The sequence below is a fragment of the Massilia phyllostachyos genome, from assembly GCF_021044825.1.
Taxonomy (GTDB): domain Bacteria; phylum Pseudomonadota; class Gammaproteobacteria; order Burkholderiales; family Burkholderiaceae_D; genus Telluria; species Telluria phyllostachyos.
Window position 1 is genome coordinate 169,167 of the sequence record NZ_JAJNOC010000008.1, and the last position, 82,170, is coordinate 251,336.

At 65.9% G+C, this 82,170-nt stretch carries 82 protein-coding genes and 1 tRNA gene (1 of these 83 cut by a window edge); 15 read left to right on the forward strand and 68 right to left on the reverse strand.

What is annotated here, in order from left to right; genetic code table 11:
- The 28 genes from ispD to LQ564_RS20715 form a co-directional block, all read right to left on the reverse strand.
- On the reverse strand, window positions 1-249 hold the 5' portion of the coding sequence (ispD, locus tag LQ564_RS20580) for a 2-C-methyl-D-erythritol 4-phosphate cytidylyltransferase (protein WP_231059978.1). Its footprint begins 471 nt before the window's first position; the window shows 249 of its 720 coding nt (coding positions 1-249); it begins with the start codon at window positions 247-249; its stop codon lies beyond the left edge, outside the window.
- Between the two features lie 11 nt (window positions 250-260).
- Window positions 261-959: a hypothetical protein gene (locus LQ564_RS20585; RefSeq protein ID WP_231059979.1), complete on the reverse strand. Its 699-nt coding sequence runs from the start codon at window positions 957-959 to the stop codon at window positions 261-263.
- 3 nt (window positions 960-962) lie between these two features.
- Window positions 963-1,514 carry an NUDIX domain-containing protein gene (locus tag LQ564_RS20590; protein ID WP_231059980.1) on the reverse strand — a complete coding sequence of 184 codons (552 nt, stop codon included), beginning with the start codon at window positions 1,512-1,514 and terminating at the stop codon, window positions 963-965.
- 52 nt (window positions 1,515-1,566) lie between these two features.
- Window positions 1,567-1,908 (reverse strand): DUF2818 family protein, encoded by a 342-nt coding sequence (locus LQ564_RS20595; RefSeq protein ID WP_231059981.1) that lies wholly within the window; start codon window positions 1,906-1,908, stop codon window positions 1,567-1,569.
- 9 nt (window positions 1,909-1,917) lie between these two features.
- On the reverse strand, window positions 1,918-3,423 hold the full coding sequence (gene nuoN, locus LQ564_RS20600; RefSeq protein ID WP_231059982.1) for an NADH-quinone oxidoreductase subunit NuoN: 1,506 nt from the start codon (window positions 3,421-3,423) through the stop codon (window positions 1,918-1,920).
- Window positions 3,424-3,438: 15 nt separating this feature from the next.
- Window positions 3,439-4,938, reverse strand: a complete 1,500-nt coding sequence (locus LQ564_RS20605) for an NADH-quinone oxidoreductase subunit M (protein ID WP_231059983.1) — start codon at window positions 4,936-4,938, stop codon at window positions 3,439-3,441.
- Window positions 4,939-4,964: 26 nt separating this feature from the next.
- Window positions 4,965-7,088 carry an NADH-quinone oxidoreductase subunit L gene (gene nuoL, locus LQ564_RS20610; RefSeq protein ID WP_231059984.1) on the reverse strand — a complete coding sequence of 708 codons (2,124 nt, stop codon included), beginning with the start codon at window positions 7,086-7,088 and terminating at the stop codon, window positions 4,965-4,967.
- 36 nt (window positions 7,089-7,124) lie between these two features.
- Window positions 7,125-7,433 carry an NADH-quinone oxidoreductase subunit NuoK gene (gene nuoK / locus LQ564_RS20615; protein WP_231059985.1) on the reverse strand — a complete coding sequence of 103 codons (309 nt, stop codon included), beginning with the start codon at window positions 7,431-7,433 and terminating at the stop codon, window positions 7,125-7,127.
- Complete coding sequence (locus tag LQ564_RS20620) at window positions 7,430-8,098, reverse strand: NADH-quinone oxidoreductase subunit J (protein ID WP_231059986.1); 669 nt, start codon at window positions 8,096-8,098, stop codon at window positions 7,430-7,432. Before LQ564_RS20620 ends, nuoK begins: the two co-directional genes overlap by 4 nt.
- A gap of 20 nt (window positions 8,099-8,118) precedes the next feature.
- Window positions 8,119-8,607 carry an NADH-quinone oxidoreductase subunit NuoI gene (gene nuoI / locus LQ564_RS20625; RefSeq protein ID WP_231059987.1) on the reverse strand — a complete coding sequence of 163 codons (489 nt, stop codon included), beginning with the start codon at window positions 8,605-8,607 and terminating at the stop codon, window positions 8,119-8,121.
- A 15-nt stretch (window positions 8,608-8,622) separates the two neighbouring features.
- The gene (nuoH, locus tag LQ564_RS20630; RefSeq protein WP_231059988.1) at window positions 8,623-9,711 is read right to left on the reverse strand and encodes an NADH-quinone oxidoreductase subunit NuoH; all 1,089 of its coding nucleotides are present in this window, start codon (window positions 9,709-9,711) and stop codon (window positions 8,623-8,625) included.
- Window positions 9,711-12,050 (reverse strand): NADH-quinone oxidoreductase subunit NuoG, encoded by a 2,340-nt coding sequence (gene nuoG, locus LQ564_RS20635; RefSeq protein ID WP_231059989.1) that lies wholly within the window; start codon window positions 12,048-12,050, stop codon window positions 9,711-9,713. Before nuoG ends, nuoH begins: the two co-directional genes overlap by 1 nt.
- A 21-nt stretch (window positions 12,051-12,071) precedes the next feature.
- Window positions 12,072-13,367 carry an NADH-quinone oxidoreductase subunit NuoF gene (gene nuoF / locus LQ564_RS20640; RefSeq protein WP_231059990.1) on the reverse strand — a complete coding sequence of 432 codons (1,296 nt, stop codon included), beginning with the start codon at window positions 13,365-13,367 and terminating at the stop codon, window positions 12,072-12,074.
- Complete coding sequence (gene nuoE, locus LQ564_RS20645) at window positions 13,364-13,840, reverse strand: NADH-quinone oxidoreductase subunit NuoE (RefSeq protein ID WP_159703735.1); 477 nt, start codon at window positions 13,838-13,840, stop codon at window positions 13,364-13,366. The genes nuoF and nuoE overlap by 4 nt, the downstream gene beginning before the upstream one ends.
- Window positions 13,841-13,854: 14 nt before the next feature.
- Entirely contained in the window at window positions 13,855-15,108 is a 1,254-nt protein-coding gene (locus LQ564_RS20650) for an NADH-quinone oxidoreductase subunit D (RefSeq protein WP_231059991.1), read from the reverse strand.
- Window positions 15,108-15,701 carry an NADH-quinone oxidoreductase subunit C gene (locus LQ564_RS20655; protein WP_231059992.1) on the reverse strand — a complete coding sequence of 198 codons (594 nt, stop codon included), beginning with the start codon at window positions 15,699-15,701 and terminating at the stop codon, window positions 15,108-15,110. The genes LQ564_RS20650 and LQ564_RS20655 overlap by 1 nt, the downstream gene beginning before the upstream one ends.
- 15 nt (window positions 15,702-15,716) lie before the next feature.
- The gene (locus LQ564_RS20660; protein ID WP_020654624.1) at window positions 15,717-16,193 is read right to left on the reverse strand and encodes a NuoB/complex I 20 kDa subunit family protein; all 477 of its coding nucleotides are present in this window, start codon (window positions 16,191-16,193) and stop codon (window positions 15,717-15,719) included.
- Between the two features lie 3 nt (window positions 16,194-16,196).
- Window positions 16,197-16,556 (reverse strand): NADH-quinone oxidoreductase subunit A, encoded by a 360-nt coding sequence (locus LQ564_RS20665; protein WP_231059993.1) that lies wholly within the window; start codon window positions 16,554-16,556, stop codon window positions 16,197-16,199.
- A gap of 186 nt (window positions 16,557-16,742) precedes the next feature.
- Window positions 16,743-16,827 (reverse strand) — tRNA-Leu (locus LQ564_RS20670).
- Window positions 16,828-17,061: 234 nt separating this feature from the next.
- Window positions 17,062-17,553 (reverse strand): preprotein translocase subunit SecG, encoded by a 492-nt coding sequence (gene secG, locus LQ564_RS20675; protein WP_231059994.1) that lies wholly within the window; start codon window positions 17,551-17,553, stop codon window positions 17,062-17,064.
- 59 nt (window positions 17,554-17,612) lie between these two features.
- Window positions 17,613-18,362, reverse strand: a complete 750-nt coding sequence (tpiA, locus tag LQ564_RS20680) for a triose-phosphate isomerase (protein WP_231059995.1) — start codon at window positions 18,360-18,362, stop codon at window positions 17,613-17,615.
- Window positions 18,363-18,458: 96 nt separating this feature from the next.
- Entirely contained in the window at window positions 18,459-19,439 is a 981-nt protein-coding gene (locus tag LQ564_RS20685; protein ID WP_231059996.1) for an NAD(P)H-quinone oxidoreductase, read from the reverse strand.
- Window positions 19,440-19,496: 57 nt separating this feature from the next.
- Window positions 19,497-19,955 (reverse strand): hypothetical protein, encoded by a 459-nt coding sequence (locus LQ564_RS20690; protein WP_231059997.1) that lies wholly within the window; start codon window positions 19,953-19,955, stop codon window positions 19,497-19,499.
- 103 nt (window positions 19,956-20,058) lie between these two features.
- Window positions 20,059-22,452 carry a catalase gene (locus LQ564_RS20695; protein ID WP_231059998.1) on the reverse strand — a complete coding sequence of 798 codons (2,394 nt, stop codon included), beginning with the start codon at window positions 22,450-22,452 and terminating at the stop codon, window positions 20,059-20,061.
- A 136-nt stretch (window positions 22,453-22,588) separates the two neighbouring features.
- Window positions 22,589-22,783 (reverse strand): hypothetical protein, encoded by a 195-nt coding sequence (locus tag LQ564_RS20700; protein WP_231059999.1) that lies wholly within the window; start codon window positions 22,781-22,783, stop codon window positions 22,589-22,591.
- Window positions 22,784-22,838: 55 nt separating this feature from the next.
- Window positions 22,839-23,831 carry an MYG1 family protein gene (locus LQ564_RS20705; protein ID WP_231060000.1) on the reverse strand — a complete coding sequence of 331 codons (993 nt, stop codon included), beginning with the start codon at window positions 23,829-23,831 and terminating at the stop codon, window positions 22,839-22,841.
- A 164-nt stretch (window positions 23,832-23,995) separates the two neighbouring features.
- Window positions 23,996-24,823, reverse strand: a complete 828-nt coding sequence (fdhD, locus tag LQ564_RS20710; RefSeq protein WP_231060001.1) for a formate dehydrogenase accessory sulfurtransferase FdhD — start codon at window positions 24,821-24,823, stop codon at window positions 23,996-23,998.
- Window positions 24,820-27,126: an FdhF/YdeP family oxidoreductase gene (locus tag LQ564_RS20715; RefSeq protein WP_231060002.1), complete on the reverse strand. Its 2,307-nt coding sequence runs from the start codon at window positions 27,124-27,126 to the stop codon at window positions 24,820-24,822. Before LQ564_RS20715 ends, fdhD begins: the two co-directional genes overlap by 4 nt.
- 270 nt (window positions 27,127-27,396) lie before the next feature.
- On the opposite strand from LQ564_RS20715, the gene LQ564_RS20720 reads away from it, so the two are divergent.
- Window positions 27,397-28,767, forward strand: coding sequence for an SGNH/GDSL hydrolase family protein (locus tag LQ564_RS20720; protein ID WP_231060003.1), 1,371 nt, complete (start codon window positions 27,397-27,399; stop codon window positions 28,765-28,767).
- A gap of 167 nt (window positions 28,768-28,934) precedes the next feature.
- Here LQ564_RS20720 and LQ564_RS20725 read toward each other — a convergent pair whose 3' ends face one another.
- Together LQ564_RS20725 and LQ564_RS20730 are read right to left on the reverse strand one after the other, a co-directional pair.
- Window positions 28,935-29,543: a tetratricopeptide repeat protein gene (locus LQ564_RS20725; RefSeq protein ID WP_231060004.1), complete on the reverse strand. Its 609-nt coding sequence runs from the start codon at window positions 29,541-29,543 to the stop codon at window positions 28,935-28,937.
- Between the two features lie 80 nt (window positions 29,544-29,623).
- Window positions 29,624-30,409: a GIN domain-containing protein gene (locus LQ564_RS20730; protein WP_231060005.1), complete on the reverse strand. Its 786-nt coding sequence runs from the start codon at window positions 30,407-30,409 to the stop codon at window positions 29,624-29,626.
- Window positions 30,410-30,715: 306 nt separating this feature from the next.
- Between LQ564_RS20730 and LQ564_RS20735 the strand changes: the two genes are divergently transcribed.
- Window positions 30,716-32,122 (forward strand): M16 family metallopeptidase, encoded by a 1,407-nt coding sequence (locus LQ564_RS20735; RefSeq protein WP_231060006.1) that lies wholly within the window; start codon window positions 30,716-30,718, stop codon window positions 32,120-32,122.
- Window positions 32,123-32,132: 10 nt separating this feature from the next.
- Window positions 32,133-33,545, forward strand: coding sequence for a M16 family metallopeptidase (locus LQ564_RS20740; protein WP_231060007.1), 1,413 nt, complete (start codon window positions 32,133-32,135; stop codon window positions 33,543-33,545).
- 220 nt (window positions 33,546-33,765) lie between these two features.
- Here the strand turns inward: LQ564_RS20740 and LQ564_RS20745 are convergent, their stop codons facing one another.
- The 11 genes from LQ564_RS20745 to LQ564_RS20795 all read right to left on the reverse strand — a co-directional run bounded on the left by LQ564_RS20745 (window position 33,766) and on the right by LQ564_RS20795 (window position 46,275).
- On the reverse strand, window positions 33,766-34,083 hold the full coding sequence (locus LQ564_RS20745; RefSeq protein WP_231060008.1) for a DMT family transporter: 318 nt from the start codon (window positions 34,081-34,083) through the stop codon (window positions 33,766-33,768).
- Between the two features lie 81 nt (window positions 34,084-34,164).
- Window positions 34,165-36,063, reverse strand: coding sequence for a hybrid sensor histidine kinase/response regulator (locus LQ564_RS20750; RefSeq protein ID WP_231060009.1), 1,899 nt, complete (start codon window positions 36,061-36,063; stop codon window positions 34,165-34,167).
- The gene (locus LQ564_RS20755; protein WP_231060010.1) at window positions 36,060-37,433 is read right to left on the reverse strand and encodes an ATP-binding protein; all 1,374 of its coding nucleotides are present in this window, start codon (window positions 37,431-37,433) and stop codon (window positions 36,060-36,062) included. Before LQ564_RS20755 ends, LQ564_RS20750 begins: the two co-directional genes overlap by 4 nt.
- A complete protein-coding gene (locus tag LQ564_RS20760; RefSeq protein ID WP_231060011.1) occupies window positions 37,430-38,458 on the reverse strand; it encodes an ATP-binding SpoIIE family protein phosphatase in 1,029 nt (342 codons plus the stop codon). The genes LQ564_RS20755 and LQ564_RS20760 overlap by 4 nt, the downstream gene beginning before the upstream one ends.
- Complete coding sequence (locus tag LQ564_RS20765; RefSeq protein WP_231060012.1) at window positions 38,446-38,913, reverse strand: anti-sigma regulatory factor; 468 nt, start codon at window positions 38,911-38,913, stop codon at window positions 38,446-38,448. The genes LQ564_RS20760 and LQ564_RS20765 overlap by 13 nt, the downstream gene beginning before the upstream one ends.
- The gene (locus tag LQ564_RS20770) at window positions 38,913-39,269 is read right to left on the reverse strand and encodes an STAS domain-containing protein (RefSeq protein ID WP_231060013.1); all 357 of its coding nucleotides are present in this window, start codon (window positions 39,267-39,269) and stop codon (window positions 38,913-38,915) included. Before LQ564_RS20770 ends, LQ564_RS20765 begins: the two co-directional genes overlap by 1 nt.
- A gap of 10 nt (window positions 39,270-39,279) precedes the next feature.
- Entirely contained in the window at window positions 39,280-40,140 is an 861-nt protein-coding gene (locus tag LQ564_RS20775; protein WP_231060059.1) for an STAS domain-containing protein, read from the reverse strand.
- 131 nt (window positions 40,141-40,271) lie between these two features.
- On the reverse strand, window positions 40,272-43,430 hold the full coding sequence (locus tag LQ564_RS20780; protein WP_231060014.1) for an efflux RND transporter permease subunit: 3,159 nt from the start codon (window positions 43,428-43,430) through the stop codon (window positions 40,272-40,274).
- Between the two features lie 11 nt (window positions 43,431-43,441).
- On the reverse strand, window positions 43,442-44,623 hold the full coding sequence (locus LQ564_RS20785; protein WP_231060015.1) for an efflux RND transporter periplasmic adaptor subunit: 1,182 nt from the start codon (window positions 44,621-44,623) through the stop codon (window positions 43,442-43,444).
- Complete coding sequence (locus LQ564_RS20790) at window positions 44,620-45,858, reverse strand: TolC family protein (RefSeq protein ID WP_231060016.1); 1,239 nt, start codon at window positions 45,856-45,858, stop codon at window positions 44,620-44,622. The genes LQ564_RS20785 and LQ564_RS20790 overlap by 4 nt, the downstream gene beginning before the upstream one ends.
- An 81-nt stretch (window positions 45,859-45,939) precedes the next feature.
- Window positions 45,940-46,275 carry a hypothetical protein gene (locus LQ564_RS20795; RefSeq protein ID WP_231060017.1) on the reverse strand — a complete coding sequence of 112 codons (336 nt, stop codon included), beginning with the start codon at window positions 46,273-46,275 and terminating at the stop codon, window positions 45,940-45,942.
- Window positions 46,276-46,372: 97 nt separating this feature from the next.
- Here LQ564_RS20795 and cadR point away from each other — a divergent pair, with 97 nt between their 5' ends.
- A complete protein-coding gene (gene cadR / locus LQ564_RS20800) occupies window positions 46,373-46,774 on the forward strand; it encodes a Cd(II)/Pb(II)-responsive transcriptional regulator (protein ID WP_231060018.1) in 402 nt (133 codons plus the stop codon).
- Window positions 46,775-46,786: 12 nt separating this feature from the next.
- On the opposite strand, the gene LQ564_RS20805 is transcribed toward cadR, so the two are convergent.
- From LQ564_RS20805 to rpsO, 4 genes are all read right to left on the reverse strand, one after another.
- Window positions 46,787-47,083, reverse strand: a complete 297-nt coding sequence (locus tag LQ564_RS20805; RefSeq protein WP_231060019.1) for a hypothetical protein — start codon at window positions 47,081-47,083, stop codon at window positions 46,787-46,789.
- 143 nt (window positions 47,084-47,226) lie between these two features.
- The gene (locus LQ564_RS20810; protein WP_231060020.1) at window positions 47,227-47,757 is read right to left on the reverse strand and encodes a GNAT family N-acetyltransferase; all 531 of its coding nucleotides are present in this window, start codon (window positions 47,755-47,757) and stop codon (window positions 47,227-47,229) included.
- 105 nt (window positions 47,758-47,862) lie between these two features.
- Window positions 47,863-49,965, reverse strand: a complete 2,103-nt coding sequence (gene pnp / locus LQ564_RS20815) for a polyribonucleotide nucleotidyltransferase (protein WP_231060021.1) — start codon at window positions 49,963-49,965, stop codon at window positions 47,863-47,865.
- A 186-nt stretch (window positions 49,966-50,151) separates the two neighbouring features.
- Window positions 50,152-50,421 (reverse strand): 30S ribosomal protein S15, encoded by a 270-nt coding sequence (rpsO, locus tag LQ564_RS20820; RefSeq protein ID WP_027867691.1) that lies wholly within the window; start codon window positions 50,419-50,421, stop codon window positions 50,152-50,154.
- 174 nt (window positions 50,422-50,595) lie between these two features.
- Between rpsO and LQ564_RS20825 the strand changes: the two genes are divergently transcribed.
- Window positions 50,596-51,096 (forward strand): hypothetical protein, encoded by a 501-nt coding sequence (locus LQ564_RS20825; RefSeq protein ID WP_231060022.1) that lies wholly within the window; start codon window positions 50,596-50,598, stop codon window positions 51,094-51,096.
- 3 nt (window positions 51,097-51,099) lie between these two features.
- Here LQ564_RS20825 and LQ564_RS20830 read toward each other — a convergent pair whose 3' ends face one another.
- The 4 genes from LQ564_RS20830 to LQ564_RS20845 all read right to left on the reverse strand — a co-directional run bounded on the left by LQ564_RS20830 (window position 51,100) and on the right by LQ564_RS20845 (window position 59,722).
- A complete protein-coding gene (locus tag LQ564_RS20830; protein WP_231060023.1) occupies window positions 51,100-51,987 on the reverse strand; it encodes an alpha/beta hydrolase in 888 nt (295 codons plus the stop codon).
- A 72-nt stretch (window positions 51,988-52,059) separates the two neighbouring features.
- Window positions 52,060-57,819: an Ig-like domain-containing protein gene (locus tag LQ564_RS20835; protein WP_231060024.1), complete on the reverse strand. Its 5,760-nt coding sequence runs from the start codon at window positions 57,817-57,819 to the stop codon at window positions 52,060-52,062.
- Between the two features lie 156 nt (window positions 57,820-57,975).
- Window positions 57,976-58,854 (reverse strand): CDP-diacylglycerol--serine O-phosphatidyltransferase, encoded by an 879-nt coding sequence (gene pssA, locus LQ564_RS20840; protein WP_231060025.1) that lies wholly within the window; start codon window positions 58,852-58,854, stop codon window positions 57,976-57,978.
- A gap of 82 nt (window positions 58,855-58,936) precedes the next feature.
- Window positions 58,937-59,722, reverse strand: coding sequence for an SIMPL domain-containing protein (locus LQ564_RS20845; RefSeq protein ID WP_231060026.1), 786 nt, complete (start codon window positions 59,720-59,722; stop codon window positions 58,937-58,939).
- Between the two features lie 229 nt (window positions 59,723-59,951).
- Here LQ564_RS20845 and LQ564_RS20850 point away from each other — a divergent pair, with 229 nt between their 5' ends.
- Window positions 59,952-60,611: a hypothetical protein gene (locus LQ564_RS20850; protein WP_231060027.1), complete on the forward strand. Its 660-nt coding sequence runs from the start codon at window positions 59,952-59,954 to the stop codon at window positions 60,609-60,611.
- Window positions 60,612-60,704: 93 nt separating this feature from the next.
- On the opposite strand, the gene ilvC is transcribed toward LQ564_RS20850, so the two are convergent.
- The 3 genes from ilvC to LQ564_RS20865 form a co-directional block, all read right to left on the reverse strand.
- Window positions 60,705-61,721, reverse strand: coding sequence for a ketol-acid reductoisomerase (gene ilvC, locus LQ564_RS20855; protein ID WP_231060028.1), 1,017 nt, complete (start codon window positions 61,719-61,721; stop codon window positions 60,705-60,707).
- 93 nt (window positions 61,722-61,814) lie between these two features.
- On the reverse strand, window positions 61,815-62,306 hold the full coding sequence (ilvN, locus tag LQ564_RS20860; RefSeq protein ID WP_027867685.1) for an acetolactate synthase small subunit: 492 nt from the start codon (window positions 62,304-62,306) through the stop codon (window positions 61,815-61,817).
- Entirely contained in the window at window positions 62,306-64,048 is a 1,743-nt protein-coding gene (locus LQ564_RS20865) for an acetolactate synthase 3 catalytic subunit (protein WP_231060029.1), read from the reverse strand. Before LQ564_RS20865 ends, ilvN begins: the two co-directional genes overlap by 1 nt.
- 576 nt (window positions 64,049-64,624) lie before the next feature.
- Between LQ564_RS20865 and LQ564_RS20870 the strand changes: the two genes are divergently transcribed.
- From LQ564_RS20870 to LQ564_RS20890, 5 genes are all read left to right on the forward strand, one after another.
- Complete coding sequence (locus LQ564_RS20870; protein WP_231060060.1) at window positions 64,625-65,194, forward strand: RNA polymerase sigma factor; 570 nt, start codon at window positions 64,625-64,627, stop codon at window positions 65,192-65,194.
- Window positions 65,191-65,589: a DUF3619 family protein gene (locus tag LQ564_RS20875; protein ID WP_231060030.1), complete on the forward strand. Its 399-nt coding sequence runs from the start codon at window positions 65,191-65,193 to the stop codon at window positions 65,587-65,589. Before LQ564_RS20870 ends, LQ564_RS20875 begins: the two co-directional genes overlap by 4 nt.
- Window positions 65,586-66,353: a DUF3106 domain-containing protein gene (locus LQ564_RS20880; RefSeq protein ID WP_231060031.1), complete on the forward strand. Its 768-nt coding sequence runs from the start codon at window positions 65,586-65,588 to the stop codon at window positions 66,351-66,353. Before LQ564_RS20875 ends, LQ564_RS20880 begins: the two co-directional genes overlap by 4 nt.
- Window positions 66,307-66,849 carry an RDD family protein gene (locus LQ564_RS20885; RefSeq protein WP_231060032.1) on the forward strand — a complete coding sequence of 181 codons (543 nt, stop codon included), beginning with the start codon at window positions 66,307-66,309 and terminating at the stop codon, window positions 66,847-66,849. The genes LQ564_RS20880 and LQ564_RS20885 overlap by 47 nt, the downstream gene beginning before the upstream one ends.
- 109 nt (window positions 66,850-66,958) lie before the next feature.
- On the forward strand, window positions 66,959-67,924 hold the full coding sequence (locus LQ564_RS20890) for an SDR family oxidoreductase (protein WP_231060033.1): 966 nt from the start codon (window positions 66,959-66,961) through the stop codon (window positions 67,922-67,924).
- Between the two features lie 59 nt (window positions 67,925-67,983).
- Here LQ564_RS20890 and LQ564_RS20895 read toward each other — a convergent pair whose 3' ends face one another.
- From LQ564_RS20895 to LQ564_RS20950, 12 genes are all read right to left on the reverse strand, one after another.
- Window positions 67,984-68,715, reverse strand: coding sequence for an rRNA pseudouridine synthase (locus LQ564_RS20895; RefSeq protein WP_231060061.1), 732 nt, complete (start codon window positions 68,713-68,715; stop codon window positions 67,984-67,986).
- Window positions 68,715-69,752, reverse strand: coding sequence for a low-specificity L-threonine aldolase (gene ltaE, locus LQ564_RS20900; RefSeq protein WP_231060034.1), 1,038 nt, complete (start codon window positions 69,750-69,752; stop codon window positions 68,715-68,717). The genes LQ564_RS20895 and ltaE overlap by 1 nt, the downstream gene beginning before the upstream one ends.
- 7 nt (window positions 69,753-69,759) lie before the next feature.
- Window positions 69,760-70,644 carry a class I SAM-dependent methyltransferase gene (locus tag LQ564_RS20905; RefSeq protein WP_231060035.1) on the reverse strand — a complete coding sequence of 295 codons (885 nt, stop codon included), beginning with the start codon at window positions 70,642-70,644 and terminating at the stop codon, window positions 69,760-69,762.
- Window positions 70,631-70,825: a Fe-S cluster assembly protein IscX gene (gene iscX / locus LQ564_RS20910; RefSeq protein ID WP_231060036.1), complete on the reverse strand. Its 195-nt coding sequence runs from the start codon at window positions 70,823-70,825 to the stop codon at window positions 70,631-70,633. The genes LQ564_RS20905 and iscX overlap by 14 nt, the downstream gene beginning before the upstream one ends.
- Window positions 70,826-70,841: 16 nt before the next feature.
- On the reverse strand, window positions 70,842-71,183 hold the full coding sequence (gene fdx, locus LQ564_RS20915) for an ISC system 2Fe-2S type ferredoxin (protein WP_231060037.1): 342 nt from the start codon (window positions 71,181-71,183) through the stop codon (window positions 70,842-70,844).
- Between the two features lie 163 nt (window positions 71,184-71,346).
- Window positions 71,347-73,236 carry a Fe-S protein assembly chaperone HscA gene (gene hscA, locus LQ564_RS20920; protein ID WP_231060038.1) on the reverse strand — a complete coding sequence of 630 codons (1,890 nt, stop codon included), beginning with the start codon at window positions 73,234-73,236 and terminating at the stop codon, window positions 71,347-71,349.
- A 125-nt stretch (window positions 73,237-73,361) separates the two neighbouring features.
- The gene (gene hscB / locus LQ564_RS20925; protein ID WP_231060039.1) at window positions 73,362-73,880 is read right to left on the reverse strand and encodes a Fe-S protein assembly co-chaperone HscB; all 519 of its coding nucleotides are present in this window, start codon (window positions 73,878-73,880) and stop codon (window positions 73,362-73,364) included.
- Window positions 73,881-73,883: 3 nt separating this feature from the next.
- Window positions 73,884-74,207 (reverse strand): iron-sulfur cluster assembly protein IscA, encoded by a 324-nt coding sequence (iscA, locus tag LQ564_RS20930; RefSeq protein ID WP_231060040.1) that lies wholly within the window; start codon window positions 74,205-74,207, stop codon window positions 73,884-73,886.
- Window positions 74,208-74,233: 26 nt separating this feature from the next.
- Entirely contained in the window at window positions 74,234-74,623 is a 390-nt protein-coding gene (gene iscU / locus LQ564_RS20935; protein ID WP_231060041.1) for a Fe-S cluster assembly scaffold IscU, read from the reverse strand.
- 27 nt (window positions 74,624-74,650) lie between these two features.
- The gene (locus LQ564_RS20940; protein WP_231060042.1) at window positions 74,651-75,907 is read right to left on the reverse strand and encodes an IscS subfamily cysteine desulfurase; all 1,257 of its coding nucleotides are present in this window, start codon (window positions 75,905-75,907) and stop codon (window positions 74,651-74,653) included.
- Window positions 75,907-76,395, reverse strand: coding sequence for a Fe-S cluster assembly transcriptional regulator IscR (iscR, locus tag LQ564_RS20945; protein ID WP_231060043.1), 489 nt, complete (start codon window positions 76,393-76,395; stop codon window positions 75,907-75,909). The genes LQ564_RS20940 and iscR overlap by 1 nt, the downstream gene beginning before the upstream one ends.
- A gap of 199 nt (window positions 76,396-76,594) precedes the next feature.
- Window positions 76,595-77,365 (reverse strand): uracil-DNA glycosylase family protein, encoded by a 771-nt coding sequence (locus LQ564_RS20950; RefSeq protein WP_231060044.1) that lies wholly within the window; start codon window positions 77,363-77,365, stop codon window positions 76,595-76,597.
- 136 nt (window positions 77,366-77,501) lie between these two features.
- On the opposite strand from LQ564_RS20950, the gene LQ564_RS20955 reads away from it, so the two are divergent.
- On the forward strand, window positions 77,502-77,948 hold the full coding sequence (locus LQ564_RS20955) for a CBS domain-containing protein (protein WP_231060045.1): 447 nt from the start codon (window positions 77,502-77,504) through the stop codon (window positions 77,946-77,948).
- Window positions 77,949-78,161: 213 nt separating this feature from the next.
- Here LQ564_RS20955 and maiA read toward each other — a convergent pair whose 3' ends face one another.
- Both maiA and LQ564_RS20965 read right to left on the reverse strand, forming a co-directional pair.
- On the reverse strand, window positions 78,162-78,806 hold the full coding sequence (gene maiA / locus LQ564_RS20960) for a maleylacetoacetate isomerase (RefSeq protein WP_231060046.1): 645 nt from the start codon (window positions 78,804-78,806) through the stop codon (window positions 78,162-78,164).
- A complete protein-coding gene (locus LQ564_RS20965) occupies window positions 78,803-79,828 on the reverse strand; it encodes a fumarylacetoacetate hydrolase family protein (protein WP_231060047.1) in 1,026 nt (341 codons plus the stop codon). Before LQ564_RS20965 ends, maiA begins: the two co-directional genes overlap by 4 nt.
- Before the next feature lie 95 nt (window positions 79,829-79,923).
- Here LQ564_RS20965 and LQ564_RS20970 point away from each other — a divergent pair, with 95 nt between their 5' ends.
- Window positions 79,924-80,811 carry a LysR family transcriptional regulator gene (locus LQ564_RS20970; RefSeq protein WP_231060048.1) on the forward strand — a complete coding sequence of 296 codons (888 nt, stop codon included), beginning with the start codon at window positions 79,924-79,926 and terminating at the stop codon, window positions 80,809-80,811.
- Window positions 80,812-80,833: 22 nt separating this feature from the next.
- Window positions 80,834-81,394, forward strand: a complete 561-nt coding sequence (locus tag LQ564_RS20975) for a gamma-glutamylcyclotransferase (protein WP_231060049.1) — start codon at window positions 80,834-80,836, stop codon at window positions 81,392-81,394.
- Here the strand turns inward: LQ564_RS20975 and LQ564_RS20980 are convergent.
- Window positions 81,391-81,657 (reverse strand): PAS domain-containing protein, encoded by a 267-nt coding sequence (locus LQ564_RS20980; protein ID WP_371873523.1) that lies wholly within the window; start codon window positions 81,655-81,657, stop codon window positions 81,391-81,393. The two genes, LQ564_RS20975 and LQ564_RS20980, sit on opposite strands and share 4 nt — an antisense overlap.
- Here LQ564_RS20980 and LQ564_RS20985 point away from each other — a divergent pair.
- Window positions 81,624-81,791: a hypothetical protein gene (locus LQ564_RS20985; RefSeq protein ID WP_231060051.1), complete on the forward strand. Its 168-nt coding sequence runs from the start codon at window positions 81,624-81,626 to the stop codon at window positions 81,789-81,791. The genes LQ564_RS20980 and LQ564_RS20985 overlap by 34 nt on opposite strands.
- A gap of 155 nt (window positions 81,792-81,946) precedes the next feature.
- Here LQ564_RS20985 and LQ564_RS20990 read toward each other — a convergent pair.
- Window positions 81,947-82,170, reverse strand: a 224-nt coding sequence (locus LQ564_RS20990) for a zinc ribbon domain-containing protein (RefSeq protein WP_231060052.1), incomplete at its 5' end; no start/stop codon positions are given.

Consider the following 82,170-nt stretch of genomic DNA (forward strand, 5'->3'; position numbering starts at 1 on the left):
GCCCAGCACCGTGACGCCCGCCTCCGGCACGATCGTGTCGATGAAGGGATCGTCGGCGCTGACCACGACATAGGTGTGGGCGATGAGCGGGCTCGAGAGGAAAGCGTCGATGGTGTGGCGCAGCATCGGCTTGCCCAGGATGGGCAGGTATTGCTTGGGACTGCCCGCCGCCATCCGTGCGCCGACGCCGGCGGCCGGGATCAGTGCAACATAGCGAGGGCGTGAAGCCGGGACTGCGGAGTCTGTCATTGCTGGGGTGTTCAAGATGCCTTGGCGCGTCGTGGTGGTCGAAGCAACAACTGTACCTCACCGCCGCAAACCTTGCCGAGACGGGCGTATTCCTGCGGCGAATCGATCGCCGCCTGCAGCGCTTCGACCTTCGCCATCTCGGTCTTAATGTAGGGCATCCAGCCGCGGTCGACTTCGCGCTGGAGCAGACCCTGGGCCTGTCCGATCGGCGCGTACAAGGGCTTGTTGCCGAAGCGCTGGGCCAGGGCCTTGCGCACCTTCGCTTCGACTTTCGGCAGGTAGTCGAGGTAGGCGTTCAGGTGGCGCATCTCGTGCGCCAGCACTTCCTGGTAGGCGCAGGAAGCGGGCGGGAACTCGCGGCTGACGTAGACCACGATCGGCGGATAGGTCAGCCGCACCTCGATGTGCGGCGCAATGCATTCGTAGCCGCTGGTCCGGTCTGTCAGGAGGCGCCCGCCGACGTTGATGCTGACGCGCGATTCGGTGCGCGTCAGGCCCAGCACGTACTGCCCGGGCCGCGCCCTGCCTTTCATCACCGTCAGCGAGCGGTAGCCGACGCTGTTATCGATGCGAAAGCCGTTCTGCACGCCGGTCAGCACCGACAGCGTCTCGCCGATGCTGTCCTCGCAGCGCGCCTGGAACGGCGTGCGCGGCTGCGCGGCGGCTGCGAGCGCCCACGACCACAGCACGAGCGCCAGCAGCGGTTTCATCGTTCAGTCGGGAGTCCAGGCGCCGGACAGGATCTTCTCGAGCCAGAAGGTACCGATGATGGTTTTCACGTCCGTGATCTCGCCGCGCTTGACCATCTCGAGCAGCTCGGGCACGGTGGCCGTGAAGGTCTCGAGGAACTCGCCCTGGTCGAGCTTCTGCTGGCCCGCGGTCAGGTCCTCGGCCAGGAAGATCTCGAGATGCTCGTCCGAATACGCGATCGCATTGTGGATGGTGCAGACGAAGCGCCACTTGCCGGCCGTGTAGCCGGTCTCTTCTTCCAGCTCGCGCTGGGCGCAAGCCAGGTGCTCCTCGCCCGGGTCGATCTTCCCGGCCGGGAACTCGATGAAGACTTGTGCATTCGGATAGCGGAACTGGCGCTCCAGCAGCACGCGCCCGTCCGGCAGCAGCGGCAGGATCACGACGGCGCCGGGGTGGCGGAAGAATTCGCGGTGGGAAGTGGAACCGTCGGGCAGGCGGATCTTGTCGCGCTCTACCTTGAGAAATTTGCCGTCATAGACGACCTCGCCGTCGATACGGGTCTCGCGCAAATCCATGCATTCTCCAAACTCGGGGGTTGTGGGGTGGGCGAATTTTCCGCCCACGCGGTCAACCACGCTGCCTGCGGAGATAGCGGAAAACAAACCCGGGAAACGCCAGCACCAGGAACAGGCAGCCGGTCACAGCGTAGAACTCCCAGCCCTGCGCGAACACGCCGCCGATGCGGGACTCCAGCGCGCGCGCCAGGAAGCCGACGACAAAGTATAAAACAATCAGCTCGAGCAGGCGCAGCGGGAACGACTTCGTGCGCAAGGGGGAAGAAACATCGCCGTTACCAGGCGCGTTCGATTTCACGGGAATGAACCCGAACACACGCTCGGTGAGGAAAGGCAGGTTGGCGGCCGCGAGTGCAATCGCGACCACCAGCCAGGACGCCAGGGAGGAATCCAAGGCGCCGTATTACTTCGCGAGGGTTGCCTGCATGGTGCTGTAGCACACCGCCAGCAGCCAGCCCGGGACGATACCCAGCACCACCACGGCCACGCCGTTGAGCGACATCACGACGCGCATGTCGGCCGGGGTGTGGATGGCGGCGGTGTCCGCGGCCTCGTCGAACCAGATGGTCTTGACGATGCGCAGGTAGTAGAAGGCGCCTACCAGCGAGAACAGCACGGCGACGACCGCCAGCCACACCATGCCCGCGTTGGCAACCGCCTGCAGCACCGCCCACTTGGCCATGAAGCCGACCATCGGTGGCACGCCCGCGAGCGAGAACATCAGGATGGTCATGACGATCGCGAACCATGGCGAACGCTTGCCCAGGCCCTTGAAGTCGTTGATGGTTTCCGCTTCGTGGCCGGCGCGCGCCAGCATCATGATCAGGCCGAAGCTGCCGACGGTGGTCAGCACATAGGTGATCATGTAGTAGACCGCGGCGCTGTAGGCCGAGGCCGCGTCGCTGTTGTCGCCGTTGACGATGCCGGTCATCATGCCCAGCAGGACGAAGCCCATCTGCGCGATGGTCGAGTAGGCCAGCATGCGCTTGATGTTGGTCTGGGCGATCGCGGTGATGTTACCCACGGCCAGCGACAGCACCGCCAGCACCAGCAGCATCTGCTGCCAGTCGAAAGCCATCGACGGCAGCGCCTCGACCAGGATGCGGATGGTCATGGCCAGGGTCGCCAGCTTCGGCGCGCCGCCCAGCAGCAGGGTGACCGCGGTCGGCGAACCCTGGTAGACGTCCGGCACCCACATGTGGAACGGGACCGCGCCCAGCTTGAAAGCGAGGCCGGCGACCACGAACACCAGGCCGAACACCAGGATGGTGCTGTTGGCGTCGCCGCTGGCGCTGACCTGGCCGATGGTGCTGATGTCGAGCGAACCGGTGGCGCCGTAGATCATCGACATGCCGTACAGCAGGAAGCCCGAGGCCAGTGCGCCCAGGATGAAGTACTTCATCGCGGCTTCGGTCGAGACGGCGTGGTCGCGGCGCATCGCCACCAGGGCGTACAGCGACAGCGACATCAGTTCCAGGCCCAGGTACAGCGACAGCATGCTGTTACCCGAGATCATGATCATCTGGCCCAGCATCGAGAACAGCGCGAGCACGTAGAACTCGCCGCCCAGGTTACCGGACATCATGGCGCGGTCGCCCGCGTACTGGCGCGAGTACACCAGGGTCATGGCGGTGGCCAGATAGGTGAACAGCTTGAGCAGGTTCGCCAGCGGATCCGACACATACATGCCGTTGAAGGTGAATACCGTCGCGCCGCCCTGGAAATCGGCGAAGGACAGCACGGCGCAGCCGACGATCGTGAGCAGGGTCAGCGCGTAGGTCAGGTTGCGCTTGCCCTCCTTCAGGAACATGTCGATCAGCAGGATCGCGGAAGCCGCGATCAGCAGGAAGATTTCGGCATAGACCGGCGCCAGATTGGTGTCGGTCGCCGCATGCAAGGTTGAGGTCATTTCATTCATGGCTGTTTATTGAGGCACTTTGCTGACTGCGACGTGTTGCAGGAGGTCGGCGACCGAGACCTGCAGGGTGTCGCCGATCGGCGCCGGGTACAGGCCCATCCACAGAGTGGCGATCGCCAGCACGCCGAGGATGGCGAATTCGCGGCCGTTCAGGTCGGTCAGCTCGGCGACGTGCTTGTGCACGATCTTGCCGAACACGACGCGCTTGACCATCCACAGCGAGTAGGCGGCGCCCAGGATCAGGGCGGTGCCTGCCAGCAGGCCGGTCCAGAAGTTGAACTGGACGGCGCCCAGGATGACCATGAATTCGCCGATGAAGCCCGAGGTGGCCGGCAGGCCGGCATTCGCCATCGAGAACAGCACGGCGAACGCGGCGAACTTCGGCATCGTGTTGACGACGCCGCCGTAGTCGGCGATTTCACGCGAGTGGACGCGGTCGTACAGCACGCCGATGCACAGGAACATCGCGCCCGACACGAAGCCGTGCGAGATCGACTGCATCAGGCCGCCCTGCACGCCCAGTTCGTTGAACATGAAGAAGCCGAGGGTGACGAAGCCCATGTGGGCGATCGACGAGTAGGCGACCAGTTTCTTCATGTCCTTCTGCACCATCGCCACCAGGCCGATGTAGATCACGGCGACCAGCGACAGCACGATGACGACCGGGGCCAGGTAGTGCGAGGCGTCCGGGGCGATCGGCAGCGAGAACCGCAGGAAGCCGTAGGCGCCCAGCTTCAGCATGATCGCGGCCAGCACCACGGAACCGCCGGTCGGCGCTTCCACGTGGGCGTCCGGCAGCCAGGTGTGCACCGGCCACATCGGGACCTTCACGGCGAAGGCCATGAAGAAGGCGATGAAGATCAGTATCTGCTCGTTCATCGTCAGCGGCAGGCGGTGCCATGCCAGGATGTCGAAGGAACCCGACTGGTTGTACAGGTAGATGATCGCGACCAGGGTCAGCAGCGAGCCGAAGAACGTGTACAGGAAGAACTTGAATGCCGCATACACGCGATTCGGGCCGCCGAACACGCCGATGATGATGTACATCGGGATCAGGGTGGCTTCGAAGAAGAAGTAGAACAGCAGGCCGTCCAGCGAGGCGAACACGCCGATCATCAGGCCCGACAGGATCAGGAAGGAGCCCATGTACTGACCGATGCGCTCGTCGATCACCTGCCACGCCGCCAGCACCACGATGATGGTGATGAAGGCGGTCAGCGGCACGAACCACAGCGACAGGCCGTCGACGCCCAGCTTGTAGAACACATTGAAGCGTTCGATCCAGCTGGCCACTTCATAGAACTGCATGCCGTGGGCGGCATTGTCGAAGTTCATGATCAGCGGGATGGTCGGCAGGAAGCTGACCACCGCGCCGACCAAGGACAGCAGGCGGGTGAAGCCGGCGTTCTTGTCGCGGCCGACGGCCAGCACGATCAGGCCGAAGACGATCGGGAGCCAGATCGCCAGGCTCAGGTAAGGAGGAAATGTAGAAATTGACTGCATCATTTTTCGCTTTTCTTATCTAGCCCGATTTAAGCCTGCCAGAACGGGAAGAACCACAGCAGGGTTGCCAGCACGCCGACGATCATCACGAACGCGTAGTGATAGATGTAGCCCGTCTGGAAGGTACGGGTGATCGTCGAGAACCAGCCGACCAGCTTGGCCGAACCGTTCACCAGCAGGCCGTCGATCAGGCCGCGGTCGCCCACTTTCCACAGGCCGCCACCGATGGCGCGTGCGCCGCCGGCGAACACGACCTCGTTGAACTTGTCCATGTAGTACTTGTTGTCCAGCAGGGTGTGCAGCGGCTTGAATTTGGCGTAGAACCAGGCCGGCACGCGCGGGTTGACCATATAGCAGTAGTAGGCGGTAACGACACCTGCCAGCGCCAGCCAGAACGGCATGGTGGTCAGGCCGTGGATGGCCATCGCCATCGCGCCATGGAACTCTTCGTTCAGGGTCTCCATCGCGGTGTGGTTTTCGCCGACGAAGATCACGCCCTTGAAGAAATCGCCATGCAGCATCGGACCGATCGCCAGGTAACCGATGATGACCGACGGGATCGCCAGCAGGATCAGCGGCAGGGTCACGACCCACGGCGACTCGTGCGGCTTCTGGCCCGGGGCCAGGCCGTGGTGGCCGTGATCGTCGTGTTCCTCTTCATGGTGCGCGTCCGAATCGTGCAGCGCGTGCGGGTCGGCATGGCCGTGGCCCGCAGCGACTGCCTGCTTGTGATCGTCATGCGCATGCGCGTGGTCGTCATGGGCGTGTGCCTTGCCGAAGCGCTCTTCCCCGTGGAACACCAGGAAGTACATGCGGAAGGAGTAGAAGGCGGTCACGAACACGCCGGCCAGCACGGCGAAGTTGGCGAAGCCGGCGCCCGGGATATTGGTCGCGTGCACTGCCTCGATGATCGAATCCTTCGAGTAGAAGCCCGAGAACAGCGGCGTACCGATCAGGGCCAGCGAGCCCAGCAGCGAGGTGATCCAGGTGATCGGCATGTACTTGCGCAGGCCGCCCATATTGCGCATGTCCTGGTCGTGGTGCATGCCGATGATGACCGAACCCGCGCCGAGGAACAGCAGCGCCTTGAAGAAGGCGTGGGTCATCAGGTGGAACACGGCCACCGAGTAGGCCGAGGCGCCCAGCGCGACGGTCATGTAGCCCAGCTGCGACAGGGTCGAGTAAGCGACGACGCGCTTGATGTCGTTCTGGATGATGCCCAGGAAGCCCATGAACAGCGCGGTGATCGAACCGATCACGATGACGAAGCTCAGCGCGCCGTCCGACAGTTCGAACAGCGGCGACATGCGCGACACCATGAAGATGCCGGCGGTAACCATGGTTGCCGCGTGGATCAGCGCCGAGATCGGGGTCGGGCCTTCCATCGAGTCCGGCAGCCAGACGTGCAGCGGGAACTGCGCCGACTTGCCCATCGCGCCGATGAACAGGCAGATGCAGGCGGCGGTGAGCAGCGGCCAGCCGATGCCCGGAACCACCATCTGCGACAGCTTCTCCGACTGGGCGAAGACGTCGGTGTACTGCATCGAGCCCGAGGCGGCCAGCAGCAGGCCGATGCCCAGGATAAAGCCGAAGTCGCCGACGCGGTTCACCAGGAATGCCTTCATGTTCGCGAAAATCGCGGTCGGGCGGGTGTACCAGAAGCCGATCAGGAGATAGGACACCAGACCAACAGCCTCCCAGCCGAAGAACAGCTGCAGGAAGTTGTTGGACATGACCAGCATCAGCATCGAGAAGGTGAACAGCGAAATGTACGAGAAGAAGCGGTTGTAGCCTTCGTCCTCGGCCATGTAGCCGATCGTGTAGATGTGGACCATCAGCGACACCGAGGTCACCACGCACATCATCATCGCTGACAGCGAATCGATCTGGAAGCCGACGGCCAGCTTGAGCGTGCCGACGGTCATCCAGGTGTAGATGTCTTCGTTGAAGGTGGCGCCGTCGAGCACCGCCATCAGGGTCTGGACCGAGATGATCAGCGCGATCAGCACGCCCAGGATGGTCGCGGTATGCGACACCTTGCGGCCGACCACGTTGCCGAAGAACTTGGTACCGAGCAGGCCGGCGATCGCCGAGCCTGCGAGCGGCGCCAGAGGCACCGCCAGTAACATTGAGGAAGAGAGTTGCCCCGCCATTGTTGAACCTTAGTCGTTATTGTTTATCCGAACCCATCAGCCCTTGAGGCTGTCGAGGTCTTCCACATTGATCGTGTCCAGGTTACGGAACAGGACCACCAGGATCGCCAGGCCGATCGCCGATTCGGCGGCCGCGACGGTCAGGATGAAGAACACGAAGATCTGCCCCGCCGCGTCCCCCAGGTAATGCGAGAACGCGATGAAGTTCAGGTTCACCGCCAGCAGCATCAGTTCGACAGCCATCAGCAGGATGATGATGTTCTTCCGGTTCAGGAAGATCCCGATCACCGAGATCGCGAACAGGATCGCGCCCAGGATCAGGTAGTGTGCGAGCGACAAAGTCATGGTGCCTCCTTCGGTGCTGCGGCGGCGGCATCAAGCGCTGCTTTCTGGGCGGCTGCTTCGTCGATCGCGCGCTGGTTGACCGCGTCCATCTTGACGATGCGCAGGCGGTCGTTACGCTTGACGCGGACGGCGAGGCCCGGGTCGATTGCTTTGGTGTCCTTGCGCTTGCGCAGGGTCAGGGCGACTGCGGCGATGATCGCCACCAGCAGGATCACGGCCGCGATCTCGAAGCCGTAGATGTATTTGGTGTAGATCAGCAGGCCCAGTTCCTTGGTGCCGCCGATGTTCAGGGCAGCGGCCTCGGCCGACAGGTCGGTCTGGTTGTAGGCGCGGTACAGGACGGCGGCCATTTCCAGCACGATCAGGGCGCCGACGCCGGAGGCGACCGGCAGGTAGCCCCAGAAGCCTTCGCGCATGCGGTCGATATTAATGTCGAGCATCATGACGACGAACAGGAACAGCACCATCACGGCGCCGACGTAGACCAGCACCAGCACGATGGCCAGGAACTCGGCCTTCAGCAGCAGCCAGATGCCGGCCGCATTGAAGAAGGCCAGCACCAGGAACAGCGCGGCGTGGACCGGGTTCTTGGTGGTGATGACGCGCAGGCTCGCGGCCACCATGATGGCCGCGAACGCGTAGAACAGGAAAGTAGTGAATTCCATGACTTTTTTTCAGCCTCTTCTTATCGGTACTTCGCGTCCGCCTCACGGGCGGCGGCGATGTCGGCTTCGTAGCGGTCGCCGACGGCAAGCAGCATCTCCTTGGTGTAGTAGAGATCGCCGCGTTTTTCGCCGTGGTATTCCAGCACGTGGGTTTCCACGATCGAGTCGACCGGGCAGGACTCTTCGCAGAAACCGCAGAAGATGCACTTGGTCAGGTCGATGTCGTAGCGCGTGGTGCGGCGGGTGCCGTCCTCGCGCTGCGCCGACTCGATCGTGATCGCCATCGCAGGGCAGACGGCTTCGCACAGCTTGCAGGCGATGCAGCGCTCTTCCCCGTTGGGGTAGCGACGCAGGGCGTGCAGGCCGCGGAAGCGGTTCGACATGGGCGTCTTCTCTTCCGGGTACTGGACCGTGATCTTGCGCGACAGCGCGTACTTGCCGGTCAGGGCCAGGCCCTTGAAGAGTTCGGACAGCATCAGGCTGCCGACAATTTCTTTAATCCGATTCATTTTCTTTTTGCTTCCTTACTGCACTGCAGTCCAGATGTTCCACGGGGTCTGCATCCAGGCGGCGACGAACACCAGCCAGATCAGGGTCAGCGGGATGAACACTTTCCAGCCCAGGCGCATGATCTGGTCATAGCGGTAACGCGGGAAGGTGCCGCGGACCCAGATCATCAGCGAAACCATGATGAACATCTTCAGGAACAGCCAGAAGAAGCCGCCGATGGCGCCGAATTGCAGGAAACTGAACGGCGCCGACCAGCCGCCCAGGAACAGGATCGCGCACAGGGTCGAGATCAGGATCATGTTGGCGTATTCGGCCAGCATGAACATCGCGTAGGACATGCCCGAGTACTCGACCATGTGGCCGGCCACGATTTCCGATTCGCCTTCGACCACGTCGAAGGGGTGGCGGTTACATTCGGCCAGGCCGGACACGAAATAGATCACGAACAGCGGCAGCAGCGGCAGCCAGTTCCACGACAGGAAGTTCACGCCCATGTCGGCGAAGCGGCCCATTTCCTGGCTGGCGACGATGTCCGACATGTTCAGGCTGCCGGTCACCATCAGCACCACCACCAGCACGAAGCCGATCGGGATTTCATACGAAATCATCTGGGCCGAGGCACGCATGGCGCCCATGAACGAGTACTTCGAGTTCGACGCCCAGCCGGCGATGATGATGCCGTAGACTTCGACCGAGGTGATCGCCATCAGGAACAGCAGGCCGGCGTTCACGTTGGCCAGCGCGGCTTGCGGGCCGAACGGCACCACCACCCAGGCGGCCAGCGCCGGCATGATGGTCATGATCGGGCCGATCACGAACAGGGCGCGGTTGGCCTTGGCCGGGATGACGATCTCCTTGAGCAGCAGCTTGACCGCGTCGGCGATCGGCTGCAGCAGGCCGCCAGGACCGACGCGGTTCGGGCCCACGCGGATCTGGATCCAGCCGATCAGCTTGCGTTCCCACAGGGTCAGGTAGGCGACCAGGCCCATCAGGGGCAGCAGCACCACCACGATCTTCAGGATGTTCCAGGCCAGCGGCCAGACCGGGCCGAGGAGGTCGGCCCCGCCGGCGTTCAGCGTATCGATAAAACCGGGCGTTGCCATTATTTGCCGCCTCCTTGTGCAACTGCTTTTTCAACATTGATCGAACCGAACATGGCGCCCAGGGTCGCAACGGCCGGGTGGCCGGCGGCGACGCGCACCGCGTTCGACGGCAGGCGTGCATCCACGGTCGCGACCAGCACGGCGCTGCCCGAACCCTGGGTCACGCGGACCTGGTCGCCCGACTGGACGCCGATCTGCTCGGCGACGGCCTTCGACAGCGACACCAGCGGCGCGTTCGCATCGGCGGTGCGCTGCAGCGGCTCCGAACGGCGCGCCAGCGCGTCGGTGAAGTAGATCGGCAGGTCGGCCAGACGCTCGAGCTGGCCGGCAGGCGCATACGAACCAGCGGTGGGCGCGATGCGCGCGACGTTGTTCAGCTTGGCGGACAGGTCGGTATTGCCCTTGCCGATGGCTTCGTCGCGAATCGATTCCGAAGTCTCGTAGTCGAAGCCCGACAGGCCCAGCAGGTTGCCGAGGACGCGCAGCACTTTCCAGGCCGGACGGGTCTCGCCCAGCGGTTTCACGGTGCCGTTGAAGCTCTGAGCGCGGCCTTCGCAGTTCACGAAGGTGCCGGCGGTCTCGCTGAACGGCGAGATCGGCAGCAGCACGTCGGCGAAGTCCATGCCGTGCTTGAAGGCGGACATGGCGACGACCATTTCGGCGCCGTCGAGGGCGGCACGGGCCTGCTGCGGGTTGGCCGCATCGAGTTCCGGTTCCGCGTTCAGCAGCACGTAGGCCTTTTTAGGCGACGAGAACACTGCCTCGCCCTTGCCGGTAGCGCCGACGATGTGGCCGCCGACGGTATTGGCGGCGTCGACCAGGTAGCCGAAGGAGCAGCCGGTCTGTTCGGCGATCCATTGCGCAGCAGCGTGGATCTTCGACGCTTGCGGGTGGTAGGAAGCAGCGTTGCCCAGCAGGACGGCGCCCAGGGTCTCTTGACCAACCAGGGTTGCGGCGATGGCGCGGGCACCCTCCCCTGCTTCCACGTTCTCGAAGCCCATTGGCGCGGCGACGTTCCTGGCGCCGGCGACGGCCGACACGATTTCCGACAGCGCAGCCAGCCAGTCGGTCGGCGCGGCGATCAGTTTGTTGGCGATCGGCATGAGCAGATCGTCGTCGCTCGACTGCAGCAGCGACAGCTTGGCGCCGCTCTTGGTGGCGGTGCGCAGGCGGGTCGCGACCAGCGGGTGGTCCTTGCGCAGGTTCGAGCCGATGACGAAGGCGCGCTTCAGTTGCGAGAAGTTTGCGATCGGCATGCCGAGCCACGGGGTGACCTGGCCGTCCAGCGCGAAGTCGCTCTGGCGCAGGCGGAACTCGATGTTGTCCGAGCCAATGCCGCGGGTCATCTTGTTCAGCAGGTAGAGTTCTTCCAGCGTCGAGTGCGGGGTCGCGACAGCGGCGATGCTGTCGGCGCCGTGCTCGTGGCGGATGTTACGCAGGCCGTGGGCCACGTATTCCAGCGCGGTCTGCCAGTCGGTCTCCTGCCACACGCCACCCTGCTTGATCATCGGGTTGGTCAGGCGGTCGGCATTGTCCAGCGCCACGTAGGAGAAGCGGTCCTTGTCCGAGATCCAGCATTCGTTGATGGCTTCGTTTTCCAGCGGCAGCACGCGCATGACCTTGCCGCCCTTGACCTGCACGATCAGGTTCGAGCCGAGCGAGTCGTGCGGCGCGATCGACTTGCGGCGCTGCAGTTCCCACGGACGTGCGGAGTAACGGAAAGGCTTGCTGGTGAGCGCGCCGACCGGGCACAGGTCGATCATGTTGCCCGACACTTCCGAGTCGACGGTCTTGCCGACGAAAGTGGTGATCTCCGAGTGCTCGCCGCGGCCGACCATGCCGAATTCCATCACGCCGGCCACTTCCTGGCCGAAACGCACGCAACGGGTGCACTGGATGCAGCGCGACATCTCTTCCATCGAGATCAGCGGGCCGGCCTCTTTCGGGGCCACCACGCGCTTCTCTTCGGCGTAGCGCGAACCGCTCTTGCCATAGCCGACGGCCAGATCCTGCAGCTGGCATTCGCCGCCCTGGTCGCAGATCGGGCAATCCAGCGGGTGGTTAATCAGGAGGAACTCCATCACCGACTTCTGCGCCTGGACAGCCTTGTCGCTGTGGGTGCGCACGATCATGCCGGGCGAGACCGGGGTCGCGCAAGCCGGCAGCGGCTTGGGCGCCTTCTCGACTTCGACCAGGCACATGCGGCAGTTCGCTGCGATCGACAATTTCTTGTGATAGCAGAAGTGCGGGATATAGGTCCCGAGTTTGTTTGCGGCGTCCATCACCATGGAACCTGGTGCGACTTCGACTTTTTTGCCGTCTAATTCAATTTCAACCATTTGATCGTTACCTGACCTGGTTTAAAGGTATGCGGGCACGAGGCAATGCTTGTGCTCGATGTGATATTCGAATTCCTCGCGGAAGTTCTTGATCATCGCTTCAACAGGCATCGCAGCGGCGTCGCCCAGGGCGCAGATGGTGCGGCCCTTGATGTTGAAGGCGATGTTGTTCAGCAGGTCCATGTCTTCCGGACGGCCCTTGCCGTGCTCGATACGGTGGACCATGCGGTACATCCAGCCGGTGCCTTCGCGGCACGGGGTGCACTGGCCGCACGATTCCTCGTAGTAGAAGTACGAAAGACGCAGCAGCGACTTGACCATGCAGCGGGTCTCGTCCATGACGATCACGGCGCCCGAACCGAGCATCGAACCGGCCTTGGCGATCGAATCGTAGTCGAGGTCGGTATCCATCATGACCTCGCCGCGGATCACCGGCGCCGACGAACCACCAGGAATCACGGCCTTGATCTTCTTGCCGCCGCGCATACCGCCGGCCAGCTCCATCAGCTTGGCGAACGGGGTACCCAGCGGGACCTCGTAGTTGCCCGGACGCTCGACGTCGCCCGAGATCGAGAAGATCTTGGTGCCGCCGTTGTTCGGCTTGCCGAGGGCCATGTAGTTCTCCGGGCCCATGTTCAGCAGGAACGGAACCGCAGCGAAGGTCTCGGTGTTGTTGATCGTGGTCGGCTTGCCGTACAGGCCGAACGAGGCCGGGAACGGCGGCTTGAAGCGCGGCTGGCCCTTCTTGCCTTCCAGTGACTCGAGCAGCGCGGTTTCTTCGCCGCAGATATAGGCGCCGTAGCCATGGTGCGCGTGCAGCTGGAACGAGAAGTTCGAGCCCATGATGTTATCGCCCAGGAAGCCGGCGGCGCGCGCCTCTTCCAGCGCTTCTTCGAAGCGCAGGTATTCCTGGAAGATCTCGCCGTGGATGTAGTTGTAGCCCACGGTAATGCCCATCGCGTAGGCGCCGATGGCCATGCCTTCGATCAGCGCGTGCGGGTTGTAGCGGATGATGTCGCGGTCCTTGAACGTGCCCGGCTCGCCTTCGTCGGTATTGCAGACGAGGTATTTCTGGCCCGGGAACTGGCGCGGCATGAAGCTCCACTTCAGGCCGGTCGGGAAACCGGCGCCGCCGCGGCCGCGCAGGCCGGATGCCTTCAGGTCGGCGATGACCTGTTCCTGGGTGACGCCGCCTTCGAGGATGCGGCGCAGGGCCGAGTAGCCGCCGCGCTTGACGTAGTCTTCGAGGTGCCAGTTGTCGCCGTTCAGATCCTTCAGGATCAGCGGATTGATGTGACGGTCGTGCAGGCTGGTCATTTGTTCAGTTCCTCAAGCAGGGCGTCGATCTTCTCGTCGCTCATGAACGAGCACATGCGGTGGTTATTCACCAGCATCACCGGCGCGTCGCCGCAGGCGCCCATGCACTCGCCTTCCAGCAGGGTGAACTTGCCATCGGCGGTGGTTTCGCGGTAATCGATGCCGAGCGCATCCTTGATGCGCTGGCCGGCGCGCTCGCCGCCCGACAGGGCGCACGGCAGGTTGGTGCAGACCGTGATCTTGGCCTTGCCGACCGGCTTCAGGTTGTACATATTGTAGAAAGTCGCGACTTCCTGCACGGCGATGGCCGGCATGCGGATGTAGTCGGCGATTTCCTGCATGGTTTCCGGCGACAGCCAGCCCAGTTCGACCTGGGCGTGGGCCAGCGAGGCCATCACGGCCGACTGGCGTTGATCGGCTGGGTACTTGGCCAGCTCGCGATCGATCTTTTTATAGCATTCCTGCGATAACATTTTCTTTGTCCTTCTTACCGGTCGATACTACCGAACACGATGTCCTGGGTGCCAATGATCGCGACTGCGTCGGCGATCATGTGGCCGCGCGACATTTCGTCGAGGCTCTGCAGGTGGACGTAGTCCGGGGTGCGGATCTTCAGGCGGTACGGCTTGTTGGCGCCGTCCGACACGATGTAGATGCCGAATTCGCCTTTCGGATGCTCGACCGCCGCATAGGCCTCGCCTTCCGGCACGTGGAAGCCTTCGGTGAACAGCTTGAAGTGGTGGATCAGCGATTCCATGTTGGACTTCATGTCCATGCGGCTCGGCGGCGCGATCTTGTTATTGTCGATCATGACCGGGCCCTGGTTCACGCGCAGCCAGGCGATACACTGCTTGATGATGCGGTTCGACTGACGCATCTCTTCCACACGGACCAGGTAGCGGTCGTAGGAGTCGCCGTTGGTGCCGACCGGGATGTCGAATTCCATCTTGTCGTAGGCGGCGTAGGGCTGCTTCTTGCGCAGGTCCCAGGCCACGCCCGAGCCGCGCAGCATGGCGCCGGTGAAGCCCATCGCCTTCGCGTCTTCCGGCGAAACAACGCCGATGCCGACGGTACGCTGCTTCCAGATACGGTTGTCGGTCAGCAGGGTTTCATACTCATCGACGTAGCCATCGAAGCGCTTGGTAAAGGCTTCCAGGAAGTCCAGCACCGAGCCCTGGCGGTCGCGGTTCAGGTCGTCGATCGCCTTCTTCGAGCGGATCGGCGATTCCTTGTGCTGCGGCATGCGGTCCGGCAGGTCGCGGTAGACGCCACCCGGGCGGTAGTAGGCCGCGTGCATGCGCGCGCCCGACACCGCCTCGTAGACGTCGAACAGGTCTTCGCGGTCGCGGAAGGCGTACAGGAAGGGTCCCATGGCGCCGATGTCGAGGGCGTGCGCGCCCAGCCACATCAGGTGGTTCAGGATGCGGGTGATCTCGTCGAACATGGTGCGGATGTACTGCGCGCGCACCGGGGCTTCGATGCCCAGCAGCTTCTCGATCGCCAGCACGTAGCCGTGCTCGTTGCACATCATCGACACGTAGTCGAGGCGGTCCATGTAGGGGACCGATTGCAGGTAGGTGCGGGTCTCGGCCAGCTTCTCGGTGCCGCGGTGCAGCAGGCCGATGTGCGGGTCGGCGCGCTGGATCACTTCGCCGTCCAGTTCCAGCACGAGACGCAGCACGCCGTGCGCTGCCGGGTGCTGCGGACCAAAGTTCAGGGTGTAATTCTTAAGCTCAGCCATTATTTCGTCCCGTAGGTTTCTTCGCGGATCACGCGCGGGATGTTCTCGCGCGGTTCGATCGTCACCGGTTGGTAGATCACGCGTTTCTGTTCAGGGTCGTAGCGCATCTCGACATAGCCCGTGATCGGGAAGTCCTTGCGGAACGGGTGGCCGATGAAGCCGTAGTCGGTCAGGATGCGGCGCAGGTCGCCGTGGCCGTCGAACAGGATGCCGAACAGGTCGAAGGCTTCGCGTTCGAACCAGTTGGCGGCGCGCCAGATCGGGGTGATCGATTCGACCAGCGGCATGTCGTCGTCCGGACAGAACACGCGCACGCGCACGCGCCAGTTGTGCTCGAGCGACAGCAGGTGCACGACCACCGCGAAGCGGGCGCCGTCCCAGGTGCCTTCGCCGTACTGCGAGTAGTCGACGCCGCACAGGTCGATCATTTCTTCGAAGCGCAGGGTCGGGTCGTCGCGCAGGGTCTGCATCGCCTGGATGTAGCCGGCGGCCTTGACCACCACGGTCACTTCGCCCAGCGCCTGGTTGACTTCGGCGCCCTCGCCCAGTGCGTTTTTCAGGGCGAGTTGGAGGGTTTCGAGTTTCGTCGTCATGGTGTTTCGCTGTTTTTAGCGCGCGATGGTGTTGGTGCGCTTGATCTTGTTCTGCAGCTGCATGATGCCGTACAGCAGGGCTTCCGCGGTCGGCGGGCAGCCCGGCACGTAGACGTCGACCGGCACGATGCGGTCGCAGCCGCGCACCACCGAGTACGAGTAGTGGTAGTAGCCGCCGCCGTTGGCGCAGGAACCCATCGAGATCACCCAGCGCGGTTCGGCCATCTGGTCGTACACCTTGCGCAGCGCGGGAGCCATCTTGTTGCACAGCGTGCCGGCGACGATCATGACGTCGGACTGGCGCGGCGAGGGGCGGAACACAATGCCAAAACGGTCGAGATCGTAGCGGGCTGCGCCCACATGCATCATCTCGACCGCGCAGCATGCCAGGCCGAACGTCATCGGGAACATCGATCCCGTGCGCGCCCAGTTGATCAGCTTATCGGCTGTGGTGGTAATGAAACCTTCGTTTAATACGCCTTCAATTGCCATGGCTTATTCCCAATCAAGGGCACCTTTCTTCCAGATGTACCAGAAGCCCACGACGAATTCGGCGATGAACACCATCATCGTGATGAAACCGGTCCAGCCCAGTTCGCGCATCGAGACGCCCCATGGGAAGAAGAATGCCGTTTCCAGATCAAACAAAATAAACAGGATCGCCACCAGGTAGTAGCGAACGTCGAACTTCATGCGCGCGTCTTCGAAGGCTTCGAAGCCGCATTCATACGGGGACAGCTTGGCCGCGTCGGGACGGTGCGGGCCGAGCAGACGGCCGAGCACCTGGGGAGCGACGCCGACGCCGACGCCAATCAGGATAAAGAGAAGAACGGGGAAGTAATTTTCGAGGTTCACGTGAAGCCTATCTGAACGATCGTTTAAAGAAACACTGCAGAGGTGCAGCGCCGAATCGTGATCCTGGCCCGTGATCTTGCGACCCCGTTTGTGTTGCCACCAGGATCGTACGATTGATCCTCGCAAAAAAGCCAGCTCAGGCAGGAGAGCGTTTGCTCATGCGCCCTTGCTGGCTCTTTCATTGTTTGGTGCCGACGGCGAGACTCGAACTCGCACAGCTTGCGCCACTACCCCCTCAAGATAGCGTGTCTACCAATTTCACCACGTCGGCTGGAGACCAGTATTTTAACCTGCTTTAGCACTACTTTTCAATGCACAAATTGCGCTATCACAAGGAAATTACGCAATTAATAAACATTTCTTTGACGCTCTTTAATCTTTACAGCAGCGCAAATAAGAATGAGTAGCATTTAGCAGATTCTGCAGGAGAGCCGCCCCGCAGCGAGGCGCATTCTACCGCTAATCGCGAACAGGCGTGCGATGCCTGCTCGCGATGGAGGGACGATTACTTGCCGGCCGGAGCAGGAGCGGCCGGAGCTGGGGCCGCAGGCGCGGCCGCGGCCGGAGCGGCGGTGCTCGGCGCCGGGTTCGACACGCCCGGGGTCTGCGGGATGTCGTTGACCGGGACGGCCGGGGAGGTGGCCGCGCCGGCGTTCGGGCCCGCGCCCGGGACGTCGCTCGGGATGCCGGTGGCCGGCGCCTTCGACGACGGCACGGTCACGCGGCCCATCACGCCTTCGTCGGCGCCCGGGGCGCTGCGGTTGGTGCTGGTCCAGGCCAGGGCCAGGGTCGAGGCGAAGAAGATGGCGGCGGCGACGGCGGTCGACTTCGACAGGAAGTTCGACGAACCGGAGGCGCCGAACAGGCTGCCGGAAGCACCCGAACCAAAGGCGGCGCCCATGTCGGCGCCCTTGCCGTGCTGGACCAGCACCAGGCCGATGATGGCCAGGGCCGAAATGACCTGCACAACAATAATCAGATTAAACAAGGTGCTCATTGCAATTCCATTTCCAGGTTAACGACGTTTCAAATGCTTGTAAGAGTGTTTTGTATTTCTTATTGCGCAGCGCGGATGATCGCGAGGAAATCCGCCGCCTTCAACGCTGCACCACCGATCAGCCCGCCATCGATGTCCGGCTGCGCCATCAGGTCCGCCGCATTATCCGGCTTCATGCTGCCGCCGTACAGCACCAGCACGTTTTCCGCCGCCTCGGCGTTGCATACACGCAGTTTTTCGCGCAGGGCGGCGTGCACTTCCTGGGCCATGGCCGGGGTCGCGGTCTTGCCGGTGCCGATCGCCCACACCGGCTCGTAGGCGACCACCAGCTTGTGCACCGCATCCGGACCGACCTGGGCCAGCACCGCATCCAGCTGGGCGCCAACCACGTCCATGGTCTGCCCCGCTTCGCGCTGCGCCAGCGTTTCGCCGACGCAGACGATCGGGGTCAGGCCAGCATCCAGCGCCGACTGCACCTTGCGCGCCACCAGATCGTTCGCCTCGCCATGGTAGGCGCGGCGCTCGGAGTGGCCGATGATCACATAGCGGCAACCGAAATCCTGCAGCATCGAGGCGCACACTTCGCCGGTATAGGCGCCGGGCTGCTGGCAGGACACGTCCTGCCCACCCCAGGCCAGCGCGGTTCCCGTCAGGAGATCCTGGCACTGGTGCAGGTAGGGCGCCGGCACGCAGACCGCCGCGGCGGCCTTCGCATCCTGCAATCCCTCGAGAATCCCGTTCAGCAGCGTGGCATTGGCCGCGCGGCTGCCGTTCATTTTCCAGTTACCGACGACGAGTTTCTGACGCATAGAAGCCCATGTTGAAATTAACCCGCTATTCTAGCGGTCGAATATGTGGCGGTCAAACAATGGCTGAGCTCACCACTTCCCTTTTTTATCAATCGCTTACAGCACTTCCAGCACGATCTTGCCGACGTGCGTGCTCGACTCCATGAGCGCGTGCGCCTCGGCCGCCTGCGCCAGCGGGAAGGTCCGGTAGATGACCGGCTTGAGTTTGCCCTGTTCGAACAAGGGCCACACGCGCTCGCGCAAGTTGCGCGCGATCGCGGCCTTGAACTCGTTCGTGCGGGGACGCAGGGTCGAGCCGCTGATGTGCAGGCGGCGGCGCAGCACCTGGCCGAGGTCGATCTCAGCCCTAGCGCCGCCCAGCAGCGCGATCAGGGCGATGCGGCCGTCGTCGGCCAGGCAGTCGATTTCGCGCGGGATGTAGTCGCCGGCGACCATGTCGAGAATGACGTCGACGCCCTTCCCGCCCGTCAGCTCTTTCACCACGGCGGCGAAGTCCTCGGTCTTGTAGTTGATGCCGCGTTCGGCGCCCAGCGCTTCGCAGGCGCGCGCCTTGTCGTCCGAGCCGGCGGTGGCGAACACGCGGTGGCCGAGCGCGCTCGCCAGCTGGATCGCGCTCACGCCGATGCCGGAAGTGCCGCCCTGCACCAGCAGGGTTTCGCCCGGCGACAACCCTGCGCGGTCGAAGACGTTGGTCCAGACGGTGAAGAAGGTTTCCGGGAGCGAGGCTGCTTCGAGCGGGGTGAGGCCCTGCGGAATCGGCAGGCAATGTCCCGCCGGGACGACGCAGTATTCGGCATAGCCGCCACCCGGCGCCAGTGCGCAGACCATGTCGCCAAGCTTGAGGCCGGCGCTGGCCGCATCGCCGTCGACGATCTCGCCGGCCACTTCCAGGCCCAGCAGCGGCGACGCGCCAGGTGGCGGCGGGTACTTGCCCATCCGCTGCAGCACGTCGGGACGGTTGATGCCGGCCGCATGCACCTTGATTAACACCTCGCCCGGCTTCGGGACGGGCGTCGGATGGTCGGCCAGTTGCAGGACATCCGGCTTGCCCGGCTGCATGAAATCGATGGCGCGCATGGCTGCTCCCGTGTTGAAAAAACCGCAATTGTACGGGAGCTGGAAAAGATATGCAGTCTAGCCGTGCCAACCCGCGCTGCGCCTGCCTTCGAACAAGTCGACAGGCATGCAATGCTCGGACGCCTGTCGGCTGGCGACCCGCCCGTCCCGGCCCACGAGACGCAAGGTGCACCGGAACGGATCGCCCGCCATGACACGCCACGGCTGCGCCGGCGCCGCCGCCGGCAAGCCGAATTCGACCAGCATGCCCGCTTCGGCGAGGTCGGATGGCGACGCACCCAGCTTCCCCAGCGCGCGGCCCAGATAGTCCGCATAGGCGCGCGCCGCGCTGGCCGCGGCCGGCGCGGCCGGTTCCGCGCTGCCGGCGAGCAGGTCGAGATGCACCCGATTGCCGCCATCGCGCAGCTCGCGGACCATCACGCCGAACGCCCAGTAGCCTTGGTAGTCGTTGTAGCGGCTGATGAAGGTGCCCATCAGGCCGCCGGCAACATGGTTGAGTTTGTATTTGGTGAGCATGACCCGCCTTCGCCGAGCGCCGGATGCCTGGCGTCGTCCGACGGATCGACCGGAATTGAAGGGCCAGGGGGTCAGCATAGCAAACATCCCCCGGCCCGGGCAATCACACCATCGGCGGGTCGGTTTCGCGGGCGAAGGCGCGGTGGGCGGCGAGGGCTTGTTTGAAACCGTCGGCGTCGCCGATGAACAGGCCCGGGTCGTCCGATCCGTCCGGCAGCGTTTTCGGCACCATGGCCCTGTCCAGCAGCGTCTCGCCGGCGCCGAGCACCAGGATCGGCTTGCAGTGGCGGTACTGCTCGCGCACGAAGTCGATGGCGTGGGCGTTGCGTGCCAGCGCCTCGACCGCCTTGGCGCCGTCCGGCACGATCATGCCGTCGTACAGGACCGAGGGGCCGGCCTCCAGGGATACCTCGACGTCCAGCGTGTCGCCATTGGCGCTCTTTACCTTGCCCAGCATCGTGCTCACCAGGCGCGGCACGGCGCCATCCTGCACCAAATCGGCGTAGAGCTTCGTGACCTGCTTGCCGTCCACGCCCGGCGCCACGAAGATCGCGACGCGGCGGGTGCGCACGCCGGTCTCGCCGGGGCGCGCCAGCAGCGACAGCGACGGCGATGCCGGATAGTCGGGGATCGGCGCGTCGGTCGCCAGCGGCAGTGGTTCCGGCACCTCCAGGCCCAGGCCTTCGGCGACCTTGGCCGCCAGATCGGCATCGACGTTGGCCAGCAGAGCCAGCATGCGCACGCGGATCGCGACCGTCTGCACCCGGGTCAGCTCGAAGCGGAAGGCGTTCGCGATGTGGCTTTGTTCGACCTCCGTCTGGCTCTTGTAGAACAGGCGCGCCTGCGAGTAGTGGTCGGCGAACAGCTCGGGCTTGCCGCGCACCTTGTCTTCCGCCACGCGCTCGGGGAAGCTGGTGAAGCCCATGCGGCCCGATTGGAAGGGACAACCGCCGCCCAGCGAGTTCGGCTCGTAGCTGACGCGGCCGCGGTGAATGGCCTGGCGGTGCATGCCGTCGCGCTGGTTGTTCTGCACCTGCGCGATCGGCGCGTTGATCGGGATCTCGTGGAAGTTCGGTCCGCCCAGGCGGGTCAGCTGGGTGTCGAGGTAGGAGTGGATGCGGCCCTGCAGCAGCGGATCGTTGGTGAAGTCGATGCCGGGGATGATGTGGGCGGTGCAGAAGGCCACCTGCTCGGTCTCGGCGAAGAAGTTGTCGGGGTTGCGGTCCAGCACCAGGCGGCCGACCGGCCGCACCGGCACCAGTTCTTCCGGCACCAGCTTGGTGGCGTCCAGGATGTCGAATTCGAAGGCGTTGGCCTGCTCTTCGGTGAACACCTGCAGGCCCAGCTCCCATTCCGGGAAGTTGCCGGCCTCGATCGCCTCCCACAGGTCGCGCCGGTGGAAGTCCGGATCGGCGCCCGAGATCTTGACCGCCTCGTCCCACACCAGCGAGTGGGTGCCGGCCACCGGGGTCCAGTGGAACTTGACGAAGCGCGACTCGCCCTGCGCGTTCAGCAGGCGGAAGGTGTGCACGCCGAAGCCCTGCATGGTGCGATAGCTGCGCGGGATCGCGCGGTCCGACATCACCCACATCAGCATGTGCGCGATCTCGGGCGAGAGCGAGGCGAAGTCCCAGAAGGTGTCGTGGGCGCTGGCCGCCTGCGGCATGCCGTGGTGCGGCTCGGGCTTGACCGCGTGGACCAGGTCGGGGAACTTCATCGCGTCCTGGATGAAGAACACCGGGATGTTGTTGCCCACCAGGTCCCAGTTGCCCTGCTCGGTATAGAACTTGACCGCGAAGCCGCGCACGTCGCGCGCCACGTCGGTCGATCCGCGCTCGCCGGCCACGGTCGAGAAGCGCACGAACACCGGGGTGCGCTTGCCCTTGGCGGAGAAGGGCGCGGCGCGCGTGATGTCGCTCAGGTCTTCGTAGGCTTCGAAGAAGCCGTGCGCCGCCGAACCGCGCGCATGCACCACGCGCTCGGGGATGCGCTCGTGGTCGAAATGGGTCAGCTTCTCGCGCAGGATGAAGTCTTCCATTGCGGTCGGGCCGCGCAGACCCACCTTGAGCGAATGCTGGTTGTCGGCGATCGGCACGCCCTGGTTGGTGGTCAGGTGGCGGTCGCTGGCGTCGACGCGGACGCGGTCGAGCGGGTCGACGGTGGGGTTCTCGCCGATCGGCGGCACGCCGTCGCCGACCTTGTCGTTGGCGATGATTTCGCTGCTGGTGCTGCCGGTGGCGGCCGGCGTCGACGGCTGGTGGGTGGCGCCCGGTTCCGGGGTGCGCGCGGCATCGCCGTATTCGTCCGCCTTGTTCGTGTTGAACGGCATGGCCGCCGACAGGTCCTGGCCAGCGGCCTGCTTTTCCAGCAGGCGTTCGCCCACCGCATTGTTCGATGCCAGGGTGTCGGGCGGCGTCGGATCCGACGGCCCCGCCATCGTGCTCATGATCGAGCCCGCGCCCGCGACCGATGTCGGCGCCTTGTTCTGGTTTGCCATCTCTGCCTCTCTGTTGTCTGTGATGGGATGCTACTGGACAGACAACATAGCCGGAGGCGGTGCGGCGCACTGTTGGGCAACTAACCCAGCGGCCGGAACGCGACACAATTATCGCTATCTTAACGATAGGGCCGCACTATCGCCCCACGCCGACCAGGGTATCGCGGCGCAGGCGCAGGCGCGTGTGCGGCGCGCGGATGCCGGCGCACATGCCCCAGGCCGCGGCCCAGCGCAGGGCGCGGTCGGTCTCCGGGCCGAAGGGCCGCGCGGCGGCCGCCCGCTGGAGGGCTGCCGACATGCGCTGCATGGCATAGAGCTTTTTGGTGGACACGATCTTGGCCATGAGCCCAAGATACGGCGTCCTTATCAAAATGACAGTGCCGTATTTAACTCATGGGGACGACCGGCGCGCGCGGCACGTACAGCGGAGTCTCGCCGCTGTCGACCGCCTGCAGTGCCTGCAGCGCCATCGCGTAGGCGCCGTTGTAGGACTTGGCGGCGGCGATGAAGCGGCCGTTGTGGCAGAACTTGGCGTCCGCCACGCCGGTGACCGCGGCCAGGTCGGCGTCGCGCAGGCCGGCCCAGGCGGCCGGCAGGTCGGCGCGCGCATCGAAGGTGTCGACCGTCGCGGGCACGGTGTGCAGCATGTGGCGGTCTTCCGAGCGGCTGTAGCTGATCACGAACAGCACCTTCGGCATCTCCTTGCGCACCACCGAGGTCCAGGGCAGCGCCGCGTTCTTCAGGAACAGCAGGCGGCCGTGCTCCAGCACTTCGGCCTGGCGCACCTGGGACAGCGCCAGGGTGGCGCCGACGCGGTACTTGACGGCGTTCGCCATCACGTCGGTGAGGAAGGCCATCACCTTGCGGAACTGGGCCAGGCGGAAGGCCTCCGCCTCGCCGCCGTAGCCGAGCCGTTCCTCGTCGAGCCAGTTGGGGTTGTAGCCCGACACCACCGCCGACAGGCCGTAGCCGCCCGGCGCGTTCTTGGCCGCGCCGACGTCCGACAGGTCGAGGTATTGCACGATGTCGCCGTCGATCGCGTAGGCCATCTGCTGGGCGGTGTCGTCGTCGAGCACTTGGGCCGTGTGCTGCAGCGCCAGCGCGGCGACGCAGCGCGCGCCGTATTCGCGCCAGACCAGGCCGGCGCTGGCATAGGGCACGCCGGACATGCGGGCGCCCTCGAAGCCTTTCTGGTGATGGTCGAAGCGGCCGGTGGCCGGGTCCCAGATGCCGCCGACGTCAACCGCGAAGTCGCCGGCTTCGATGGTGGCCGGGTCGCGGGTGCGGACGATGTCCGCGTCGGGGAACAGGATGTGCAGGACGGCTACCGCCCATGCGTCGTCGGCGTGGAACTTGCCGTTGTGGGTCACGATGACCATGAATGCTCCAGGATGCTTTGCTCGAAGGGCTGCATCATACGCTGTTGCAGGGTGTTCGGCTTTGCCGAACGCGCGTTCAACCGGCCCGTGTATGGACGATGCGCGTCATTTCATCGTGGTTTTGAACGCGTGGGCGGAGGACCGCGGGGCCGCCCAGGCCCACCCTACGAAACCCGGTCAGCGTGGCTATAAAGCACGTGCCTTGCGCCGCGGACAAATCCCGCCAGGGTCAGGCCGGCCTGCTCGGCTACCTGCACCGCCAGCGCGGTCGGTGCGGAGATCGCGGCGAGCAAGGGCATGCCGGCGCGCGCCGCCTTCTGCACCATCTCGAAACTCGCGCGGCTGGTCACCACTGCGAAGCCGTCGGCGGTGTCGACGCGTTCGCGCGCCAGCGCGCCGACCAGCTTGTCGAGCGCATTGTGGCGGCCCACGTCTTCGCGCACGCAACGCAGCTCTCCATCGCGTGACGCCCAGCCGGCGGCATGCACCGCGCCGGTCGCATGGTGCAGGTCCTGGCGCCCGGCCAGCGCCGCCATCGCGCGGTGCAGCGCGTCCGCATCGAAGCGCAAGTCATTCCCGTCGCGCGGCGCATCGAAGGCGTCCATCTCGAAGCGCGCCAGGCTCTCCACGCCGCACAGGCCGCAGCCGGTGCGGCCGGTGCGGGCGCGCCGGTGTTCCTTCAGCCGCATCATGGCCCCCGCCGCGATGCGCATCTCGATCGCGATGCCCTGCGCGCCCTCCTCCACCTCCAGCTCGTAGATGTCGGCGGCATGGCGCACGATGCGCTCGCCCAGCGAAAAGCCGACCGCGAAGTCTTCCAGGTCCAGCGGCGAAGCCAGCATCACCGCGTGGCTGATGCCGTTGTACACCAAGGCCACCGGCACTTCCTCGGCCACCAGCTCGGCGCAGCAGGCCAGGGCGCCCTCTTGCCAGCGCGCGGCCGGCAGGCGGCTGGCGCCGGGCGGCGCGAAGAAGCCCTCGCCCGCGTTCACGACGATCTCCCGCCGCGCTCGAGGACCACGTCGATCGCCTTCGCCGCCGGCACCTTGCTCTCCTTGGCGTGGTGCCACAGCGGGATCAGGGCGTTCAGCTCCGGGTAGTAGCCGGCCAGGCAGCCTTCCGGCACGTCGTAGGGCACGACCGCCAGGCCGTCGACGCGCCGTTCGACGCCGTCGTCGGCCGGGGTGCGCAGGGAGACCAGCTCGCCCTCGCGCAGCGCGTAGCGGGCCATGTCGGCGCGCGCCATGAACAGCACCATGCGGCTGCCCTGCACGCCGCGGAAGTGGTCGTCGTAGTTGTAGATCGTGGTGTTGAACTGGCCGTCGCTGCGCACCGTGAACAGGCGCAGCGTGGCCGGGCCGCCCTGCAGGTCAGGGTTACCGTCCAGCGTTTCGGGCGCCGTGAAGTGGGCCTTGCCCGATTCGGTCTTCCAGATCCGGTGCGCCGCGCCGAGCGGCCGGCGGAAGCCCCCCGGCGTCCACATGCGCTCGTTGAAGTCATGGAAGATGTCGGGATAGGTCTCGGCGATCGCCTCGCGCACCAGCGCATAGTCGCCGACCCAGCGGTCCCAGTCCACGCGCGGGTTCGCATCGAGCGTGGCCTTGGCGATGCCGGCCACGATGGCCGGCTCCGACAGCAGGGTCGAGGCCGCCGGCTCGGCCCGTCCGCGCGAGCCGTGCATGCAGCCGGTGCTGTCCTCGACCGTGACGTCCTGCTCCCCGCTGGCCTGGCGGTCGATCTCGATCCGGCCCAGGCAGGGCAGCACATAGGAAGCCTTGCCGTGGATGACGTGGTTGCGGTTGAGTTTCGTGGCGATCTGCACGGTGAGCGGGATGTCGCGCCAGGCCTGCTCCATCAGGCCGCGTTCGGGTATCGCGCGCACGAAGTTGCCTCCCAGGCCGACGAAGGCCTGCACCTTGCGCTCGAGGATGGCCTCGCAGGCTTCGACCGTGTTCATGCCCTTCTCGCGCGGCGGTTCGAAGGCATACTGTTCCTGCAGCTTGTCGAGCGGCGCCAGTTCCGGCTTCTCGGTGATGCCCACGGTGCGCTGGCCCTGCACGTTGGAGTGGCCCCGCACCGGGCACACGCCGGCGCCGGGCTTGCCGATGTTCCCGCGCAGGAGCAGCAGGTTGACGATCATGGTCACGTTCTGCACCCCGTTGCGGTGCTGGGTCAGGCCCATGCCGTAGATGCCCATCACGGCGCCCGCCTCGCAGTAGACTTGCGCCGCCGCTTCCAGGTCGGCGCGCCGCAGGCCCGATTCGCGCTCGATCGCCTCCCAGCCGCAGTCACGCACCGATTGCTCGAACTCGGCGAATCCCTGGGTGTGCTCCTGGATGAAGGCGACGTCGAGCACGCGCTGCTCGCCCGCCGCCTGGGCCGCGTCGTCGCGGTCGAACACGGCCTTGCACAGGCCCATGATGGCGGCGCTGTCGCCGCCCGGCCGCACCTGGTGGTACTGGGTGCTGATCGGGGTCTCGTGCCCGGTCAGCATCTCCAGCGGCGACTGCGGATTGGTGAAGCTCACCAGGCCGCGTTCGCGCAAGGGGTTGAAGGTGATGATCGGCACGCCGCGCGCACGCGCTTCCTGCAGCTGGTGCAGCATGCGCGGGCTGTTGGTGCCGACGTTCTGGCCGAAGAAGAAGATGCAGTCGGTCTCCTCGAAGTCGTGCAGCACCACGGTGCCGACCGGCACGCCGATGGTCTTCTTCAGGCCGACCGAGGTGCTTTCGTGGCACATGTTCGAGCTGTCCGGCAGGTTGTTATTGCCGTACATGCGCGCCATCAGCGAATACATGTAGGAAGTCTCGAGCGAGGCGCGGCCCGAGGCGTAGAACACCACCTGCTCGCGCGCCATGCCGCGCAGCAGCGCGCCGATCTCGGCAAACGCGGTCTCCCAGCTCACTTCGCGGTACTTGTCGCTGGCCGCGTCCCAGCGCAGCGGCACGGTCAGGCGGCCCTGGTCTTCCAGCGTGTGGTCGTCCCAGGCTTCAAGCTCGGTCACGGTGTGGCGTTCGAAGAAGTCGGCGCCGATGGTCTTGCTGGTGGTTTCCCAGGCGGTGGCCTTGGCGCCGCTTTCGCAGAACTCGAAGGGATGCGGATTGGCGGGCTTGGCCCAGGCGCAGCTGACACAGGCGAAGCCGTCCGGCTTGTTCTGCTTGAGCAGCAGGCGGCTGTCCTTGATCGGCACGCGCTGGTCCAGCAGGATCGTCGACACCTTGGCCAGCGAACCCCAGCCGCCGGCCGGCATGTCGGCCCGGCCGATCTTCACATCTTCTCCCGCGTGCTTGCTCATGGCTGCTCCTCGACTGTTGAACACCTACCGTAAAGGACTGGCACGCAATGCTCGGTGCGGCGACGAACAGTGGGAGGAGATTGCCGGGTCAAGCCGGGTACAGTATTTCTTCTCCTATCATAGAAAATTCTTGCAGGAATATTAATCTTTACGGCCTTGGACGCCGCGCAAGGATGGCGATTGTTGCCTTCTTGTTCACCCCGATGCACCCGGCTAGATTGATCAGACGAGCTCATGCGTACTGCATGGGCGCCTTTTCGGGAGCATACGATGAACCGCATCTTGCCCGCCCTGTTGCACGCCGCCCGCCGCCTGGCGGCCGCCCTCACTCCTCCCCCGTCGGCCATGCAGCCGCCGCGGCGCCGCCTGTTCCTGTCCGGCGCCATGCTGGCCGCAGCGATCGCCTTCAGCAGCCACCCGGCCGGCGCCCAGGGCTGGCCCGCCGAGCACTGGGCCGGCAGCTGGGGCACGGCGCCGGCCGGCCCGCCGCCGGACGCCAGCCTGCAGACCTTCACCGACCAGACCGTGCGCCTGATCGTCCACACCAGCATCGGCGGCAACCGGGTGCGCATCCGCGTCTCGAATGAACTGGGCAGCACGCCCTTGACGATCGGCGCCGCCCGCATCGGCCTGCGCGCCGGCGGCTCGGACGTCGCGGCCGGCACCGACCGCGCCCTCACCTTCGGCGGCAGGAGCGCCGTCACGATTCCGCCAGGCGCGCCGGCGCTGTCCGACCCCGTCGAGCTGAACGTGCCGCCCTTGTCCGACCTGGCCGTCAGCCTCTACCTGCCCGGCACCGTGCAGGCCACCACCGTGCACCAGCTGGCGCTGCAGACCAACTACGTTTCCCTGCCCGGCAACTTCACGGCCGCCCCGACCCTGCCGGTGCAGCGCACGATCCAGGTCTGGCCCTTCCTCACCGAAGTCGACGTCGACTCCACGGGCCCCGTCATCGTCACCCTGGGCGACTCGATCACCGACGGCACCCGCAGCACGCCCGACACCAACAACCGCTGGCCCGACTGGCTGGCGCGCCGGCTGCAGACCGAGCGTGATCCGGTCCTGGGCCTGAACGCCCGCTTCGGCGTGGTCAACCGCGGCATCAGCGGCAACCGCCTGCTGAGCAATTCGCCGAACACCCTGGCCGGCCGCAGCGCGCAGGAACGCTTCGACCGCGACGTGATCGCCACCGCCGGCGTGCGCTACCTGGTCATCCTCATCGGCATCAACGACATCGGCAACAGCTCGGCTACCAGCCCGGTGTCGCTTGACGACCTGATCGCAGGCTACCGCCAGCTGATCCTGCGGGCGCGCGCCAAGGGCATCAGTGTGATCGGCGCGACCCTGACGCCGTTCGAAGGCGCGGGCTACTACTCGGCGGAGAAAGAGGTGGTGCGGCAGGCGGTGAACAACTGGATCCGCAACAACGACGAGTTCGATGCGGTAATCGACTTCGACCGCGCCACGCGCGACCCGGCGCATCCGGCGCGCATCCTGCCGGCGTATGACAGCGGCGACCATTTGCACCCGAATGATCTGGGCTATCAGGCGATGGGAAATGCGGTGCCGCTTTCCTTGTTCAGAAGCGCGGCCAAGGCAGTAGGGTGCACGGCTCCGCCGTGCGCGCGTCCAACTCCCTGATGAACGGATGCGGCGCCGGCTGTTCACGCACGGTTTGAACGCGGGGCGGAGGACCGCCCACCCTACGAGGGTGTGAAAAATTCGTCCATGGCTGCGTTGCCTCGTCTCGCCGTACGAGTGTACTGTCTTCGACTCGGCGCCTTGCCATAGCCGTTTTTTCACACCCTCTACGAACTACCTGTACGGGATGTGGTCGGCAACGGCCGCCCCGGCTTCCACGTCCTGGACAGCGACTGCGCCTCCTCGATCTGCTCCTGCGTCATCTGGCGCGAAATGGCGGCGCGCTGCTCCACCGCATTATGGTTGCCGTTGGCTGCCGCCAGGTTCCACAGCATATAGGCCAGCACCATGTCCTGCGGCATGCCGGCCTGGTGGTAGCGGTACATCAGGCCGAGCGCGTGCTGGGCTTCGGCGTGGCCCTGCTCGGCCGCCTTGCGGAACCACGTCACCGCATGGCGCTGGTCCTGCGGCACCGCGTTCCCCGTGTAGTACATGGCCCCGACCACGTATTGCGCGTCGGACTTGCCCTGGGTCGCCGCCTTGTAGTGCCAGGCGAAAGCCTGCTTGTAGTCGCGCGTGACGCCGCGTCCCATGTAATACATCAGGCCCAGCAAATGCTGGGCGTCCGCATGGCCGGCCTTGGCGAGCGGGACGATCTCTTTCAGTGCTGTCGCGTAGTTGCGCGCGTTGTAGGCGCTGGCTCCTTCCGCGAAACCCGCATGCGCGCCGGCCTGCAGGCCGAGGGCGAATACAAAGGCGACGAATATTTTTTTCATGTCTCTTGCAGGGAAGCTCCAGGTACCCTTGGTCCTGGTGGACTCACTTGTTCTTGTTCTGCGCGGCGGCTGTGCCAAGCCTACTTCCAGCTCACGCTGCCCAGGCCGTCGACGCTGACCTTGCGATTGGCCGGCTTGCCCAGCACGGTCACCGAGCCCATGCCGGACAGGGTCACGTTGGCGCTGTCGCGGGCGGTGACGGTCGCATTGCCCAGCCCCGACAATTCCAGCGTGACGTTCTCGGCCGCGAAAGCCTTGGCGTCCAGCCCGCCCAATCCACCCAGCTCCGCCTTCAGCCGGCGGCTGCGGCCGGACAGCGTGACGTGGCCGGCCCCGCTCAGGTTCAGCTCGACGCTTTCGCTGTCGATGCCGTTGACGCGCATGCTGCCGACGCCCCCCAGGCTGGCGCTCACCGCCCTGTAATTACATGATACATTCATCGAGCCGGCCCCATCCAGCTTGAGCTCGAGCTCATCGCCCGAGAAGCCGCTGACCACGGTGCCGCCCACGCTCTCCGACGTCACTTCGCGCAGGTTGGGCAAGGTCAGCTCGGCGTGCAGGCCCATGCTGCGGCCCAGGTTGATGCTCACGCCGCGGGTCTCGGTGCCGATGTTGAGGGTGTCGCCGCTCTGCATGGTGGTGGTCTTGCCGAGCAGTCGCGGGTCGCCGCTCAGGACCAGCATCGGCGTCGCGCCCTGGCGGATCTTCATGTCCACCACCCCATCGAGCTTGACGCGCACCACGCGCGCATCGATCGGCCGGGTCTCGGTCACGGTCTCCTGCGCCGCCTGTGCAAACCCCATGCAGGAAAGCAGCGAGGCGCACAGCGCCATGAAGGCCAGGCCCGGCTTGGACAGCTTGGTCATTGAATTCTCCGAATACATGTTCTTGATTGTGAGACGGCCCACGGGCCGATCTTGGCATGTTGCAACTATATAGAGTTTGTCATCACATACCTACCTGTCTGCGATGAACTGCATGAATCGTGGTCCAGAGCGGCGTATGCGTGGATGGATGCTTGTTGCGCAATATCTACACAACAGTAGATTTATCGCAAATATGCATGCGAAAAATGATTACTTATTGGCATGCCCTTACGCTAAGATGCAGCGCAGACGGCGGAAGCTGTCTGGACAAGCAGTCCCATTTCGCGTTCCTATTCGAGGTCACCCATGCGCATGCGCCAATACCCTGTTTTGCTGGCCGGGCTCACCTTCTCGCTGTCGGCCTTCGCCGCCTCAAGCGACCAGTGGACCCTGCCGATCAACGTCAAGAAGCTCGACAACGGCCTGACCGTCATCGTCACCGAAGACCACAGCTCGCCCACCGTCGGCGTGTCGGTGGTCTACCACGTGGGCATGCGCCTGGAGCCGAAGAACCGCACCGGCTTCGCCCACCTGTTCGAGCACCTGATGTTCCAGGGCACCCCGAACGCCAAGAAGGGCGTGTTCGACACCACCATCACCGGCGGCGGCGGGCGCAACAACGGTTCGACCCGGCCCGACTACACCAACTACATCGAGACCGCGCCGGTCTCCGCCATCGAGCCGATCCTGTGGCTGGAAGCGGACCGCATGAAGACCCTCGACTTCAACCCGGCCACCCTGAAGAACCAGCAGGACGTGGTCAAGGAAGAGATCCGCGTGAACGTCAAGAACCAGCCCTACGGCGGCTTCTACTGGCTCGACATCAGCCAGCACGCCTTCCAGAAATGGGAGAACAGCCACGACGGCTACGGCAGCTTCGAAGACCTCGAGAATGCCAGCCTGGACGACGTGCGCGCCTTCCACCGCGACTACTACGGCCCGAACAATGCGGTGCTGGCGATCGCCGGCGACATCACGCCTACCCAGGGCTTCGCGCTGGCGCAGAAGTACTTCGGCGGTATCAAGGCGCGTCCGACGCCGAAACCCACCGACTTCAGCGAAGGCCTGAACACGAGTGAAAAACGCGTGGTGCAGAGCGACGCCCTGGCCCAGGTGCCGGCGATCGCCGCGGCCTGGAAGGTGCCACCGCGCGGCCACAAGGACCAGGCCGCGATGGCGGTGGTTGCCGAACTGCTGGGCGGCGGCGACGCTTCCCTGTTCTACCAGGGCCTGGTGAAGGGCCGCGAGATCGCGCTCAACGTCGACACCCTGTTCGGCCTGACCGGCCCCTTCGAGTACAACGGCCCGACCGTGATGACCGTGTTCGCGCTGTACAAGCCGAACAGCAGCGCCGACGCCATGCTCAAAGCCATGGACGAGGAGATCGCCAAGGTCGCGCAGAACGGCGTCGACGAGGCGACCCTGAAGCGCGTGAAGACCCGCATCCTGGCCGACTGGAACAACGGCCTGGAAAGCTTCATCAACCGCGCCGACACCCTGGCCAAGATGCAGGTGCTGTGGGGCGACGCCAAGGTGGTCAACCAGATCCCGGGCTGGGTCGAGGCCGTGACCTCGGAAGACATCCAGCGCGCCGTGCGCACCTACCTGGTGCCCGCCAACCGCACCGTCATCGACCGCAAGCCGGCCGCGATGCTGGCCGCCCCCGCCGCTGCCACTGCCCCTGCCCCTGCCACCGCAGCGGCCACCAAATAAGGAGACCATCATGAAAAAACTGATGCTCGCAATTGCTGTCGCAGCCGCCTTCGCGCCGACGGCCTACGCCGCCGCCCCTGCCGCGGCCAAGGAACTGGCGATGCCGGCCTACGGCAAGGACAAGCCGATCCCGGTGCCGAAGATCGCCAAGCACACGCTCAAGAACGGCCTGACGGTCTGGATCGTGCCGCGCGACGGCCTGCCGCGCGTGGACTACGTGCTGGCGGTGCGCGGCGCCGGCTTCGCGGCCGATGCGCCGACTACCCCGGCCTTCGCCAACATGCTGGCCGGCCTGCTCAACGAGGGCACGGCGAAACGCGACTCGCGCGCGATCGCCGAGGCGGCCCAGGGCATGGGCGGGTCGGTCGCGGCCAGCGCCACCTCGGACGGCATCGTGGTCCAGGCCAACGCCCTGCGTTCGCAGGCGGCGCCGATGATGGACCTGCTGGCCGAAGTGGCCCGCACGCCGAGCTTCCCGGAGGGCGAGGTCAAGCTGGCCAAGGCCAATGCGCTGCAAGCGCTGCGCGTGTCCGAAACCCAGCCATCCTTCCGCGCCGAGCGCGCGATCAGCCGCGCGATCTATGGCGAGCACCCGTACAGCCGCACCACGCCGACGGTGGAGTCGATCAACGCCGTGAGCCAGGACATGCTGCGCACTGAACACACCCGGCGCATGCGACCCGACCACGCGCTCCTGGTGATCACCGGCCCGGTCAAGGAAGCCGAGGCACTGAAGCTGGCCGAGAACGCCTTCGGCGACTGGAAGGCGAACGGCCCGTCCCTGGCCGACGCCCCGGTGACCCCGAGCGCCAAGCCGGCCCGCATCCTGCTGCAGCGCGACGGCAGCGTGCAGTCGACCCTGCGCCTGGGCAGCCCCGGCATCGCCGCAAGCAGCGAGGACCAGATCCCGCTGCGCCTGGCCAGCACCATCCTCGGCGGCGGCTTCTCCAGCCGCGTCAACATCAACCTGCGCGAAGCCAAGGGCTACACCTACGGCGCCTCGGCCGGCGCCCGCCTGAACCGCGCCGGCGGCGCCATCGTCGGCGGCGCCGACGTGCGCAACGAAGTCAGTGGCGCTGCGCTCACCGAATTCTTCAGCGAGTACAAGCGCATCGGCAGCGAGCTGGTGCCCGCGAAGGAAATGGAGATGAACAAGCGCTACGTCGCCGGCGGCTACCTGATCAGCAACCAGCAGCAGCGCGCGGTGGCCAGCACCCTCGCCGCCAACTGGCTGATCGGGCTGCCGGCCGAGTTCCTGGGCGAATACGTGCCGCGCATCCAGAAGGTCACGCCGGAACAGGTGCGCGCGGTGGCGAAGAAGTATTACGCCCCGGAGAACCAGTCGATCGTGGTGGTGGGGGATCAGAAGGCGGTGGGGGAGCAGCTCAAGGCGTTTGGTGAGTTCACTGTCTTGGAGAAGTGATGCTGGCTTGATGTGGAAAGCCCCGCGGTGCGGGGCTTTTTTCGTTTACGTGGTGTGCGAGCAAAATTGGCCGAAATAATGCCGGGGGCATTATTTCGGCCTTCGCCGGTACGACGTTCAAAAGTAGCGAGCCAAAAGTTGGCGCTATCCTGTCGCTAGCTGTAAAACCGTCGCTCCGGCGAAGGCCGGAGCCTGATTTTGCAAGCAAACCGCCAGCGCCTCACTCCGCCGACAACTTCATCAACACCAACCCACTCACAATCAACACCGCCGCAATCACCCGCATCGTGTTGACCTGCTCCCCCAGCACCGCAACCCCCACCAAAAACGCCCCCACCGCCCCGATGCCGGTCCAGATCGTATAAGCGGTACCAAGGGGAATGGAACGCATCGCCGCGGACAGCAGCACGAAGCTGATGACCATGCCGACGATGGTGACAAGGGTGGGCAGAAGCCGCGTGAAGCCCGCCGACTGCTTCATCGAATACGCCCACACGACTTCAAACAGTCCCGCAACCAACAACATGATCCAAGCCATAATCCGGCTCTCCTTTCGAAAAGCCGGGCCGTCCCGGGCATTGTTCCCACTGCGGGGCAGGTCGTTCCTGCTGGCGCTATTCTACCCCTTCAGCGCGTTTTCGAGATCGGCCAGCTCGGCCGGCTTGACCAGGTGAGCGTCGAAGCCTGCTTCCTGGGCGCGGCGCCGGTCTTCGGGCGAGCCGTAGCCGGTGTGGGCCACCAGGCGGATGCCGGACATGGCGGGGTTCTTCTTGAGGCGGCGCGCCACCTCGTAGCCGTCGACGCCGGGCAGGCCGATGTCGAGCACGATCACCTGCGGCTGGTGGCGCTGCACCAGCTCTTCGATCTGCGAGGCGTCGGACGTCATCTGGGTCTCGTAGCCCATCTCGGCCAGCAGGAAACTCATCATTTCCATGGCGTCGACGTTGTCGTCCACCAGCAGCACGCGCATGCCGCTGCCGTCGCTGCCGGGCTGGGTGGACTGGGCCGGAACGTCACCGAGGGACGCCACGCGCAGCAGCGGCAACTCCATGGTGAAGGTGCTGCCCAGGCCGATGCCGGGGCTGTCGGCTTCCAGGCGGCCGCCGTGCAGTTCGACCAGGTGCGACACCAGGGACAGGCCGATGCCGAGGCCTTCCGGCGCGCGGTCGGGCGGCACGTCGACCTGGGTGAACATGCCGAAGATGCGCGCCAGGTTGTCCTCGGCGATGCCGATGCCGTTGTCGCGCACCGCGATGCGCACATGGTCCTCTTGGGCCAGGCTGACCGACAGGTCGATCCGGCCGCCGGTGGGCGTGAACTTGGCGGCGTTGTGCAGCAGGTTGCCGATCGACTGGGCCAGGCGCACCGGGTCGCCCGAGACCCAGACCGCCTCCGGCGGCAGGTGCACGCCGAGCTGGTGCTTGCGCGCGCTGATCAGGGGGCCGGCGGTCTCGATCGCCTGGCTGACCACGGCGCCCAGGTCGACGTCCTCGGTGCGCAGCACGATCTTGCCTTCCGAGATGCGCGCCACGTCGAGCAGGTCGTCGACCAGGTGGGCCAGGTGATCGACCTGGCGCGTGATGACTTCGCGCGCGCGCGCCTGGCGCTCGCCGGCGCCGGGGCCGTCGCCGGTGGCGCCCAGCAGCGCGGCGGCGTTGCGGATCGGGCTCAGGGGGTTGCGCAGCTCGTGCGCCAGCGTGGCCAGGAACTGGTTCTTGTTGCGGTCGGCCACACGCAGCAGCGCTTCCATCTCCTTGCGCCCCGAGATGTCGCTGGTCACGCGCGCCACGCGGTAGACCTGGCCGCGCTGGTCGCGCACCGGGAACAGGCGGTCGCGCACCCAGCGCACACCGCCGTCGGGCGCGCAGATGCGGAATTCGTCGTCGTAGTGCGGCGCCTCCGGCAGGCGCCCCCAGCGCTCCTGGACGCGCGCGCGGTCGTCCGGGTGCACGGCCTCGAGCCAGCCGCCGGGCTGCTGGCGCAGCGACTCGACGCTGCGGCCCCAGATGTCGGCGTAGGCCGGGCTGACGTAGACCACGCCGCCCTCGGGCACCGCGAACATCCAGAACACGTCGTCGATGTTGTCGGTGATCTGGCGGAAGCGCTCCTCGCTGTCGCGCAGCTCGACCTGGGTCTGGCGCATGCGCAGCAGCGCGTTGACGTTGGCGATCAGCTCGTCGGCCTCGATCGGCGCCGCCAGGTAGTTGTCGGCGCCGCCTTCCAGGCCGCGGATCTTGTCGGCGCGCCCGGTCAGCGCGGCCGAGGTCTGCAGCACCAGCACCATGCTGCTGTCGGGGTTTTCCTTGATGCGGCGGCACACCTCGATGCCGTTGATGTCGGGGAGCTTCACGTCCAGCAGCACCAGGGCCGGCGCCAGGCGCCTGACCATGTCCAGCGCATCGGTGCCGTTGGTCGCCTCCACCACCTCGAAGCCGGCGCCCTGCAGGATGCGGTTCTTGGCGTAGCGCGCGCCGTCGTTGTCGTCAACGTTCAGGATCAGGGTCGATTGGGCTTTCATGATTCGTTTCCGTCTTGACTATCCGGCGCGGGAAAGCGCAGCGGCAGGATCAGGGAGAAGGTCGAGCCGGCGCCGAGCGTGCTGGCCACTTCAACGCGGCCGTGCAGCAGCTCGGCCAGCTTGCGGCACAGCGGCAGGCCGAGGCCGGTGCCCTTGCTGCGGCGCTGCAGCGGATGTTCGATCTGGCTGAACTCCTCGAAGATCAGCTGCAGGTTGTCCGGGCTGATGCCGATCCCGGTGTCGGCCACCGTGAAGGCGATCGTGTCGTCGCGCGCGTCGTGGACGGCGCTCACCGTCACGCTGCCGCGCTCGGTGAACTTCAGCGCGTTCGAGATGAAGTTGCGCAGGATCTGCGAGATCTTGCCCTCGTCCGAATCGAAGGCCTCGAGCACGCCGGACGGCTCGAACACCAGCTCCACCCGCCCCTCGTCCACCAGCGGGCGCATCATGCCCTTCAGCGCCCGGAACAGGTTCTCGACCAGCACCGGCGCCAGCTGCACCTCGACCTTGCCGGCCTCGATCTTGGCCAGGTCGAGCAGGTCGTTGACCAGTTCCGACAGGTCGTTGGCGGCCTTGGCGATGAAGCCCACCTGGCGTTCCTGCTCGGTCGTGAGGTCGCCGTCCATGCGGTCCAGCAGCAGCTGGGCCAGGGCGCGGATCGAGGACAGCGGGGTGCGCAGCTCGTGGCTGGTATTCGACAGGAAGCGCGACTTCATCTCGTCGGCTTTACGCAGGCGCTCGGCCTTGTCCTCGATCTCGGCGTACAGCGCGACGATGCCGCGGTTGGTGTCTTCCAGCTCGCGCGTCAGCGACAGCAAGTCTTCCTGGCGCTCGCGCAGCTCGGCCATGGTCGCCACCAGTTCCTGGTTCTGCAGCTGCAGTTCGTGCAGGGTGTTGGCGACCGGGCTGGCGGCCAGGCGCTCGTTGATCACGGCCAGCTGCGACGGCGCCACCATCAGCTGCGGCGGCAGCGCCTTGCGCATGGTGATCACGGTGGCCGGGCCCTGCTCCGGCTCGACCTCGCACAGGTCCATCAGGCGGCTGGCCGTGATCAGGGCCAGCTCTGGCTGCACGCCGGTGAAGCCTTCCGGCGCGGCGGCGGGCGACGCTTCCCGGCGAGGATGGGCGCCCGGGTGGACCGTCACTTCGAGGTGCTGGTGCGGACCGAGCTTCACCAGCGAGAAGGCGGCGCGCCCGCCCGAGCCCTGGTGGCAGGCCACGCGCGCCACTTCCGACACCGCGGTGGCGATGCGCACCTGGTCCTGCTGCGAGAAGCCGAGCAGTTCCGACAGCTGGCGCGCGCGCTGGCGCACCAGCACCACGTCCTGGTCGCCGTCCAGGGCCACGCTCAGGATGCGCTGGGCGTTCATTGCGGCGTCTCGATCCGGCGCACCGCCAGCACCATCGCGTCGTCGCGGCGGCGGATGAAGTCGCGCATCAGGACCGCGGCGACCAGCACCGCGCTGCGTCCGGCCAGGCCGCGGTACTGGTCCAGGTCCCACTGGGTCTGGATGCCGTCCGAATGCATCACGCACATGGCGCCCGGCCCGAAGGGCAGCGTGAATTCCTGCACCTTGCGCATATTGTGGCCGACGATGCCGTTGTGCGAAACCAGCGGCCGGCGAGCGCCGTCGAACACGAAGCCGGCGATGTTGCCGATGCCGGCGAAGCGCAGTTCATCGGCCTCGTAGTCAATGCGGGCGGTGGCCAGCGCCGCGCCGCGGGTCGGGCGCAAGGCGTCGTGGGCGGCCTGCATCAGCTCTCCCGCTTGCGGCGCGGCCAGGCGCCCGAGCGCATTGATCGCGGCGGCGGAGGCGCGCGCCGCTTCCGGGCCGTGTCCGAGGCCGTCGGCCGCCAGCAGGCTGGCGCCGCGGCCGTCGCAGGACACCGCCCAGCCGTCGCCGCATTCCTCCTCGCCCGCCATCGGGGTCCAGACCGCGCCGACCTCGAGCCCGCAGGACGGCGGCGGCGGCACGTCGCGCCACAGGCGCATGAAGAAGGCCGCGCCCTGCCCGGGTTCGGTGAACACGTCGAACTCGTCGGACAGCCGGCGCAGCGCGCCCAGCCCGCCGCCGTAGGTGCCGGCGGTGGACATGCCGTCCACCAGGCTGGCCTCGACGTCGCGGATGCCGGGCCCGCTATCCAGCGCCAGCACGTCGATGCCGATGCCGCTGGCCGACTGCGCCGGGCCGACGTGGATCTCGCCCTCGCCCGCGTGCTTGAGGATGTTGGTGCCGGCCTCGGTCACGATCAGCGCCAGCTGGCCGGCGCGGGTCTCGTCGAAACCAAGTTCGCCGGCGAGGCGCTGGCCGGCGCGGCGCGCGGCCGCGATGTCGCTGGCGTGCGTCACCGCGAACACCTGCTGCCGCTTGAGGGAACTGATCAGCGTTTCCATTTGACGATCAGGACGGCTGTCCCCTCCCCTGGCCGGCTGTCGATGTCGAACTCGTCGACCAGGCGCTTGGAGCCGCCCAGGCCCAGGCCCAGCCCGCCGCCGGTGGTGAAGCCGTCGCGCAGGGCGTTCTCGATGTTGGGGATGCCCGGGCCGGCGTCGACGAACAGCAGCCCGATGCCGTTGCGGATGCCGTCGGCAAGGCTGTCGAAGTGGACTTCGCCGCCGCCGCCGTACTTGATGGTGTTGCGCGCCAGTTCGCTGGCGGCGGTCACCAGCTTGGTCTGGTCGACCAGCGACAGGGCGATCGCCACCGCCCGTTCGCGCACCTGCTTGCGCAGGCCCACCACGTCCTCGTCCGAGCGCAGGCGCAGGGTCACGCGCGCGGTGCGGTGCTGGCGGTGGCTGTCCAGCAGCGGCGTCTCGAACAGGACCGCATTGGAGTGCGCGTCGGTCATCACTTCAGGTTCTTTCCGAGCAGGGCCATGCCCTTTTCGACGTTCAGCGCGGTCTTCACGCCATGCAGGGTCAGGCCCAGCTCGACCAGCGTGATCGCCACGGCCGGCTGCATGCCGACCACCACGGTGCGGGCGTCGAGCACGCGCGCCATGGCGGCGGTGTTGCTGATCATGCGGCCGATGAAGGAGTCGACCAGGTCGAGCGCCGAGATGTCGATCAGGACGCCCTTGGCGCCGTCGGCGACGATGCGCTCGGTGAGGTCGTCCTGCAGCTGCATGGCGAGGCGGTCGTGCATGTCGACCTGGATCGTCACCAGCAGCAGGTCGCCCATGCGCAGGATAGGGATGCGTTCCATATGCCTGGCCTTATGCCTTCATCACGATCGCAGTGCCGGTGCGCTCGAGCGCGACCACGAAGGCGTCCGCCAGGGTCGCCTTGGTGGTCACGTCTTCCAGGTTCACGCCGAGGTGCACGATGGTCTGGGCGATCTGCGGGCGGATGCCGGAGATGATGCAGTCGGCGCCCATCAGGCGCGCGGCGGCGATGGTCTTCATCAGGTGCTGGGCCACCAGGGTGTCGACGGTCGGCACGCCGGTGATGTCGATGATGGCGATCGAGGCGCCGGTGTCGACGATCTTCTGCAGGATGTTTTCCATTACCACCTGGGTGCGCGCCGAATCCAGGGTGCCGATCAGCGGCAGCGCCAGGATCCCGTTCCACAGCTTGACGACCGGGGTCGACAGCTCGAGCAGCTCCTGCTGCTGGCGCACGATGATCTGGTCCTTGGTCTTCTGGAACACCTCGATGGTGTACAGGCCCAGCTTGTCGAGCAGGGTGTTGATGGTCCAGGACGTCGCGGCCAGCGCCTCGGCCTCGCCCTCGAAGGATGCGCGCAGGCGCGCGAACAGTGGCTGCTTCAGCGAGAACACGAAGGTCGCGGTCTCGCTCGGGGTCGAACCCGACTTGGCGCGGCTGGACGAGATCTCGGCCAGCAGGTCGCGCACCTCGTCCCAGGAACGGTGGTCGATGTTGGCTAGCTCGCCGGAGCGGGCGGCCGTCGCGAAGGCGTTCAGGAATTGCTGGGTATGGTTACGCAGTTGTTCGCGGGCGCTGCCGCTGCTGCGCACCAGCAGGGCCTCGAGTTGTGCCAGCCACTCGCTTGCGATCGCACCTTGCTGGTCCTGGATCATCTGGCTGATACGGTTTGCGTAATCCGTCGTCGTCATCGGTTTCATCCCTAATTGTCGTGATTTGATTGGCATCTCGGCGCCCCAAGCGATGGGCGCCGATGGCAGATTCTGCAAAATGACAAACTATATCATTTCTGTAACGGCGCCGATGACACAGTTGAGTGGTTTCAGGAAATAGTTCTCTCGTACGCAACAGGGCGTTCGTGTGGGCGCCGCTGGGCCAGCTCCACCAGCAGCGGCAGCAACAGCAGGGTCAGCGCCGTCGACGACAGGATGCCGCCGATGACCACCGTCGCCAGCGGCCGCTGCACCTCGGCGCCGGCGCTGGTGGCGAGGGCCATCGGCACGAAGCCGAGCGAGGCCACCAGCGCCGTCATCAATACCGGTCGCAGCCGCCCCAGCGCGCCCTCCTCGATCGCCTGCGCCGGCGACCGGCCCTCCTCGACCAGCCTGCGGATAAAGGAGAGCATCACCAGGCCGTTGAGCACCGCCACCCCGGACAGGGCGATGAAGCCGACCGCGGCCGAAATCGACAGCGGGATCCCGCGCAGCCACAGCGCGACCACCCCGCCGCTGAGGGCGAACGGAATCCCGGAAAACACCAGCAGCCCGTCCCGGAAATTGTTGAAGACCAGGTAGAGCAGTGCGAACACCAGCGCCAGCGCGGCCGGCACCACCACCCGCAGGCGCTGGCTGGCCGCTTCCAGGTGCTCGAACTGGCCGCCCCAGCCGATCCAGTAGCCCGGCGCCGTCCTGACCTGCGCCGCGACCTTCTCCTGCGCTTCGGCGACGAAGGAACCGATGTCGCGCCCGCGCACGTTGGCGGTGACGACGACGCGGCGCTTGCCCCCTTCGCGGCTGAACTGGTTGGGGCCGGGCGCCACTTCGAAGGCGGCGATCTCGCCCAGGGTGATGAAGCGGTGCGGCTCGCCTTCGGTCGCCGGCAGCGGCACCGGCAGGCGCGCCAGGTAGTCGATGTCACCGCGCTGCGGGTCCGGCAGGCGCACCACGATGCCGAAGCGGCGGTCGCCCTCGAACAGGGTGCCGGCCTCTCGCCCCGCGGTGGCGGTGGCGACCAGGTCCTGCACGTCGCCCACGTTCAGCCCCATGCGCGCGGCGCGCTCGCGGTCGACCCGGACCTGCAGCATCGGCAGGCCGGTGGTCTGCTCGACGTTCACTTCGCTCGCCCCCGGCACGGTGCGCAGCACGCCCGCCACCTGGCTGGCGGTCGCATTCAGGACGTCGAGGTCGTCGCCGAACACCTTCACCGCCACGTCGCTGCGCACGCCGGAGATCAGCTCGTTGACGCGCAGCTGGATCGGCTGGCTGAACTCATAGCCGTTGCCCGGCAGGCCTTCGAGCGTTTCCCGGATCGCCGCCAGGAGCTGGTCGCGGGTCTTCTTCGGCTTCGGCCAGTCGCGCTCGGGGCGCAGCATGATGATGCCGTCGGCGACGTTGGGCGGCATCGGGTCGGACGCGATTTCGGCGGTGCCGATGCGCGCGAACACGCGCTCGATCTCGGGAAAGCGTTTTACCAGTTCGAGCTCTATCTGCTGCTGCATCTTGACCGACTGCGACAGGCTGGTTCCCGGCACGCGCATCGTCAAGACCGCGATGTCGCCCTCGTCCAGCGTCGGCACGAACTCGGTGCCGAGGCGGGTCGCCAGCAGGGTCGACAGCGCCAGAACGATGCCGGCAAAGGCGAGCGCCACCGTCTTGTTGGCCAGCGTGTAGCGCAGCGCCGGCGCATAGGCGCGGCGCGCGGCGCGCATCAGGCGGTTTTCCTTCTCTTCCACCTTGTCGCCGATGAACAGGGCCACGGCGGCCGGCACGAAGGTGAGCGACAGGACCATCGCGCCCAGCAGCGCCGTGACCACTGTGATCGCCATCGGATGGAACATCTTGCCCTCGATGCCGGTGAGGGCGAAGATCGGCAGGTAGACGATCATGATGATCAGCTGGCCGAACACCAGCGGCCGCCGGGCTTCGCGCGCCGCTTCGAACACTTCGGCGAAGCGCTCTGGCAGGGTCAGCTTGCGGCCCAATCGACGCTGCGCATGCGCCAGGCGACGCACGCAGTTCTCGACGATGACCACGGCGCCGTCGACGATGATGCCGAAGTCGAGCGCGCCGAGCGAGAGCAGGTTGGCGCTGACCTTGTTGGCCATCATGCCCGAGAAGGTGAACAGCATCGCCAGCGGGATCACCATCGCCGTGATCAATGCGGCGCGCAGGTTGCCCAGAAAAGCGAACAGCACCGCCACCACCAGCACCGCGCCCTCCAGCAGGTTGTTGCGCACGGTGGCGATCGCGCGTTCGACCAGCACCGTGCGGTCGTAGACCGTGACCGCCTTCACGCCCCGCGGCAGGGTGCGGTTGATCTCCGCCATGCGGCGGTCGACGGCGCGCGCCACCGCGCGGCTGTTCTCGCCCATCAGCATGAAGACGGTGCCGAGCACCACCTCCTGGCCGTTCTCGGTGGCCGCACCGGTGCGCAGCTCGCGTCCGAGCGAGACGGTCGCCACGTCGCGGATCCGCACCGGCATGCCGCGGATGGTAGCGACCACGATGTTGGCGATGTCGTCGATGGAGCCGACCTGGCCCGGCGCGCGCACCAGGTACTGCTCCCCCGCCCGCTCGATGTAGCCGGCGCCGACGTTGCCGTTGTTCTTCTCGATGGCGCCCACGATGTCGCCCAGGTCGAGGCCATAGCTCGACAGGGTCGCCATCTCGGGCGCGACCAGGTATTCCTTGTCGAAGCCGCCGATCGAATTGATCTCGGTGACACCTGGCACGCTGCGCAGCTGCGGCTTGATGATCCAGTCCTGGATCTCGCGCAGGTCGGTCGGCGTGTAGGAGGAGCCGTCGGGCTTCCTCGCGCCCGGCACGGTCTCCACCGTCCACGAATAGATTTCGGAGAGACCCGTGGCGATCGGGCCCAGGGTCGGCACCACGCCGCCTGGCAGCTGCTCGCGCGCGTCCTGCAGGCGCTGGCTGACCATCTGGCGCGCGAAGTGAATGTCGGTGCCTTCCTTGAACACGACAGTCACCTGGGACAGGCCGTAGCGCGACAGCGAACGGAAGCTCTCCAGCTGCGGCAGGCCCGCCAACTGCGCCTCGACCGGATAGGTGATGCGCTGCTCGGTCTCCAGCGGCGAATAGCCCGGGGCCGCGGTATTGATCTGCACCTGCACATTGGTGACGTCGGGGACGGCGTCGATCGGCAGGCGGCCGTAGTGGTAGACGCCCAGCAGCGCCATGGCGGCGACGAGCAGCATGACGAGCCAGCGGTGCGCGATGGACGCCTGGATGATGCGGTTGAACATGAGCGTCTCCTTCAATCGTGGTGGCCTGCTTCGCCCTTGCCCTGTTCGGCCTTGACGCCGAAGGAGCCGGAGGCGGCATAGCGTTCACCGGGCTGCAGGCCGGACACGATCTCGACGAAGCGTTCGTCCGAACGGCCCGTGGCAACCGGCTGCGCCACGAAACCCTCGGCCACGCGCTTGTAGACCACCTGCCGTCCCTCGACGGTCTGCAGCGCCTCGCGCGCCACCGCCACCGGGACTTGCGCCGAGCCGGTGACGATGTCGACGTTCACCGCCAGGCCGGGACGCCAGGCCAGCCCCGGGTTGTCCAGCACCACGCGCGCCTTGGCCGAGCGCGACGCTTCTCCGATCAGGGCGCTGACGAAACTGACCTTGCCGGGCGCCGTCGTGTTCGATGCGATCGAGCGGATCACCGCGTCGGTGCCGACCCGGACGATCTCGAGGTCGCGGCTCGGCACGACGACGTCGGCCCAGACCCGGGACAGGTCGCTGACCGTGAACACGCGGGTGTCGGCGCCGACCACTTCGCCCAGCACGATGTGCTTCTCGACCACCATGCCGTCGAAGGGCGAGTGCACGTGCAGGCGGTTCGAGGCGCCCGCGGCCGACCCGGCCCCGGCGCCGAGCGCCTGCAGCGACTGGCGCGCGGCCTGGACCGCGACCTCCGCCTCCTGCAGCTCCTGCTCGGCCTTCAGGTAATCCTGGCGTGCGCCGATCTTCTCTTCCCACAGCGTTTTCTCGGTGCTGTAGGCGCTCTGGGCGAGCGTGCGCCGCTGCTCGGCCGTAGCCAGCGCCGCGCGCTGCCCGGCCACGTCGCTGCTGGCGATCACGGCCAGCAGGTCGCCCTTCTTGACCACCTGGCCCAGGTTGGCCTCGACCTTCTCGACCGCGCCCGAAGCGCGCGGGGTGACGTGGGCGGTGCGGTCTTCGTTGAGCGCGATCTGGCCCGGCATGCGGATAAAGGAGTCGATCTGGCGGGCGTCCGCTGTCAGGACGGTGATGCCGCTCCTGGCGACCTGCTCCTCGCTGAAGCGCACGATGCCGTCATCGTGGTGTTCGCCATTCTTCTCTTCATGGTGGCCGGCTTCTTCAACGCTTGCAGCGGGACCACGGTCCTTGAAGATGACGTAGCCGCTGAAGGCGAGTGCGCAGGCGAGCATCACGCCGATGATGTTCATTTGTTGCTTGTTCATGGATTCTCCTGGGTCGCCGGGCCGACGAGGCGTTCGATGTCGGCCAGCGCGCGGTAGCCGTCCGCCACCGCCTTGAGGTATTGGTGACGCGACTGCACCAGCGTGCGCTGGGCGTCGAGCACGTCGATCAGGCCGAACTTGCCGAGCTCGTAGCCGCGGTTGGCCGCCTGGTACGCCTGCTCGGCGCCGGGCACGACCTCGTCGCGGATCAGCGCGGCCTCTTCGCTCGCAGCGACGAGATGGCCGTGCGCCTGGGCCAGCGCGGCGTGCAGGCGCACACGCTCGGCATCGAGTTCGTCGCGCGCCTTGTCGACGCGCCGCAGCGATTCCAGCACGGCGCCGCCGTTGCGGTTGAATAGCGGCAGCGGCACCGAGACGCCGACGACGGCGCGCCGCGGTTCGCCCGGCCGCTCGAGCGAGGATTCGCGCTGGGTGCCGACGATCAGGGTCACGTCCGGCATGCGGCGCGATTCTTCCACGCGCGCCAGCGCGCTGCGGTGGGCGACGCCGGCCAGCGCGCGGCGCAGGTCGGGGGCGGTGGCCAGGCGCGCCTCCAGCGCGGCAAGCGGCGGGACAGAGGGCGCCTCGATCGCCGTTGGCGCGGCCACGGCAAGCGTGGCGGCGTCACCTCCCCACAGGGCCGCAAGGCGGATGCGCGCGGCCGCCAATTCACGCGCGGCCTGGATCGCTTCGATCCGCAGGCTGGATTGCGCGACCCTGGCGCGGGTGGCTTCGAGCGGCGAAGCCTTGCCGGTGTCGGCGCGGCGTGCGGCGGCGTGCGTGGCGCGTTCGGCCAGCGTCACCAGCTCCTGCGCCAGGCGTCGGCGCTCGCCCGCCGCGACGACGTCGTAATACGCCGCAACCGTGTCGCCCCGCACCTGGGCGCGCAGCGCATCCAGCGCTGCCAGGGCCAGCGCGCGCTCCTGCCGCGCGGCGTCGACGCGGGCGGCGCGCTTGCCGCCCAGTTCGACCGGGATGCCGAGTTGCGCGGTGGTGGTGCGGTTGCCGCGCTCGCGGCCTTCGCGCAGCAGTTCGAGCTCCGGGTTCGGCAGCGCGCCGGCCTGGTTGACCGCGCCTTCCTGCGCGGCCGCCTCCCTGCCGGCGGCGCGCAAGCCGGGGTTGGCGGCCAGCGCGCGCTCGATGGCCATCGGCAGCGTCAATGGCGCCTCGGCCGCGGAGGCATGTGCGCAGAGCGCACACGCGGCCAGCGCCAGGCGGATGATGTGATTCTTCATGATGGTCCGGTTCCGTTGAAACGAGGTCGACGGCGGGACGCTGCGCGCCGCGGCGCGCGTGAGATGAACGTTCCCGCCCCTTCAGGCGCGGAACGGCCGCTTGGGCGGCGGGATCAGGTCAGGGATGTAGGAAGTGTAGTGCGGAGGGTCGAAGACCGTATCCAGGCCCTGCTCCGCTGCCGGCAGCACCACGTGGGAGGCGAGCAGCGCGCCGCCGCAGAAATGGTGGCAGCAGTCGCAGCCGCCGTCGTCCGCCAGCGAGCCCGCGCCGCCGCCGTCGTCGCCGCACTGCTGCGCCACCTGGCAGGCGTGCTGGGCGCGCTTGCCCTCGTCCGGGCCGCAGCACGCCCCGGACGCCGCCCAGACCAGCTGCAGCGGCATCAGGACCAGCAGGAGCAGGACCAGCAGGCGTTTCATGGGGTGGCGGCGAAAACGGATGGCTTCATATATGATCGCCATTTAAAACCCTGTAGCCGCTACAGGGTCAAGCACGATCAATCGAATCGGAGAAGCGATGAAGATAGGCGAACTGGCGGGACGCACCGAATGCCCGGTGGAGACGATCCGCTATTACGAGCGGATCGGCCTGCTGGCGCCGCCGCAGCGGGCGGCCAACAATTACCGCAGCTATGGCGACAAGCACGCGGAGCGCCTGCAGTTCATCCGCCACTGCCGCGCGCTGGACATGGGGCTGGACGAGATCCGCCTGCTGCTCGACGCCCGGGATGCGCCGGACGCCGACTGCACCGACGTGAACGCGGTGCTCGACCGCCACATCGAGCGGGTGGCAGGCAAGATCGCCGAGCTGGCGGCGCTGGAGCGGCAATTGAAGCAGTTGCGCGGCTGCTGCGTCAGCACCCAGGCCTCGCACGCCTGCGGCATCCTGCATGCGCTGTCGGAGCACGACACCGTCTAGTAGGCTGCCGGCTTAGGGCGGCGCGATCAGCTCGGCTCCGAGAATGCGCCCATTGCGCCTGTCGGTGCGGTAGACCAGCAATTGCTCGGTGCCGCGGGTGCGCGCGCTTGCCGCCGGCGCGACGACATAGGCGGCGTCCTCATCATGGTCCGCATAGCCAGTCGGCTCGCCGAGCAGGCCTCTCACCTCGGCCGCCGTCATCGTTTCCGGCGGATGCCGATCGAGCAGCGACGCCACCATGCATCCGCGTCCTCGCGCGTCCGCATGCTGCCAGCGATCGCGGTCGAAATCGCAATCGCCCCAGTTCACGAAGAGCGCAACGGACGTACCTCCGCAGGCCTGCAGGCACAGCGTCAGACACGTCAGTGGAACAAGAGAGCGCATGCTCGGCCCATCGGTTCGGAAGCAGCTTCCGATTCTCGGGTCTTAGCAGGCAACCTGATTGCGCTCGCTCAAACGTGCGCCCAAGCCTCGCGGCTGATGGCATACACGCGGCTCGGCGCCGCGCCCGGTACGTCATCGAGGGTGTCAATCTGCTGCATCCCGGCCTTTTCCAGCACACGGATCGAGGCGGCATGCGCCGGACGCACCAGGGCAAAGATTTCGCTGAAGCCCTGCTCTTCGAAGCCGGATGCCAGGGAGGCCCGTGTCAGCTCGGTCGCGTATCCCCTGCCCCAGGCTGACGTGGCGAAACGGTAGCCGACGTTGACGCGCTCCTGGTCGAGATAGCGGTGCATCGAGATGCCGCCGAACCCGATGGGATGCCCTGGAGCGTCAAGCGTCGCGATCGTCCACGGCCCGATGCCCAGGTCGCGCCATTGCGCCAGCCATCGGTCCAGCAAGGACGCGGCCAATTCGATGTTCGCCATTGGCCCGGCCGGATTGAAGGTATTGGTCGCCGGATCGCCATAGATGGCGAACAGCACCGCCAGGTCGGCAGGCTCGGGGGGACGAAGGATCAGGCGGTCAGTCGTGCGATGCATGGTGCAATGATTCTACCTTGCCCTTCTGCACACCGAAGTTAGGCTGAAAAAAAAACCGCCAGGCTCACGCGCTGGCGGTTTTGTTGGCTCGAAGCCGCGGGCAGATTACTGCGCCGCGCCTTCCACCGGATCAGCCGCCTTCATCGACAGCTTCAGACGGCCACGCTCGTCGGTTTCGAGAACCTTCACGCGCACCTGCTGGCCTTCCTTCAGGTAGTCGGCAACGGCGTTGACACGCTCGTTGGCGATCTGCGAGATGTGCAGCAGGCCATCCTTGCCCGGCATGACCTGCACGATCGCGCCGAAGTCCAGCAGCTTGAGCACGGTGCCGTCGTAGGTCTTGCCCACTTCGACCGATGCGGTCAGCTCTTCGATGCGGCGCTTGGCTTCCTGGCCGGCGGCGGCGTCGACCGAGGCGATGGTCACGATGCCTTCGTCGGTGATGTCGATCTGGGTGCCGGTTTCTTCGGTCAGCGCGCGGATGACGGCGCCGCCCTTGCCGATCACGTCACGGATCTTTTCCGGGTTGATGCGGATGGTGATCAGGCGCGGGGCGAAGTCCGACAGTTCGGTCTTCACGCTCGGCACGGCCTTCTGCATCTCGCCCAGGATGTGCTGGCGCGCTTCCTTGGCTTGCGCCAGCGCGACCTGCATGATTTCCTTGGTGATGCCCTGGATCTTGATGTCCATCTGCAGGGCGGTGATACCGGCCGGGGTGCCCGCGACCTTGAAGTCCATGTCGCCCAGGTGGTCTTCGTCACCCAGGATGTCGGTCAGGACCGCGAACTTGCCGCCTTCCTTGATCAGGCCCATGGCGATGCCGGCGACGTGCGCCTTCATCGGCACGCCGGCGTCCATCAGCGCCAGGCAGCCGCCGCAGACCGAGGCCATCGACGAGGAGCCGTTCGACTCGGTGATTTCCGAGACCAGGCGCACCGAGTAGCTGAACTCGTCCGCCGACGGCAGCGCGGCGACCAGCGCGCGCTTGGCCAGGCGGCCGTGGCCGACTTCGCGGCGCTTCGGGGTGCCCACGCGGCCGGTTTCGCCGGTGGCGAACGGAGGCATGTTGTAGTGCATCATGAAGTCGTCGGTGTACTCGCCCATCAGCGCGTCGATCTTCTGGCTGTCGCGCGCGGTGCCGAGGGTGGCGACCACGAGTGCCTGGGTTTCGCCGCGGGTGAACAGGGCCGAGCCGTGGGTACGCGGCAGCACGCTGGTGCGGATCGCGATCGGACGCACGGTGCGGGTGTCGCGGCCGTCGATGCGCGGCTCGCCGTTCAGGATCTGCGAACGCACGACCTTGGCTTCCATGTCGAACAGGATGTTGCCGACTTCGGCCGCGTCGGCCGCTTCGCCGGCGGCGCTCAGGGCGTTCATGACTTCGCCGGAGATCGACTTCAGCTTCTGCTGACGCGCCGATTTTTCGCGGGTCTGGTAGGCGTCGCGCACTGCGGCGCCGGCCAGTTCCTCGACGCGGGCGATCAGGGCTTCGTTCTTCGGCGCCGGGCTCCACTCGACTTCCGGCTTGCCGCCTTCGGCCACCAGGTCGTGGATCGCGTCGATGACGGCTTTCATCTGGTCATGGCCGAACACGACCGCGCCCAGCATGACTTCTTCCGACAGTTGCTGCGCTTCCGATTCCACCATCAGCACGGCGGTTTCGGTACCGGCGACCACCAGGTCCATCTGCGAGGTTTTCAGCTGGGTGGTGGTCGGGTTCAGGATGTACTGGCCGTTCGCGTAGCCGACGCGCGCCGCGCCGATCGGGCCGTTGAACGGGATGCCGGCGATGCACAGCGCAGCCGAGGCGCCAATCATCGACGGGATGTCCGGGTCGATTTCAGGGTTGACCGACAGGACGTGGATGATGACCTGGACTTCGTTCAGGTAGCCTTCCGGGAACAGCGGGCGGATCGGACGGTCGATCAGGCGCGAGGTCAGGGTTTCCTTTTCCGAAGGACGGCCTTCGCGCTTGAAGAAGCCGCCCGGGATCTTACCGGCTGCGTACGTTTTCTCCATGTAGTCGACGGTCAGCGGGAAGAAATCCTGGCCCGGCTTGGCGTCCTTCTTGGCGACCACGGTGGCCAGGATGACGGTGTCTTCGACCGACACGACGACGGCGCCGCTTGCCTGGCGCGCGATTTCACCCGTCTCCAGGGTGACCGTGTGTTGACCGTACTGGAAGGTTTTCGTAACTTTGTTAAACATGGGTAATCCCTTTCATTTTGCCGACAGATTTTCAGGGGCTGTCGTTCACCTCACCACGGACGGAGCGATTCCGTCATTACTGCAAAACAACTAACAAACTGCACAAATAAAAAATGCCCGCGACAGGTATCTGGCGCAGGCATTTCGTGACTAGATTGGCTTGACCAACGTCGTCTGGACCGGCGATTACTTACGCAGGCCGAGCTTGGCGATCAGGTCGCGGTAACGGTTTGCGTCCTTGCGCTTCAGGTAAGCCAGCAGGCTCTTGCGGCGGTTGACCATCATGATCAGGCCACGACGCGAGTGGTGATCCTTCTGGTGTGCCTTGAAGTGGCCGTTCAGTTCGTTGATGCGTGCGGTCAGCAGTGCGACTTGGACTTCCGGCGAACCGGTATCGTTCTGGCCACGTGCGTTGTCCGCGATGATCGCGGCTTTGTTGATGTTTTCTACGGTCATGATGTTACCTTTCACATGCGGTGCAAGAGTCGAAACCCAGCGCACCGTGATTGTCGATTAAGCTGCCCAAAACGGACAGACCCGCCAGTATAGGGGAAAACCGGGCGTGCGGCCACTGTTTGCGTGGCCCGGATGGTGCATCATGGCGTTTTCGGGCTTGATAGAGGCCAAACCATGGATAAATTGTTCAGAATTACAACACTGGCCGCCCTGCTCCTGCTCGGCGGCTGCGCCGGCCTGATCCGGGAAACCCCGACCATCGGCGACTCGGCCGAGATGGTCCAGCAAAAGATGGGCGCACCCACCGCCATCTACGGCGCCGGCAACGACCGCATCTTCGAGTACGCCACCGGCCCCATGGGCCAGCAGACCTGGATGGCCCACATCGGCGCCGACGGCCGCCTGGCCTCCTTCGAGCAGGCGCTGACCAGCCAGAAATTCGCCACCATCAAGATCGACTCGGCCACCAAGGAAGACGTTTTACGCGCGGTCGGGCGGCCGGCCGAGACCTCACGGGTGGCGCTGCGCAACTATGAGGTCTGGTCCTACCGCTACAAGGAAGCCGGGGTGTGGAACTCGCTGATGCACGTGCACTTCGACGAGCAAGGCGTAGTGCGGCAGATGATGAACGGGCCGGACCCCATGTACGAGCCGAAGGAAAGGGCCGGTTGGTAAGCCCTATTGCGGCCGGCTCCTGCCATCGCTGCGCACGAAAGCGTCCACCGCATCGAGCGTCGGCGCCAGCCGGCGCAGTGTCGGCGACAGCGAAGCGACCAGGGTCGCGTGGCCGACGCCGTCGTAATACAGTTCGCGCACCGGCACGCGGTTCTCGCGCAGGCGCGCCGCCATGCCGCCGGTGTTGCGCGCCGGGTTGACCACCTTGTCTTCCCTCGGCGCGATCAGCAGCGCGGGCGGCGCGGCGGCGGAGACGAAACCGAGCGGCTGCGAGTCGGGCGGCGTATTCGGATAATCGAACACCGGACGCGTGGTCGGGTTCTGGATCGGCAGGAAGTCATACGGGCCGGCCAGCCCGATCCAGCCGCGCAGCACCGACGGCTTCTCGCCCTGCTTGCCGAGCCAGCGCGCATCGAGCGCCAGCATGGCGGCGTTGTAGGCGCCGGCGCTGTGGCCCATCAGGAAGATCCGCTCCGGGTCGCCGCCGTGGGCCGCGATCGTGCGCCGGGTCCAGGCGACCGCCTGGGCGGAATCGTCGAGGAAGTCCGGGTAGCGCACCTCTGGGTAGAGCCGGTAGTCCGGCACCACCACCACGAAGCCGCGCGCCGCCAGGGCGCGGCCGACGAAGGCGTAATCGGCGCGGTCACCGCTGACCCAGTTGCCACCGTAGAAGAACACGATGACGGGCGCCCTTCCCTGTTGCGCGCCGGCCGGGGGCCGGTAGACGTCCAGCATGTGGCGTTCGCCCGGCGCGTAGGCCAGCGCCGTGGTGGCCGTGGCCTCGCCTGCGGGCGAGACGGCGTTCACGAGGGACAGCGGGGAACAGGCGGACAGTGCGAGGGCGGCCGCCAGCAAGGCGGCGCCGCTCAGGGCGAGAGGAAATCTGGTCATCGATGAGGCCGCTGGGAATCGGCCCCCGAGTATATCGGCGGCGCGCTTTTCACCGCGCGCCGCTGAGAATACCTACATGCTGAAGTTCCAGTCCAGCGCGGCGCGCTGGTGGCCCACCATCTCGGCCGATTCCACGAAGTGGGTGGCGACTTGCTCGAGGCTGACGCCGCTCGCCATCGCCGCCTTCCAGAACGCCAGGCCGCCGGCATCGGCCGCGCGGTTGAACAAGGCGGTGTAGAGCAAGGCGATGTCGTGTTCGGCCACGCCGCTGAAGCCCACGTGGCTGGCGCTGCGCTCGGCGGAGCCGATCATGTCCAGCGCAATCCTGCCCAGGCTGATGCCGGCCTGGTGATGGTCGGCCCAGAATTCGACGCCTTTCAGGTCCGCCTGGCGCCCCAGCACGGTCTGGTACATGCCGGCCAGGATACCCATCTCGCTGCTGTTCTCTACCTTGACGCTGCCGTCCGCGAACTGCAACGCCTCGACGTTGACCACCATCGCCTTCGCCTCCGGCGCCGCCTTGCTGCTGACGACCAGGTAGCCGTTGTGCTGCTCGACCTCGTAGTCGGCGCGCTTGCCGGTGAAGACGGCGCTGTCGCCATCCTGGCCGCCGTGCAGCACCGTCAGCGAGGCCAGCGCGTTGGCGCGCGCCTGGCCGGATGCCGGGTTGGCGCCGGGCGGCAGGCCGAAGCTCAGCGTATCGGCGCCGGCGCCGGCGAACACGGTGCTGCCGTCGGCCGGCGCGACCGTGAAGTGCTGCGCGCCCGCGTCGCCGCTCAGCGCCATGCGGCCGTTGGCGGCGGTGACGTCGGCGCTGCCGATGATGGCGGCAAAGTCGATCTGGCGCAGGGTGATCGTGGCGCCCTGCCCCAGGCCGCCGGCATCGATTACCAGCGCCACGCTCTGGCCATCCGAAGCCGGTGCGGAGGCGCCGCTCAGCGTCAGCGTGCCACCCACCGGCGCGATGCTGACCGGCTTGATGGTCTGGACCAGCAGCGAGCCGTTCGATGCCAGGCCGGCCAGAAAGGCCTGGCCGTCGCCGGTCAGGTGGCCCTGGTCGGCGGCGCCGTGGCCGGGGGTCGCCGCCCGGATCGAGGCAATCAGGAAATCGAGGCCGTTCGCCATGCCGACGTTGGCGCCGCTCGCGGACAGGCCGTAGCCGGCCGGCAGCTGGGCCAGCAGCAGATTGCCTGCGCCGCGCGTGGCCAGCGGAATGTCGGCCACGCCGCCGGCGCCGCTGGTCTCGTTGCGGCCCGTGGTCACGATCGGCACCGAGATCAAGGTGCCGGCCACGCCGCCCGGCAAAGTCACCTGGGTCTGCTGGACCGGCACGCCGTCGACCACCGTCTCGGGCGGTTCGGGCGGCGCCGGCGGCGGCATGGTGTCCACCGTGTAGTTGGCGCTGGCGGCCGTCCCGATGCCGGCATTGCCGGCCAGGTCCATGATGCCGGCGTAATCCAGGGTCAGCACGTTGGCGCTGCTGACGGTATCGGCGACCGGGGTCAAGGTCGCGCTCCAGGAGCGGCCGCCGTCGCTCGACACCAGGTTCGACAAGGCGCCGCTGGACACCGTCACGTCCTCGACGGTGAAGCCGGTGACGGCCTCGCTGAAGGCGAAGGTCACCGTCGCGCTCTGGCCCATGGTCAGGGCCGTGTCCGAGATCGTGATGCCCGATGCCAGGCTCGGGCGCACGGTGTCGACGGCGTAGGCGCCGCTGTCGGCGCTGCCCACACCGGCGTTGCCCGCCATGTTGCGGATGCCGCCGTAGTTCAGCGTCAGCACGTTGGCGGCCACGCTGCTGCCGGCCGCGGGGGTGAGGGTCGCGGTCCAGGTGACGCCGCCGTCGCTCGACGCCAGGCCCGTCAGCGTGCCATGGGGGACGGTGACGTCGTCGACGGTGAAGCCCACGACCGCTTCCGCGAACGTGAAGGTGACCGTGGCGCTGTCGCCGATCTTGAGGAGGGTGTCGGAAATCTGGATCGGCGAGGCCAGCGCCGGCGCCTTGGTGTCGACCGCGTAGTTGCCGCTGTCGACCGTGCCGGCCCCTGGGTTGCCGGCCAGGTCGCGCAAGCCGCTGTAGTCCAGCGTCAGCACGTTGGCATTGCTGGCGACGCCGGCGTCCGGGGTCAGGGTCGCACTCCAGGTGATGCCGCCGTCGCCCGACGCCAGGTTCGACAGCACGCCGTGGGGCACGGTCACGTCGGCGCTCGTGAAGCCGGTGACCGCCTCGGTGAACTGGAAGGTCACGGTCGCGCTCTCGCCGGCCTTCAGCGCCGTGTCCGAGATCGTGATGCCGGCAGCCAGGGACGGACGCACGGTGTCCACCATGTAATTGCCGCTGTCGACGGTCCCCGTGCCGGCATTGCCGGCCATGTCCATGATGCCGCTGTAGTCCAGGGTGAGCACATTGGCGTTGCCGGAGGCGTTGGCCGACGGGGTCAGGGTCGCGCTCCAGGTGCGGCCGCCGTCGAGCGAGACCAGGTCCGACAGCGTTGCGTTGGGTGCGTTCACGTCGGCGATATCGAAGCCGGAGACGGTTTCAGCGAAGGTGAAGGTCACGGTGGCGCTGCCGCCGATCGCGAGGGCCGCGCTGGAAATCCGGATGGCCTCGGCGAGCGCCGGGCGCACCGTGTCGACGGTGTAGTTGGCGCTGGTGGCGCTGCCGCTGCCGGCGTTGCCGGCCAGGTCGGCAACGCCGCCGTAATTCAGTGTGAGCACGTTGGCGGCGCTGCTCGCGCCCGCGGCCGGGGTCAGGGTCGCGGTCCAGGTGCGGCCGCCGTCGGACGATGCCAGGTTCGACAAGGTCCCATTCGGCACGGTCACGTCGGCTGTGGTGAAGTTGGTGACCGCCTCGGTAAAGCCGAAGGTGACGGTGGCGCTGTCGCCGATCTTCAGCGCGGTATCGGAGATGGCGATGGGACTCGACAGCACCGGCGCGGTCCGGTCGATGGTATAGGCCGGGCCACTGGTGTAGCCGCCGGCGATTGCCTGGTTGTGGCTGTCCATGATGCCGGTGCCGCCGGCGTTCAGGTCCAGGCGCAGGTTGCCCTCGCCGCTGATGTTGTCCACGGTGACGATATACGTCTTGCCGTCGCCCATGCCGCGCACCGCTGCGACATGGGCGGTCACTCCCGTGCCTGCGACGGTGAAGTCGCCGGCGTCGACGCCGGTGACGCTGTCCGAAAAGGTGACGCTGTACTCGACACTGGCGGCGTTGGTGAGGGCGTTGCCGACGCGCTCGATCGCGTTCACGACGGGAGCCAGGGCCGACACCAGCACGCCGGCCGTGGAGCCGACGTTGTTGAGCGCCAGCGAGGCGTTGTTGCCGACCATGTCGCGCATTGCGCCGCCGTTGAGCTGGATGCTGCCGCCCAGCGTCACGCCGTTGGTATCGGCGTTGCCCGGTGCGACCGTGTAGCGGAACACGATGGCGGTGGTGCCCGAGCCGCTCACGTAGTTCGCCTGCACCGTGCCGCCGGCGTCGAGCGTGACGGCGATCGACGGCGTGCCGCCCAGGGTGTCGAGCGTGACCGCCTCGTTGAAGTTGACGGTGAACTCCAGCGGATCCCCCACACCGTAGGTCGCGGATGCGGGCACCGCCACCGAACCGATCGCCGGCCCGTTGTGGTCCAGGATATAGGCCTCGCCGCCCGTATGGCCGGGCGCCGCGTTGCCGTGGCCGTCCACGATGCCGCTGCCGTTCTTCAGCTCGAGGCGCAGGGTGCCGTCGCCGCTGACGCCGTTGACGGTGACGGTGTAGGTGCTGCCGCTGCCGGTGACCGAGCCGACGACGCCGTTGGCCGTGCCGGTCCGATCGAGCTGGAACGCGGATGCGCTGACCCCGCTCACGCTGCTGTCGAAGGTGACCGTATAGCTGACGGACGTCGCATTGGTCGTTGCGCTGCCGGTCCGCACGATCGACATGACGGACGGCGCCAGCGTGTCGTAGGTCAGCGAAGGCGTGAGGCCCGGCCCACCGGCGTTGCCCGCCGCGTCGGCATAGGAGCCGGCGGCCACCGTGATGCTGGCGGTGCCGCCATTCGTGTTGGCGGTCGGCGTGAAGATCGCGCTGCGGGTCGTGCCGCTGCCGCTGATCGCGCCGAGCGTGCCGCCGGACACGAGCACACCGCCGGCTGAGCCGTCCCAGGTGAAGCTCGTGCCGGGATCCTCGCTGAAGGCGAAGGTGATGGTGGCCGTCTGGCCGGCCTTGAGCGTCGGGCTGCTGCTGGTGATCGCCAGCGTCGGCGCGGTGCGGTCCAGGGTGACGCCGAGGCCGGCGCTGCGCGCGCTGCTCAAGCCGCCGCTGGCCGAGGTGACCTGGGCATAGACCTGGTAGGTCCCGTCGCCGAAGCCGGACACGTCAATGCCGCCCACGCTCCAGCTGCCGTTGTTGACGGTCGCGGTGGCGCTGGCGTCGCCGGCGTCATAGACCCCGTTGCCGTTCTTGTCGACGAACACCCGCACCGTGCTGGTGGTGTCGCCGCCGGCGCTGGCGCCGCTGAAGCTCAGGATGGAGGCATTGGTGCGGTTGTCGCTGAAGTCGGTTCCGGAATCGCTGCCCGACGCCAGGTCCAGTCCGGTCGGCGTGGCCGGCGCCACGTTGACGGTGATGGTGCGGGTAGAGGTGGCCTGGCCGTCGGAGACCTGCACGGTGAAGGAGTCGGTGCCGGTATACCCGCCGGCCGGAATGTAGGTGATGGCGCCGCCCGGCGTGATGTCGCCGCCGCCGCTGGCGCTGGTGGCGCCGCTGAAGGACACGGCGCCATGGGCGGCGAAAGCGGCCATCGACCAGGTCAGGGTCTGGCCGGAGTCGGCATCGCTCACGTGCAGCAGGCCCCTGATGTCCACTGCGGCGCCGCTCTGCGTGACGGTCAGGCTCGTGTTCGCGCCGACGAAAACCGGCGCGTCGTTCACCGAAGTGGCGACGACCGTGGTGGTGGCGTCGGTGACGGGCGCCTCGAGACCATCGCTGACGGTAAGGGTGAAGGTCGTGGTTTCCGTGGAGCCGGGGGCGACGTGGTTCGGCGCAGGCTGGTAAACCAGTGCACGGACGGCAGCCTGCATGGCCGCCGGCGACGCTGCGGCGTGGGTATAGCTCAGGCCACCGTCGCCCGTGGAGAAGCCCGAAGCCGCGAGTGACTGCGCCGTGAACATGCCTTTCGCTGCCGAGTCGAGCGTGATGCTGGCCGTGAGGGAGGCGTCCGCGTCCGGGTCGGCCAGGACGACGCCCGAGAAAGGCTGGATGGATGCATTGTCGGTGACCGCCTGTCCGGCAACGGCGCCGCTGATCGTCGGGGGCGTCGACGCCAGCAGGGCATGGTAGCCGGCCGCCGATGCGCCGTCGAACAGCGGCGCGGCTTCGACGGTGCCGGAAGCCGTCTCCAGTATCCAGTTACCCCCCAGGGCAGCCGCGCCGGTCGGATCGCTCGATGCGGCGACGTCGGCGCCGGTCGCCCGCGCCAGCGCGTCGACGAAGGCGGCGCCGTCCGTCCCCGCGCCGATGTCGCAGCCGTACAGCAGGATGTCGGCATCTGGCGCGAGCGCGGCGCCGATGAGCGCCAGGTTGGCGCCGTGCTCCGCCAGGTTGGCGCTGCCCAGCTGCAGGGAACCCAGCGACACCGCGCCTTCCCTGCCGTGGGAAAGCACGTGCAGCGCGGCGATGCCGCTCCGTCCTTCCAGTACCTGCGCCATCAGCGCCAGGCCATCCTGGCGCGGGTCGAGCACATGGACTTCGGCGTCCGGCGGGAGGCCGGCCAGCAGGGACTGGTAATCGGAAACGTCGGCTTCGATGAAGACGATCGCGTGTGGAGCGGACGGCAGGGATGCGGTCATGGTGGGGATGGCGGGAAGATGGGATTTGCTGGAAACAGAGCCCGACTCGATGAACGAGCCGGGTTTCAGTTATTAGAGGCAATATAGCATGCCTAAATGCAAATCCAATGCCGCCACTGCCCTCTTCCTGGCGGCCGTGCCGAAGAACAACAGTGCCTAGCGGCGCAGGCCTTTCACGTCGTCCTCGTCCTCGTCGTCGCGCGGGATGATGCTGACCGGCTTGCCCTTGGCCGCGCGCCAGGCGAACACGGCGTAGCCGGACAGACCGTAGATCACGAAGATCGGCCACAGCACCTTGGGCGGGTCGATCGCCACCAGCGCGAAGGCGAGCGCGATCAGGAACACCACGATGAAGGGCACCGATTTCTTGAAGTTGATGTCCTTGAAGCTGTAGAACGGCACGTTCGAGACCATGGTGAGCCCGGCGAACACGGCGATCGCCCAGCTGACCCAGTCGACCTTGCGCGAGCTGACGTTGATGTCCGGGTCGGTCATCATCATGATGAAGCCGACCACCAGCGCGGCCGCGGCGGGACTCGGCAAGCCCTGGAAGAAGCGCTTGTCGACCACCTCGATATTGGTATTGAAGCGCGCCAGGCGCAGGGCGGCGCCGGCGCAGTAGATGAAGGCGGCGATCCAGCCGAGTTTACCCAGGCCGCGCAGCGACCACTCGTAGATCACCAGGGCCGGGGCGGCGCCGAAGGAGACCATGTCGGACAGGGAATCGTACTGGGCGCCGAATTCGGACTGGGTATTGGTCAGGCGCGCAATGCGGCCGTCGAGGCCATCGAGGACCATGGCGATGAACACCGCCCAGCAGGCGTGCTCGAAACGCTGGTTCATCGCCATCACGATGGCATAGAAGCCGCAGAACAAGGCGCCGGTGGTGAAGGCGTTGGGCAGCAGGTAGATGCCGCGCCCGCGTTCGCCCGGCATCCGGTCTTCCGCCCGGCGCCCGAAACGTTTCTTGATGCGCGAGAATCGGGGCGCTTTCGGCGCCGCGCCAGGTGTCCTGCGTCGTGGAAAGGTTGGCATAGGGGTCCGTGTCAGAAATACAGTTAGCTGCATTATAGAGGCGCGGACCCCTTGTTAGCGAATCGCTACTGTTGCGTGAACATTACTTGAAGCGAACCTTGCCCACCAGTCGCATCTGCAGGGTGGTTTCGCCGGGTTCGAAGCTCGGTTCCGGCATCTGGTCCGCATCCGCCATCTTGGCGCGCGCGCTCATCATCATCGGCGCCGGACGCGCTTCCTGGTTGCCGGCGTAGTTGCCGGAACCCTCGAAGTCGACGGTGTCGAGAACGGCTTCCTGGGGCTGGCGGCCCATGGCGCGGGCGATCGAGACGATGCGCTCGTTCAAGTTGCGGTAGGTGGCGGCGATGCGCTGGTCATCGAGGCGCTTTTCCAGTTCCGGGCTCAGGCCGAAGTCCACGCCGTTGATTTGCAGAACCTTCTGCGCGGCGGCGGCGGTCTTCGGCAGGTCGGCCAGGTTTTTCGTTTTCACTTCCAGGTACTGGCCGACGCGCCAGGCGATCGGCACCGGTTTCGGCGCGGCGCGGGTAGCAGGCTGCGGCATCGGCGGGACTTCCGGGTAGACCGGATAGGTGTAGTAGCCCATGGTCTTCAGCTCGGCCTGCGGGTCGGCGCGGCGCACGATCTCGGTGCCTTCCTTCATCTTGCGGTTGACGCGGGCGGCGGCCGCTGCCTTGTCCTTGTCGTGCTCTTCGACGGCGAACATCATGGTCGCCTGGTCATTGGCGTGCTTCACTTCGCCGAAGGCGGGGACGACCACCAGGGTGCCGGAGGTGGCCGGGGCCGCAGGCTGGGTCTGGGCCGAGACTTGCGCCTGGGCCTGGAAGGCCAGCACGAGGGCAGCGGCGACGAGCGATTTCGAAAGCTTCATTGTTGTTCTCCAGTGTGTAAGACGGGTGTCGGCGTCACTTATACGATACCGGGTCCGCGAGGACTGTCGTGTTTTTGTAATGAACGGTTGCATCTGATCCACCCCGTTACATCTATCTCGAATTGTCGTGAAGATGTATGCCCACGAGTCCATTGATTCATCTAACCAATCACAGCTTATTGTTTGATATATTCCACGAATATATGAAACAATTCTTGCGCCATCAGCCATGAAACAATCGGAATTCGACCGCGAACTGAAGGGCATCACCAAGGCCGAAGCAAAAAACCGCAGGTGGAAATCCGTCGATGTCTTTTGTTACTGGAGCATCGGACCCCTGTTCTTTGTCTTCGTGCCGACAGCGCGCATCAAGGAGCGCTCCTTCAATTCCACGCTCCGTTTCAAGTGGTTCGACCTCGATCGCGCTTTATGGGAAATTCTCGACATGAGGGAAAACGAAAAGGCGCCGTTCAGCCTGCACGCGAACGGCGCCTTCGTCCTGCACGGACGGGAAATACTGGCGTCCACCACGCATGACGTCGAGTGGATGCCTGGCCGCCTGGAGCAGGAAGTGACGCATGCGACGGACGAAGCGGCCCGGCGCGCGCAGGAGCTTGCCGGCCTGATCGACGGCCTCGACAGCTATCTCGCCTTCCTGCAAGCGGACACGGCGGCCGTGCTGCAGCGCCACCCGCAAGCGAAGGTCGACGTCTGGCGCGAAACGCTGCTGGCGGCGTGGCTCAGGCATGACATGCGTACGGTCGAGGGCATCGCCCGCGAACGCATCGCCGCCAACGATCGTGGCGGCTTCGGCGCCAACGACATGTCGTTCTACGAGAACGCGCTGCACTTGTGCATGCAAGGAAGAGCGTCAGTAGAACGGCTCTAGAGAGCGGGCCGCGGTTCTATGGTTTGAACGCGTGGGCGGAGGACCGCCCACGCTACAGATACCTGGCAACTCAGGCCAGGTCACCGTAAACGATCAGTTCTTCGACTGATCCACCAGCTTGTTCTTCGCAATCCAGGGCATCATCGCGCGCAGCTTGGCGCCGACTTCCTCGATCTGGTGCTCGGAGGTCAAGCGGCGGCGCGAGATCAGGGTCGGGGCGCCGGCCTTGTTCTCGAGAATGAAGCTCTTCGCATACTCGCCGGTCTGGATGTCCTTCAGGCACTGCTTCATCGCCTCCTTGGTCGCCGCGGTGACGACTTTCGGGCCGGTCACGTACTCGCCGTACTCGGCATTGTTCGAGATCGAGTAGTTCATGTTGGCGATGCCGCCTTCGTAGATCAGGTCGACGATCAGCTTCAGCTCGTGCAGGCACTCGAAGTAGGCCATTTCCGGCGCGTAGCCGGCTTCCACCAGGGTCTCGAAACCGGCCTTGATCAGCTCGACGGCGCCGCCGCACAGCACGGCCTGCTCGCCGAACAGGTCGGTCTCGGTCTCTTCGCGGAAGTTGGTTTCGATGATGCCGGCGCGGCCGCCGCCGTTGGCCATGGCGTAGGACAGCGCGATGTCGCGCGCGGCGCCGGACTTGTCCTGGTAGACCGCGACCAGGTGCGGCACGCCGCCGCCGTGGCGGTAGGTGCCGCGCACGGTGTGGCCCGGGGCTTTCGGGGCGATCATGATGACGTCGAGATCGGCGCGCGGCACCACCTGCCCATAATGCACGTTGAAGCCGTGGGCGAAGGCCAGTGCGGCGCCCTGCTTGGCGTTCGGTTCGACGTTGTTCTTGTAGACCTCGGCGATGTTCTCGTCGGGGAGCAGGATCATGATGACGTCGGCGTTCTTGACCGCTTCGTCGACTTCGGCGACCTTCAGGCCGGCGGCTTCGACCTTGTTCCAGGACGCGCCGCCGCGGCGCAGGCCGACGGTGACGTTGACGCCGGATTCGGACAGGTTTTGCGCGTGGGCGTGGCCTTGCGAGCCGTAGCCGATGATGGCGACGTTCTTGCCTTTGATGAGGGAGAGGTCGCAGTCTTTGTCGTAGAACACTTTCATGGTCATTCCTTTAAATTTTAATTGTGTGGGTAGGCAGGTAGCGGTTGAACGCGTGGGCGGAAGACCGCCCACCCTACAAATGCGATATGTCGGTTAAACCTTCAGGATGCGTTCGCCGCGGCCGATGCCGGAGCCGCCGGTACGGACGGTCTCCAGGATGGAGGCGCGGTCGATGGCGTCGATGAAGGCATCCAGCTTGCTCTTGGCGCCGGTCAGTTCGATCGTGTAGGTCTTCTCGGTCACGTCGATGATGCGGCCGCGGAAGATGTCGGCGGTGCGCTTCATCTCTTCGCGCTCCTTGCCGACGGCGCGCACCTTGATGAGCATGAGTTCGCGCTCGATGTGCTGGCCTTCGGTCAGGTCGACCACCTTCACCACTTCAATGAGGCGGTTCAGGTGCTTGGTGATCTGCTCGATGATGTCGTCCGAGCCGCTCGTGACGATGGTCATGCGCGACAGGGTCGCGTCTTCGGTCGGCGCCACGGTCAGGGTTTCGATGTTGTAGCCGCGCGCCGAGAACAGGCCGACCACACGCGACAGCGCGCCGGCTTCGTTCTCGAGGAGGACGGAAATGATGTGTCGCATTACAGGTCCTCCGAGCCGAGCAGCATTTCATTCAGGCCGGCGCCGGCCTTGACCATCGGCCAGACGTTCTCGCTCTGGTCGGTGATGAAGTTCATGAACACCAGCCGGTCCTTCATCGCGAAGGCCTCGCGCAGCGAACCCTCGACGTCGCCCGGCTTCTCGATGCGCATGCCGACGTGGCCGTAGGCCTCGGCCAGCTTTTCGAAGTCCGGCAGCGAATCCATGTACGACTCGGAATAGCGCGAACCGTAGTCGATCTGCTGCCACTGGCGCACCATGCCGAGGAAGCGGTTGTTCAGCAGGATGATCTTCGGCGTCAGGTGGTACTGCTTGCAGGTGGCAAGCTCCTGGATGCACATCTGGATCGAGCCCTCGCCGGTCACGCAGGCGACCGTCGCGCCCGGGTTCGCCATCTGCACGCCCATCGCGTACGGGAGGCCGACGCCCATGGTGCCCAGGCCGCCGGAGTTGATCCAGCGGCGCGGCTTGTCGAAGCCGTAGTATTGCGCGGCCCACATCTGGTGCTGGCCGACGTCCGAGGTGATGAAGGCGTCGCCGTCGGTCACCTTGTGCAGCTGCTCGATGACGGACTGCGGCTTGATCAGCTCGTTCGAACCGGCATAGGCCAGGCAGTCGCGGCCGCGCCATTCGGCGATCTGCTTCCACCATGCCTGCAGCGCATGCGTCTGGGGCCGGGCCGCGCCAGGCTGGGCGGTGGAGGCCTCCAGCTGCGACAGCAGCTCGACCAGCACGTCCTTGACGTTGCCGACGATCGGGATGTCGACCTTCACCCGCTTCGAGATCGACGAGGGGTCGATGTCGATGTGGATGATCTTGCGCGGGTGGCTGGCGAAGTGCTTGGGGTTGCCGATCACGCGGTCGTCGAAGCGGGCGCCGATGGCGATCAGAACATCGCAGTGCTGCATCGCCATGTTCGCTTCATAGGTGCCGTGCATGCCCGGCATGCCGACGAAGTGCGGGCTCGAGGAACGCGAGGCGCCCAGGCCCATCAGGGTGTTGGTGACGGGGAAGCCGGTCTTCTCGACCAGGCGGTTCAGCTCGTTCGACGCGCTCGCCAGGATGACGCCGCCGCCCGCATAGATCATCGGCCGCTCGGCGCCCTGCAGCAATTGTACGGCCTTGCGGATCTGGCCCACATGGCCCTTGTCGACCGGCTTGTACGAACGCATCTCGATTTCGCGAGGGTAATCGTACACGCACTTGTGCATGCTGATGTCCTTCGGAATATCGACCAGCACCGGGCCGGGACGGCCGGTGCGGGCGATGAAGAAGGCTTTCTTGATGGTCGAGGCGAGTTCCTTGACGTCCTTGACCAGGAAGTTGTGCTTGACCACAGGACGGGTGATGCCGACCGTGTCGCATTCCTGGAAGGCATCCTGGCCGATCGCATGGCTCGGCACCTGGCCGGAAATCACGACCATCGGGATCGAGTCCATGTAGGCGGTCGACAGGCCGGTGACGGCATTCGTCACGCCCGGGCCGGAGGTGACCAGGGCGACGCCGACGGTGTTGGAGCTGCGCGAATAGGCGTCAGCGGCGTGGACCGCGGCCTGTTCGTGGCGCACCAGGACGTGCTGGAACTTGTCCTGCTTGAAGATGGCGTCGTAGATGTAGAGGACTGCCCCGCCGGGATAGCCGAAGACGTGCTTGACGCCCTCTTCCGCGAGACAACGCACCAGGATCTCGGCACCCGTGATGGGGGCTGATGTTTCGTTATTCATGTTCATTCCTTTCAAGACCCAATGGGAGTTTGATCGGATGCCCGTTCCTAACGAGGTGCGACTGACGCAACAACCCTCATGCTTCCCTTCTCTCTGCGTGGCACGTCCGTGGTTCAGGTCGCCGTAGGGACCTTACGCACGAGCGCTGGGCGCAACTCGTTCGGCTTGAGTGTTTGTTGGCGGTGGTACGCATCTCTCGCGCTTGTGGCGCGGGTCGGAGCAAACTGCCTACAAATGAAAGCGCGTCGATCCGGAATGGGCGTGTGGGCCTGGACCGGATGACTTGGGAGCTTCGGGGGTGCAAAGCGTCGGAACACATTACTGCGTTGCACCATTTTGGTCAAGCGATGTGGAAAATTATTTTTGTTGTACCAAAATAGTGCACTGGCGTGGGCTGGACTCCGCCCACACGTTCACACCTTGGCTGGTCGGAAATGCGGATCTTCTCCGCTTGCACGCCGCCCACTGCCCCGAAAATGGTCGCGCTGCGCGATTTGCATGCAAGCGACATGGTTTTTTGCTAGGATTCGACAGTTTTCCTTACGGCATTCGCATCAAACGCCCTTTCAACCACGCATGGCCACAGACAAAGAACTCAGCGACTTCCTCGAGAATGTCGAACGGCGTGCGTTCAAGCAGGCGGTGTATGCGGTGCGCAAGGACGAATCGGCGCTCGACATCGTGCAGGATGCGATGATCAAGCTGGCCGAGAAATACGGCGACAAGCCGGCTGCCGAATTGCCGATGCTGTTCCAGCGCATCCTGCAGACCACCATCCTCGACTACTTCCGCCGCGAGAAGGTCCGGAATACCTGGATCAGCCTCTTCTCGGGCTTCAGCCGGCAGGATGGGGACGACGAGGACTTTGATATACTTTCTTCGTACGAGGCGGAGGAAGGGACAACTGCTGCGGAGTCGAGCGCGGATCAATACGAACGCGCACAAACCTTGCACCTGATCGAACAAGAAGTGGAAAAGCTCCCGGCGCGTCAACGGGAAGCCTTCCTCATGCGTTACTGGCAGGACATGGACGTGGCCGAGACGGCCGAAGCGATGGGATGCTCTGAGGGAAGCGTCAAGACGCATTGCTCACGCGCAACCCACACCCTCGCCGCGGCGCTCAAGGCCAAGGGAATCAAGCTATGAACACGGACGACATCAACCTCGCGTACAAGATACGCCATGCCCTGAACGAGAACCTCGAGGCGCTGCCGGCATCGACCACCGACCGTCTGGCCGCCGCACGCGCGGCCGCGCTGGCGCGCAAGAAGCCGGACGCCGCCCCTGCCAAGGCGGTCAGGCGTCCGCTGTTCGACGTCAATGCCCTGTTCACCGGCCCCGCGCTGGCGCGCCTCGGCGTGGCGATCCCGATGCTGGCGCTGGTCATCGGCATGGGCGGCGTCTACCAGTACGAACAGCAGCAGCGCGTGGCGGCCCTGGCCGACATCGACGCCGCCGTGCTGGCCGACGAACTGCCGCTGACCGCCTACCTCGACCACGGCTTCAACGCCTACGTGGAGTCGCAACAGCGCCAGCAATGACGAAGTCCGCTCCGAAGCCTCGCATCGCCGTTGTTGCAACTGCGGCAGCGGTCTTGATTGCCGGGGCCGCGACCTGGGCGATCTATAACCGGTCCGAATCGACGGCGCCCGCCGCGCGCGGCGTCAATGCGGCGGACACCACGGCCGCCGGCGCCAAGCCGGTCGCCAAGACCCTCGACAAGCCGCTCTGGCGCGAACTGTCGCGCGGCCAGCAGGCCGCGCTCGCGCCCCTGAAACCCGAGTGGGACCAGATGGAAGGCATGCGCAAGCGCCGCTGGCTCGAACTCTCGGCCCGCTTCGCCTCGATGAGCCCGGCCGAGCAGCAGCGCGTCCACGACCGCATGCGCGAATGGATGAAGCTGACGCCGGAACAGCGCAACCTGGCGCGCGAGAATTTCAACAAAACCCGCCGCCTGGACCCGGGCCGCAAGGCCGCGACCTGGGAAAGCTACAAGCAGCTGTCCGAGGAAGAGAAGCGCAAGCTGGCCCGCTCCGGCGCCAAACCGCAGGGCGCGCCCGCGATGCCGCATTCGCCGATCATCGACACCCCGGTGCCCTGCCCGCCGGGCGCGATGCGGCGCGGGACGTCCTGCATCCTGCCGACGCCGCCGTCCGCGACTGCCGCCACGCCCGTTTCTCCGCCGCCCGCCATCGCGCCGGCGCCCGCGCCCGCACCTGGCGCACCCACCGCTGTTTCTCCTCCACAGAATGCATCCAATGCAAGCAGCCCAGGCAACACCAGCGCCAGCAACGCCAGCAACTAAGCCGGTCAAGGTCGAGACGCCGACCATCCGGCGCCGCCTGATGGCCATGGTGTACGAGGCCTTCTGCCTGTTCGCGGTATGCGCCTTCGCGATCGGGCTCTACATGCTGCTGACCCTGAACAGCCAACATCCGGCAGCAAAATTCGGCATGAACGTCTGGCTGGTGGCGACGGCCGGCGCCTACTTCATGTGGTGCTGGATCGACAGCGGCCACACGCTGGCCATGAAGACCTGGCGCATGAAGGTGGTGAAGGTCGGGCATGCCAGGGTGCCGTTCAAGACGGCCCTGCTGCGCTACGTGCTGGCCTGGGGCTGGTTCGCGCCGGCGCTGCTGGTGTGCTGGGCCTTCGGGCTGCACAGGCCGGGCCAGATCGCGATCGCCCTCGCCGTCGGCATCGTGCCGTGGGCGATGACGGCGCTGTTCGACAAGGATCGGCAATTCCTGCACGATCGCCTCGCCGGCACCCGCCTGATCGCTCTGCCGAAACGGAAGTAGGGTGGGCGCGGGAGCGCCCACCCTACTTGCTTAACGGCATTCGAGCGCGGCCTTAGGACAAACAACGGAATAATCGACAGCTTCAACCCATCTTGCAGAAAGGTGCAGCATGAAGCTTTCGAATATTCGCGTCGTCATCATGGGCGCATCGAGCGGCATCGGGGCCGCAACCGCCGTCGCCTTCGCGCGCGAGGGCGCGCAGCTGGTGCTGGGCGCGCGCGGCAAGGACGGGCTGGACGATGTCGTGCAGCGCTGCCGCCAGGCCGGCGGCTCGGCCGACGCGCTGGTCGTCGATGCGACCGACGCCGACGCGGTCGCGACCTTCGCCAGCAAGGCGCGCGACATCCTGGGCCGGATCGACCTGTGGTTCAGCAACGTCGGCGCCGGCGTGGTCGGCAAGTACGTCGACGTGCCTCTGGAAGATCACCGTCGCGTGATCGAGACCAACCTCCTCACCCACATGAACGACGCCCACGCGGTGCTGCCGATCTTCCTCGAGCAGGACCGCGGCATCTGGGTCAACATGATCTCGGTCGGCGGCTTCGTGCCTTCCCCCTACGCTGCGGCATACACGGCCAGCAAGTACGGCCTGCGCGGCTTCAGCGAGGCGCTGCGGGCGGAGCTGGGCAGGCGGCCGGATATCCACGTATGCGACGTGTATCCGACCTTCGTCGACTCGCCGGGGTTCAGCCATGGGGCCAACTATACGGGGGCGAAGCTGTCGTATCCGCCGGGGGCCTTGAAGCCGGAGACGGTGGCGGATGCCGTCGTTGCGCTGGCGCGGCGGCCGCGGCCGACGACGGCTGTCGGGGCGCCGGCGTCCTTGTTCAGGCTGGCGAATTTCGCGGCGCCGAACTTGCTGGCGGCGGGGATGAATCGGTTCCTGGAGCGGTGGGAGCGGAAGGCGGAAAGGGTGCCGGATACGCGCGGGGCGTTGTATGAGCCGCCGTCGGGGGCGAGCGGGATTCATAGTGGGCAGCGTCGTGCGTCGGCGCCGCAGCGGAACAAGGCGCTTGTGGTTGGGGCAGTGGCGCTGGGGGCGCTGTTCGGGGCCCAGCTCTTGAAGAAGCGCTAACATCACGCGACGAACTTGGGTTCCGGCCTTCGCCGGAACCCAAGTTTGCATGCAACGAGTTAAAACCGTTCGTAGTCGAGCAAGTACCGCCACTGACCAATCGGCAGTCCCGCCATCGACACCCGCCCAATCCGAATCCGCCGCATATCGACGATCTCCAGCCCCACCTCGCGGCACATATGATCGATCAGCCCCGGCTTCACGCCCTTGAGCGCAAACCGCAACCGGTGCTCGTTCTGCCAGCTGACCTTCATCGGTGCGATCGGCTTGCCGTTGAAGCTCAAGCCGTGATTCAGCAACGCCAGCCCGCCTTCCTTGATGGCGCCGGTGACGTCGACGATGAACTCCTGCTCCACGCGATCCGCCTCGTCCACCAGCTTGCGAGCGACACGGAAGTCCTGCGTATAGACCACCAGCCCGCTCGCATCGGTCTCGAGCGGCGACGTCAGCGTCAGCTTGGTGAGATGACGCTTGAGGAAGCGCTGCTGGCCATGGCCCTGCGCCTCATGCGTCTCCGCCGTTACGCAGCCCACTGCAGGCTCGCCGCGCGAACCGACGCCCGAATTGAAACCGGCCGGCTTGTGCAGCAGGATGGTCACCGGCGGCGCTTCGTCGGCCGAGGCGCCCGGCAGCACGCGCACCTCCTGCGACGGCAGCACGCGGCTGGCCGGATCCTCGACGATGGCGCCATCCACGCTGATGCCGCCGCCGGCGATGTAACGCTCCGCCTCGGCGCGCGAGCAGCCGAGTTGCGCGGCGACGCGCTTGGCCAGGCGGATACCTTCTTCCATCATTCGCCCCGCCAGTCTGCGAAGAAGGCGGTGAACACCTCGACGGTGCGCGCGACATCGGCGGCGCTCACGTCAAGGTGGGTCACCAGGCGGGTGCGCGGGCCGATCGAGGCGCGGATCCGCGCGCGCGCCAGGGCCTGGCGCAGCGGTTCGCAGGCAGCAGCCGGGATGTCGAGCCAGAAGATGTTGGTCTGCGGCGTGCCGACATTCAAGGCGGCGATCTGCGACAGGCCCTGGGCCAGCGCGGCGGCGTTGTCGTGGTCCTCGGCCAGGCGCTGCACGTTGTTCTCGAGCGCATACTGCGCGGCCGCCGCCAGCACGCCGGCCTGGCGCATGCCGCCGCCGAGCATCTTGCGCCAGCGCTTGCCCTGCTCGATGAAAGCCTTCGGTCCCAGCAGGACCGAGCCAACCGGGGCGCCGAGGCCCTTGGACAGGCAGACCGAAACGGTGTCGAAGCCCTGCACCGCTTCGCGCAGGCTGACGCCATTCTTGACCGCCGCATTGGCGATGCGGGCGCCGTCCAGGTGGGTCGCCAGGCCTTTGGAATGCGCCAGGTCGGTCGCCGCTTTCACGTACGCCTGCGGCAGCACGCGGCCGCCGATGGTGTTTTCCAGCGCCAGCAGGCGGGTGCGCGCGAAGTGCATGTCGTCGGGCTTGATGTAGGCCTCGATGTCGGAGAGCAGAATCGAGCCGTCCGCCTGGTTGATGATCGGTTGCGGCTGGATCGAGCCCAGCACCGCGGCGCCGCCGCCCTCGTACTTGTAGGTGTGCGCTTCCTGGCCGACCAGGTACTCGTCGCCACGGCCGCAGTGGGTCATCAGGGCGATCAGGTTGGTCTGGGTGCCCGAGGGCGCGAACATGCCGGCTTCAAAGCCGAACAGCTCCGCCGCATACTCCTGCAGGTTGTTGACGGACGGGTCGTCGGCGTACACGTCGTCGCCGACGCTTGCCCCGGCCATCGCGGCGCGCATCGCTTCGGAGGGCTGGGTGACGGTGTCGCTGCGCAGGTCGATCCACTTCTGGTTCATGTCGCTCATCTCGTTCTCAGTCTGCTGTTACAGGGGTATAGAAGCGCTGTTTCATTTCGTCGAGCCCAAGCTCGCTCATCACTTCCTGCAGGCGTTCCGTCGGGCGGCGACGCGGCAGGTTCTTGTATGTCGCGACGATGAGTTCATTTTTCATCGAGTGTTCCCAGCCCACCAGCTCCGTCACCGTCACCTGGTAGCCGTGCGCTTCCAGCTGCAGGCAGCGCATCACGTTGGTGATCTGGCTGCCGAACTCGCGGGTGTGGATCGGGTGGCGCCAGATCTCGGTCAACGCGCTGCGGCCCAGGTCCTTGCCCTTGTTCTTGCGCAGCACGCTCGCCACTTCGGCCTGGCAGCACGGCACCAGCACCATGTGCTTGGCCTTCTTCTTCAGCGCGAAGTCGATGGCATCGTCGGTGGCGGTGTTACAGGCGTGCAGCGCGGTGACGATGTCGATCCGTTCCGGCAGCTTGTCGGAGGTGGTCGATTCCGCCACCGACAGCGGCAGGAAGGACATGCCGTCGCTGAAGCCGAGGCGCGCCGCCAGCTCGGTGGATTTCTGCACCAGCTCTTCGCGCGTCTCGATGCCGTAGACGTGGGCGCCCCCATCGTTATCCTTGTGTCCCTTGAAGAACAGGTCGTAGAGGATGAAGCCGAGGTAGGACTTGCCGGCGCCGTGGTCGACCAGCGACACGTTCTGCTTGGTCTCGCGCACGTCCCTCAGGAGCGGCTCGATGAAGTTGACCAGGTGGTAGACCTGCTTGAGCTTGCGGCGGCTGTCCTGGTTCAGTTTGCCGTCGCGCGTGAGGATGTGCAGTTCCTTCAGCAGTTCGACCGACTGGCCGGGGCGGACTTCTTCCGGCAACGCGGCCGGCTCGTGTTTGGTGTGCTTAGCGTGCTTCATCGATCCATGCCGCCTGAATGGCTTCCAGTACCCGTTCTCCGCCGCGCGTGCGGTCGTCGCTGAAGTCTTCCAGCGAGACGACCCAGTTGTGCAGGTCGACGAAGCGCACCGTGGTGGGGTCGACGTCCGGGTACTTCTCGTACAGCGCTTCGGCGATGCTTGAAACGTCGGTCCACTTCATGGCGGCCCTCCGTGGTTCAGTGGTTTTTCTCAGCTGCGTGGTTGATCGTGTACTTCGGGATCTCGACCACCAGGTCTTCCTCGGCGATGATCGCCTGGCAGGACAGGCGCGAGTTCGGCTCCAGGCCCCAGGCCTTGTCCAGCATGTCCTCTTCCTTCTCTTCCTGCTCGTTCAGCGACTCGAACCCTTCGCGCACGATCACGTGGCAGGTGGTGCAGGCGCAGACGCGGTCGCAGGCGTGTTCGATCTCGATGTCGTTTTCGAGCAGGACGTCGCAGACGGATTTGCCGGCCGGGGCTTCCAGGACGGCGCCTTCGGGGCACAGGACTGGGTGGGGGAGGATGACGATTTGTGGCACTTGGATTACCTTCGTTGTGTATTGTTTACTTCGGCCATTGTGTTACCTCTCGCACGTCATCCCGGCGAAGGCCGGTATCCAAGTTGGTTGCGTCACGTCGACGCCGGCAAAATTGGGTTCCGGCCTTGGCCGGAACGACGGCTCGAGGGGTAGTGGTTCTAGCTCAGACTTCGTCCAGCGACTTGCCGGCCAGCGCCTTGCGCACGCTCTTGTCCATCCGCCGCGCAGCGAATTCCTCGGTGCCCTTGGCCAGCGCCTGCACCGCTGCATGCAGCCCATCCTGGCGCTGCCCTGCTTCGATCGCTGCATCGTTGGAGCGATGAATCGCCTCGCGCACCCCGTGCACCAGCTTCGCCACTTCATCCTGCTCGGCATCGCTCAACAGTTCCGTGTCCGCATCCAGCGCCGACTGCGTCGCCAGCAGGATGCGCTCCGCCTCGACCTGCTCTTCGCGCAACGCGCGCATCTGCATGTCGCCCTGCGCTGACGTGTACGATTCCTGCAGCATACGCGCCACGTCGTCATCGCCGAGGCCGTAGGACGGCTTGACGGTGATCGACGCTTCCACACCCGAGCGCGTCTCACGCGCCGAAACCGACAGCAAACCGTCGGCGTCGACCTGGTAGGTCACGCGGATGCGCGCCGCGCCGGCCGCCATCGGCGGGATGCCGCGCAGTTCGAAGCGCGCCAGCGAGCGGCAGTCGGAGACCAGTTCGCGCTCGCCCTGCACCACGTGCACGGCCAATGCGGTCTGGCCATCCTTGAAGGTGGTGAACTCCTGCGCACGCGCGCACGGAATCGTCGAGTTGCGCGGGATGATCTTCTCGACCAGGCCGCCCATGGTCTCGATGCCGAGCGACAGCGGAGTCACGTCGAGCAGCAGCCAGTCGTCGCCTTCGGCGCGGTTACCGGCCAGCAGGTTGGCCTGGATCGCGGCGCCCAAGGCCACCACCTTGTCCGGGTCGATGTTCGCGTGCGGGATGGTGTGGAAGAAGTCGCCCACCGCACGGCGCACATGCGGCATGCGGGTGGCGCCGCCGACCATGACCACGCCGTCGACGTCCTCGACGGTAACATCGGCATCGCGCATCGCCTTGCGGATCGCGTTCATGGTCTTGCCGACCAGATGCTTGGTGATCTCGGCGAAGGTCTGGGCGGTGATCGTCACTTGCACGATCTCGCCCGACTTCAGGATCGCTTCGATCGTGGTTTCTTCATTGGTCGACAGCAGTTCCTTGGCCTGGCGCGACTTGACCATGAGGGTCGCGGTGTCGTGGTCCGACAGCGGCGCCAGCTTGGCCTGCTCCACAATCCAGCAGAACAGGCGGTGATCGAAATCGTCGCCGCCCAGGGCAGAATCGCCGCCGGTGGACAGGACTTCGAACACGCCCTTGGAGAGCTTGAGGATCGAGATGTCGAAGGTGCCGCCGCCCAGGTCGTAGACCGCATAGATGCCTTCCTTGCCATGGTCCAGGCCGTAGGCGATGGCGGCGGCGGTCGGCTCGGACAGCAGGCGCAGCACGTTCAGGCCGGCCAGCTGGGCCGCGTCCTTGGTGGCCTGGCGCTGGGCGTCGTCGAAGTAGGCGGGCACGGTGATGACGGCGCCGACCAGGTCGTCGCCGAGCGAATCCTCGGCGCGCTGGCGCAGGGTGGCCAGGATCTGGGCCGAGGTCTCGACCGGGCTTTTCACGCCGGCCACGGTGTTGATCTGGACCATGCCGGGGGCATCGACGAAATCGTAGGGCAGGTTCTCGGCGTGGGCGATGTCCTTCAGGCCGCGGCCCATGAAGCGCTTGACCGAGACGACCGTGTTCTTCGGGTCGGTGGTCTGGTGGGCCTGCGCCTTGTAGCCGATGTTGGCGTTGCCGTTGGGGAGATAGCGCACGACAGATGGCAGCAGCGGCCGGCCGTCCTCGTCGCTCAGCACTTCCGGGCTGCCGCTGCGGACGGTGGCAACCAGGGAGTTGGTGGTGCCCAGGTCGATGCCGACCGCCAGGCGGTGCTGGTGCGGGGCGGTGGACATGCCGGGTTCGGCGATTTGGAGTAGTGCCATGGTGTGTCTGTTACCTGTTGTTCTTGTTGCCGACCGCGCGATTGATTCTCGGTGGTGTCATTGAAACGCATCGTGCATTTGGACGCGTGGGCGGAGGACCGCCCACCCTACAAAACCATTCGCCGTTATGCGTCCAGCGCCTCGAATGCGTACTGTACCTCTTCGCCGAATTTATCGAGGAACATCATGGCGCGCACAGTCTGGGCGGCGCCGTGATAATCGGCCGAATCCAATTGTCGACCCACCTGCTCCAGCATCCCCTGCCGTTCGCGGCGCAGCTGGGCGTCGAGCGAGTCCAGCGCACCGGCATCCTTCGACGCGCGCGCATCCTCGAGCTCTTCACGCCATTCCATCTGCTGCATCAGGAAGGCGGCCGGCATCGCCGTATTCGACTCGGTCTGCAAATCGACGCCGTTGATCTCGCAAAGATACTGCGCGCGCTTCTGCGGATTGCGCAGGGTCTGGTAAGCCTCGTTGGCGCGGGTCGCCCACTGCATCGCGACGCGCTTCTCGGCGTCGGTGGCGTTTACGAAACGGTCAGGGTGCACACGCCCCTGGACGTCGCGGTAGGCCGTGTCCAGCGCGTCGGCGTCGACGGTGAAGCTGGCCGGCAGCTGGAACAGCTCGAAGTGGTTCTGCTTCATCAATTAGATACGGAAGCTTTCGCCGCAACCGCAGTTGTCCTTGACGTTCGGGTTGTTGAAGCGGAAGCCTTCGTTCAGGCCTTCGCGGGCGAAGTCGAGTTCGGTGCCGTCGATGTAGGCCAGGCTCTTCGGGTCGACGAAGACCTTCACGCCGTGCGACTCGAAGACCTGGTCTTCCGCCGCCGCTTCGTCGACGTATTCGAGCTTGTAGGCCAGGCCGGAGCAGCCGGTGGTGCGCACACCGAAACGCAAGCCGATCCCCTTGCCCCGGCGATCGAGATAACGGGTGACGTGCTTCGCGGCTTTTTCGGTCAGGGTGATTGCCATAACGGTGCTCCAGTCTGTTCTAACTATTACGCCTTCACGGCGTGCTTGGCTTTGTAGTCGGCGACGGCGGCCTTGATCGCGTCTTCCGCCAGGATCGAGCAGTGGATCTTCACCGGCGGCAGCGCCAGTTCTTCGGCGATCTGCGTGTTCTTGATCGCCAGCGCTTCGTCGAGCGACTTGCCCTTGACCCACTCGGTCACCAGCGAGCTCGATGCGATCGCCGAGCCGCAGCCGTAGGTCTTGAACTTCGCGTCTTCGATCAGGCCCTGGTCGTTGACCTTGATCTGCAGCTTCATCACGTCGCCGCAGGCCGGCGCGCCGACCATGCCGGTGCCGATGGCGTCATCGCCCTTGTCGAAGGCGCCGACGTTGCGCGGGTTTTCGTAGTGGTCCAGTACTTTGTCCGAATATGCCATGGTAGTGCTCCTAGAATTCCGTAATGATTAGTGGGCTGCCCATTGGATCGAATTCAGATCGATCCCTTCCTTGAACATGTCCCACAGCGGCGACAGTTCGCGCAGTTTGCCGACCTTCGACTTCAGCAGTTCGATCGCGAAGTCGATGTCCTGCTCGGTCGTGAAGCGGCCGATGGTGAAGCGGATCGAGCTGTGCGCCAGTTCGTCGCTGCGGCCGAGGGCGCGCAGCACGTAGGACGGTTCCAGCGAGGCCGAGGTGCAGGCTGAACCGGACGACACGGCGATGTCCTTGATCGCCATGATCAGCGACTCGCCCTCGACGTAGTTGAACGAGACGTTCAGGTTGTGCGGCACGCGGTGGTCCATGTCGCCGTTGATGTAGACCTCTTCGATCTCCAGCAGGCCTTTCGCCAGGCGGTCGCGCAGCGCCTTCACCTTGGCCAGTTCGGCGTCCATCTCTTCCTTGGCAATGCGGAAGGCTTCGCCCATGCCGACGATCTGGTGGGTCGGCAGGGTGCCCGAGCGCAGGCCGCGCTCGTGGCCGCCCCCGTGCATCTGCGCCTCCAGGCGCACGCGCGGCTTGCGGCGCACGTACAGGGCGCCGACGCCTTTCGGGCCGTAGGTCTTGTGCGCGGTGAAGGTCATCAGGTCGCACTTGGTCTTGGTGAGGTCGATCGCGACCTTGCCGGTGGCCTGCGCGGCGTCGCAGTGGAAGATGATGCCCTTCGAGCGGCACAGTTCGCCGATGGCGTCGATCGGCTGGATCACGCCGATCTCGTTATTCACCAGCATGACCGAGACCAGGATGGTGTCCGGACGGATCGCCGCTTCGAGCTGCTCGATCGTGATCAGGCCGTTGTCCTGCGGCTCGAGGTAAGTCGCGTCGAAACCCTGGCGCTCCAGCTCGCGCACGGTGTCCAGCACGGCCTTGTGCTCGGTCTTGACCGTGATGATGTGCTTGCCCTTGGTCTTGTAGAACTGGGCCGCGCCCTTCAGGGCCAGGTTGTTCGATTCGGTCGCGCCCGAGGTCCAGACGATCTCGCGCGGATCGGCGCCGACCAGGGCCGCCACATGGCCGCGCGCTTCCTCGACCGCCGCCTCGGCGCTCCAGCCGTACATGTGGCTGCGCGACGCCGGATTGCCGAACTGCTCGCGCAGGTAGGGAATCATCTTGTCGGCCACGCGCGGATCGATCGGCGTGGTCGCCGAGTAATCCATGTAGATCGGGAAATGCGGCGCAGTCACGAAGCTCTGCTCGATTTGTTTGTCCAAGGGCGCGTTCATCAGTTCACTCCGGTTTCAGTATGTGCTGCGGTGGGGGCGCGGTGCATCACCACCACGTTCTGTTCTTTCTGCTTCTGCTGGTCGACCAGATCCTGCAAGGTGACCGAATCGAGGTAGTCGACCATCTTGGCGTTCAGCGTGGTCCACAGTTCGTGGGTCATGCAACGGGTGCCGGAAGCAGCGTCGGCGCCGTGACAGTTTTCTTTGCCGCCACACTGGGTGGCGTCCAGCGGCTCGTCGACCGCGATGATGATGTCGGCCACCGTGACCCGGTCCGCCGAACGGGCCAGGCTGTAGCCGCCGCCGGGGCCACGGATCGATTCGACGATCTCGTGGCGGCGCAGCTTGCCGAACAGTTGTTCAAGGTAAGACAGCGAAATGGCCTGGCGCTGGCTGATGCCCGACAGCGTGACGGGACCATTGCCCTGGCGCAGGGCAAGATCGATCATCGCGGTAACAGCAAAACGGCCTTTGGTGGTCAGACGCATCACAACCCCGGTTTAATGTAAAATATTGCACTTCTTCAAGTAATCAGTGCAGCGCAGCAATTCAACTTCCGTATGCGCTTTGTAAATAACCTGATTACCCGATTGATTTAGTCAAGTATACCAAAATCCGGACGCCTTGTCTTGGCGCCCCCGATTTTGGACCGGGCGGCACATCGGCCGCCGCCACGGCCTATCCCTCTTATCGCATCCGCAACAATTTCATCGGTCCGAACAACGCCTGCATTCCCCTGTGCCGGATGAAGGACAGGTTGTAGGGATGCTCGGCCTGGATCTGCGGCAGGCGCGCCGTTTCCGGCAACTTCGCCAACTGCTCGGCGATCTTCCCCCACAACACCAGCGTCGGCGGCTCGGGCTGCTGCGCCAGCGCCGCCAGCACCGTCCTCAGGAAGGGTAGCCACCCGCGCGCATCGATCGCCGGCGCCACGTGCTTGCGAAACACCAGCGCGGCATTGAGCAGCAGGAAGCCCTGGCCATGCAGGTTGTCCTGCAACTGCGCCAGCGTCTGGATCGAACCGTCGGTGCGCGCGCTCTTCGCGATCGGCGCCAGCGCCGCGCCGCCCGTATCGTCGGCCTGCAACTGACCGTCGGCCACCAGCAGCATCTTCATGAAGTTGCGCAGCGAGGTGGCGCGGTTGACCGGCTTCGACAGCCCGGAGTCGCTCCACAGGTCGCCCACCGCGCCGTCCATGAAGCAGACGCCGGTCGCGCTCTCGGCGCGCGGATACGGCCCCTCCCCGACCAGCACGTGCTTCACCCGGTCGAGCGGCTGGGCGAAGGCGGCGAAGATGCGTCCGCCGGTGGGCAGGTAATCGTCGACGGCCAGCGCCGGCAGGTAGTTCGGATCGGCGGCGGTAACGGCCTGCAGGCCGGCTTCCAGGATCGGACGCCAGGAAGCGTCGGCACGGTCGAGCTGATCGAGGATGGATTGCGGAATCGTTTGGGTAGACATGGCGGATTGGCAGGTCACAGGGAGGGCGATTGTAGCCCCATTCCCAAGGTCAATCCAGCGTCCGTCCTGGCGGATTCAAGGCATGATTTTCCGGCTGCCCCATGTGGGCGTTTCAACCAACTCAGCAGGAGGAATCATGCAAACCATTCGTGAAGTGATGACACCCGACGTCCGCACCATCTCGCCGCAGGAAACCGTCCAGCGCGCCGCCCAGCTCATGGACGAGCTGAACGTGGGCGCGATTCCCGTCTGTGACGGCGACCGGCTGGTCGGGATGATCACCGACCGCGACATCGCCGTGCGCTCGGTGGCTGCGGGACAGTCGCCGGATCAGGCGTTTGTCGGGGACGTGATGAGTACGGATGTGCGGACGTGTTACAGCAACCAGGATCTGGATGAGGTGCTGGGCAAGATGGGGGACGTGCAGATCCGGCGGGTGCCGGTGATCGATGAGGAGACGAAGCAGCTGGTGGGGATTGTGTCGCTGGGCGACATTGCGACCAAGACGCAGGGGGCGGCGGAGGAGACGCTGGATGAGATTTCGTCGCCGTCGGAGCCGGATCGGTCGGAGGTGCGGCATTGAATGTTGGCTAGTGGCTGCTCGACGAAACTGGATCCCGGCCTTCGCCGGGAGTCGTAGGCGCCAGTGGCGCATATGACGGTCTTCAGGGTGGCTGTCAAAATGACGCTACCTTGTTTCTAACCGTTAGCTGTAAGACCGTCGTACGCGCCACTGGCGCCTACGAACTCCCGCGCAGGCGGGAACCCAAGTTGACTTTGATTTTGATTTTGACTTTCACTCCGCATCCGGCTGCTTCGCCGGATGCGCCGCCTTAAACGCCGGCAAATCCACACACATATCATTGATGCGCGAAATCGTCGGATACGCCGTCACATCGATATCGAACCTTTGCGCATTGAACACCTGCGGCACCAGGAAGCAATCCGCAATGGTCGGCGAGTGCCCATAACAGAACGTCCCTGTATCCAGATGCCGCGCCAAATGCGCCTCCAGCGACTGGAAGCCCTCGATCACCCAGTGCCGGTACCAGTCCGTCTTGGCCTCCTCACTCAAACCCAGCTGCCGCACCAGGTACTTCAGCACGCGCAGGTTGTTCACCGGGTGGATGTCGCAAGCGATGATCTGCGCCAGTTCGCGCACGTGGGCGCGCCCAACCGCCCCCTTCGGCAGCAGCGGCACCTGGGGATACGCCTCTTCCAGGTACTCGAGGATGGCCATCGACTGGGTCAGCGTGATGGCGTCGTCCTGGAAGGTCGGCACCAGGCCGCTGGGGTTGATCCTGCGGTAGTCGCTTGCGAGGTGCTGGCCGCCGTCGCGCAGCAGGTGCACGGGGACGGCGTCGTAGCCGAGCCCCTTCAGGTTCAAGGCGATCCGCACCCGGTAAGCGGCCGAGCTGCGGAAATAGGTAAACAGTTTCACGTCGTCCTCCGATGATAGCGAACGACCTCCTGGTCGATCGCTCCGAAAATGCTCGCACCGCTCTCGTCCACCATCTCGATGCGCACGGTGTCACCATACGCCAGGTAGGGGGTGGCCGGCTTGCCGCCTTCAATCGTTTCGTACATGCGCACCTCGGCCAGGCAGCAGTAGCCGACGCCTCCGTTGGCGATGCTGGAACCGTGCAGGCTGCCCTGTTTATTGCTCACCGTGCCCGAGCCGACGATGCTGCCCGCGCCCAGCTCGCGGGTTTTGGCGGCGTGCGCCACCAGCTGGGCGAAGCTGAAGGTCATGTCTTCGCCGGCGTTCGGACGGCCGAACGGTTCGTCATTGAGCGTGACCTGCAGCGGCAGGTGCAGCTTGGAATCCTTCCAGGCGTCGCCCAGCTCGTCGGGCGTGACCGCCACCGGAGAAAAAGCGCTGGCCGGCTTCGACTGGTAGAAGCCGAAGCCCTTGGCCAGTTCGTTCGGGATCAGGTTGCGCAGCGAGACGTCGTTCACCAGCATCACCAGGCGGATCGCCCCCGCCGCTTCCTCGACCGTGGCGCCCATCGGCACGTCGCCCGTCACCACGGCGACTTCGGCCTCCAGGTCCACGCCCCAGGCCTCGTCCAGCACCGCGATCGGGTCGCACGGTCCGACGAAGGAATCCGAGCCGCCCTGGTACATCAGCGGATCGGAATAGAACGATTCCGGCACCTCGGCATTGCGCGCCTTGCGCACCAGCTCGACGTGGTTGATGTAGGCCGAGCCGTCGCACCACTGGTAGGCGCGCGGCAGCGGCGAATGGCATTCCTCCTCGATGAAGGACTCGGCCTTGTCGGCGCTGCCCGCGTTCAGGCGCGCGTAGATTTTCTCCAGCTGCGGCGCGACCTCGTCCCAATTGTCGAGAGCGCACTGGAGCGTGCGGGCGATCTTGGGCACGGCCTGGCAGGTGACCAGGTCGCGGCTGACGACGACCAGCAGGCCGTCGCGGCCGCCGGACTTGAGTGAGGCGAGTTTCATTGCGTTTCCTTCAGAATTGAATGCATTTCGCCATTACAATCCAAACCGAACTATCATACAAACAGTATTTTTCGCTCGATTTATCAGACTATCTTATGAATCCGACCCTGCGCCAGATGCGCGCCTTCGTCGCCGTGGCCAAGACGGGTAACTTTACGCTCGCCGCCCAGAACCTGCACGTGACGCAATCCGCGCTGTCCGGTTTGATCAAGGAACTCGAGCAGACCCTGGAAGCGAAGGTCATCGACCGCAGCACCCGGCGCATCATCCTCACCGACATCGGCAAGGAGCTCTACCCGCTATTCAGCCAGATGATCGACGATCTCGACAGTGCGCTGGCGAACGTGGCGGACCACACGCACCTGAAAAAAGGCATCGTGCGCATCGCCGCACCCCAGTTGCTGTCCTGCACCCTGCTGCCGGAAGCGATCGCCGCCTGGCGCGGCCAGCATCCGGACATACAGGTGCAGCTGAAGGACACCGAGGTCGAAGGCGTGATCGCGCGGGTGCTGTCGGGCGAGGCGGACCTGGGCATCGGGCCGGAGCGCGATCCGGCGCCGCCGCTCGACGCCCGCCCCCTGTTCGAGATGCCCTTCGCGCTGGTGTTCCCGAAGGGCCACGAACTGGAACGCCAGCCGCGCCTGACCTGGCAGGACGTGGCGCGCTACCCGCTGATCTCGCTGCAGGGCCAGTTCACCGAGCGCCTGCGCGACGAGGTCGATGCCGCGCCGCTCAAGCCGGCCAACGAAGTCACCTTCATGACCACCGCACTGGCCATGGCCGCCGCCGGGCTGGGCGTGACGGTGTGCATGCCCTACGCCGCGCCGCTGGTGAAGCTGTACGGCCTGGTCATGAAGCCGCTCGAAGAACCGGTGCTGAGCCGGCGCTTCTTCACCTACACCCGGCAAGGCCGTTCCCTGTCTCCGGCAGCCGACAGCTTCATGGTCTTCCTGGACGAGTTCGTACGCCGGGCCAACCCGTGATCGCCGCGTTACAATCGGGGCCATGTCCCTGAACACCATCGAAATCAACCGCTTGATGAACCGCTTCGACAGCCACGCCAGCGTCTGGCTGTTCGGCTACGGTTCCCTGATCTTCAAGGCCGACTTCCCCTTCCTCGAACGCCGCCCCGCCAGCATCCGCGGCTGGAGCCGCCGCTTTTACCAGGGCTCGCACGACCACCGCGGCACCCAGGAAGCCCCCGGCCGCGTGGCCACCCTGGTCCCGGACGAAGGCGCGATCTGCCACGGCATGGCCTACCTGGTGACCCCGGAAGAATTCGCCCATCTCGACCACCGCGAAAAGAACGGCTACCTGCGCCTGGCTACCGACATGACTTTCGAGGACGGCACGACAGCCGAGGGCATCGTCTACATCGCCACCAGCGACAACGCCGCCTACCTCGGCGAAGCCAGCGACGACGCCATCGCGCGCCAGATCGCGAGCGCGCGCGGGCCGAGCGGCCCGAACAGCGAATACCTGCTGCAGCTGGCCCGGGCCCTGCGCGAACTCGGCAAGCACGACGCCCACGTGGAAGCGATCGCGCAACGCCTGCAATCTCTTTAAGCCGGATCGGGCGGCGCCCCCTCGTCCACCTCGACGTTCAGGCCGACCCACTTGCGGATGCGCCCATCGGCCCCGACCAGCGGCGCCGCCCGCACCGCCATCAGGCGCCACGCCCCATCCGCGCGGCGCACCCGGAACCGTGCATCGACCATGCCGCGGGCCGCCACCGCCTCGGTCCACTGGCGCGCGGCCGCTCGTGACCTGGTCGCCGAACAGCGGCCGCGGCTACATGGCCTTCTTCGCGCCGCACACGGTCCAGGCACTATTCGCGTTCAACCTCGGCTCGGTGCAGGACCGCTTCATGCCCGCGTCGAACCTGTTGGGCGACGAATGGCGGCAGGCGTGCGAGGCGCCGGCTGGCGGCGCCGGACGATGCGTCCTCGCCGCGGGTTACTGAAGCGCATCGCGGCCGGCGCTGGGCCACGCTCGGGCCGCGCCTTCGAACGTCCGTCGATGCGCCAGTTCTGCCGCCACTGGGTCGAGCGCCTGGCCCTGCGCGCCCACGAATGGCGCAACACCCGTTCTTTCAAACTTACGCAAAGCTACCTGATACTACTTAAAGCTCGCCTTGCTGTTGGATTCCTGCTTCACAGGGGCCGGTTTCACCCTGCGCTCGCGCACAGGGCCAGCGCCTTCCCCTCCACAGGCCGACACGGTGGAACTCACCGCCATGTTTCTCAGATTGATCGCCGCATTCACGTCACGGTCATGCGCGGCCCCGCAAGCGTCGCAAGTCCAGTGCCGCTGCGCCAGGGTCAGCCTCTCGATCTTGACGC

Bases quoted from the DNA above. Each gene is read 5' to 3' on its own strand.
- LQ564_RS20715 (WP_231060002.1), bottom strand. From the start codon at position 27,126: ATGAGCAAGCACGCGGGAGAAGATGTGAAGATCGGCCGGGCCGACATG.
- nuoG (WP_231059989.1), bottom strand. From the start codon at position 12,050: ATGGTTGAAATTGAATTAGACGGCAAAAAAGTCGAAGTCGCACCAGGT.
- LQ564_RS20650 (WP_231059991.1), bottom strand. From the start codon at position 15,108: ATGGCTGAGCTTAAGAATTACACCCTGAACTTTGGTCCGCAGCACCCG.
- LQ564_RS20690 (WP_231059997.1), bottom strand. From the start codon at position 19,955: ATGCTCACCAAATACAAACTCAACCATGTTGCCGGCGGCCTGATGGGC.
- nuoH (WP_231059988.1), bottom strand. From the start codon at position 9,711: ATGGCAACGCCCGGTTTTATCGATACGCTGAACGCCGGCGGGGCCGAC.
- pnp (WP_231060021.1), bottom strand. From the start codon at position 49,965: ATGTTTAACAAAGTTACGAAAACCTTCCAGTACGGTCAACACACGGTC.
- iscR (WP_231060043.1), bottom strand. From the start codon at position 76,395: ATGCGTCTGACCACCAAAGGCCGTTTTGCTGTTACCGCGATGATCGAT.
- LQ564_RS20770 (WP_231060013.1), bottom strand. From the start codon at position 39,269: ATGGAACGCATCCCTATCCTGCGCATGGGCGACCTGCTGCTGGTGACG.
- cadR (WP_231060018.1), top strand. From the start codon at position 46,373: ATGAAGATAGGCGAACTGGCGGGACGCACCGAATGCCCGGTGGAGACG.
- LQ564_RS20790 (WP_231060016.1), bottom strand. From the start codon at position 45,858: ATGAAGAATCACATCATCCGCCTGGCGCTGGCCGCGTGTGCGCTCTGC.
- LQ564_RS20865 (WP_231060029.1), bottom strand. From the start codon at position 64,048: ATGAATAACGAAACATCAGCCCCCATCACGGGTGCCGAGATCCTGGTG.
- LQ564_RS20775 (WP_231060059.1), bottom strand. From the start codon at position 40,140: ATGACGACGACGGATTACGCAAACCGTATCAGCCAGATGATCCAGGAC.
- LQ564_RS20740 (WP_231060007.1), top strand. From the start codon at position 32,133: ATGAAAAAACTGATGCTCGCAATTGCTGTCGCAGCCGCCTTCGCGCCG.
- LQ564_RS20955 (WP_231060045.1), top strand. From the start codon at position 77,502: ATGCAAACCATTCGTGAAGTGATGACACCCGACGTCCGCACCATCTCG.
- nuoF (WP_231059990.1), bottom strand. From the start codon at position 13,367: ATGACCAGCCTGCACGACCGTCACATCAATCCGCTGATCCTGAAGGAT.
- nuoE (WP_159703735.1), bottom strand. From the start codon at position 13,840: ATGTTATCGCAGGAATGCTATAAAAAGATCGATCGCGAGCTGGCCAAG.
- LQ564_RS20950 (WP_231060044.1), bottom strand. From the start codon at position 77,365: ATGTCTACCCAAACGATTCCGCAATCCATCCTCGATCAGCTCGACCGT.
- nuoK (WP_231059985.1), bottom strand. From the start codon at position 7,433: ATGACTTTGTCGCTCGCACACTACCTGATCCTGGGCGCGATCCTGTTC.
- LQ564_RS20725 (WP_231060004.1), bottom strand. From the start codon at position 29,543: ATGAAAAAAATATTCGTCGCCTTTGTATTCGCCCTCGGCCTGCAGGCC.
- ilvN (WP_027867685.1), bottom strand. From the start codon at position 62,306: ATGCGACACATCATTTCCGTCCTCCTCGAGAACGAAGCCGGCGCGCTG.
- LQ564_RS20970 (WP_231060048.1), top strand. From the start codon at position 79,924: ATGAATCCGACCCTGCGCCAGATGCGCGCCTTCGTCGCCGTGGCCAAG.
- nuoL (WP_231059984.1), bottom strand. From the start codon at position 7,088: ATGGCGGGGCAACTCTCTTCCTCAATGTTACTGGCGGTGCCTCTGGCG.
- LQ564_RS20835 (WP_231060024.1), bottom strand. From the start codon at position 57,819: ATGACCGCATCCCTGCCGTCCGCTCCACACGCGATCGTCTTCATCGAA.
- iscX (WP_231060036.1), bottom strand. From the start codon at position 70,825: ATGAAGTGGACCGACGTTTCAAGCATCGCCGAAGCGCTGTACGAGAAG.
- LQ564_RS20810 (WP_231060020.1), bottom strand. From the start codon at position 47,757: ATGCATCGCACGACTGACCGCCTGATCCTTCGTCCCCCCGAGCCTGCC.
- nuoI (WP_231059987.1), bottom strand. From the start codon at position 8,607: ATGAATCGGATTAAAGAAATTGTCGGCAGCCTGATGCTGTCCGAACTC.
- pssA (WP_231060025.1), bottom strand. From the start codon at position 58,854: ATGCCAACCTTTCCACGACGCAGGACACCTGGCGCGGCGCCGAAAGCG.
- LQ564_RS20655 (WP_231059992.1), bottom strand. From the start codon at position 15,701: ATGACGACGAAACTCGAAACCCTCCAACTCGCCCTGAAAAACGCACTG.
- LQ564_RS20885 (WP_231060032.1), top strand. From the start codon at position 66,307: ATGCAAGCAGCCCAGGCAACACCAGCGCCAGCAACGCCAGCAACTAAG.
- LQ564_RS20590 (WP_231059980.1), bottom strand. From the start codon at position 1,514: ATGGATTTGCGCGAGACCCGTATCGACGGCGAGGTCGTCTATGACGGC.
- rpsO (WP_027867691.1), bottom strand. From the start codon at position 50,421: ATGACCGTAGAAAACATCAACAAAGCCGCGATCATCGCGGACAACGCA.
- LQ564_RS20695 (WP_231059998.1), bottom strand. From the start codon at position 22,452: ATGGCAAACCAGAACAAGGCGCCGACATCGGTCGCGGGCGCGGGCTCG.
- LQ564_RS20760 (WP_231060011.1), bottom strand. From the start codon at position 38,458: ATGGAAACGCTGATCAGTTCCCTCAAGCGGCAGCAGGTGTTCGCGGTG.
- LQ564_RS20660 (WP_020654624.1), bottom strand. From the start codon at position 16,193: ATGGCAATTGAAGGCGTATTAAACGAAGGTTTCATTACCACCACAGCC.
- LQ564_RS20965 (WP_231060047.1), bottom strand. From the start codon at position 79,828: ATGAAACTCGCCTCACTCAAGTCCGGCGGCCGCGACGGCCTGCTGGTC.
- LQ564_RS20780 (WP_231060014.1), bottom strand. From the start codon at position 43,430: ATGTTCAACCGCATCATCCAGGCGTCCATCGCGCACCGCTGGCTCGTC.
- ltaE (WP_231060034.1), bottom strand. From the start codon at position 69,752: ATGAGCGACATGAACCAGAAGTGGATCGACCTGCGCAGCGACACCGTC.
- LQ564_RS20890 (WP_231060033.1), top strand. From the start codon at position 66,959: ATGAAGCTTTCGAATATTCGCGTCGTCATCATGGGCGCATCGAGCGGC.
- hscB (WP_231060039.1), bottom strand. From the start codon at position 73,880: ATGAAGCAGAACCACTTCGAGCTGTTCCAGCTGCCGGCCAGCTTCACC.
- LQ564_RS20880 (WP_231060031.1), top strand. From the start codon at position 65,586: ATGACGAAGTCCGCTCCGAAGCCTCGCATCGCCGTTGTTGCAACTGCG.
- secG (WP_231059994.1), bottom strand. From the start codon at position 17,553: ATGAGCACCTTGTTTAATCTGATTATTGTTGTGCAGGTCATTTCGGCC.
- LQ564_RS20825 (WP_231060022.1), top strand. From the start codon at position 50,596: ATGGATAAATTGTTCAGAATTACAACACTGGCCGCCCTGCTCCTGCTC.
- LQ564_RS20850 (WP_231060027.1), top strand. From the start codon at position 59,952: ATGAAACAATCGGAATTCGACCGCGAACTGAAGGGCATCACCAAGGCC.
- hscA (WP_231060038.1), bottom strand. From the start codon at position 73,236: ATGGCACTACTCCAAATCGCCGAACCCGGCATGTCCACCGCCCCGCAC.
- LQ564_RS20750 (WP_231060009.1), bottom strand. From the start codon at position 36,063: ATGAAAGCCCAATCGACCCTGATCCTGAACGTTGACGACAACGACGGC.
- LQ564_RS20620 (WP_231059986.1), bottom strand. From the start codon at position 8,098: ATGGAATTCACTACTTTCCTGTTCTACGCGTTCGCGGCCATCATGGTG.
- LQ564_RS20765 (WP_231060012.1), bottom strand. From the start codon at position 38,913: ATGACCGACGCGCACTCCAATGCGGTCCTGTTCGAGACGCCGCTGCTG.
- LQ564_RS20985 (WP_231060051.1), top strand. From the start codon at position 81,624: ATGGCCTTCTTCGCGCCGCACACGGTCCAGGCACTATTCGCGTTCAAC.
- tpiA (WP_231059995.1), bottom strand. From the start codon at position 18,362: ATGCGTCAGAAACTCGTCGTCGGTAACTGGAAAATGAACGGCAGCCGC.
- LQ564_RS20730 (WP_231060005.1), bottom strand. From the start codon at position 30,409: ATGACCAAGCTGTCCAAGCCGGGCCTGGCCTTCATGGCGCTGTGCGCC.
- LQ564_RS20845 (WP_231060026.1), bottom strand. From the start codon at position 59,722: ATGAAGCTTTCGAAATCGCTCGTCGCCGCTGCCCTCGTGCTGGCCTTC.
- LQ564_RS20875 (WP_231060030.1), top strand. From the start codon at position 65,191: ATGAACACGGACGACATCAACCTCGCGTACAAGATACGCCATGCCCTG.
- LQ564_RS20975 (WP_231060049.1), top strand. From the start codon at position 80,834: ATGTCCCTGAACACCATCGAAATCAACCGCTTGATGAACCGCTTCGAC.
- LQ564_RS20685 (WP_231059996.1), bottom strand. From the start codon at position 19,439: ATGCGCGCCATCGATTTCATGCAGCCGGGCAAGCCGGATGTCCTGCAA.
- LQ564_RS20830 (WP_231060023.1), bottom strand. From the start codon at position 51,987: ATGACCAGATTTCCTCTCGCCCTGAGCGGCGCCGCCTTGCTGGCGGCC.
- LQ564_RS20755 (WP_231060010.1), bottom strand. From the start codon at position 37,433: ATGAACGCCCAGCGCATCCTGAGCGTGGCCCTGGACGGCGACCAGGAC.
- LQ564_RS20905 (WP_231060035.1), bottom strand. From the start codon at position 70,644: ATGAAGCACGCTAAGCACACCAAACACGAGCCGGCCGCGTTGCCGGAA.
- LQ564_RS20735 (WP_231060006.1), top strand. From the start codon at position 30,716: ATGCGCATGCGCCAATACCCTGTTTTGCTGGCCGGGCTCACCTTCTCG.
- LQ564_RS20940 (WP_231060042.1), bottom strand. From the start codon at position 75,907: ATGAACGCGCCCTTGGACAAACAAATCGAGCAGAGCTTCGTGACTGCG.
- iscA (WP_231060040.1), bottom strand. From the start codon at position 74,207: ATGGCAATCACCCTGACCGAAAAAGCCGCGAAGCACGTCACCCGTTAT.
- nuoN (WP_231059982.1), bottom strand. From the start codon at position 3,423: ATGACCTCAACCTTGCATGCGGCGACCGACACCAATCTGGCGCCGGTC.
- LQ564_RS20720 (WP_231060003.1), top strand. From the start codon at position 27,397: ATGAACCGCATCTTGCCCGCCCTGTTGCACGCCGCCCGCCGCCTGGCG.
- LQ564_RS20705 (WP_231060000.1), bottom strand. From the start codon at position 23,831: ATGGTCATCGTGACCCACAACGGCAAGTTCCACGCCGACGACGCATGG.
- ilvC (WP_231060028.1), bottom strand. From the start codon at position 61,721: ATGAAAGTGTTCTACGACAAAGACTGCGACCTCTCCCTCATCAAAGGC.
- LQ564_RS20870 (WP_231060060.1), top strand. From the start codon at position 64,625: ATGGCCACAGACAAAGAACTCAGCGACTTCCTCGAGAATGTCGAACGG.
- LQ564_RS20605 (WP_231059983.1), bottom strand. From the start codon at position 4,938: ATGATGCAGTCAATTTCTACATTTCCTCCTTACCTGAGCCTGGCGATC.
- LQ564_RS20895 (WP_231060061.1), bottom strand. From the start codon at position 68,715: ATGGAAGAAGGTATCCGCCTGGCCAAGCGCGTCGCCGCGCAACTCGGC.
- LQ564_RS20795 (WP_231060017.1), bottom strand. From the start codon at position 46,275: ATGAAACGCCTGCTGGTCCTGCTCCTGCTGGTCCTGATGCCGCTGCAG.
- LQ564_RS20785 (WP_231060015.1), bottom strand. From the start codon at position 44,623: ATGAACAAGCAACAAATGAACATCATCGGCGTGATGCTCGCCTGCGCA.
- LQ564_RS20745 (WP_231060008.1), bottom strand. From the start codon at position 34,083: ATGGCTTGGATCATGTTGTTGGTTGCGGGACTGTTTGAAGTCGTGTGG.
- LQ564_RS20585 (WP_231059979.1), bottom strand. From the start codon at position 959: ATGAAACCGCTGCTGGCGCTCGTGCTGTGGTCGTGGGCGCTCGCAGCC.
- iscU (WP_231060041.1), bottom strand. From the start codon at position 74,623: ATGGCATATTCGGACAAAGTACTGGACCACTACGAAAACCCGCGCAAC.